The sequence below is a fragment of the Pseudovibrio sp. JE062 genome, from assembly GCF_000156235.1.
GTDB lineage: Bacteria > Pseudomonadota > Alphaproteobacteria > Rhizobiales > Stappiaceae > Pseudovibrio.
In genome coordinates this window covers 282,246-396,926 of the sequence record NZ_DS996809.1, presented here as the reverse complement: position 1 = coordinate 396,926, position 114,681 = coordinate 282,246, and the positions used below count along the sequence as shown (strand labels likewise).

The window sequence follows — 114,681 nt, the reverse complement described above, 5'->3', positions numbered from 1 at the left end:
GCTGGCTTTGGCTCAACCGGCAAAACCACCTCGGTGCCCGGGGAAACGAGAGAAAGCACATGAGTCGGTGCTGCAACATGCAATGTGTCTTCCAGCTTGGAAAGGGGACACACATGCAGCATCAGCGACCTCCGACAGCTTTGCGAGCTTCATTCAGCTCAGCAAACCGCGCAAGAAAAGCCTCCTGCGCATCTTTGGTCGGCAAAGGCGTGATGCTCTCCGCCAGCACGTCCAGCTGTGCGGCGCTCACTTTGGCAGGCTTTCCGAAAATCTTGTCAGCCTCTTCCTTGCTGAACCCCGCCAGATGGATCGCCTCCAGATAAGCGCTGATGATATCAGCCTTCTTAGCAAGCTTGGCTATGCTGGCTGGTAGATCAGCAGGCAAATCAAAGGCCCGATGAATGGCATGATGTAGCCGCTCTTCAACCGCCTTGTAGGTGCCACCCATCACGTTCTTGAAGGGGGAGATCATATCGCCGATCACATACTCCGGTGCATCATGCAGCAGGATCGCCATGCGCCATTGAATGTCCAGATCAGGCTTCAGCATCAGTGCAATCTCTTCCACCACCACACAGTGCTGTGCAACGGAGAAGGCATGGTCGCCGATCGTCTGCCCATTCCACCGAGCCACACGGGCCAACCCATGAGCTATGTCAGAGAGTTCCACATCCAGCGGCGAAGGATCGAGGAGATTCAGTCTCCGGCCAGAAAGCATCCGTTGCCAGGCACGGGGAGAAGATGAGGAAAGCTCTGCACACATATGTCAATCAAGCCAGTCGTCGGAGGTATCTAGGTTTCTAGCAATATCTCTTAGTCAGATGAAGGCCAGTTGAAGGTTGCCCACGCCTGAATGGAAGGGGAAAGCGTAACGCCCTCACACATCAGCGGCACACCCGCATCCATCGCCGCCTTCGCGCGGTCCAGACGCAACATCGCCAGCCCTGCACCGCCAGCAGAAGAACCCAGCGATCCCACGCTCTTCTCACCTGCCAGAATATCGCTACCGGTGGCCGGAAGATCACTGTCTGCGGAAACCTTGATGACGCGCTTACGGGCAGTACCACGGTGCTTCATGCGGGAAACAACTTCCTGCCCGATAAAGCAGCCCTTGGAGAAGGCGACACCATTCAGGCTGTCCATGTCCGTATCATGCGGGAACACATCAGCCAGCTGGAAATCCTGTCCACTTTGCGGAATGCCAAGACCAATCCGGTGCGCATGATAATCAGCCTCAGAGGCCGTCTCTTCTACCTCACCAGTCACGATGTAACGCAGGCCCATCTCTGCAAGGCGCGGATCCTGCGGTTTGTCTGAAGGCAGATCGTCGCCCCACTCAGCGACCACATGAACGGCCTCATCAGCAGGCTCAACAGTCACTTTGGCGCGCAGCTTGTAGAAGGCGAGGCGCTTGGCAAACGCATCCAGCTCATCAGCACTCACGTCAATCAGGAAGCCATCCGTGCTCTCATCCGCAAACACAAAAAAGTCCCAGAGGATCTTGCCCTGCGGTGTCAGCAAAGCGCCAAATGCACTGGAGGTCGCGCTGAGTTCGCTCACGTCACAGCTGACGAGATTTTGGAGGAACTCCTTGGCATCATCGCCAAAAACCTTCACGAGCCTACGCGAAGTGAGAATGGTGCGTTCAGATGCCATGGGCCTGTCCTTCCAATGAATAAAACAACAAGAGTGTTTCATAACCCATCCGCCAGCCTCACACCACGGAAAAAGAATTGTTTCTGTGGGTGAACCGGCCCCTGAAGCGGACGCGTCTCTAGGTATCTTTGCAACGATGTTTTCTGAAAAGATAAGGCTGGTAAAGAGAAAACTAAAGGCCTTGAGGTGTTTATCCGAGCAATCCAGGAATCCTAGATTTATGGCGAGTTTCTGCAAATATCCGTGATGTTTTGACGTCGCAAAACTGTCGTCTGCGTGAACTAACTCTTGCTGCACATTGATTTCAGTTCTTGATTCTGGAGATGCACGTGACATCAACTATCAGGCAGTCAAAGAAACGTTTGGATCGTGCAGTACATCGCTCAAAGCTGATCTCCATGGAAGGCGTGCTGGAACGCCTGTTCACTTTTGCTTTTAAGGGGCTGGTCTACCCGCAAATCTGGGAGGATCCGGAGGTGGACATGCAGGCCCTGCAGTTAAAGCCCGACTCCAGAATGGTTACCATCGCCTCGGGTGGCTGCAATGTCATGTCCTACCTCACAGCCAATCCGCAGCAGATCACTGCTGTCGATCTCAACCGCGCCCATGTCGCCTTGAACCGCCTCAAGCTCACCGCCCTTCAGGAGTTCCCCGACTACGCCACCTTCTACCGCTTCTTTGGTGAAGCAGATGAAAAGGCAAACATCGCGGCCTATGAAAAGTATCTGAAACCCGCCATCGATCCCGAAACCATGGCCTACTGGGAGGGCAGGGACATGACCGCCTGGGGCCGCAAGCGGATCACCCTCTTCTCGCGGGATCTCTACCACCACGGCATGCTCGGCTACTTCATCGGTCTCGGCCATCTCATCGCGAAAGTCTACGGCGTCGACCTGACCAGGATGGCAGACACGCAGAATGTAAAAGAGCAGCGGTCGTACTTTGATAAAACGCTGGCCCCGCTCTTCGACAAACGCCTGATCCGCTGGGCAACCTCCAAAAAGATGTCGCTCTACGGCCTCGGCATCCCACCAGCGCAGTATGAAAGCCTTGCAGCAGAGGGCGGAGGGAACATGGCTGGAGTGCTCAAACAGCGTCTGGAAAAGCTGGCCTGCGACTTTCCCATGGAAGAGAACTACTTCGCCTGGCAAGCCTTCACCCGTGGCTATGCCCCGTCAGAAAACAGGGGCAGAACCGGTCCCTCCGGCCCTCTGCCGCCCTATCTGAAGCCGCAGCACTTCCCGGAAATCCGTAAAAGAGCCTCCCGCGTGCGCGTTGTTAATCGGTCTTTCACAGAGCATCTGGATAATCAGGATGCAAACAGCCTTGATGCCTACGTCCTGCTGGATGCGCAGGACTGGATGACAGACAGGCAGCTGAACGATCTATGGGCAGGAATATCCCGAACGGCAAGAACAGGCGCACGCGTCATCTTCAGGACAGCTGGCGAGCCAAGCATTCTGCCGGGCCGGGTGCAAGACGGAATACTGGGGCAGTGGACCTATGAGGCGGCGGAAAGCGCACGCCTCAACAAGCTGGATCGCTCCTCCATCTACGGTGGTTTCCACCTCTACATCTATAACTGACAAGAATAAGTATGTGAGGGAAGTGAAATGGCGAACGAAAAGTCCTCAGCCTCACTGATGGATAAAATCTATAAGAACCAACGGCATTTTTATGATCTGACCAGAAAGCATTACCTTCTTGGCCGCGATCATCTCATCAAACACCTCTCAGCGCCGCGGGGCAGCACGGTGTTGGAGCTGGGCTGTGGCACTGGGCGGAACCTCATCGAAGCCGCACGGGCCTATCCAACCTGCCAGTTCTTCGGCGTCGACATCTCCTCGCAAATGCTGAAGACGGCAGAGGCAAACATTCACAAAGCCGACCTGTCTCATCGTATCCACCTAGCTCAAGGCGATGCAACCAGCTTTGATCCTTTCGAGAAGTTCGGCATCGACACGTTCGACCGCGTGTTTCTTTCCTACTGCGTCTCCATGATCCCACCATGGGAAGAAGCTCTGCGCAACGGCACCAAGCTTCTTGCAAAAGGCGGTCAGCTCTCAGTGGTGGACTTCGGTCAGCAGGAACGCCTGCCCGGCCTGTTCAAGCTGATGTTGGAAAAGTGGCTCGGCAAGTTCCATGTGTTGCCGCGCGAAAACCTGCAGGATGTGCTGCATGATATCGCGCAGGATCAACGCGCCAAACTGCGCTTCCTGCCGCTCTATCGTGGCTATGCCTACTACGCGGAGCTCGACAGCAGCTTCTACACGCGCTTCATGGAAAAGCCGGAGCAGATGGACCTGTTGGAAGCGGAAAACGAAAGCCATCGCGAAATCCGCAAGGCCGGATAATCAACCGCGCAAACAAAAAGTCCACCAGAACCTCTGATGGGCTTTCATCAAACAGTCATCGCAACAGCATTAGTCTCCGGCAATAAAGCTGCGGACGTCGCCATTCTTGGAGATGCCTAGGCGATAGAAGGTCCATGCGCCATAATCCAGCATCTCGTAGTAATCAGCTGCAGTAACGATTTGGTACATTTCAACCTTTTGAGAAGGGGTCAGGTCGTGCAAAGGATACCGGGCAAAATAGGGCCAGACATACGTCTCTTCCTCTGTTCTCTCATTCAGCCGCAAGTAACCAGCTGTGACGATGTCCAGAAGGATCGCAAGGATCTCGTGCCCCTCACCATCACCAGAGCTGTCCTTCAGAAAGCCAACTGGGTCACGAACTGGAGTAAACGACAGTTCCGGCGGTTGCTCCTGCTTGGCAAACAGCGGTGCCAGCGCAGAAACGTCACCACTACGGGCGATCTCGATCAGCGCCGCGCGCGTCACCTTCACAGCCTCCGGCAATCCTGTATCATCATAAAAGACTTCCAGTTTTGGCAGAGGAGGTTCTTCAGCAAACTCGTTGTCCAACGCATCTTCAAGACTGGTATCTCTGTTGAAATCTTCGTCCAACAGCGGAAATTGCTCAGCCTTGGGGCGCTGAATGCGAATCGTTTCGGTTTTGATTGCCTGTGTTGCAGCCATAGCCGGGGCTGAGGCGCAAAGTAACCCTATGATGAGTAGGCGAAAATACATGAAGTGCTCCGAAACGGACGAGGGGCTTGTGTTTTGCCCCCTAGTTTAAGGGCTTGTAGGGAATCAAGGAAGAAACGACAGAATGCCTATGCACAAGCTAGAGGGCCTTTAGAGAATTTATAGGAAGATCTGACAGGTCTTCTGCGCAGTTTGGAAGTTTGGATTAAAGCGTTGAATATAGAACTCTTCATTACGGGTATGATCATCGGGCTCATCACGTCCGCGCCGATTGGGCCTGTAAACGTGTTGGCGATCAGAAGGGCAGTGCACTACGGCTTTCTGCCAGGCCTTATTGCTGGCTTCGGTGCCGTGCTTGCTGATGGCGTATTCGCCACCGCTGCGGCCTTCGGTGTGACGGCCATCTCTGAGTTTGTCGAAAGACACGAGTTCTACATCCAGACCATCGGCGGCCTCTTGCTGATCATCTTCGGTGTCGTCGTGTTTCGCTCTCATCCGCACCTGAAGGGCGGCAGCGATGGTGGTCCAACCGTATGGCGGGGAATGATCGTCTCGTTCGCCATGACGGTCACCAATCCCGGTGCCATCCTCGGCTTCATCGCGATCTTTGGCTCACTGGGCGAACACGCTCCGGAAAAGGGCGACTACATCGGCGCGCTTGCGCTCGTTCTTGGCGTGCTGAGTGGAGCGCTCTTGTGGTGGGCGTGCCTGTCCGCTCTGGTCTCAAAGCTGCGCAACCGCATGAATGACAACTGGCTCTCCGCCATCAATCACGGCGCGGGCGTCGTTCTTCTCGTCTTCGCCGCGATCATTCTGGCAAAGGTCGGTTACGAGTTGTTTTGCTAAACGTGGCCCCATGAATCAAAAAAGCCCCGATCAATCGGGGCTCTTTGAAAATCAGCTAAGCTGGATTAGTGCAGTCGGCGCTCCAGAGAATAGTCACCGCGCTCAACGCGCTGTGGCAGTTCCTGCGCAAATTTGGAAACGGCTTCTTCTCCGTAAAGAGAAACCAGATCCATCATGGCAGAGAACAGCGCTGCATGCGCAAGAGCTGTACTGTCGATGCCGTGAGATAGACCATCCTCCCAAGCTTCCTGAATGAAGCTCAGAGCCAGTCGGCGGATGTCTGCATCAGATGCATCGATCTCTTCTGTGAATTCGCCGGCGATAGCGTCGTCCTTGATCATGCTGGCTCTCATGTCCCTCTATGTGCTGCTTCTTGTTATTTGCCGTTACATGTAACGGGCAAACGAAAACAAATGAAGCGTCGCATGCCTTATCTGTTAAACGGACGTTAACACGCGAAACGGCAGGAACAACCGACTCACTGATGTTTTGGTAAACTCGTCCAGAGCTTCTGTAAGTTATGGTTAATATTTGTGGCAAAGCCGAGTTATCCAAAAAACACGCAATAATTGTCTGTGGAAAATGGTTGCAACCGGCTTTTTTATCAATCGCGGCTGTACTTACCCGTGACTTCTTGGGTGATAATTACACCTTCGTCCGCGAATCTGCGAGAGGCCTCAATCGCCGCTGGAGTGCAGGTTTGATAGACCGAGGCGAATCCCCGATAGCTCTGGTTAAACCGCTCAACAAGCCGTCTGCGGCGCAGCTCATTTTGTACTTCTGCACCCAGTAACGAGTACATGCGCTGGCGCCATTCATCAGCTTCGTCATGGCCGCAAAGCGGGCGCAGATAATGAAGCGCACCCAGAATTTCTGAAAGGCGGATGAGCTGTTGCTCATAAGGTGGCTCTTTCAACTCTGGCTGAGCAGGCTTGCCCGGAGATTGTGGTGAACTTTGTGCAAACGCGCTGGGCGTAGCAGCAATACTTAAAAGCATCAGGCCAGCACAAACCCCACGGCCAAGAGACCGAGTAGGAGCCGCACAGGACCGCATCCAGGCTTTACGTTTTGCAAGTTCAGTCAAGCCACATCTCACAGCAGGCTGGTTGCTTCAGATTCTGTAAGGATGGCGGTCTCCCCGCGCTCTGTCCACTATGGAACCTTGGGGATTTCCTGTTTTCCCTTGTTGCAACTAGCGCTGGCAGAAAGATGTGACAGCGTATTCCCGAAAAGTGGTTCCGGTTTTCGGACAAGAATACGCGCGAGCTCTAACTACATCTTAGAAGGTTTAGAATGTGCTGCTGCATTCCCGGTGCCAATGGCAGGTTCATGGAATCTTCCCAAGTGTACCAGCCCAGCTCGGACGCATCAGAGCTCGCCTTCTCTTCACCTTCCACTTGGCTGCAGGTGAAAACATGAATGCGATACTGCACCTTGTTGTCTTCAGGTGAAGGGTAGGACACCGTCCATGTTTTCAGGTCAGTTGCAGCCAGAGAGGTCTCTTCTGTGAACTCGCGCTGCGCAGCCTCTTCAAGGCTTTCGCTGGCCATAACCTTGCCGCCAGGAAAGCTCCAGAGGCCTTTGGACGGTGATTGAGCTCGCTTAACGAGCAACACTTTATTGTTCTGGACACAGGCAACGCTGGTTGCCTCGATGTATTCCGGAGATATTTTCTTGCTCATGAAAACAGGGCGTCGACATCCGCTTGAGTGCTTTCCTCAGTGCTGATTGTCTCATCCGGCAAGTGACCATGGATGATAGACCCTGCCTGTGAAAGCAGCGGTCTGATGACGGTAACGGCCTTATCCTGAACGATTTGCAGCAGTTCACCCGTGACTTCAGCTGAGTCAAGCATCTTTTGAAGTGAGATCACTTCCTGATCAATCTCGGCAATACACTTCTCAAGCGCGTTGCGCAGCCGTTCTTCAACAGCTCCATACGCGCGAATGGCCAGTTCCTTCTCTGAGAACTTAGAGGCACTGAAATGTGTGATATAGTCTGCCGGTTCCCAAGCCAGAACATCTTCTGCACAATCGGGAATGTCAGGAAGCATTTCAAGAAGCATGACCACTTCATTGAAATGGTTGAGATAGTCAGTTGCAAGGCCCGTGGATGGATTGATGTTTGCATGCGTCAAAAGCTCAGGAGAAAGATCTCCTATGCCAATTTTATCGCAGTACATATCCATTGCAGCCTCCCAGCTTCCTATCTGTCGCGCGGAACCTATCTCTCGATTGGTTGCAATTTTACTAAAATGTGAACAGAGTAATCTGCATGTGTGGTAGATATAGCCTGTCAGCGTCTCCGGAAGAAGTCAAAGCGTTGTTTGAATACATCGAACAGCCCAACTTTCCACCGAGATACAACATAGCACCGACTCAGCCAATTGCACTCGTAAAACACGAAAATGGTGGGCGCCACTTTGGGTTAGCGCGTTGGGGCCTCGTGCCTTCATGGGTCAAAGACCCCGCAAGTTTCACGCTTTTGCTCAACGCCAGAGCGGAGACTTTGGAAGAGAAACCCTCGTTTCGTGCCGCTGTTCGCCACCGCAGATGTCTGATCCCTGCAAACGGTTTTTACGAGTGGCAACGCAAAGGTGCGGCAAAGCAGCCCTACTGGATCGCACCTGCTGATGGCCGCCTTCTAGCCTTCGCTGGCCTGTGGGAAACCTACTCCCACCCGGATGGCGGAGACATTGATACCGCTGCTGTAATCACGGTTGAGGCTAATAATACGGTGAAGCCAATCCATCATCGTATGCCCGCAATCATCGCTCCAGAGCATTTCAATGACTGGTTGAGTAACGGAACTGTGATGTCCAGAGACGCAGTTAAACTGCTGCAACCTGTGGATGAAGGACTTCTGATTGCCACTCCGGTGTCCACGCGCGTCAACAGTGTAGCAAATGATGATCCGTCTTTGTGGGATCGCGAGGTCATCGCCGTCCCACCTCAGCCACCAAAACCAGCGGCAAAACCCAAACCTCGGAAAAAGGCTGCCGGTGGCTCTTCAGGAAACAGCGGCCAGTTAGATTTGTTTTAGGCTCTGCTCAACATACTCAGTCTCACATGAATGATCTGGAGGGACTGAGGATGCTCGCATCGCTAAAAGGGAAGTCTGTCATCGTCACTGGCGGGTCCAAAGGGATCGGCCTCGGCATCTCTCTGGCCTTCGCCCGCGCCGGTGCATTCGTCACCATCGCCGCCCGCGGAGAGGAAGCCGGTGCCAATGCGGTGAAGGAACTCGCCTTGATCGGCGGGGCAGGGCAGTTTCTCCAATGTGATGTGACCGACTGGGAGGCTGTCAAAAGCACCGTGGATGAAACAGTCAAACAAGCTGGACTGGATATCATCTGCGCCAACGCTGGCATCTTCCCAAAGCAAAGCATTGAGGAAATGGAGCCCGATCAATGGGAGCTGGTGCAAAACACTAACCTGCGCTCCGCATTCTACTGCACCAAAGCTGCCCTTCCGCATATGAAAGAGACAGGGCAGGGACGCATCATCCTGACCTCATCCATCACCGGCCCCGTAACCGGTGATCCCGGCTGGTCTCATTATGCAGCATCAAAAGCAGGCCAACTCGGCTTCATGCGCACGGCCGCTCTGGAACTGGCCCCGCACAACATCACCATCAACGCGGTGCTACCTGGTAATGTAAAGACAGAAGCGCTCGATGATCTCGGAGATGGCTATTTAAAGAAGATGGGCCAGATGGTTCCTCTCGGACGACTGGGCGCCCCGCGCGAAGTGGCAAGCGCGGTCCTGTTCCTCGCCAGCGATGAAGCCTCCTACATCACTGGCCAGCAGATCGTCGTCGACGGAGGACAGGTGCTCCCGGAAGGATTGGAAGCACCTGACTAATCTTGTTAGAGCACACGCCCCGGATTGAACATGTTGGTTGGGTCAAGCGCCGCTTTAATAGAGCGCATCATGTTCATCTCAGTTGCGCTCTTCACTTCAGCCAGGAGATCCCGCTTCAAGATGCCGATGCCATGCTCCGCAGAGATGGAGCCATTGTAGCTGGCAACAATGCCATGCACCACGCGGTTCACATCATCCCACTTGGCAAGGTACTCGGCCTTATCGGCGCCCTTTGGCTGCGTGATGTTAAAGTGGATGTTGCCATCGCCCATATGCCCGAAAGGCACAGGACGACATCCCGGCACGGCCTCCTTAACAGCCGCAATCGCTTCTTCCAGAAACTCCGGCACCTTCGCGACAGGCACAGAGACGTCATGCTTGATGGAGCCACCCTCAAACTTCTGCGCCTCTGACAGACCATGCCGCAATCGCCAGAAATCAGCAGCCTGCGCTTTGCTCTGCGCCAGCAGCCCATCCCGCAACAAGTCAGCTTCAAACGCTTCGGTGAAGATGGTCTCTGTCAGGCTGGCAATGTCGATGTCTTTGGTGCCCGCAGAGATCTCGATGAGCACATACCACGGATGCTGCTCCTCGAACGGATAGCGGGACTGCTCCATATGTTCACACACAAACTGCATGCCCGATTGCGGCATCAGTTCAAAGCCGGTGAGCATGTTCCCCGCATGGCTTTTTGCCAATGAAAACAGGGAGAGGGCCTTCGCGGGCGAATCTAGCGCGACCAGAGCAACCTCGACTGACGCCGGGGCTGGGTATAATTTGAGGCTGGCACCCGTAATGATCCCCAAAGTGCCCTCTGAGCCGATAAATATTTGTTTCAAATCGTAACCAGTATTGTCTTTGCGAAGGGTCCGAAGTCCCTCCCAGACCTCACCATTTGCGAGCACAACTTCCAGCCCGAGAACAAGGTCGCGGGTGTTCCCGTAAGACAGTACAGCGGTGCCGCCGGCGTTGGTTGCAATGTTGCCGCCGATCTCACAGGTGCCCTGTGAAGCGAGCGTCAAAGGAAACAAACGATCATGTTTTTCAGCTGCATCATGGATGGCTTGTAATGTGATCCCTGCATCTACAACCATCGTATACCCTTCAGGGTCAATGTGGCGAATTTTATTTAATCTAGAAAGGGATAGCACGATTTCACTGCCATCGGGGTTGGGGATTTGGCCCCCCACCAAACCGGTGTTTCCTCCCTGCGGAACCACCTTCAGGTTATGCTGTGCCGCAAGCTTCACACACTCTGCAACCTCGGCAGTGGAACCGGGCCGCAAGACCATGGGTGTGGCCCCTTTGAACTTGTCTCTCCACTCAACGAGAAAAGGGGCTTTGTCGCTGTCGCTGACAAGCACATGTGCGGCCCCGATAATGCTCTCAAACGCGTTCACCAAATTTGGAATAGTCATTTTTCTGTCGCAGTGTTGGAAGTTGATCTGGCTTTCACTATCAGATAATGGGAGCGCAAGAACACGTCCATGTCTGATTGGACTTTTTTCGATGGCTTGAAGCCAAATGAACAGTGTGCCATAGCATTTTTAATCTGTTCGCCAGATAAAGTGATATTCACTCAGGAGAAAAACATGGCAGAAGCGCAAGGATTGATGGCCGGCAAACGTGGTCTCATCATGGGACTGGCCAACAATCGGTCCATCGCTTGGGGTATTGCGACAGCACTACACGATGCCGGAGCTGAAATCGCACTCACCTATCAGGGTGAAGCGCTGAAGAAGCGCGTTGAACCATTAGCAGAGAAGCTCGATGCACTTGTTGTAGGTGATTGCGACGTGACGAACGAAGCAAGCATTGATGCAGCATTTGAAGTTCTGGAGCAAAAATGGGGCAAGATTGACTTCGTCATTCATGCGATCGCTTTCTCTGACAAAGAAGAGCTGACTGGTCGTTATCTGGACACCAGCGCTGACAACTTTGCAAAGACAATGCAGATCTCCTGCTACTCGCTGGCATCCGTTGCCCGCCGTGCAGAGAAGTTGATGACCGAAGGCGGTTCCATTGTAACTCTCACCTACTACGGTGCTGAGAAGGTTATGCCAAACTACAACGTCATGGGCGTTGCAAAGGCTGCATTGGAAGCAAGCGTGAAGTACCTCGCAGTTGATCTTGGTCCAAAGAAGATCCGCGTCAACGCGATCTCTGCTGGCCCGATCAAAACACTGGCAGCAGCTGGTATCGGCGACTTCCGCTACATCCTCAAATGGAACGAGTACAACGCACCACTGCGTGAAACCGTCTCCATCGATGATGTCGGAAACTCTGCGCTCTACCTCACATCCGATCTGTCCCGCTCCGTCACCGGTGAAACCCACCACGTTGACAGCGGCTACCACGTGATCGGCATGAAGGCTGTTGACGCTCCGGACATCTCCGTCGTCTAAGCGATCAAAGCTTATCAGTTTGAGAAAAGGCGCTCTTCGGGGCGCCTTTTTTGCGTTCAGGGAGCCGGTAAAGCCACGTATGACATAAATCAAGAATGTGTGCATAACTGTTGTCTCTCAACGAGGAATGACACATCTACCTCGTAAGAAGCCGTTACAAATCGGTTGCCGACTAAACTATTGCCAAAGGCCCATGGAATGACAGGTTCGTTGATGCCCCTCGCGAAGATCACACCAACTCCGCTGCTTTATGTGCGTCACGGACAAACCGACTGGAACCTGGAAGGGCGCATGCAGGGCGGTCAGGACATCCCGCTCAACGACACTGGCCGCAAGCAGGCCCGTCGCAATGGCATGGTGATGAAAGACTTCCTCGTCGATCTCGGCAAAACCCCAGATGATTTCATCTTTGTCTGCTCTCCGATGATCCGCGCCCGCGAGACCATGGAGATCCTGCGCAAGGAAATGGGGCTGGATCCGCACGACTACAAAGTCGATGAGCGCCTGCGCGAAATCACCTTTGGCAACGTAGAGGGAATGACAGTTCCTGAAATGATGGTTGAACGTCCTGAAGTCATCCGCATGCGCCGCGAAGACAAATGGGGTTACGTTCACCCGGAGGGGGAAAGCTACAAAATGGTCTCTGACCGCATCGCTGAATGGATGTCAGAGCAGAAAGACCCCATGATCATCGTGGCTCATGGCGTGGTCATGCGCGTCCTGCGCGGCCTGCTCTGCGGTTACGCTCCAGCCGAAATCCCTGATCTGGACACCCCACAGGACCAGTTCTTGCTCTGGCGCGATGGATCAGAAGCTTGGATCTGAAGAACAAGCTCAAAATCTGCCTGTTCTTTTGGGAAATTGACGCAAGTGCTGCAAGGCTCTCAATTGACCTCTTGCGAGAACCCTCCTAAAACCACTTTAATTTCCAGAGTACGTTCCGTTCGATTGAAGAGAGTCGACGAATGTGAGCGTGCTCATGCTCTAAAAGTGAACCACTAGAACATGTCCCACAACACCTTTGGTCATCTGTTTCGCGTAACGACTTGGGGCGAGAGCCACGGACCAGCGCTTGGCTGCGTTGTCGATGGTTGTCCGCCTCTGCTCCCAATTACAGCAGAAGAGATTCAGGTGTATCTGGACCAGCGCAAGCCGGGACAAAACAAGTTTACGACCCAGCGCCGTGAGCCGGATCAGGTGAAAATTCTCTCTGGTGTGATGGTGGATGAAGACGGCGTGCAGCGCACGACCGGCACGCCCATCTCCCTGATGATTGAGAACACCGACCAGCGCTCTAAAGACTATTCTGAGATCAAAGAGCGTTATCGTCCGGGCCATGCTGACTATGCTTATGATGCAAAGTACGGCATCCGTGATTACCGTGGTGGTGGCCGTTCTTCCGCCCGCGAAACCGCAGCACGCGTAGCCGCTGGTGGTCTGGCGCGTAAAGTCATCCCAAACATCCTGATCCGCGGCGCTCTAGTGCAGATGGGGCCGCACAAGATCAATCGCGACAACTGGGATTGGAACGAGGTTCACAACAACCCGTTCTTCTGCCCGGATGCAGAAGCAGCAAAGTTCTTTGAAGAGTATCTCGATGGTATTCGCAAAGACGGCTCTTCCATTGGCGCGGTGATCGAAGTGGTCGCAGAGCACGTTCCAGTCGGTCTGGGCGCACCACTTTACGGCAAGCTCGATCAGGATCTGGCATCCGCCATGATGTCCATCAACGCTGTGAAGGGTGTTGAGATTGGCAACGGATTTGAAGCAGCTTGCCTCACTGGCGAAGAAAACGCTGACGAAATGCGCATGGGCGAAGATGGCAAGCCGGAGTTCCTCTCCAATCAGGCTGGCGGCGTCCTCGGCGGCATCTCTTCTGGCGCGCCAGTGGTGGTTCGTTTTGCAGTGAAGCCAACCTCTTCCATCCTCACACCACGCAAATCCATCACCCGTAGCGGTGAAGAGGTGGACGTGATGACCAAGGGCCGTCACGATCCGTGCGTTGGCATTCGTGCAGTACCAGTTGGCGAAGCCATGATGGCGTGCGTGCTGGCTGATCACGTCCTGCGCGACAGAGGTCAGTGCGGCGAGCGCTAAAAAGATTCTCAACCTCTGATTTCATTCTGATTGAAAGGCGCTGGCACAACCGGCGTCTTTTTTGTTGCTCCCCGCGCTTATGCAAGATGGCCCTGAGACGTGTGATGGTGAAAAAATCTTATCCCCCTCGCTCAGTTATGCGCTCATACTAATCCCATGCCCACGTGACGGGCAGTTGGCGGACCGTCCGTCAGCGTGTCGTGGGCTGGGTGGGGCTTTTGTGAGAGGTAACGCATCTTGCAAAGGTCCGGTGGCACCGATTTTCAGGCGTGACTGCATGGTCTGAGAGGAAGGGCCCAAGCCTGAAGGGCATCACGCAGTGATATGGACCAGCCAGACTGGCCATATCATAGGCAGCGGACCTGTTCGGATACGGAAACTTATCTGAGCAAAGCCGTTGTCTTTCCGGGAAACCGGCTATCGTGTCTTTCAGGATAAGAGGCGATGTTGGCCATACCAAAATGCCCGGGCAAGGCGCGTAGCCAATGCCGAAGACTCTATTACTAACTCAATGCGCAGGCATTGCCTGCCGCCTTGCCCCTCCCGACCTTCGGGAATTCTAGCTTCACCACTGCATGGGATGCCATGTGGTGCTATTGGTGCTTGTTCGGTTGCATCAAGAGGCAGGCAGGGTGAGGGAGCCCGGCTCAGCGCAGATACACAAAGCCGCATACCGTTTATTCACCTCAACAGAGCACTTGCATACGACCTAGGTAGAAAGCGGTAAGCTTTTTTCCATTTGCCCCTTGATTTCCGAGTTTAAAAGAGCGATTTCAGTATCACTGAAAATTGCAAGGCCAAGGGGCTAGGATTATGCGCTTGACTGAATGGCTGGAAGACAATGGTGAAAGCAGAAGTGCATTTGCACGTCGTGCTGGTTTGTCTCCTGCATCTGTAACCGCACTGTGCAACGACCCAAGCGCATGGATTTCTCGGGAGATGGCCCAGAAGATCGCTGAGGCGACGGGCCATCAGGTGACCCCTAACGATTTTCTCGGACTAAAAGAAAACAAGGAGTACGTCGTGTCTCAAACAAGAGTTGCCGAAGCCCTGCGCGCGTTCGAAAACGGCGAGATGGTTGTTGTGACCGACGATGATGATCGTGAAAACGAAGGCGATCTCATTGTAGCGGCCAACATGATCACCCCGGAACAGATGGCGTTCATCATTCGCCACACCTCTGGCATCGTCTGTGCTCCGATGACGCTGAAAGAAGCCAAGCGCCTGCACCTTGAGCCTATGGTCGCCAACAACGACGCTCCACTGGCAACCGCCTTCACCGTTTCCGTCGACTATGCACCGGGCCTGACCACCGGCATCTCCGCAGAACAGCGCTGTGCCACTGTTCGCGGTCTTGCCAATCCAAATGCTGGCGCGGCTGACTTCGTCCGTCCAGGCCACATCTTCCCGCTGGTCGCCAAAGAAGGCGGCGTCCTCATGCGCTCCGGTCATACCGAAGCAGCCGTGGACCTGTGTAAGCTGACCGGCCTGCCGGAAGTTGGCGTGATCAGTGAGCTGGTCAACGACGACGGTACTGTAAAGCGCGGTGAGCAGGTAGAAGCTTTTGCCAAAGAGCATAACCTGAAGATGGTCTCCGTTGCGGATCTGATCGCATGGCGTCAGCGTCACGAAAATCTCGTCAGCCGCATCGATGAGTTCGACGTAGACACCACAGCGGGCAAGGCACGCGCCATCGTGTATTCTACTCCGTTCGACAATGTTGGCCACTTGGCGCTGGTTTACGGCGACATCCGCGATGGTCAGGATATTCCTGTCAGATTGCATCTGGAAAACGTTCTCGATGACGTTTTTGGGCAAACCAAACCTCTGGAAGCAATCATGGAAGACTTTGCGGAAAGAGGCCGAGGCATTATTGTTTACCTGCGTGAAGGTGCGGTAGGCGTTGCCAGCAAGTCCAACCGTCATCGCGATGGTCTGGAAGCGGCTGAAAATGAGCAGCATGAGTCTGCACAGGGCCGTTCTGAAGACTGGCGCGAAGTTGGTCTTGGTGCGCAGATCCTGAAAGATCTGGGTGCAAACTCCATCCGCGTTATCGCTTCACGTGAGCGCCACTATGTTGGCCTTGAAGGCTTTGGCCTGAAAGTGGAAGCAACGGAAACCCCGGCGGACTAACAAGTTTAGCCCCCGGCGCAATATGGAGAGTGGCGGGGGCATGTCTCAGTTTGATCTTGACCCATGGCAGGAAGAGCAAAGCTCGGCTGAACCATTCACACTGGGATACAAAAAGGGCACAGGGGAACCTGTCGTCTATGGTAGCCTGCTTTTAGGCGCTGCCCTGCTGGGAACCGGCATCGTCAGCGGGTCTCTCATCCCGGCACTGGCCTCATTTCCCGTCTTCCTGAGCGTTTACTGGCATTACCCGTTTATAGACAAACGTCCTCAAATGGCCGCCAACGACACCGGCCTGTATCTGGAACGGCTCGGCGTCGTGCGTTGGTCAGCCATCTCCGAACTGTCCATCTACACGACAGCCGTTCGCACGATGGAATTCAATCAGTTGCGTATCCAGTTCAACCGCCCGTTAGAAGAGTGTTTCGTTCAAAAAGAACCGCAATCCCTGACCCGATTGGCCATGCGAAAGAACTGGCGATTGAAGCAAGCCAAGTCGAATACGCCAGTACTTGAAGTGGATTTGCATTTGCTCGCATGTGACCCTGAGATCCTGCTGCAAAGAACTAGACAGTTCTGGCGAGGAGCATGATGTTTATCTGCAACACAGATCTATAAACAATCATTAGGCAGATTAAATACCTCATAAATCTTCGTTTAGCCGTAAATCCGCCTATCCTGTTACAAGACGTTAACACTCTTAACCTAACTTTTATTAGGAAGGACAGGACCCGGAAGGCAATGATTATGCAGCTAAATCGCACGGATATGGAGAGCAACACCTGCAGCTTTACTAGTCTGGACAAAGATTGGGGAGCTGATGATGATTACCTGTTCAACTTTGCCTGCACACCAGGCGGTAGCGTTTTGCAAATCGCTTGCGGTACAGGAGCGCTATCCAACGCTCTCTCGCAGCAGGACGTAAACGTTGTTGGGGTCGACCGAAATCCGAAGAAAATCGCACAAGCTGTGAAGCGTACAGATGCGGTGACGTGGTTAGAGGCAGATGCCCGAACGGTTCACCTCAATCAGAAATTCGACCGCATCATTATCACCGGAAACGCTTTCCAGGCCTTCGCAACCAACACCGATCAGATCCTCGTCCTCCAGACCATTGCTTCCCACCTCAAACCAACCGGCAAATTCGCATTCGGCATGGAAAACCCGAAGTCGCGTCCTTGGGAGAAGTGGGGCCAGAAGAGCAAACCAACCATGGTTCGCTCGGTAGCAGGGCAACGCGTATCGCTGTGGCAGGATACGTCCGGACCAGACAAAAACGGCCTCGTCCATATGCAAACCCACTACGACAGTGATGGTCAGCATTATTCAAAGAACAACATGCGCCGCTTCGTGCACCGCGACCATATCCGCCATTTGCTGGAAGCTGTCGGCCTGCACGCAACAGCCTCCTATGGTGATTGGTCCGCTCTGAACCTGAACGATGCTGCACCTTACATCATCGTCAGCGGCGGCCTGAGCAACTAACTGGCATTACCGCTTAGATTAGATGCCATCAATAATGGTCAGGCTGCACTTCGCCGCAGTATGACGGATCTTGGCAACAGGGGCATACTCTGGGCTGCTAAGAAAAGCCTGCGCTTTCTCCATGCTGGGAAACTCGACAATCACCAGCCGGTGTGGCGTCCATAGATCGCTCTCGACCACATCCATATCACCGCCACGGGCCCGGTAAACACCACCATAGCTTTCTGCAATTGGACGAGCCTGAGCCTTGTAATCCTCGTAGGCGATGGGATCTTCAATTTTTGTATCAACAATGACGTAAGCTGGCATACACTTCTCCTGTAATTGGAAAAGAGCCTATCTGATTTGGTTGAACTGTAAAATTACGCGGCAGACTTAGTACCATTGTCTTTAGGTGAAGATTGTCCTTTGCCCTGACGCTTCTTGAAATAGCGCGGGCGCGTTCGTCTGATGATCTTCTTAAACCGCCCGCTGGACCGCACTTCAATCCAATGCAGAGCCTGGTTGAGCCAGACGAAGTTCTTCCGGTGCCGTCGCACAAACTTCGCAAACCGGCGACTACTGGCAATCAACAGCACAGCGCCCAGAGCAAGCAGAGGCACACCCGTTGGAATAGGGGTCCAGACCGTCAACAGGCCCAGCACAATGCAAATGATAGCTGCAAAAACCGAAAGGCCCTTGATCAATAGCTCGACCACCCGTTCACGTTACCAATTCGGCAAAGTATACGCGCAGGTCGTGAAGCTTCAGTAACACGTGCTTTTCAAGGGGGGATAGACACTCAAAATTCAGGGAAGACGGCAAACTGCAAGTAACCCGCCGCCTTCACAAAAAGCGCTTAAGCGCCGCGCTCCAGCAGCGCAACCACTTCCACATGAGGGGAGTAGAGGAACTGATCAATCGGCACCACGCGCTTGATCTCATAGCCACCGTCCAGCAACTCGCGCATGTCGCGGACAAAGCTGGCTGGGCTACAGGAAACAGCAACGATCTTCTTTACCGGAGACTTAGCCAGCTCCTGCGCCTGTGCGAGCGCACCAGCACGTGGCGGATCAAACACAACGCCGTCATAGCCCTTACCGAAGTTGTCCAGTTCCTTGGCAACGATAGGTCGTCGGAATAGGTCACGACGCTCAGTGGTCACTTTTTTGAGGCCCTTGGCACGACGCAGACCCTGATCAAGGGCTTTCAGAGAGGAAGCTTCCCCCTCCACCGCATGCACATTGGCAAACTGACCAATCTTGAAAGTAAGCGTTCCAGCGCCGCAGAAAAGGTCTGCTACACGCTTGCAGCCCTTAAGGCCTTCTGCAAGCAGATCACCCATGGTGTTTTCTGCACTAAGAGCCGCCTGAATAAAGCCGCCAGCAGGGATTGGAACAGCAGCGCCGCTCATATCCAGCAGAGGAGGACGGATCTCGATGATTGTCTCGCCATCAACGGTCAATCGAGCAAGGTCATTCTCAACGGCTCCCTGAGAGAGCTGCAGGTAATGCTTGTCCTTGTTCTTGCCAAGGCCGGTAATCGCTACATCAAGACCACTCTGTGTGGTGGTCACGGTGAACTTCAGCTCACCTTTGCGCGGCAGCACCTCTCCTGCAAGTCTGCGCAGTCCTGGTACCGCTTTCATGATCTCAGGTGCAATCACCGGACATTCTTCAATGTCCACGAGGCGATTGGATTTTGCGGTGTGATAGCCAAACAGAACTTTGTGTCCTGCCTTAACCGCCGCAAACACAGCCCGGCGACGGCTGCCCTTGTCGCAGACAACAACATCCTCAACCGCGCTCTCGATGCCGCGGGAGGCAAGGGCATCAACCACCTGCTGTCGTTTGAACTCCTTATAGGAAGCCTCATCCATATGCTGCAGCGAACAGCCACCACATGTGCCGTAATGCTTACACACTGGCGCAACTCGATGCGCACTCGGCTCGATAACTTCTTTCAGTTCCGCACGTGGTCCCTGCACCTTGGCGCTCACAAGCTCGCCTTCAAGGGTATAAGGAATAAAGATCTGTCCGGCTTCGCTCTCAACAACGCCATCCCCTTTATGGGCAAGGCGGGCAACACGAAGGGTTTCTACAGTGGCTTCAGGCTTCTTAGACATGGCACTGCGTTTACAGCGCTGCAGGGACACATGCAATGCTTGATCTCATGAAGTTCAGTGATCCGCGTCTGAGCCAGCGAGAGTCGATTCTATCTCTTGCACTTGATCTAGAGGAAACCTTGCTATGTGACGCAAGGGTAATGTGGAAAATCGACGTAGAGGCACCTTGATAAGCTTTTTCTCTTCTGTTTTTCAGATGAATCTACTGATGCATTTAAAATGCTCTCAAAAATAAACTTTTTGTTTTCTTATTTGATCGATTTCCCAGCTGAATGCGAGTTGCATGCATGATGACGTACAGTCTAGAGCTGCAAACTTCCCAATAAAAATATCGGCAATGTTCAGCAGGAGTTTTCGATGCCGTCTTTGAAATTAAAAGGGAAACTGACATTTTGGGTCGTCGTGATTGCACTGGTATCGATGATTGCCTCGTCGGGCTCCGTCCTGTTCATCGGTGCTGGTGTGATTGAAGAGCAAGCTATCAAGCTCTCCAACGAAATTGCAAAGGAAAGCGCTGCTGCTGTTAAAGCTGAACTGGACCAATCCTTCGCAGTGGTTAGAAACACAGCAAACTCCCTTGATGTGCTCAGAAAGAGCGAGAGCGCGGACCGCGTTGCTTCTGCTGACATCCTGAAAAGCGTCCTTCAAAGCAACAGCCAGTTGATCGGCAGTTGGGCAGCCTGGGAGCGGGATGCATTTGACGGCAAGGATCAGGACTTTGCAGGCAAGCCGTATCACGACAAAACTGGACGGTTCATTCCTTACTGGTTCCGTTCCGGCGGCCAGATCAACCGCGAAGCACTCGTTGACTACGACAAGGATGGAGCAGGGGACTACTACCTGCTCGCTCAACGAAGCGGAACAGAAGTCATTCTGGAGCCGTACACCTACTCAGTCGGCGGCGTTGAAACCCTCATCACATCCCTTGTTGTGCCGGTGGATGGATTTGGTGCCAGAGATGGTGTTGCCGGTGTAGACATCGCACTCTCTGCCATTCAGGAAAGACTGAACGAGATGCGCCCCTATGAAGAGGGGTACCTCACTCTGGTCAGCTCCTCCGGCACCATCGTCTCCCATCCTGACAGTGAACTCGTGACAAAGTCAGCCAGCTCTGCAGGGTTCTCGGAGGCTGTTCTGGAGCCGCTAAGCTCAAAGCACACTAGCATTCTTCCAAACACCTCGGTCCGGGGCGTTGAGATGCTGCAGGTTGGCGTTCCGATCAGTATTGCTAAAACAGAAAAGCCTTGGCTGCTGGTCATCACCATCCCGCGCAGCAAGATCCTTGAAGCATCAAACCACATGTTCTCGCTGGTTTCTGTTCTGGGCGTTGTACTGGCAGTGCTGGCAGCTCTTGGTGCATGGATCTTTGCCAACTCCCTGAGCAAACCGATCTCCTCACTCACACATGTCATGGGAGAACTGGCATCAGGCAATCTGGAAGCTGACATTCTGGAGCGTCGTCAGAAAGACGAGATCTCCGACATGATCACCGCTGTGCGTGTCTTCAAAGACAATGCTATCAAAGTCAAAGAGATGGAGGCGGACAAGAAGGAACAGGAAGCCAAACGCATCGCTGCTGAAAAGGCAACCCGAACAAAGATCGTCACCGACTTTGAAAAGAGTGTTGGCAGCGTTGTCGAAACGGTTTCCTCAGCAGCATCCGACATGAAGTCTCATGCAGATGTCCTGGAACCGGCGGCAAACAAAGCACAGTCCCGCGCACAAGCTGGAGCAAGCGCAGCCGAGGCAACGTCTGTAAACGTGCAAACCGTGAGCTCTGCGGCAGAAGAACTGACGGCCTCCATTCGTGAGATCGGCGTTCAGGTTGATTTAGCGTCCAGAACTGTTGCCGTGGCAGTTTCCAAGTCAGAACAAACCAACGTGACGGTTCGTGGTCTATCCGAAGCTGTGCTCAAGATTGGTGAAGTGATCGACATCATCAACGCCATTGCTGATCAGACCAACCTTCTTGCACTCAACGCCACCATTGAGGCGGCGCGTGCCGGTGAATCTGGCAAAGGCTTTGCTGTTGTGGCCAACGAGGTGAAAGACCTCGCCAACCAGACAGGCCGGGCTACGCAGAGCATTGCTGAGCAAATCAGCAGCGTTCAGGAGGCAACGCAAGGTGCGGTTGATGAGATTGCAGGCATTTCAAAGACGATCAGCGAGCTGGATGAAGTGGCATCCAACATTGCTGCTGCTGTTGAAGAGCAAGGCGTCGCCACAAGCGAGATTGCCCGCAGTGCGGAGCTGGCATCCAACGGAACCAGAGAAGTCTTCGCTAACGTGAATGACATCGAAAAGGCAGCCGAAGATACCAGCACCTCAGCCTCCAGCGTGAAGAAGGCGTCTGTAGACCTGACTGAACTTGCTGATGAGCTTAAAGGTCGCGTCGAAGGGTTCGTATCCCAGCTGCGCGCCTAAGCCAAAAGACAACAACGCCTCTCTCGGACCATTCAGGTGTGAGAGAGGCTTTCAGAATGTGAGCTATGATTGCTTCCGGCAAGCCATCAGATACTCAACATTCCCGTCTCCACCCTTGATGGGGGAGGTGGTAATTCCAAGAACTGACCAGTCAGGTTGATCGTTCATCCACTCTTGCAACTCAACAGAGATGTCCTGCGCAATCTCTTCTGAAACAAGACCACCTTTACCAATCCGCTCACGCCCAGCTTCAAACTGCGGCTTAACAAGGAACACGCCAACAGCCCCATCAGCAGCCAGTTCCAAAGCAGGAGGAAGGGCAAGCTTCAGCGAGATGAAACTCACGTCAGAAACCAGAAACTCCGGATGTTGTCCTTCAAGATCTTCAAGGGTGAGCTCCCGCGCATTCAAACCATCTTTGCGGATGACGCGCGGATCATTGGAGATCTTCTCAGCCAGCTGATCATGGCCCACATCAATCGCATGCACCACCTTCGCACCTTGCTCCAACAGAACCTGCGTAAAGCCACCAGTTGAGGCCCCGATGTCCAGACAGATCTTATCAGCAGGATCGAGTGCGAAATGCTCCAGCCCTTTGATGAGCTTCAGAGCGGCGCGAGAAACATAAGCAGAGGCAGGATCATCAATGGAGACTTGCGGGGTACCAATAACCTTCTGAGATGGCTTCTTCGCAGGACTGCCGTCCACCATAATCGTATTGCGCAAGATCGCATCACGTGCCCGGGCACGTGTTTCAAAATAACCATGTTCGACGAGGTATTGATCAAGCCGCATATGTCACCTGACTGGGAAACTCAGAAAGCTCAGCTTATAAGCCGAAGCAACCAGCCAGTGCATTTAACAGTTTGTCAGAGAAAAGCAAATTGCCATAGCGCATCCAAAGGAATGCAGTGGCCGCGATCAGCAGTAGTCCAATGGTGGCTGTGCCTGCATAGAGAGCTGCATGATCTTTCATATCTTCATCCAAAAAAGGGTGCCTGAATTCTCAGACACCCTAAACTTATCTTAGCTACCAAGCAACTTTCTGATTTTAGGAAGTGCTGTTTCTTCTGGTTCCTGATAGCTGATGGTTCCCACGAAATCCAAATCACCATTCAGCATGTAAACCGCTGCAGTGTGGTCCATGGTGTAGTCACCGTCATCCAGAGGTACTTTTCTCGCGTATACGCGGTAGTCTTTGACGACCTTTTTAACCTGGTCGACGGAGCCAGTCAGTGGAACAACGCGAGTGTCAAACGCTGCAACATAATCTGCAATCACGTCTGGTGTATCGCGCTCAGGATCAACGCTGACGAAAACGAAGTTCAGATCGTCTGCCTTAGGACCCAGATTCTCAATCCAACCCTGCATGTCAGAAAGGGTTGTTGGGCACACATCAGGACAGTACGTGAAGCCGAAGAACATCAGGGTTGGTTTGCCATTGAGGTTCTTGTCGGTAAAGACCTGACCTTTGCCATCAACCAGCTCAAACGGACCGCCAATCTGTACAGTCGCGGCCTGAGGCACGTCGTCTTGTACAAATTTCATCACCGTTACAGCAGAAACTGCGGCAACGAGAACGGCAACAGCAGCCCACGCTCCATATCGAATTGTTTTCGCAACGTTCATCTTATTCCACCCGTGCACAGTTCAATTGGTTAGTGGTGCATTTTGCCGGACTTGGCACCCATCTTCATAACTGGGAAAGTTACGTCTACTGGACCGGCTTTTTCGAATTCCAGAGTAACATTGAGCTCTTCGCCCATTTTGAATGGCTGGTTCAGGCCCATGAACATCACGTGGTAGCTACCAGGCTTCAGCTCAAGGGTCTCGCCTGCTGGGATAACAACGCCTTCGTCCAGCTTGCGCATTTTCATGACGCCATCATTCACGGCCATCTCGTGAATTTCAGTGCGCTTGGCATAGTTGGACACTGCACCGGTCAGGCGCGCATCTTCGCTGCCATTGTTGGTGATAGTCACAAATGCTCCGCCACCTTTTGCTTTTGGTGGGGTAGCGCGTGTCCAGGCATCTTTGATTGTCAGGTTGCCATGCTGAATGCTTTCCGCAAGAGCAGCAGAACCGGTGAACGCAACAAGAGCTGCTGCAACAAGAAGAGCACGTGTTTTCATAATTTCCATCCAAGGAATAGCTCTCTACCTGTAAATATAGGCAGTAGAGGACAGTCAAATCAGGTTTTGTTGATCGGAAAAGAAAAACTAGACGACTGGAGGAGCCCGGATGAGGAAATTATGACCGCGGAGGCTTTTTACATTTCCTAGAGCACTTTCAAGGGAGAGAGAACCGACAACCACGAGGGTAGGGCTCTGCCAGTTCTCGGGCTCTATCGAAAAATAAGTCGCCTGCTTGGACGTATGCGGGCACATGTACGTGCAATCGCAGCCTATTCCCAGCGGATTTTCGGTATGAGTCGAGCCTTCAATCTTGGCAATATGCGAGCCCCCTGAAGGGGCGCACAATTGCATGAGCGCAGCAGCAGAAGGATCAGCCGTTGCGCCGGAAAAACTCAGGACAAGCAGCAGTACTCGGGCCAGCATCGCAACGCTGGCAAGCAAGACAAGCGGGTGTCGCTCGCTTCTGAGTACATGTAATGTATTACGCGGCTTGACCATGGGTCTTTCTTAGTTGCTTCCGTCGAGTGTGTCTACACTTAGCCAGAAGGGAATCTGGAATTATCCTGAGTCTCATCAGTTGTAGGCGGATTCTCACCCTCATCATTGCGATTTGGCAAATCATCCGTTTCTTCTGATGGTTCTTCCTCCTCTTCCTGTTCATAGGCAGGGAACTCTTCAGGCGGAATAACGTAAGGATCTTCGATATCTAGCGGATCAGGCGTAAGCACCGCACCCATGTTGGAAGTTGCACCGTATTCGAAGTCTGTCTTCTCCAGAGCCTCGTCTGCAGGACGGATGAACAGGCGACTGATAACGAAGAGTGCCAAGGCCACTTCAACAAGCGCAACCCAAACAAACAGCCCTTCCGGACCTATGCTGTACATCAGACCAGCAGCAAGGGTAGGGCCGATCATTGAGCCGATTCCGTTCGACATCAACACGCCAGAGGACGTCTCAACGTAGTCTTCAGCTTCCACGTAGTCGAAGGCGTGTGCAGCAACAATCGCGTAAGTCGGCTGACTGGCCATGCCCAGCATCAGGAAGATGGTGAAAGTTCCCCAGAAGTTACCGCTCTCAAGGATAAAGAGCAGCAGGGATGCAGCAGCTGCAGTGAACCCGAGCAGCAAGATGATGATACGACGATCTACACGGTCTGAAAGACGACCAATCGGCCACTGCGTGATCGCGCCACCCAAAACGATAGCCGCCGCAAAATAGGCCGCTTCATTGGTGCTATAGCCAATCTGCTTGGCGTACAGAGGTGCAAGCGCCCACATGGAGCTGTTGGCGAGGCCGATGAGCAAACAACCAATCAGCGCCACAGCTGACGTCTGATAGAGATTGATCGGGCGGAACCGCACCAGCGTAATCGGCGCTGGCTGTACCGCTTTGGTAAGTGCGACTGGAACCACTGCGATGCTGACAAAGATGGACGCAATCGCAAAGGGTACGAAAGTGCTGATGTCAAAACCAACAACCATCAGCTGGCCACCCATGGTCGCACCCAGATAGCAGATGATGTAGAGCGACATCACTGTGCCGCGGTTCTCGTTGGTTGCCTGGTCATTCAACCAGCTTTCGACAACCAGCAAGATACCGGCAAAACACAAACCGGTAATGACGCGAAACAACGCCCACGCCAGCGGATCAAGAAGGATAGGGTGCAACAAGGCTGCACCAGACATCAACGATACCAGCGCAGCAAACGCACGAATATGACCAGCCCGTAGAATCAGGAATGGGCCAAACACACACCCGATCACAAAACCGATGTAAAAACTGGACGAGATCAGACCGATCTGGAGGTCTCCAAACCCGGCTAAATCAGCTCTGAGGGGGATAAGCGTCGAAGAAAGTCCATGCCCTGCAAGAATGAGGGCCGTAGACAACATTAAGGACGCAAAAGTTGCAAGCAGCAGGATCATGCGCGTACCAGCCAACAATGTAAAACTGGAGTCACATTACATGCCATGTGCAAAAAGAAAATAAGAAGGGCAGCCGAAGCTACCCCTCAATTATCTTTTTCGCTGAGTTATGAACAAAAATGAGTAGTTCTAAACAAGCCTTAACGGCAAATCCTCAGCTTTACCAAGGGTTTCAAAGACGCGATGTACAATCCCTGATGCGTCTAGTCCTGCATCTTTGTACATGGCTTCCGGCTTTGCGTGGTCCTGGAAAGCATCCGGCAGGATCATACTGCGCACCTTGAGTGAGCCATCCAGCAAGCCATTGTCAGAAAGGAACTGCAGCACCTGACTGCCGAAGCCACCAATGGAGCCTTCTTCGATAGTAATCAGCACATCATGCTCTTTTGCAAGACGGCCAATCATGTCGGTATCGAGCGGCTTGGCAAAGCGTGCATCTGCCACCGTGGTGGAAAGACCAGCTGCATCAAGAGTATCCGCTGCTTTAAGTGCTTCCTGAAGGCGGCCGCCCAAGGAAACCAGAGCAACGCGAGACCCTTCTTTCACAATGCGGCCTTTGCCGATCTCCAGTGGAGTTCCAATCTCTGGCAAATCAATGCCAATGCCTTCACCACGTGGGTAGCGGAATGCAATCGGGCCTTCATCATAAGCAGCTGCAGTGGAGACCATATGCACCAACTCAGCCTCATCGCCCGGAGACATGACAACCATGCCCGGCAGACAGGAGAGGAAAGCAGTATCAAAGGAACCCGCATGCGTTGCGCCATCAGCGCCCACGAGACCTGCACGGTCAATCGGGAAGCGTACAGGTAGCTTCTGGATTGCTACATCATGAACGACCTGATCGTAGCCACGCTGAAGGAAAGTAGAATAAATCGCACAGAACGGCTTGTAGCCTTCTGAAGCCATACCCGCTGCGAACGTCACCGCATGCTGTTCAGCGATGCCTACATCAAACATGCGGGTTGGGTGAACCTTCTCAAACACATCCAGACCAGTACCATCCGGCATTGCTGCGGTGATACCAACAATCTTCTCATCCTTGTTCGCTTCTTCAATCAACGCATTGGCGAAGACGCGGGTGTAGGAAGGTGCGTTTGGTTTTGGCTTGGACTGCTCACCAGTCACAACATCAAACTTGGCAACCGCATGATACTTGTTGCTGGCGTTCTCAGCTGGCAGATAACCCTTACCTTTCTGCGTCACAACGTGAACAAGGATCGGACCTTCTTTGGCATCACGAACGTTTTTCAGCACTGGCAACAGATGGTCAAGGTTGTGTCCATCAACCGGGCCAACGTAATAGAAGCCAAGTTCTTCAAACAGCGTACCGCCCGTAAAGAAGCTGCGGGCAAACTCTTCAGCCTGCGCTGCTTTCTCCTGCAATGGCTTTGGAAGCGCGCTTGCCACCTGTTTGGCCGCTTCGCGGAAGCCTGTGTAGGTCTTGCCGGAAACAAGACGTGCAAGGCTCGCAGAAAGAGCGCCAACTGGTGGAGCAATCGACATATCGTTGTCGTTCAGAATAACGATCAGGCGAGAGTTCAATGCACCAGCGTTGTTCATGGCCTCATAAGCCATGCCAGCTGACATCGCGCCATCACCAATAACAGCAATCACATTGTTGTCGCCACCAGCAAGGTCGCGGGCAACAGCCATGCCGAGACCGGCAGAAATAGAAGTAGAGGAATGACCCGCACCAAATGGATCATATTCACTCTCAGAGCGCTTCGTAAAACCGCTTAATCCACCGTCCTGGCGCAAGGTACGTATACGTTGTTTGCGATCGGTCAGGATCTTATGTGGGTAACATTGGTGTCCCACATCCCAGATCAGGCGGTCTTTTGGGGTATCGAAGACGTGGTGGAGCGCAACAGTTAGCTCAACAACACCCAATCCGGCCCCTAAATGGCCCCCGGTGACAGAAACAGCATCAACCATCTCCTCACGCAGCTCTTCAGCAACTTGTTGAAGGCGGTCTTCCGGGACCTTTTTGAGATCAGATGGATTATGAATTTGATCTAGCAGGGACATCTGGGTCTTCTTGAGTCTTTTGACTATCTGGCAGCTTAACACCTATGGAACCGACCATGGTATATGTTCCAAATTATGGCCGGGACAAGTGTCTTCCGTAATTGATCACGATTATAGCAAGGCTGCCCACTGTGCAATTGCCTGTCATGAATAATTGATCGTTTATGCTAGGTCCTTTTGTAGGGATGTCCCTAAGAATCCCCTGTCAATAGGGGATGAGAACGTATTTTTTTTCATTTGCTAGTACAAATTGCGCTTTTGTCACCCCATGGGGTGATGCAATCTGCGACGAAACGTCCTATGTCGAATGTGTGGTCGATGGGGCCACGTGCACAGTGATCGACTTGGGGCTACGGTTTTCGTAGCCCCCTTTTTTTTGTCTGTGCCAATAACCCGCGATAAATGAAGAATACTTACCAATTTAAACTAGACCGTCCGGTCGGTAATACGATCAATGATGATCTTTGTATTCTCTGCCTCGAAACAATATTCTGTGAAATATCTCTAGTTAAGTATTGTTCCAATTAAAACTTCGCAGTCTCATAGAATAACAAGTGTGTGTTGTGCTCAGTAATTTTTGACCAATTTTATTTAGTAGGCTAAATAATTAATTATCACGAAATTTTTATCAGCGAAGTAAATCGGTGTTCTGGATGTTTCACAGGCAAACAAAAACCCCGCTCAAGGCGGGGTCTGTTGAAAAAATGAACGCGTGTACTAGAGCGGAAGTTCTAGTTACTGCTGATAAAACTAGAATTTCTGTTCTGGACTGGCTGAATTTCTTAGTTGTCCAGCGCTTCTGTACCAACCGCGTTTCCAGAGGTGTTCATCTGGATTTTTTCCACCTTCTCTTCGGCAGCTTTGAGCAGGCCATCGCACTTTTCACGCAAAGCTTCGCCGCGCGCATAAAGCTCAATGCTCTTCTCCAGCGGTACGTTGCCTTGTTCCAAATTGCGAACAATGGTTTCCAGCTCAGCTAACGCTTGCTCAAAGCTAAGATTTTCAATGGAACCGGCTGCTTCTTCTGTCACCAATATGTCCTCGCTCAGTTGGGAACAGGGGCTCCCAATTAGTAATCCATCAATGTCATTACATGAGCAGCAGCGGATCGCGCAAGACCTTCCAGATCATACCCACCTTCTAATAGGGAAATGACGCGTCCCTCACAGCAATCATCTGCAATCTCGATGAGCTTGCGAGTCGCCCATGCAAAATCCAGCTCAGTCAGGCGCAGTCCACCCAGTGGATCGCGTTCATGCGCATCAAAGCCGGCTGAGATAATGATGAGGTCCGGGGAAAACTCCCGGATGCGAGGCAAAATCGCGTAATCCAGTGCTTCGCGGAACTGCGTGCCATCATCGCCCGCTGTCAGTGGAGCATTGACGATATTGTTGTGCTCTCCGGTTTCATTCACAGCACCAGTTCCCGGGAACAATGGCATCTGGTGTGTGGAGGTGTACATCACCGTAGGATCAGCCCAGAAGATCTCCTGAGTGCCATTTCCATGGTGAACGTCAAAATCCATAATCGCTACACGTTCGAGCCCATAAACGTCCTGCGCATAGCGTGCTGCAATCGCAGCATTGTTGAACAGGCAAAAGCCGGAGGTAACCGCTGTCTCTGCATGGTGCCCCGGAGGTCGGCAGGCCGCAAAGGCATTGGAAACGCGCTTGCTCATCACCTCATCTACACAGCGAGTGGATCCGCCAACAGCTCGCATCGCAGATTCCCAACTACCAGGGGAAAGGTTGGTATCCGGCGCAAAATCAACGAGCCCCTCTTCAGGGTTCATATTGTGGATGGAGTTGATGTAGTCGGAGCTGTGAACCCGGGCAATATCCTGAAATGTTCCAAATGGTGCGATATCGCGATCCAGCATAAAGAACCGCTCGTTCTCAAGCATACGGTCAATAGCCCGCAAGCGGTCTGGCCGTTCCGGGTGACCAAGTGGAGTAAGGTGATTTAAAAAAGCCTGATGGTGCAGCAGCAAAGTACTCAAGATATTGAACCCGTAAAAAATGAAATCAGGTACACAACCGACAGCCAACTCTAAAGTGAAGGCACCTAAATCCAGTCCTGTGAAAAATTGGGCGAATTAAATATACCACTCCACAATGCGGAGTGATCTGTCAATTGCGCAACCCTTCAGTTTATCTCGGCAATTGGGATGAGGTGCTGGCATATGACCATGTTGATGCCGCTATGGAATGCGCCAGAGAGCGGTCATGGAGACAAGAAAAATCCGGAGTGCGTGTACGACACGCAGCCCCGGATTAAAGGTGCGAGCAATCTGTGTTGCTCGTGGGGGAGGTCCGCTGCATCTCTAAGAAATACATGACTGTAATATTGAGCTAATTCTTGAAATTTGCACGCCGTTTATTCGCGCGATCCATGAATTCACACTGAGTGAAAAGAGAAAAGGTTAATACCTATTCTTTATGTGTTGCATAAATACAAGGAATTCTACAATAAACCCAAAGTATTCAGGGGGAGTTATCCTGTGCTCTCAACGGCTTGCAGGAGAAATTTGTAGGCAAAATGCAAAGAAGAGTGCAGAGCGCTGTCCGTTTTCAGCGCTCTGAAAGCGTTTTAATCGCGTGGTGCTGCGGCACGTGCAAGCCGGTCGTTAATAGCTTCGCCCAGTCCATGATGAGGGATTGGCATGACCGCAATTTTTCCGTTCTCACCCAGATCTGCCTGACGTAAAGCAGTAAACAAACGAGCTGCAGCTTCGGTCAGATCCTCTGAGTCGCTTAGGGGAACCAACTTGGCCGCCTTGTCTGAGCCATCAGGTAGCACACTGCCAAAGGTAATCAACGCTTCACCAGCTGTCACTTCTTCAGCATTCAGGCGAATGTGGGAGTTGGGCGCATAGTGAGAGGTCAGCATGCCTGGCGCCATTGGCGCGCTGTCGTCAGTCCCCGCACGCACCAGCTTTTCACCAAGAACGGCTTCAACATTCTCACGCGCCAGGCCACCCGGACGCAGCAGAGTAGGGCGATCACCAACCAGCGAGACGATGGTTGATTCAACACCCACTGGCGTCGCACCTGAATCGATGATGTAAGACAAGTGATCTTTAAGATCGTTGATAACATCTTCCGCCGTTGTGCCGCTGATCCGGCCAGACAGGTTCGCTGAAGGCGCCGCCAAAGGCAGGCCCGTCCGCTTGCACAGGGCGCGCATAACAGCAGAGCGCGGCACACGAAGCGCAATGGTCTCCAATCCCGCAACAGCCAAATCAGAAACCGGACTGGTTGGCAGCTTCGGCAGCACAAGGGTCAATGGCCCCGGCCAGAATGCTTCTGCCAGCTTCAAAGCGCGGTCATCAAAAAACGCGTGGGTTTGTGCCGCTTCCAGACTGTCGATATGTGAGATCAGGGGATTGAAACTAGGTCGACCCTTAGCCTCATATATACCGGCACAAGCCTTACCGTTGGTGGCATCCGCAGCCAGTCCATAAACCGTCTCAGTAGGTATGGCGACCAGTTTGCCATCGCTCAGCGCATCGCAAATATCCTGAAAAATTTGCGTGTCTTCCAACTGGGTATCAGATGGGTTTAAGCGCCAGAGTTTCATACCTTTTCTTTCTTACTAAGACGAATGTAGGGGGCTACCTGCCTTTAAGGGATGCTTGACGTATAGGTTAATCGCACTACTGTCCCAAACAGGAAAAATTTCTGTAGCGGCCTTTTGATAGGCAAAAGCCAATTCGTCAAGTCGCTATAGCGTGTTCCTGAGACGTAGCGCCGGTTTTCGGACAAGGATATGCGCGAAACTACGCGTATGTCCGCTGAATAGCCGCCAACCTTCGGCAAGGAACACCGCAAACGCACATCTCTGAAGCCGTTCGCTGGCCCTATAATGCAAGGCAGGCAGCTTCAGAAGGGGAGGAAGATAAAAAATGTATCGTGCACCACTAAGTGAAATCGCATTCACGCTGAAAGAAGTGGCAGGACTGGGACAGCTACAAGCGCAGCCAGGACAGGAAGAGCTCTCAGATGATCTGATTGAAGCTATTCTGGGTGAAGCTGCAAAGTTCGCCGAAGAAGAGATTGCACCGCTCAACCGGGTTGGAGACGAAAACCCGGCTCAGCTGATTGATGGAAGCGTTAAAACCTCACCGGGCTGGAAAGATGTGTACACTCGTTGGCGTGAGGGCGGATGGAACGCGCTGACCGGTGATCCGGAGTTTGGCGGACAGGGCCTTCCAAACATGCTCCACGTAGCAGTCTTTGAGATGTGGAACGCTGGCAGCATGGCATTCACCCTGTGCCCAACCCTGACCACAGGTGCTGTGGAAGCCATCGAGAAACACGGTTCTCCTGAATTGAAAGCCAAGTACCTGGAAAAGCTCACCAGTGGTGAGTGGACAGGTACCATGAACCTGACCGAGCCTCATGCTGGATCTGACCTCAATGCCCTGCGCGCAAAAGCAGAGCCTGTTGGGGATGGGTCCTACAAGATCTCCGGCCAGAAGATCTTCATCACTTACGGTGATCACGACATGACCGACAATGTGATCCATCTGGTGCTGGCACGCTTGCCGGATGCGCCAGCTGGCACACGCGGTATTTCTCTGTTCGCGGTTCCAAAGTACTTCGTCAATGATGATGGTAGCCTGGGCGAGAAGAACGATGTCACCGTTGCTGGTGTAGAACACAAGCTCGGCATTCACGGCTCACCAACATGTACCATGTCTTATGGTGACAACGGCGGTGCAATCGGTTGGTTGATTGGCGAAGAGAACCGTGGTCTGGCATGCATGTTCACCATGATGAACAACGCCCGCCTCGCAGTTGGTGTTCAGGGTCTCGGCATCGCCGAGCGCGCTTTCCAGGAAGCGCTGGCGTACTCTCTGGACCGCAAGCAGGGCCGTGGTGTGGGTTCAAAGACCGATGGCATGGACCCGATTGCTGTGCATCCAGACATTAAGCGCACACTCCTTTCCATGAAGTCACAGACACAGGTTGCCCGCGCGATCTGTTACGCCTGTGCGCATGCACTGGACATGGCCAAGCTTGCACCAGATGCAGAACAGAAGAAGTTCTGGGCAGAGCGTGCGGGCCTGCTCACCCCAATTGCAAAAGCACTCTCCACCGACTTCGGCGTGGATGTTGCTTCGCTCGGCATCCAGATCCACGGCGGTATGGGCTTCATTGAAGAAACCGGTGCAGCACAGCACCTGCGTGATGCCCGTATTGCTCCAATCTATGAAGGCACCAACGGCATCCAGTCCATCGATCTGGTGATGCGCAAGCTGCCAATGTCCGGCGGCGATCAGGTGCGTAGCCTCATCTCCGAAATCAAAGAGATCGCAGCAAGCGTGAACGCAGACAACACCGGTGAGTTAGGTGATCTTGGTTCCAAACTGGATGCAGCAGTCGCTGATCTGGAAACAGCCACAGAGTGGATGCTGGCAGCGCAGGCAGATGGCAAGGTCTCTGAAGCTCTGGCTGGCGCAACACCATACCTGCGCCTGGCTGGAATCACGCTGGGGGCTGGCCTGCTGGCCAAAGGTGCACTTGCATCCAAGAGCGCGCCAGAAGCACTCAAAAAGCCGCGCTACCTCATGGCACGCAGTTTTGCGGAAACCGTTCTGGGTGAGAGCGCTCCGCTGAAAGATGATGTTACCCGTGCAGCTGAAGCAATCCTTGCATTCGACGCTGCTGAGCTTGCCTGATTTGAAAACAGGCCACCGCATTTTAAAGGTGAGGCCGCACAGGCCTCATCCAGTTAGTTTGGGAGGGACATATGATCAGTATTGAACGGGACGGCGCAGTCCAGATCATCCGCATGGACCGCGTAGAAAAGAAAAACGCACTGACACAGGCCATGTACATGGACATGGCAGAAGCACTGAAAACTGAAGATGAAGGCATCCGTTGCCACGTAATGCTTGGTCGTCCGGGAGTTTTCACGGCTGGCAACGACATTGCAGACTTCCTGAAAGCCGCCATGTCTGGCGAAGGACTGGAAGCGGGCGGCGTTGGCAAGTTCCTTGGTGCGCTCCACGCGCCTTCCAGACCAGTGATCGCAGGCATTGATGGCCCAGCCATTGGTGTTGGCACCACCATGCTGTTCCATTTCGACATGGTCTATGCGACTGAAAACGCACTCTTCAAAACCCCATTCACCGATCTGGGTATCATCCCGGAAGCAGGGTCGACTCTGATTGGCCCGGAAACCATGGGTTACCACAAAGCGTTTGAGCTGTTGGCACTAGGTGAAAACTTCACCGCTGAAATGGCCAAGGAAGCTGGCTTCGTAAATCACGTGGTCTCTCCGGATGAGCTGGAAGAGCGTGTGATCGGCATGGCACAGAAAGTGGCTGCTAAGCCGCAAAATGCACTGCGTATCTCCAGAGAGTTGCTGCGCGGCAAGCGTGAGCCACTGGAAAAGCGCATCTACGAGGAAATCGGCCTCTTTGCAGAGTTGCTGAAGTCCGATGAAGCGCGTGAAGCCTTCATGAAGTTCATGAGCAAAGCTTAAACCATTAGGAGGCGGTGCTCAGCACCGCAATCCATCTCAGATACTGGGGGGAACATGGGAAGTCTGAAGGGTAAAACGCTGTTCATTACAGGCGCGTCTCGTGGAATTGGGCTCGCCATTGGCAAGCGTGCGGCGCAGGACGGTGCGAACATCGTAATCGCCGCCAAAACCGCAGAACCGCATCCAAAACTGGAAGGCACGATCTATACAGCCGCCAAAGAGATTGAGGATGCTGGAGGTCATGCACTTCCGCTCGTGGTTGATGTGCGCAGTGAGGAAAGTGTCGACAATGCCATGAAGGCCGCCGCTGAGAAATTTGGTGGCATCGATATCGTGGTCAACAACGCCAGTGCGATCAACCTGACACCTGTTCAGAAGATCGACATGAAGCGGTTTGATCTCATGCATCAGATCAACACCCGTGGCACATTGCTCTGCTCAAAACTGGCTATTCCTTATTTGAAGGAAGCTGAGAACCCACACATCCTGATGCTCTCGCCTCCGCTGGATATGCAGGAAAAGTGGTTCAAGAACCACACGCCATACTCCATCGCCAAATACGGCATGAGCCTTGTCGTACTGGGACTGGCAGGAGAACTGCGCTCTAAGAAAATCGGTGTAAACGCTCTGTGGCCGCGCACCACCATTGCAACCGCTGCGGTGCAGAACCTGTTGGGCGGTGATATGATGGTCCAGGCAAGCCGTACGCCAGACATTCTGGCAGACGCTGCGCACCTGATCTTCACCAAGCCATCCGGCGATACCACCGGCAACTTCTTCATCGATGACACGTTGCTGGCAGAAAACGGTATGACCGACTTCGACAAGTACCGCGTCAACCCGAAGGTCAACCTGCAACCAGACTTCTTCGTCCCAGACGACAGCGAAGCCCCGGCCAGCCTGGCTGCAATCGAAGCTTAGGCCGCTGTCACGACACATAAGATCAGTTTGAGAGGGCATCACGTTTAACTACGTGATGCCTTTTTTTTACAGGTGCCAGCAGTTGTCTGATGGAAGCAAAATAAGCGAACTCATGAAGCCAATCTTTGGAGTTTCGCGATCCGATCAAAAGTTTCTTTTGTGTTTGCTAGCTAGTTAGAATCTGGAGGGGGAATTTCAAAAAACGGAATGATATGCTTTCTCGTGCTCTCTTAACGGTGCTTTGATCGGGGCTTAAGCCAGTGTTTCGGGAGTGAGTTGCCGAGGTCAGCCTGATGCTGGGAGTACGGAGATAAGAGGTGGCCGTTGGCATCTTTCAGTTAAGTGGGCCAATCAAGGTAATCATAAGCATATTCGCTTTGATAAGCGCTTACATCATCTGGGATTACTTCTTAACGTACACTGCAGATGCCTACGTTTCAGCAGACGTCGTCCTTGTCGCTCCAGAGATTTCTGGTTTTGTTACTGAGGTTCCGGTGGATCGGAACCGACAGGTCAAAGCCGGAGAGTTGCTCATGCAAATCGATCCGGAACCCTTTGCCCTTGCAGTCCAGCAAACACGGGCGGAAGAGGCAAGAGCACTTGCAAATCTGAGGCGCTCAGAAGCCGAGGTTCAGGTCGCTGAGGCCGCAGTAACAGCAGCGGTTGCCAAAGTTGCAAACCTCGCAGCTCAGCAGCAGCGCTTTGAAGAACTGACCAACAGTGGTTTTGTTACCCAGCAACGGCTCGATAACATCAGTCTGTCTCTTGAAGAAGCGAACGCGGAAACCGATAGCGCGCGCGACATGTTGCGCGCAGCAGCGCATCAGGTAGAGGTGATGCGGGCCACTTACGAGGCGGCTCAAGCGGCAACCGCTCTCGCTCAATATAACCTGCGCAAATCTTCGCTGACCTCTCCAGTTGATGGAATAGTGAGCGAGTACTCGGTCAATCCCGGCAACTATGTTCTGGAAGGTGTGCCGCAGTTAGCGCTGATTACAAATACAGACTGGCGGATTATTGCCAATCTGGTTGAGCGTCATGCTGCGCGATTGAAGCCGGGCCAGACAGTCTACTTTCAAGTCTCCAGCGATCCTTATCGCATTCATAAAGGCACAGTTAGATCGATTGGGCGTGGGGTATCACGCATGGATGAAAACCCTCGGGTTCTTCCCTTCATTCCGCTGACCACGGCCTGGGTCCGGCTCTCCCAACGATTTCCCGTTGAAATTGATATGGGGGAATTTCTCTTAAAACACAAACCGATGCACGGCGGTGATGCACGCATCTTCCTATTCCATTGAGGGGCGAAATGAAACTGGACTACTACAACGGCTTTCGAACCGCCCTGATCATCACGTTAGCCTCAGTGCTGGCATTGGTTCTGGATGTGGATGATCCATGGTGGTCGGGTATGCTGGCCCTCACAGTTGCCAATGCAAACTGGAGCAATGCCTGGTTTCAGGGAGGCCAGCGCATAATCGGTATCTATATCGGAATGATTGTCGGATATCTTTTTGTCATCCTGTTCAAAGATGTACCCATTCTGCAAATGGCAAGCATTGGTGGTTTGGCAGCTCTGGCGGTTTACAAGCGACTGGCAAGCCCTGACTACAACATCGCATGGCTCCTGGGAACTATCAGTGCGATGCTTGCGCTCTACATCTCTGTTGTTGAAGTCGATCAGCTGTTTTCGATCATGACGGATTGGGGGGCTGCTGCAACCATCGGCATTGGTAGCGCAACGATCGTCATGTATAGTCTCACAAAAGACAGCCCCATCGGCATTGGAGCAGGTCCTATCACAATCCGTCAGCTAGATGATGTTGAACGCAGTTGGGTCATAGCCCTTTGCATAACTGCAGGTGTTGTCTCTGTTCTGGCGCCAGTTGTTTACGTCGGCCATGATCTGGTTGCTATGCTACAGATCACCATAACAACACTGATTGTGCTTTACGGGCCGGCTGAAGATGTCAAAAAGCTTGCCCTAAACAGAATGGCTGGCTGCCTCCTTGGTGGAGGGCTCGGGCTGCTGTTTGTTGCATTGGGTCTCGAGACATTCTTCTGGTGGCTGGCCATTTACGCAGGAACCTTGTTCCTTGTCTGCTCACTTCACCACAGCACCAATTACTGGGCATATTCAGGAACGCAGGCAGGGTATGCATTTATCGTCGCAGCTTTAGCTTCTGCTGGACCAGTCAACGAGATTGAAGGCGTTCTGGATCGACTAGTCGGCATTTACATTGGTGCTTTTTTGAGCATTCTCGTCTTGTTTGCCGTGCGTGTTTGGCAAGGAAGGCAGGTGCATGACATCAAGCGGTTGGTGAGTGAGAGTGAAGGCGGGACCGGTGATAGAGTGTGACTTGGCAAACGCGCAGTATGAAGCGTTGTGCAGCGTCATGGATTGTCAGCTCAGATAACTGTCAAACCTAGCGGCAAAATAAAAGGCGGGGTGACCCGCCTTTGTTGCATGTTCTGATCAGTCGAACTCTGGTCCGCGAGCCGTGTAGGGCTTCACTTCTTTCCAGGCGCGCATCAGGTTTTCCAGCTCTTCGTCGGTCTGTTCTGGCAGCACAATCTCTAGTCCAACCAGAAGATCGCCGTGGCCACCTTCCTTCTTCGGCAAGCCTTTGCCTTTCAAGCGCATGGTTTTGCCGCTGCTGGTGTTGGCTGGAATTGTCAGGTTCACCGCGCCGCCCAGTGTTGGAATGCGAACTTTGCCACCCAGCACAGCTTCATAAAGGGTGAGGGGAACATCCACACGGATATCCGCGCCATCCACTTTGAACAGCTTATGGGTCGAGATGCGAACTTCCACCAGCGCATCGCCAGCTTGGCCGCTCTTGGCAGAAGCAAAGCCCTGACCCTTCAGCGGATTTTGTCGCCGCTCTGCGTGCCAGCTGGAATTTTCACATTCACAGTCTTGCCGCTTGGCAGCTTCACTTGAACCTTGCCGTGATTAGCCAGATCTTCAAGCGTCACGCGTGCGATCAGGTTGGCATCTGCACCCTTGGTTGGGCCTTGATGGAAGTGAGATTCACCACCACCACCTGCGCTGCGACGTTTGCCGCCGCCAAAGCCGCCGAGGATGTCATTGAGAATGTCGTCAAAGCCGCCTGCATCTTGCGGGCCGCCGCCACCGTGACCATCGCCAAAGCCCTGTTCGAAACGGAAGCCGCCACGACGTCCTGCATTGCGGAAACCGGAGAAACCTTCAAAGCCGCCAGCTCCGCCACCCGGACCGCCATAAAACTTAGGCTTACCTTCAGCGTCAATCTCACCGCGATCAAACTGACCGCGCTTATCTTTGTCGCCCAAAATTTCATAGGCCAGGTTCGCTTCCGAAAAGCGCTCCTTGGCCTTTGGATCATCTGCATTCTGGTCTGGGTGGTACTTCTTGGCCAGCTTGCGAAACGCTTTTTTGATCTCTGCCTCACTGGCATTTTTGCTAACACCAAGAACAGAATAGGGATCTCTCATCGTCATCCATCAAATAGAAATTGGGGCAGTTTACAACTCACCCATTACATAACCATGCAAATGAAAACAAGCAAGCAGCCGCAGCCGAACTTAGCTAATCAGAAGTGAGTATTTCAGCGCTTTTAATGTGTTGGCTTACTTCACGTTTTGCAAAGCTTAGGTGAGGAGCACGTTATTGGGCAGGAGCTGCGTCAACCTGGAACGGAGCCAACTGAACAATCTTCATTTTGTGATTGGTGTCCGGGCAGCTGCGGCCCTGATACGCACGCACACCGCCAACAGTGTTTGCGCTGGTCACAAAATCAGTACAACCGGCAATGCTTCCGGTCTTATCAACAGACATCAGGGAAGTAATTGTGCCACTGTTACCGCTGACCGGATTGGTCCAGGCCATAGGCGCAAAACTACGGTCATCTTTTCCACCCTCATTCAGAGCTTCCTCGATGGTATCCGTAATAACCGTACGGTCTGTGCGGTGGATTTCGCTATCCGCGACCTTTTGCTTGGTATCAACCGTCTCAGTCAGGTTGAGAGGTTCTTGATACTCACTGTTGTTCACCGATATGGACATCTGAGTGCAGGCAGGAAGCAACAGCAAGATCGCAGCCGAGACAAAACACGACTGGCGTAAACTGGTTTTCTTGCTATACAAAACTGCCATATTACTACTAGAGCCTCAGGTTGAAGCCGCTGCTTTTACGAGTTCCGGTTCATCCACAGTGTGAGGATCCTAAAGGGACTATTAACTATGAATGGTGACATCCAAAATCTGGAAGAAAAGTTTACAAATAGTTACTCCGAAAGCGTAGAGGTTCCTTTTCAACTATTTGGCGACTGGTTGGCCCTTGCTGAAAAGAGCGAGCCTAATGATCCTAATGCCATGTCAGTTGCGACTGTAGATGAGAATGGCATGCCTAATGTACGGATGTTACTCCTTAAAGGTTACAGTCCACAGGGATTTGTGTTTTATACAAATTTTGAAAGCACAAAAGGTCGGGAAATTCTTGCTCACCCTAAAGTAGCTCTATGTTTTCACTGGAAAAGTCTGCGCAGACAAGTTCGTGTACGTGGCAATGTTATCCACGTAACTAATGAACAGGCAGACGAATACTATAACTCACGGCCACGAAAAAGCCGCATTGGTGCGTGGGCGTCCAAACAGTCCCGCCCTCTGGAGAGCCGTTTTGCGCTCGAAAAAGAGGTCGCCAAGTACGCTGCCAAGTATGCTGTCGGTGATATTCCGCGTCCCGAATACTGGAGCGGTTGCATTTTGCAACCATTGGAAATTGAGTTCTGGCACGACCGCGCGTTCCGTCTACATGATCGATTTGTCTTCAAAAGAGACAGCGCAGATGCCGAATGGGATAAGGTCCGTCTGTATCCTTAATACATACTGATATGATCTGGAGACGCACCACACAGTTGGTGCGTTTCTTGTTTTTGGAGCTCTCTCAGGCGTCCTATGGGCGTTGGCTGTTCGGAAGGGGAAGGGCTGTAGGTGCGCTGCACCAAAAAAGTAGCTCGTGGCCTGAAACTGAACGACAGGCAAAAATTAAGGCGGCTCGCAATCCTGCGGGTCGCCTTCTTTAAGCAGATGACTGAATGTTCGTTAGATCATTAAGCCTCTTTGAAGCCATGCCAATCTGGGCCATGACTATGGGATGCAGCTGTTACCAATGTGATTGGAATACATAATCAATCAATTTGCTTCGTGCAAAACGGAAGCCGAATGCCTGATCTGCAGCCCCTGACGCATCAGTCAGTCGGAAGAGGATATTCTTCCTGAACCTTTGGCTGATAAGACTCTTTCTGCTTACCTGAACAGCAGTTTGCAGCGTTGACAGCCTGAATGCCGACTGGACGATATAGCTTGTCCAGATCAGGTTTTACGTTTTTGTTTTGTTGCTCAGTGGTTCCGAAGGCCATTTTAGTCCGTCCCCTTGGGACAAGTTGTGTTGCAGAAATTGCGATGCTTACCCGGAATGAGTAGCCGGATAACCCGATATAAGCGTCAGCTCATATGCAGGAGTGATACTCAAATCGGGCATGAATATGTTAGCGCCAAAAAAACTAAAAAAGCCAATCTAATTTAGAGGGGGGAATTTCCCAATAATCTCAGCAATTTGAATGCATGAAACATGCCGTTAACTATTTGCCTGAGATGTATTCTGGAAATTTGCTATATTATACAAAAGGATAAGGTTTTGGGTTGTGAGTTGATTAAAATTATCGCCACTAAACCATTAATGTATCAGGCCATTTTGGGTGACATTTGGCCGCAATTTCTTCGAATACGAAACTGACAAAAAACTGTGTATTTATTGTGCGACTAAGCTTGTGGCCGATTGATTAGCACCGCTCATAGTGATTGGTGCTCGTAATACTCTGTATAAGTGCGTAGATTGAGCCGCTTGCAAATAACACCTCTGTTCAGGCTGGGCCTGAAGACGGTCTCCCATAAAAGCCGTCAACTGCGCTAAAGGAAAATGACAATGAACGTGCGCGCCGTTTTGTTTGATCGCGATGGAACCCTGATTGATTTCAATAAGACATGGGGCACCGTGCTCCAGCATGTTCTGATGGATCTTGCGGGCGGGGATGTGAAACTGGCTACTGAGCTTGGCCATCTCGTCAAGTTTGATTATGCCAGCTGTGCCTGTGAGCCGGGCAGCCCGATCCTGACCAATCCACCAAGCGGTTACAGCGAGCCATGGGCCAAACATCTTGGTGTTGAGTTCAACCGCGCATTTCTGGATCGGATCGAAGACCTCATTCTGGAACATGCCGCTGAGTGTGTTGCAGCATTTGATGACACCACTTCATCCATCAAAGCATTGGCCGCTGCTGGTTTGCCCATCGGTCTGGCCACCAACGGAACCGAAGCCAGCGCCATCGCCCAGCTGAAGCGTCTGGGCATCTTCGACTACTTCACGTTCGTTGTTGGCTATGACAGCGGTCATGGTGAAAAGCCGGAGCCGGGCCAGCTGTTCGGTTTTGCTGAGCATACCGGCATTGAGCCACAGCACATCGCCATGGTCGGGGACAGCCTGCACGATATGCACGCCGCTCAGAACGCAGGCATGCTGCGCGTTGCAGTCACCACAGGCGCACTGACTGCTGAAGAGTTGAAAGACCACTGCGACCATCTGCTGGATAGCCTGACAGATCTCGTCAGCCTCGTTGGCCTCAAGCCATCAGGTGAGGGCGCGGCAGCCTGATCTTAGTGTTTGATCGCGGCGGATCACCCGTCGCGATCCTCACAGAAGCTGCGCGAAAATAATAAAGGCATTCAACCCTCGGTAATTCTGGACTGCTATAATCTGGTATCGCGAAGTAAAGAGCTGTAACCTGCCTGACGAACGGGTAAGTTAAACTCTGAGCTGCAGATCGAAGAGAGTGGGATAGAATGACACTGCAACTGCCTTTAAGACATTCTCGCACTGCCATGCGCAGCCGCCGCATCGGCGCCATTGCGATCCCGTTTCTCATTCTCTCCGTTGCTGGCCATTACTTCGAGCTCTTCAACACAGAAGTACTCCTCGTCCTCTTCGTCATCGGCTTCTTCATGGGCGCAACAGCCATTGTGCTGGCTGCCATTGCCGTGGTTGATCTTTGGAAGGATGGCGGCAAGGGCTTTGGCAACTGCTTCCTCGGCACATTTTACGGATCAATCGTCCTGACCCCGCTGTTCATCGCAACGCTCGGGCTCTACATGTTCCCACCGCTCAACGACATCTCGACAGACATGGAAGACCCGCCCGCATTGGTGGCTGGTGATCGCATTGATGATGAGATTGAGCAAGACAAGCAGCTGATGCAAAAGGCCAGCTATCCGGACATCGTGCCTCGCCGCTTCCGTTTGCCACCTCCAGAGCTGCACAACGCTGTCTCCAGCGTAGCCTCCAGCATGGGTTGGAAAACCGTCTATGAACTGCCCGCGGGTTTCCCGGATGAGCCAACCTATCTGCTCATGGAAGCACGCATGCCGTACTTCTCTTTGAAGGATGATGTAGCAATCCGTATCCAGCCAGACCGTGTCGGTACGCTGCTGGATATCCGCTCTGCTTCCCGCTTTGGCAGTCATGATTTCGGCACCAACGCCCGCCGGATCAGAGGCTTTCTGGCAAGCCTGGATAAAGTCCTGCTGCAAAACTACGGCATCACAGCGCGGGTAGAAGAGCCGGAACTGGTGCTGCAGGAAGAAATAGAGCTGGACGAGCCACAAATCACAGAGCGTGCGCCGCTTCTGGAAGTTCCGCTGGAGCTGCCACCTTCAATTGCATCCATGTTGAAAGAACGTGGCTCTGCACCAATCCCAGCTCAAAAACCGGCGCAGTAAGCTGATCTTCAGCACCGGGAAGGTCCGGACTGCTCGCTATTCGTGATTTGCTTGAGAAAGTAGCCTCAGAAACAACATAACCAGCGCCGGGGAAGCACTGGTTATGAAAGCTTGCGTGAACAACGAGTACCGCTTTAAGGCTATCGCGAAACTCGAAGAGTTCTTAAAGCCGGGGAAGCCGTCGAACTCTGTGAATCTAATATGACTCAATTAATAGCATATGTGTGTGATTATTGTCACGCACGCACAAAAAAATACGCCCAGAAACGGGCGTATCTTTGATAACTCAAATTATCGCTTTGAAATCAGGCATTTGCCTGCATGCGAAGATCTGCAAAAACATCTTCCAGACGTTTGATTGCTTCTTCAACTGTTGATTTTGGACAGGCCAGATTGAAACGCAGGAAGGTTTCGCCACCTTTTCCAAACGTGCTGCCGATGTTGACCGCAATCTTCGCCTGTTTCTGGATTCGGTTCACGATCTCATCAAACGGCAGGTCCACATCTTTAAAATCGACCCATTCCAGATAAGTGCTCGCCATGCGCATCACCTTGGCGCCTGGAATAGCCGCTTCCAGTCCTTCAATCAGCAGCTCCTGATTGGCTGCAACATAGTCACACAGCTCTGTAAGCCACTCTTCGCCATGGTTGTAAGCCTCAGTGGTCGCCTGAGAACCAAGCGGAGTTGAGTGCACGCCACAAGCCGTACAGACTTTGCGATAGGCGTCACGCAGCTCTTTGTTGCTGATGAGACAAGCCGCAGTCGCAAAACCGGCAAGGTTGAAGGTCTTTGAAGCGGAGGTGAACGTAATCGTCCGCTCTGCGATCCTCTCAGAAAGGGTGGCTGTCACAACGTGCTTGGAACCATCCAGAATGAGATCGTGGTGGATCTCGTCAGAGATGATCAAGATGTTGTGCTCAAGGCAGAACTCACAGATGCGGGTCAGTTCATCAGCCGTCCAGACACGACCACCCGGGTTGTGAGGGCTGCACAGCAGAAGGATCTTGGTGCGCTCGTCAATCTGGTCCTTCAGATTGTCAAAGTCCATGTAATAAGCGCCATCACGCTCAATCAGTTGGCTCTCAACAAGGCGGCGGTTGTTGTCGCGCACGGCGCGGCCAAACGCGTGGTAAACCGGAGAGAACACCAGCACACCATCACCTTCTTCCGAAAACGCCTGAATAGCCATGGAATAACCAGCCACAACGCCCGGCACGGTGGTGATCCAGTCTGCAGAAACGTCAAACCGATGGCGGCGCTTCATCCAGGAGATGATCGCCTCTTTATAAGGCACGTCATTGCCATAATAACCGTTGATCCCGTGCTCGGCAGCACGCGCAACCATATCGTTCACGGCCTGAGGCGGGCGGAAATCCATGTCCGCAACCCACATAGGCAAACCGTCATCACTGCTGATGCCGTAGCGACTTTCCATCTCATCCCATTTCAGAGAATGAGTGTTTCTGCGATCGATCTTCTTATCAAAAATACTGGTCATTACGTCTCGAAAAGTTGGAGAGATCGGTTTCTCTGGGGTGTCGTGACAGCGTGTAGGTCTGGCTATGCCGTCTCACGCAGCGTGAATTTTGCGGAGAGTGTAACCTTACCATTGCACAAGACAACCCCTTGCGCGATGAGATCATCCAGTTGTGCAAGTACATTGAGCGCCGCAGCGCCATGCAGCTTTGGATCCACATCGGTGTAGATGGCTTTCACCATGGTCATGACATCATCATCCCCGGCACGCAGGCGCTCCATAATAGCGTCAGAGCGCATCTGGCGATGCTGCTTTAGCTGAGCAAGAAACACTTTCGGGTTGTTCACTTCACCGCCATGAGAAGGGAAGTATCGGGCCTCGCCACGTGCCATCAGCTTGTCCAGCGACTTCATGTAGGCGTTCATAGAGCCATCTGGCGGCGCCACAATGGTCGTGGACCAGGCCATCACATGATCCCCTGGCAGCATCACTCCATGGTCGGGTAGGGCAAAAGACAAGTGATTCTCGGTATGCCCCGGGGTCGCAACCACCTCAATCACCACACCATCAACAGAGATTTTGGCCCCATCTTCCAGCTCTTCATCCGGTGCAAAGTCCTTTTGAGAGCTCGCATCCATCGGAGTTTCATCCATGTCTTCGAAGGAAACTGCACGTCTGTGCGGGCCGCAGCCCATCACAGGTGCGCCGGTCTTTTCCTTCAAAGGACCAGCAAGAGGGGAGTGGTCCACGTGCGTATGGCTCACAAGAATGGCCTTCACAGGACGACCATCAATCGCTGACATCAGAGCGTCCAGGTGCTCCAGATCCATCGGTCCCGGATCAATGACGACAACCTCGTTTTTGCCAACGATAAATGTGTTAGTGCCTGCAAACGTTAGGGCACCCGGGTTATTGCAGGTTACACGTGCCAGCTCGTCGGTGATTGCAACAAGCTTGCCGTGTTGTGCATCAAACTCACGATTGAAATCCATCTTGCTCATCTCAGGTCCCTCCCATTGCCCCTATAAATAAGCCTTTGGCAAATAAGAGGCAATGGCAACTAGGCCTGATTGATGGTCGACTTTCTGCTCACTTAAAACGCTCCATGAGAATGGCAGCGAAACAACAAATTTCAGAAAGCTTCATTTTTTTATTGCTATTAAGAATGAGTTGCAACTAGACTAGGTGAAGAAACAGGATACCTGCGGAAGATCTGGTGGTATCTATATTTTAAAGAGCTCAGGGCGAAGATATTGGCCAAGGACAAAGCGGCCAGATCGGAGAACTGCAAAAGATGAAGAGCCGGTACGTTTGCTCAAGTCGTTTTAGAAAGTTGGACTTTATGCGCTACTTTAAAGCTGCTGCACTTGCAGTCACACTGATGATCTTCGCAGGCCTCTCCAGCCTGTCAGCGGCCTTTGCAAAAACTCCAATCAACGCTGTGGCAACCGTTGGCATGGTCGCAGATGCAGTCCGCGCTGTCGGTGGTGATAACGTCACTGTCGAAGCGCTCATGGGAACCGGCATCGACCCACACTCCTACCGCCAGACCCGCTCCGACGTTGTAAAGATGGGCCGCGCAGATGCCATCTTCGCAAATGGCTTGTTTCTGGAAGCGCAGATGGAAGATCTGCTGCTGAAGCTGCAAAAGCGCAAGCCGGTCTTTTTCATCGGTGAGACCATCGACTCCGCAAAACTGGAAGGCTCAACAGCCTACACAGGCCGCTATGACCCACACGTCTGGATGAGCCCAACGCTCTGGAAAGGTGCAGTTGACGGCGTCACAGAAGCTTTCATTTCTATCGATCCTGAAAATGAGCAGGAATACCGCGACAACGCAGCAGCTTACCTTGTGCAGGTGCAGGAGCTTGCTGACTATGGCGACAAAATCCTCAAGACAGTCCCGCAGGAGCGCCGTGTTCTCGTAACTGCGCATGATGCGTTCACCTATCTTGGTCGCGACTTTGATCTGGAAGTGGTCGGCGTTCAGGGCATTTCCACCAACTCAGAAGCTGGACTGCAGCGTATTGAGGAACTGGTGGACCTTCTCGTAGATCGAAAAATCACAGCAGTGTTTGTTGAATCGTCAGTATCAGAGCGCAACGTGCGTGCCTTGGTGGAAGGTGCTGAAGCCAAAGGCCACAAAGTGGAAGTTGGCGGCGAGCTCTTCTCCGATGCGATGGGGCAGTCCAACACCTATGAAGGAACGTATATCGGTATGATCGACCACAATATGACGTCGATTACCCGCGCTCTGGGCGGTGAAGCTCCTGCGCGAGGCATGCAGGGTAAACTTGGAGCAGGTCACTAACATGCACGACAGAAGTTCCTCCGGCCTGCACCTGTTGCATGATACCGATGCAGGCAAAAACATAAGACCTGAAGATCTGCCGTTCACCGTGCAGGGCATGACAGTTGCGTACCATCACAAGCCAGTTCTTTGGGGCGTTTCCTACTCGGCCCCAAAAGGATGCCTTACAGCGATCATCGGTCCCAACGGCGCAGGCAAGTCCACATTCCTCAAGGCAGCGCTAGGCCTGATCCCGAAGCTCTCTGGTGAAACCAAGGTATTCGGTGAGCCAATCGAGAAGGCCTTGAAACGCATCGCCTACGTCCCACAGCGTTCAGCCGTGGACTGGGACTTCCCAGCGACAGCTATCGATGTGGTGATGATGGGCCTTTACGGCCAAATCGGCTGGTTCCGCTGGCCATCCCGCAAGCATCGCCAAAAGGCAATGCACTGCCTGAAATCCGTTGGTATGCAGGACTTCGCCAACCGCCAGATCGGCCAGCTTTCAGGCGGCCAGCAGCAGCGTGTATTCCTTGCCCGTGCACTGGCGCAGGACTCTGAAGTCTACCTGATGGATGAGCCGTTTGCTGGCGTGGATGCGGCAACAGAAAAAGCAATCGTCGCCGTGCTTCGTCAGCTTGTTGCTGACGGCAAAACCGTGCTCGTCGTGCACCACGACCTTGAGACAGTCCGCGACTACTACTCCCATATCCTGCTGCTCAATGGCCAGCATGTGGCGGACGGTCCGGTCGAAACAACCTTCACCCCAGAAAACTTGCAGAAAGCGTATGGCGGACGCCTTGCCAGCACCCAGTTGGATGGCCTCTCAGAAGCTTCAGGCGCATAAGGCAAAGCCATGGAACAGTTCTTTGCCGCTCTCACTCTGTCTGCAGGCTACAACACAGCACTGGTCTGCATCGGCGCTGCCCTTCTGGGCGCGGCCAGCGGTGCAATCGGCGTCTTTGTTTTGCTTAGAAAACGTACGCTGGTCTCTGATGCCGTCAGCCACGCAACGCTTCCCGGTGTAGCGCTCGCTTTTATCATCGCTCAGGTCTACTTCGGCTCAGGCCGCTCCCTCCCGGTGCTCCTGTTCGGCGCGGCCTTGTCAGCCGGTATCGGCGTGCTGGCCGTGGATTGGATCAAAACCCACACCCGCCTGACAGAAGATGCTGCCATCGGAACCGTACTCTCCACCTTCTTTGCGGTTGGCATGGTCCTGCTCACCATCATCCAGTCCATGTCCATCTCAGGACAGGCGGGACTGGAAGGCTTTCTCCTCGGGGCAACCTCCGGCATGCTCAAGTCTGAGGCGCTGACAATCGCCGTGGCAGCAGCCCTCGTTGGCCTTGCCGTTGTGCTGCGCATGAAAGAATTCTCGCTGCTTTGCTTTGACGAAGGCTTTGCAGCAGCCAGCGGCTACAACGTCCGTTGGCTCGATCGTACCCTTCTTCTCTTGCTTCTCGGCATCGTGGTAATCGGCCTCAAAACCGTTGGTCTCGTGCTCATCATCGCTCTGGCAATCATCCCACCCGTCGCTGCCCGTTTCTGGACAGACCGCGTGCCGGTGTTGGTTGCCATTGCAGCAGGAATTGGCGCCTCGGGAAGCTACATTGGAGCTGCTCTCTCAGCCAGCGCCCCAAACATGCCAACCGGCGGTTTGATCGTGCTGGTGCTCTTCAGTTTCTTTGTGGTTTCCCTCCTTGTCTCACCCGTTCGCGGCGTACTCGCCGCAGCGCTCAAGCACTACCGCTTCCAGCGCATCGTGCACCTGCGTCAGGGCTTGCTCGCCATCGCGCACAACGAGCCGGTGCTTGAGCCACTGACCCGCTCCATCCTGCGCAGAGGCGGTTTTATGAGCGGAGACGGCCAGCCAACCGTGAAAGGCCAGTCAGAAGCACGCCTGATCGAGCGAGATCAGAAACTCTGGAACCTCTATCGCGAAATGCACCCGGAAGAGTCCCATGCGCTGGCAGATTGGTCCCTGAAGCCAATCGGCGAAGTCCTGCCTGCTGACACCGTTAAGGTGTTGGAGCAGGAACTCAGCCCCCATGTGGTGCACCCTGAAGAAGGCGGCAAAGGAGGAGCAAGCTGATGGATATCTTCCTGCAATTTGACCTCCCAAGCATTCTGCTGGGCTCTCTGGCAGCGCTAGCCTGTGGTCTGCTCGGCAACTTCCTCGTCCTGCGCAAACAAGCGCTCATGGGTGATGCGATCTCCCACGTGGTGCTGCCCGGCATCGTGCTCGGCTTTCTGTTCTCTCATGAGACTGGCTCCTGGGCCATGATGATCGGAGCAGGGGTGGCAGCCATCTTCGCCGTGCTGCTCATCGAACTCATCCGCCGCATCGGCAATGTGGAACCCGGCGCCGCCATGGGCGTGGTCTTCACCACAATGTTCGCAGCTGGCGTTGTCATTCTGGAGCAAACCGGAACAGCAGGCGTCCACCTTGATGTAGAGCACGCTCTATACGGTAATCTGGAAAGCGCCATCTGGCTGGATGCCTACACGCTCTCAGATCTTTGGAACTGGCAGGCACTGTCGACCCTTCCGGAGAGCATCAAGCAGCTGTTCATCGTCAATTTGTTGGTGATCGGCTTCATCGTGCTGTTCTTCAAAGAGCTGAAGATCTCCAGCTTCGACCCGCTGCTCTCCGCCAGCCTCGGCTTCTCACCAAAATGGCTCGGCTTGTCACTCATCGTGATGGTTGCCATTGCAGCAGTTGCAGCGTTCAGTGCAGTGGGCTCAATCCTCGTGATCGCCATGTTTATCTGCCCGGCGGCCACAGCTCGTATGCTGACTGATAACCTGAAGACCCAGCTCTTCATCTCAGGCATTGCCTCACTGTCCGCTGGCCTGTTCGGTTACCTGCTTGCAGCCTTCGGTCCGGGCTTGCTGGGCTATGAATTCTCCGTCTCCGCTGCTGGTATGATTGCTGTTGTCGCTGGTCTGCAGCAGGTGCTTGCCATGTTGTTCGCGCCGCACTACGGCGTCGTCATGCGTCGCCGCCGGCAAAGGGAGCATGTCAGCGCCTGAAAGAGCCTGTAGACTTCGACAATGAAAAGGGAGTGCCCCAAAAGGCGCTCCCTTTTTTAGTTTGCCAAATAAATAACAGATTGAAATTACCTAGAGTTTTTCGCTCAACTTATAGAAATACAAATACAATATTGCGTAGCTCGCTAATAATGAGCTACGCTCGATAAGTTAATATACGTAAATTGTCATGGGTCTGTCACAGGTTGCAGTTAGCTGCCTAGGTGATGGAACCAGAGAGGTGTCGAATCTCTGCATCGCACCTTGGTTGCTATTAGAATTTCTTAGTCTCTTGAGGGCCCGTTAATGTCTATCTCTCGTCGTTCAGTACTGAAAGGCACTGCTGCAGCGTCCGCCGCTGCTGTTGCTGCTCCTGCAATTTTGAAGGCCTCTGATGCGCTGGCATCTTCTGGTCAGGTGAATGTGTTCGCATGGGGCGACTACGTTCAGGACAACATGATCAAGAAGTTTGAAGGTGACACAGGGATCAAGATCAACCTGTCCACCTTCGGCTCCAACGATGAAGCTGAGCAGAAGCTGAAAGCAGCAGGCGGCAAAGGCTTCGATGTGATCTTCCCGTCCATCACCAACGGCGCGAACTACTACCCGGATGACCTGCTGGCCCCTCTGGACGAAAGCAAGCTCAAGGTGGATGCCGTTGTGCCGTCCATGCTGCGCGACAGCGTGAAGCTTGGCGGCACTTACCGCGGCAAGCGCATGCTGCTGCCATTTGACTGGGGCACAGAAGCCATCACTTTCGACAGCACCGTCTTCCCGCTCTCTAACGATGAAGTCTCCTTCGGTTCTCTCTGGGCTCCTGAAGCCAAAGGCAAGGCTGCATTCCGTCAGAAATCCGCTCTGATCGGCACAGGCCTGTACCTCGACGCAATCGGCAAGGTGAAATCCAACCGCATGCTCGATGTATACAAGACCGAAGAAGACGCCCGCCGCGTCTGGGACGAAGTTGCCAAGTTCATCATCGAGCGCAAAGAGAACATCGCTGCGTTCTGGAACAACGCGACCGAAGCCACCAACGCCTTCAAACAGGCAGGCGCGTCCATCGGCCAGACATGGGACACAACGGGTCTCCTGCTCAGCCGTGAAGATGCAAAGTGGAAGTACCGCATGCCAAAAGAAGGCGGCATGACCTGGATGGATTCCATGGGCATTCCAAGCGGTGCAGAAAACACTGAGCAGGCCTATGCCTTTATCAACGCCATGCTTGATCCGGAAATGGCTGGCATGTTCAGCGCAAACACCGGCTACAACTCCGCTGTTGTAGGCGCCGCCAACCATGCAGGCGAAACCTACAAGAAGCAGTTCCTTGAGATCTACAACAACGATACCCTTGCGAACCTGTGGTGGTACCCGGCTGACACGCCATGGTTTGCACCGCTTCGTCAGGAGTACGTGGACAAGATCACCAACGCCTGACGGTGTTGGCAGCAAAGCGCGGCATCAGCCGCGCTTTGCATATCAGCTTGCAATCGCAGCGGTGGCACAAACATCGTTTTTGCAAGGAAGGAACTGCGCTCTGGCATGGCCAGAAGCCGAGCGGAAAACCTCAGGTTTCCATCCCTGAAAACCATAAGATAAAGCAATAGGCCCTTCATGCATGGCAATGATGTAATTCTCGAAAACCTCTCCATGAGATTTGGCGATTTTGTCGCCGTTCAGCCCACGAACCTCAAAATCAATGCTGGTGAGTTTTTCTCTATCCTCGGCCCGTCCGGCTGCGGAAAAACAACCATTCTGCGCATGATCTCCGGCTTCCTCAGTCCCTCTCAGGGCCGCGTCGTCATTGGCGACAAAGACATGTCCGGCATTCGCGCCAATGCCAGACCGACCGCTCTGATCTTCCAGAACCTCGCGCTCTTCCCGCTCATGAGCGTACGAGACAACATCGCCTTCGGTCTGGAAGCTCGCGGCATTTCCAAAAAGATCCGCCACGAAAAAGCGCAGGAGCTTCTGTCCCTCGTCGCGCTGGACGGGCAGGGCGATAAACTTCCAACCGAACTGTCCGGCGGTCAGCGCCAGCGCGTTGCCATTGCCCGTGCTCTCGCAGTTGAGCCATCCGTGCTCCTGCTTGATGAACCGCTTTCCGCGCTGGATCTGAAACTTCGCCAGCACATGCGTGCCGAGCTGAAAGAGCTGCAGCGCAAAACCGGCGTCACCTTCATCTACATCACCCACGATCAGGGCGAAGCGCTCACCATGTCAGACCGTGTCGCCGTTATGAACCACGGCGTGGTGGAACAGGTCGCCACCTCTGACGAAATCTACGCCCACCCGGTCACACCATTTGTCGCAAGTTTTGTGGGCGAGCAGAATGTCTTCAAAGGCAAGGTCGTTGGCAGGGAAGGAGACTTCGCTGTTCTGGAAACCTCCCAAGGCAAGCTGTTCGGCCAGAACGCACATGGCTTGAACGAAGGGGAGGACGCCATCCTGTTCGTTCGCCCGGAACGCGTCACGCTGGAAGAAAAAGACGGCCAGCAAAATGGCCTCTCCGCAAAGCTGGAACGCCGCGATCTGGAAGGACCGTTCGTGAACCTGCACATGCGGGCAGGGGATCAGCCTATTGCTGTCCATGTCACCAACGTGGAAAAAACACACCAGCCACTCGGCTCTGATCAGAACCTCTGGTTCGCAGCACAGGATGCTGTCGTGATGCGTCCAGGAGAGCTGGCCAGTGAATAGTCTGATCAAAAGTTACGGCAAAGGGCTCACGGCTCTTTTCATAGGACTAGCAGCGCTTTGGATCGTGCTCCTCATCGTCCTGCCCCAGTTCTCCATGATCGAGCGTGCCTTCACTTATGAGGACAGAGGTGGAGCCGCGGCTACACTGGCGTTGGAGATCGACCGTGCTTACGAAGAGGTGTTCCAGATCAACACCTCGCTGGAAGAGCTGGACGCGGAAAAAGATGCGGTCAATGTAGGGGAGGCAATAGCCAAGCCGCAGGACGGTGCCTCGTCTCTCAACCCGTTTGCCACACCAGAACCCTCCACCTCTGGTGGCGCATCTGGCCTGAACCCATTTGCTGAAGAGAGCCCGGCACCGTCAAACGATGCCACCGGCCTCAATCCATTTGCAGAACCTTCCGGCAATGACACTACCGGCCTGAACCCGTTCGGAGCACCATCGTCTGGTGGAGCAACAAGCGCGACCCGCACGATTGCTGAAATCGAAGCTGAAGTAGAACCGCTTCTTGCCAGAAAAGGCGAGCTGGAAGCAAAGATCGCCACACTGGAAGCCGAAGAGAAAGCCACCAGCGAAAGCGTAGGTTTGGATACCTCGTACTCTCTCAAAAACTTCACCATGATGAGTTCGATCCACTTCCAGATCTTCCTCGCAACCATCGCTTATGCGCTTTGCGTCACCATTCTGGCGTTCATCATGTGTTACCCGGTGGCTTACGCTGTCGCCACAACAACCAGCCGCAACAAACTCGCCATCCTGATGATTGGCCTGCTGATCCCTTATGCGATCAACGAGCTGTTGCGCATCTTCTCGTGGATTATGATCCTGGAGAAGCAAGGCATCCTGAATGGCCTGCTCGATCTGTTGGGCATCATTAATCTGGAGGCAGGAGAGGGCTTCCGCTTTGTCGCCTCAAACGGCGCAGTCTTTACGGTGATGGTTTATGCCTACGTGCTGTTCATGGTCTTCCCGATCTACAATACCATCGACACGTTGGACAAAAACCAGATTGAAGCGGCCCGAGACCTTGGTGCCTCCACATGGCGCATCCACTGGCGCGTGGTCCTGCCGCACGCCAAACCGGGCATTGCCGTTGGCGCGATCATGACCTTCATGCTCTCAGCCGGTTCCATCGCAGTTCCAAGTGCCGTGGGGCGTGGTCTGCACCCAGACTGGTTTAGTCAGGTGATCTACCGCCGCTTCTTTGAGGCTGACAGCTGGAACCAGGGTGCCGCCTATTCACTGGTACTTCTGGTGGCCTGTATCGTCTTTATTCTGTTCAATATGTGGGTCTTCCGCGTCGGTATCCGGGACATCGCGAAATGACGGCAACAACTCTTGAAAGCACCGGCGTGACAGAAACAGCTAAAACTCCAATCGATTGGGCGTCCGCCGTCTTGAACGGCTATCTGGTGATTTTCTTCGCCTATATGTTCCTGCCCATGATCTTCATGGTGATCGCAGCCTTCAACTCAGCGCCAACCCCTTCAGTCATTGACTGGCAGGGCTTCACGCTGGATTGGTTCCGCGCTCTACCACAGGATCAGCGTTTCATTGATGGTCTTGTCCATTCGCTTATCATCGCCGTGGGCGTGATTGTCATCTCCATCCCGCTGGGCCTTGCCGGGGCGTTGCTGCTCACCCGCCTGCAGTCTCAGGCGACAACCTTCCTCTACACCGTTCTAGTCTCGCCCATGCTCACACCGGGCATCGTGCTGGGCGCGACCACGCTTATCTTCTGGCGGGACGCGTTTGGGGTGGAAGGTGGCCTGTTCACCGCAACCATCGCCCAATCCAGCTTCATCGCCTCCTACTGCATGCTCATGTTCATGGCGCGCTTGCAAAGGCAGGATATCGTGCTGGAAGAAGCGGCGCTGGATCTGGGGGCGTCCTCATTCTTTGTGTTCCGCCGCATCACACTGCCCTTCCTGATGCCCACCATTCTGACCGCATCCGCCATCGCGTTTTTGCAGTCCATTGAAAACTACAACACCACCTTCTTTGCCATTGGCCCAAGTTGGACCCTTGTGACAGAGATTGGCGCGCGCATGCGCTTTGGTATATCCCCTGTCATCAATGTCATCGGTGTTCTCTTTGTAGCAATTACGATAATTGCTGCTACAGTCTACGTGATGGCAAGCCGCAGGAAGGGACGCGGCTGACAGATCTATTTTGGGGGGAAGCAATGACATCAGGCGAAATGGGTGTCTTGGAGCAATTTTCATTGTGCAAGGCAGAGGTGCTTCTGCCTGCCTCTGCTCAAAGCGCCTATGTGTGTTTTCTGGAGAAAATAGATGCCTGGTGGCCTGCGGAATACAGGTTCTCCCCGGACGGTGTTTTGGGCATAGAGCCGCTGGTGGGCGGCTCGTGCTTTGAAGACGTGGAAGACGGCAGGCGCTTGCACTGGGGCACCATTCAGGAGCTGGAAGAGGGCAGCAAGATCGTCCTTGCCTGGCAGATCTCTCCCAAACGCCTGCTCATTGAAGACCCGCAAAAAGCTGGCATCGTGACAATTCAGTTTTCAGATGTTGAGGGTGGCACCCAGCTCAAACTGGTGCATAGTCATTTTGAACGCTACGGAGACGGTTGGCGGGAGTACCTGCGCGCCATGAACTCCAGCGCCGGGTGGGCCTACTGCCTGAACAAGCTGAAAACCGCCATTGTGAAGATCTAGGCACCTCGCTCAACGCGATGCCGGTTCTCCAATGAAACGACGCATTTAGGAGCCCTCATGAAGCTCAAGTTCCGTTGCCTGCCAGAACTTCATGGCCATATTCCAGAGCCGGTTGAGGCAAAGTCAGCGCTTCCAGAATGGTTGAAGGACATCCCCTCAACCGTGGAAAGTGAGCTGCTGGGCAATGAACAGGTGCGCACCCTCAAACACTGCCCACCCATCATTGATGGCTTCTCCACGGGCATCCTCTTCAAGCTGCCCTGTGATGTGACAGTCAAAGACGGTGAGTTTTCGTGGCATTGGCCCAAGCCAGTCTCACCAAAAGCACAGCAGACCCGATCCCCCATCGGCTTGCATGTGCCGGAACAAGCAACCGGGGCTCCGCTGGGCACGAACCCGGGCGACTTCATCATCAAGCTCAACAACTTCTGGAGCATCGAGGCACCGGAAGGCATCTCACTGCTCTTCACCCATCCCCTCAATCGCGAGGAACTGCCGTTCAGAACGCTGGCAGGCGTGGTGGATTGTGACCGCTTCAAAGGTGGTTTCGTGCACTTTCCGGCGCTTTGGAAGAACCCGGAGTTTGAAGGCACGCTCAAAGCTGGCACCCCGATCGCACAGGCCTTCCCATTCAAGCGGGAAGCAATGGAGCTGGATTGCGCGCCGATGGATGAGGCAGAGTTCGAAACTCATTTAGACACGCAAAACAAACTGCAGGCAGAGCCGGGCCATTACCGCAAGTCTGTTCGGGCCAAACGCTCCGTGGATGCGTAACGGTGAGGGGGCTTCTGATCTCTAAGGCAGCATAGCCTTTGAGTTGAGCGGCACACGGCCAAACGATCCCTGGCTCATAATCTTCAGCAGTTCAGGGCGCACCGGCGGGTTGTTGGCAAACAGCCGCCGCAGCATGCTGATGCCTTCCTCATCCCCCATCATCTGCATGGCCTCAGCAGCACCCAGAATGTTCTCCGCATCATTCTCAATCTCGGCCCGCTTCTGGAACGCCTGCAAGGCAAGATCCGGCACTTCCATGTGAAGCGCAATGCGCGCCAAATTCAGCAATCCATCACCGTCATCAGGATAGGCAGCTGTATACTCGGCGAAGTCATTAAGGGCGGTGTTGAAATCTTCCATGTCCAGACAAGCCGCAGCCCGCTCAAACATTGCGCCTTGGTGCTGCGGTGAAAATTCCAGTGTCTTCTCAAAGTTCTCAAGGGCTTGAGCATTGTTGCCTGCGCGGCGGCGCACAAGGCCCAGATTGTACCAGAGGCTCGGATTGGTCTCGTCTTCTTCCAGCATGAGAAGAATATACTTCTCCGCTTCTGGCCAGTTTTCCTGCGAAATTGCTGCTTCCAGTTTTTCCAGAATCTCTTCCATCATCAGCCCTTCATTCCGTGCCCTAAAGCCTTCCCCAGCAAGCAAATTGCCTTCGCTCTCAGGTCCGTCCGCAGTACCTATTTAAAGGCGCAGGCCATTTAAATACAATTACCAAAGGTAAGAGTGAGATGACACTTCGCTTCAATTGAGCTCTAAACGCAAAAGATGAGAGTTGCGTGACGTTGAACCTGCCTCAAATGAAGCTTTGCCGATTAATTATTATTCCTCAGCTTCTCTTCTGCTTGATTTGTTAAACCTGCTAAATATATAACCGCGCCAACGCGTCGAAAATGTCTGAGTGGATCTACGCCATTTCCTAAGTGGACCGAACCTCCAAGATCCTTGGTTTCGCTACGTCTCCTTGTGGGGAAATTGCAAAAATGAGCAGCCGCCGTCGCGAGAATGTCATGCTGACCCTGTTAAATTCTCGGTCAGTCTGAAAGAAAAAACAACGTAAACGCGCAGCGGCGTTTAGAGAGTGGCACGTATGTCCCTGGATACTGACAAGGAAGAAAAGCAGGTAAATCAGGAGCCGTTGAGACTGGGTCTTAACAGGCAGGCGATTTATCGCAAAACCGTCGATGTGCGCTGGATCCTTCTGGCCGCCGCAGGCATTTTTGCTGTCTTCTCTGTTGCCTTTCAGGTGCCTGTCTGGGCCTCCTTCTTCGCATACGCTCTCATCTTCATTCTGGTCATCGGCGGCGGCATGAAAAGCCGCACCAAGGTCAAAGCGCCAAGCGGTGTCAGCCGCAAGGAAGCCAGCGAGATCGTGGATCGCGGCATGAAGTCCGCCGTCAACGCACTGCCAGACCCATGCTTCGTCGTCGACTACCGCGGCACCACCCAGTACGTGAACCTCGCCGCACAGCGCCGCTTCGGCACCATCGCGGTGGGTGATCCTTTGTCCTTCCGCATCCGCGCACCGTCGCTGCTAGAAGCGCTGGACCGCGTCTCCAATGGCGGCTCCACAGAGGTCATTGATTGGACAGAAAAGGTGCCAATGGAACTGTGGCTGGAAGCGCACATCGCGCCGCTCTGGTCTGTCTCCAGCGGAAACCTCGCCGTTCCACGCGGACGCCCGGGCCTCATCCTCGTCGTCATCCGCGACCTGACGGAAGCCCGCCGTCTGGAACGCATGCGTGCAGACTTTGTCGCCAACGCCTCCCATGAGCTGCGCACGCCGCTCGCATCCCTCACAGGCTTCATTGAGACCCTGCAGGGACCGGCAAAGGGCGATCCGAAAGCGCAGGACCAGTTCCTCGGCATCATGCTCGATCAGGCAGAGCGCATGCGTCGTCTCATTGATGATCTGCTGTCTCTGTCCCGCATCGAGATGAAAGTGCACGTCCAGCCTGAGACCCTCGTGGACCTCGGCCTGATTATGCGCCACTCCGTGGAATCACTTCTGCCCGTCGCCAAAGAAAACGGCGTCGAGCTGAATGTGACAGTGCCCGATGAACCTGCAGAGATTCGCGGTGAGAATGATGAGCTGGTGCAGGTCTTCAACAATCTGGTCGAAAACGCCCTGAAATACGGCTCCAGCGGTGGCCGAGTCGATGTCACATGCCGCCCGGACCCTGATTCCACCGAGACACCGCATTGGATCGCAGAGGTTCGTGACTACGGCCCGGGCATCGATCCGGAACACCTGCCGCGATTAACCGAGCGTTTCTACCGGGTTGACGTGGTCACCTCCCGTCAGATGAAGGGCACAGGCCTCGGTCTGGCCATCGTAAAACACATTCTGACTCGCCATAGAGCCCGTCTGGAGATCGAGAGTAAGCCGGATGAAGGCGCCTGCTTCCGTGTGTTCATACCCGGTGCCGTTATTTATGACGAAAATGAACTCGATTAAAAATATGTAGCAAAATCAAACTCTTGCGATGTCATAAAACTGATACTCAACGTTCATATAACCATCACAGCCAAACGCTAGGTTACAGCCAGCTCACAGCCGGGGCGCTGTGAGGTGAACGTAATTAATCAGTTTTAAAACCAAGACTCCCAGGAGACTTCAGGTGAAAATCAAGGCATTCGCAAGCGTCGCAGCGCTCGCTCTCGCAGGTACCATTGCTGCAGGTTCCGCACAGGCTCGTGATCAGATTCAGATCGTTGGTTCCTCCACTGTTTTCCCATTTGCAACAGCAGTAGCTGAGCAGTTTGGTCAGAAAACAAACTTCAAAACACCAGTTGTTGAATCCACTGGTTCCGGTGGCGGCATCAAGCTCTTCTGTGAAGGCGTTGGCGAAAACACACCTGACATCACCAACGCTTCCCGCCGCATGAAGGCAAAGGAGCTGGTTAAGTGTAATGAGGCTGGTGTAACCCCAGTTGAAGTCACCGTAGGTTTCGACGGCATCGTTCTGGCAAACTCCAAAGCTGGCGCTCAGCTGGACCTGACCCTTGATCAGGTGTTCCTGGCTCTGGCGAAAGAAGTCCCAGTCGAGGGCAAGCTGGTTGCAAACCCATACCAGAAGTGGTCCGACATCGACCCATCTCTGCCAAACACCAAGATCGAAGTTCTCGGTCCTCCTCCAACATCCGGCACCCGTGATGCATTCGCTGAGCTGGCAATGCAGGGTGGCTGTAAGAAAGTTGCAGGCGCTGCAGAACTCGGCCTGAAGAAAAAAGCATGTCACGAAGTTCGTGAAGACGGTGCTTACATCGAAGCTGGTGAGAACGACAACCTGATCGTTCAGAAGCTGGAAGCAAACCCGAACGCACTCGGCATCTTCGGCTTCTCCTTCCTCGACCAGAACGCTGACAAAATGCAGGGCGCAAACATCAACGGTGTTGCTCCTACTTTTGACGCGATCGCAGCTGGCGACTACCCAGTATCCCGTTCCCTGTTCTTCTACATCAAGAAAGAGCACGTTGGCGTCATCCCAGGCATCGCAGAATACCTGGCTGAGTTCACCAACGAAGACACCTGGGGCGACGAAGGTTACCTGGCAGACAAGGGTCTGATCCCACTGCCAGCAGCTGACCGCGCATCAGTTTCCAAGTCTGCATCAGCTCTGACACCACTTGCATTCTAATTGCAAAAAATCAGAGAGCGGTCAGCACCTCAGCTGACCGCTTTCACGCATCCGCAAAAGGTCGACAGCGCGTTCGGGTGCTTCCAAACAAACACCATGAATTCGCTATAACAGTTGCAGCGTGTTTCCGCATAACAAGCCTGATCTGCAGGCAGAAATACGCTCTGACAGAAGAGCCAAATAAGGCGACGCAATCAAATGTTCTGGACTTACGCTGCCCTTCTTCTACTGGTCTTCGTAGCCGCTAACGTCTATGGACGCTTCCGGGCTCTGCAGGTCGCTGGTCACCAGCTTTCCGTGCTTCACTCCCGGCCAACTTACCACGGTGGGTATCTGGCAATCCTGTCCACACTTCCGGCATTTGTGCTCCTGATTGCATGGGCAGTCGTAGAGCCGCGCATGCTGGATATGATGGTCATCAGCGCCAACGCCGAGGTGATTGAAGGACTGTCCAAACCAGAACTTCAGGCATTCCTGCGCGATGCCCGCGCCATCGCATTCGGCGGCATTGTTGCCTTCTCCGATGCGGGCAAGGAACAAGCAGCTGAGGTGTTCGCCTCGCTCGCCCAAACCTCCTTTGTCCTCAAAACAGTTCTTATGGTTGGCCTCGTGCTTGGCGGCTTGTGGTACGGCAACCGTGCTATTCGCCCCACAATGCGGGCTCGCCATTTTGTCGAGCGCACCGTCATGGGATTGCTGATCCTGTGTTCCGCTGTTGCGATCTTCACCACCATCGGCATCGTGCTCTCACTGATCTTTGAAAGCCTGATGTTCTTCCGCCAGATCCCAATTCTGGACTTCGTCTTCGGCACCCACTGGAGCCCGCAAAGCGCGTTTGAAGGCGCTGGTGCAGAACACGGCGAAGCCAATACCAAGATCTTCGGCGCAATCCCGCTTCTGGTCGGCACCATGCTGATCACAGCAATCGCGATCATTGTGGCTGCACCAATCGGCTTGCTCTCAGCGATTTACCTCTCTGACTACGCAAGCACTCCGGTCCGCGCAATCGCAAAGCCAGTTCTGGAAATTCTGGCTGGTATCCCAACAGTGGTCTACGGCTTCTTCGCTGCGCTCACCGTGGCACCATTCATCCGCGGCTGGGGCGAAAGCATCGGCCTGTCAGTCAGCTCAGAAAGTGCACTGGCCGCTGGCCTTGTCATGGGCATCATGATCATCCCGTTCGTCTCCTCCCTGTCTGACGATGTGATCAACGCCGTGCCTCAGTCTCTGCGTGATGGCTCTGCCGGTCTTGGTGCCACCAAGTCCGAAACCATTCGCCGTGTGGTTCTGCCAGCGGCTCTGCCGGGCATCGTCTCGGCGCTGATCCTCGCCATCTCCCGCGCCATTGGCGAAACCATGATCGTGGTGATGGCAGCAGGCTTGGCCGCCAACATGACAGTGAATCCCCTGGAAGCAGTAACAACCGTGACCGTGCAAATCGTCACCTTGCTGGTCGGTGACCAGGAGTTCGACAGCGCGAAAACACTCGCAGCGTTTGCTCTCGGTCTTCTCCTCTTCTGCATCACACTTGCTCTGAACATCTTCGCTCTGCGCGTCGTGAAGAAATATAGGGAACAGTATGATTGATATCGCTCAGGACACTGCCGGTTCCGCAATTGGCGGACGTGTCAAAGGCATTCCTTCCGGCGTCCATACGACAGACGAAGCTCGCAAGCGCCTGAAAAAGCGCTACAGCATGGAAGCGCGCTTCAAGGCTTACGGCATCGGTGCCATTGCATTGGCCGCAACCTTTCTGGTTCTGCTGCTCTTCACAATTGTCGGCACTGGCCTGCCAGCCTTCACCTACAACTACGTGAGCGTGCCGCTGAACCTGAGTGCTGAAAAGGTTGATCCAGCCAATCCGGCAGGCGCCAGCTACAACAAGATCATCCGCGATGGTCTGAAGGCAGAACTGCCATTTGCATCCGACCGCAAAAACCGCCGCGTGCTGTACTCGCTGGTGTCCTCCGGCGCCAACGTCATCCTGCAAAAGCAGGTGGTCGCTGACACTTCCATGCTGGGTGGAACCGGTCCAGTCGCTATCCCGCTTTCAGATTTCGCAGACCTTTATGTCAAAGGCCTGATCACGCAGAAAAACGAGATCACCACAACAAGCGCAGCCACCGTTTCCGGAACCGAAGGGCAGGTGACCATCACCGCCGAGAAACCGGAGTTCGGTGCGCTTATCGCCGCTCTCAAGTCTTACTACGAGAACGAAGTCACACTGCTTTCTGACAAGATCGAAGCCCGCGGCCGTTCTGAAGTCAGCGTCAACACCAAGATCACAGGCCTCGAAACCCGCCTGAAAAGTGAAAAAGATCCGCTGGTTGTGCAGCGCCTGACCTCTGAAGTTGAGAGCAACAGAGAAGCACTCGAGAAAATCAAGGCAACTCTGGAAACCCGGAAGGCGGAACTGGCTGTTCTGCAGGGCCATCTTGCCAATATTGAAAATGGCGGCACACTCAACAACAAGATGCCAAGCTTCTTCGTGAACGTGAATGGCGGCACCATCAAAGCGGAAAAGGTCACGCCAACCAGCGTCACCGGCACCGCCTTCATCCCGCTCAGCTCCGATGCAGCCGTCGCTGCTGGCCAATGGGGCATTGAAGAGCTGGAAACACCGGAAAGCTTCCGCAAGTTCTCTGATAAAGAGATCGCCTACACGGACTATCTGGTCTCCAAAGGCACCATCGAGAACCAGTGGAACTCCATCTTCTTCAAGTCCGGTGCAAGCCGTGAACCTGAAATGGCCGGTATCTGGGGTGCAGCAGTTGGTTCCTTTTGGACCATGCTCGTTACCTTGTCTCTGTCATTCCCGATTGGTGTGGCCGCTGCGATTTATCTGGAAGAGTTCGCGCCTAAGAACCGCTGGACCCACCTGATTGAGGTGAACATCAACAACCTGGCAGCCGTGCCATCGATCGTCTTCGGTCTGCTTGGTCTGGCAGTGTTCCTCAACGTCTTCGGCTTGCCGCGATCCGCGCCGGTCGTCGGCGGTATGGTGCTGGCGCTCATGACGCTGCCAACCATCATCATCGCCTCCCGCGCAGCCCTTCAGGCCGTGCCGCCTAGCATCCGCGAAGCTGCACTGGGTGTTGGAGCTTCCCGCTTGCAGGCCGTGTTCCACCATGTGCTGCCACTGGCAATGCCGGGTATATTGACTGGAACTATCATCGGCATGGCACAGGCATTGGGCGAAACCGCACCGCTTCTCATGATCGGCATGGTGGCTTTCATCGTCGATATCCCGGCAAGCCCGGTGGATCCGTCGACCGTGCTGCCGGTTCAGATCTTCATGTGGGCAGACTTCCCCGAACCGGCCTTCCAGCAGAAAACCTCTGCCGCGATCATGGTGCTGCTCGGCTTCCTGATCTCGATGAATGCAATCGCAATCGTCCTTCGTAAACGTTTTGAGCGCCGCTGGTGATTTGAAAGGCAAGATCATGGCATTGGAAATGACCACAGACACCGAGAGTGCAATGGATACAACAATAAGCGCGCCACCAGCCGTATCAGCTGAAGGCGAAACGCTCAAAATGCGTGGCCGTGACGTAAAAGTGTTTTACGGCGACAAGCAGGCCCTGCATGGTGTGGATCTGGATGTGCGCAAAAATCAGGTGACCGCGCTGATCGGTCCATCCGGTTGCGGCAAGTCCACCTTCCTGCGCTGCCTCAACCGCATGAACGACACCATCGATATCTGCCGCGTGGAAGGTGACATCCTTCTCGACAACGATGACGTCTACGACCCACGCATTGATGTAGTGGAACTGCGTGCCCGCGTTGGCATGGTGTTCCAGAAGCCGAACCCGTTCCCGAAGTCCATCTTTGAGAACGTGGCTTACGGCCCACGCATTCACGGTCTGGCACAAAGCAAGGCCGATCTGGAAGAGATCGTCGCCAGCTCCCTGCAGCGCGCCGGTCTGTTTGAGGAAGTGAAAGACCGTCTGGATGAGCCGGGAACCGGACTCTCCGGTGGTCAGCAGCAGCGCCTGTGCATCGCGCGCGCAATCGCTGTGTCTCCGGAAGTGATCCTGATGGATGAGCCATGTTCTGCGCTTGACCCGATCGCCACCGCAAAAGTGGAAGAGCTGATCGACGAGCTGCGCCAGAACTACACCATCGTGATCGTAACCCACTCCATGCAGCAGGCAGCGCGTGTTTCGCAGCGCACTGCATTCTTCCACTTGGGAACACTGGTGGAAGAGGGGCTGACCAACGACATCTTCACCAACCCCAAAGACCAGCGCACGCAGGATTACATCACTGGCCGTTTCGGTTAAAAATAATAGGCAAGGAGGTCTAAGGAGATCATCCGATGAAAGATCATATCGTCTCGTCCTTCAATGAAGAACTGAAAGAGTTGGCCGGTCGTGTCGTCGAAATGGGCGGCCTCGCAGAAACGCTGGTACATGATGCGGTCAGCGCACTGCTGCGACAGGACCGCGAGCTGGCAACCCGCACCATTGCGGCGGACAGGCGCCTCGACAACATGCAGGCCGAGCTGGAAGAGCTGTGCATCTCCGTGATCGCACGCCGCCAGCCGATGGCAAGCGATCTGCGCGACATCATCGCCGCCATGCGCATCTCCAACGATCTGGAGCGCGTTGGCGACATGGCCAAGAACATTGCAAAGCGGACGCTCGCAATTGAGAGTGAGTTCAACAACAAGCAGCTTGCTGTCGGCGTGGAGCACATGTCTGATCTGGCGCTGGAACAGCTCAAAGCCGTTCTGGATGCCTACACCTCCGGTGATTTGGAAGTCGTCCAGCGCGTACATCTGCGCGATGATGAGGTCGATGCGCTGTACACCAGTCTGTTTCGTCAGCTGCTCACTTACATGATGGAAGATCCACGCTCTATCACCATGTGCGCCCACCTGCTGTTCTGTGCAAAGAACATTGAGCGCATCGGTGACCATGCGACCAACATTGCCGAGAACATCTACTACATGATCTCCGGAAATCAGCTTCCGGCTGATCGTCCAAAAACGGACGAACTGGCAGACAGCAGCGCTGTCTGAGACGTGCCGCTCTCCGGGAAGCTGCAAGCCCGGAAGGCGACCACGTTGAACAAGGTTTGGAGTGCCGGGTTCATTATGCGGCACTTCATGTGTCAAATCAGAGGGCGGCTTCGCGTTTCTGATAAGAAAAGACGCAACTACAAAAGGTTAAAGTGGTTTACATGCACAGTGATGACGGTAAACTGCTTTACAACAGAAGGTGCAAAGAGAGCACTAGGGTATGCCTAAGATACTGATTGTAGAAGACGAAGAACCGTTAAGCCTGCTGCTGAGATACAATCTCGAAGCGGAAGGCTACAATGTCGACGTATGCGCAAGAGGAGATGAGGCAGAACTCCTGCTGCAGGAAAGCCAGCCGGACCTGCTCTTGCTGGACTGGATGCTGCCCGGCCTCTCCGGTATCGAGCTTTGCCGCCGTCTGCGGGCACGTTCAGAAACCGAACGCATGCCAATCATCATGCTCACAGCGCGTGGTGAAGAGTCTGAACGCATTCGTGGTCTGGCAACCGGAGCGGATGATTACGTCGTCAAACCTTTCTCCATTCCGGAGCTTATGGCCCGCGTGCGAGCGATCTTCCGCCGTGCATTGCCGGAAGTTGTCTCCACCATGCTCAAGTCCGGTGATATTGAGCTGGACCGTGAAACCCACCGCGTACGCAGAACTGGCCGTGAAATCCACCTCGGCCCAACCGAGTTCCGCCTGCTGGAGTTCCTCATGAGTGCTCCGGGCCGCGTCTACTCCCGCGAGCAACTGCTCGACGGTGTGTGGGGACATGATGTTTACGTGGATGAGCGCACTGTCGACGTCCATGTGGGCCGCCTGCGCAAAGCCATCAACAAGGGCCGCATGAAAGACCCGATCCGCACCGTCCGCGGCGCCGGATACGCTTTCAACGACCAGTTTGCTGTCGGGTAATCGATTTCTGCTATATGCGCATTATGAAACTGCATCTCTGATCCGGAGATGCAGACTAAAAACAATGCGGATAACAAATGAAAATCAAGACGGTTGATAGAGCAACCGCTCATATCTACGACAATCTCTGCCAGGCTTACGAGGCAGAGTTCTCGCCTCTCACGCACAAACAGCCTGACGCCAACGGCCTGTTCGCCAAGGACACGCTGCTGGAAGGCAACATCACCGGCTATCTGGTGTACAGCAACGACCTCCCGGCAGGACTGGCGGCCATCAAGCAGGAGGAGCAGGAGGGGTTCGAAGTCTGCGAGTTCTACGTCGTGCCTTACTACCGCCGACACAAGCTGGGCCTGCAGTTTGCCAGCGCGCTGTTTGATCAGATGCCCGGCAACTGGCAAATCAAACAGATTGAAGGCGCTGACCACGCCACCGCCTTCTGGCGCGCTGTGGTGAACGACTACACCTCAGGCCACTATCAGGAAGACAGCTACAACGATCCGTACTGGGGCAACGTCACCCGCCAAACCTTCAGCGCTCAGAAGCACTAAACGCAGTCACAGGCGGATAGTCGTTACAAAACAGGCACTCAGACAGCAAAAAGCCGGGCACTGGACCCGGCTCATAACGCTTGCTGTCAGTCTATTTTAGCTGGCGCGGCGGTTGCGGCGGTCGCTGACTGGCTGATAGGCAATGCTGCGGTGATGCGCGCAATACGGTGTGCCTGCATCTGACTGACGACCGCAGAAGTAGAAGTCTTCAGAACCCGGATCGCCAATTGGCCACTTACAGGTGCGTTCGTTCAATGTCAGGATGGATGCGCGTTCGGAAACCGGAATAAAGATTTCTGCGACTGGGACGGGAGCGATTTCGGTCTCGATCGTTTCAATTGGCTCAACTTTAAGAGCGTTGGCGCCTGCCACTGTTGGCTGAACTTGTCGAGGAGTAGGAGAGGGAGCTGCTGCTGCGACCGCTTCGGTCACTGTCGGTTTAATTGGAGAAGCTGTTCTTGCCGCTGGGGCAGTTGCCTTTCTCGTCTTGGTTGCACCGCCCCCTGATTTAGCACGCCCTGAAAGCCCGAGCCGGTGAACCTTACCAATTACGGCATTTCGGGTCACATTGCCTAGCTCCCCAGCGATCTGGCTTGCGCTTAACCCGTCTGCCCAAAGCTTGGTTAGTAACTCTACACGTTCTGCTGTCCAGCTCATTAAAGGCCCCCGTCTTCCTTCAGTGGCGCGCAAAACAGTATTCGCTCAGCTCGGACGTATCCGAATTTGCCGCTAACCTGAGCGTGTGTGCTTGCAGCGTTCAGTAACTACGAGATGGTGTATAACTCTTATCGCACAGTACTATATCGGCGTTCCTACGAGCAATAACCTCAAAGAATTGAGGTGGGGAAGACTCTGGTTTTCCCCAGAATTGCCGTACTACTACTTACCTATAACAGCCTTCTTGTGGTGGGAGAAGATTATCAATCTAAAGAATAGGAGCTGTTTGTTAAACCAAGTTCCACCGCATTCTTTCCAACACAAAGTAAGAGCTGATAGCGTTACCCCGTTGATATTTAATACATATATTTACCACTGAAAAACAACTAGTAAAAAACACTAGTAAACTACAAATTGCAGTGCAGATGCACTCGCCGAATGACACCTTCATATGACGCGGTACACGCTAGAGGTGTATTGAATAAACCTTAAGAGATATGGAAAAAAACTGGCCAGTGAAGAGGGGATTAGACCTCTACTCCACCATTTAAAAATGCCACAATGTGCCCTTCCTCAGGTAGCAGACCAACCGGAATGCACCGATAGGAAGCACAAAAAGCCGGCTGCCCATTCCTGAACAGGAGTAAGGTATTGCTGGCAATACGTGTTATTGACTGCCCTGAGGGAACGCGGTTTATATGTCGCCTTCCTTACAACCGGACACCTTCGGGTGTTGAATGAAGCGCCAGATGGCGTTTTTTGTTTTTGTAGCAACCAAGATTTTTGAGCAGAGTGCTCAATCCATGAGGAGTGAGAAATGACGACTTCGTCGCTAATGCAGACTTATGCACGTTCAGACCTGGCGTTTGAGCGTGGGGAAGGTGTCTGGCTTTATGCGGCTGATGGTCGACGATACATGGATTGTGCCTCGGGTATCGCCGTCTCCGGCTTGGGTCATGCGCATCCAAAGCTCGTTGAGGCGCTGAAAGGCCAGGCTGAAAAGCTGTGGCACGTCACCAACCTCTACACCATTCCAGAGGGTGAAAAGCTCGCAAAGCTGCTGACAGACAACACCTTTGCGGATGTTGTGTTCTTTACCAACTCCGGTACGGAAGCGACTGAAGGTGCCATGAAGGCAGCGCGTCGCTACCACTTTGCCAAGGGCAATCCGGAAAAGAACCGCATTATCACCTTTGAAAATGCGTTCCACGGCAGAACCATGGCAGCTCTGGCTGCTGGTGGTCAGCAGAAGTATCTGGAAGGCTTCGGTCCAGCACCAGAAGGTTTTGATCAGGTGCCGGCTGGCGATCTGGAAGCAGTCAAAAAGATAGTTGGCCCGGAAACCGCAGCCATCATGCTGGAGCCAGTTCAGGGCGAAGGCGGCATCCGCTCTATGGATCCAGCTTTCCTGAAGGGCTTGCGTGAGATCTGTGATGAAAACGACCTGCTGCTGATCTATGACGAGATCCAGACCGGCGTTGGTCGTACCGGCAAGCTCTTTGCCCACGAATGGGCTGGTGTTGCACCAGACCTGATGGCGATCGCAAAAGGCATCGGCGGTGGCTTCCCGATGGGGGCGTTCCTCGCAACCAATGAAGCGGCCAGCGGCATGGTGCCGGGCGTGCATGGCACAACATTCGGCGGCAACCCGCTGGCAATGGCTGTCGGCACTGCTGTTATGGAAACCGTCCTGGAGCCGGGCTTTCTCGAAGCTGTTCAGGAAAAAGGCCTGATGCTGAAGCAAAAGCTGGCCTGCATCGTAGATCAGCACGGCGACGTGTTTGAACTGGTGCGCGGCGAGGGCCTGATGCTTGGCCTCAAATGTAAGGTTCCAAACACCCAGCTGCTGGTTCACATGCGCAACAATGGCTTGCTGCCGGTTGGTGCGGGAGACAACGTGCTCCGCATTATGCCGCCAATGACCATCACCGCTGAAGAAATTGACGTGCTCGCCCAAAAAATTGAAGCCGCTGCTGCGGACATGGAAAACGAGCTGAAAACTGCCGAGACTGCCAAATGACTACACTGACAAAACCACAGCACTTTCTCGATATCAGTGATTTTTCTAGTGACGAACTCCGTCACATCATGGATGTCTCCAAGCAGATCAAATCCACCCGCAATGGTGTTCATCGCGGGCAGGGGCCTCTGGCAGGCAAAGTGCTGGCCATGGTCTTCGAACAGCCATCCACCAGAACCCGCATCTCCTTTGATGTGGGCATGCGCGAGCTTGGCGGCGAAACCCTGATGCTGACCGGTGCAGAAATGCAGCTTGGCCGTGGCGAGTCCATTCCGGACACCGCCCGCGTCCTGTCCCGCTTCGTCGACATGATCATGATCCGTATGCTGGACCATGATGCCGTCAGAGAGCTGGCAGAATATGCGACCGTGCCTGTCATCAACGGTTTGACCAAGATTTCACATCCTTGCCAGATCATGGCAGACATCATGACCTTCGAAGAACACCGCGGAAGCATTAAGGGTAAAACCGTTTCCTGGGTGGGTGACAGCAACAACGTTCTTTATTCCTGGATCGAAGCGGCATCTAAATTTGACTTCAAAATTAACGTTGCCGCACCAAATGAGCTGACAGTACCCCTTGAATGGATCGAAAAGGCCTATACATCCGGTGCTGAACTTTCAGTAACAGACGATCCGTTTGCTGCTGTTAAAAACAGTGATTGTGTTATCACCGACTGCTGGGTTTCCATGGGTGACAGCGATGCTGAAACCCGTCACAACATGCTGGCTGCCTATCAGGTGAACGAACGCCTGATGAGTGAAGCCAACGATTCAGCCCTGTTTATGCACTGCTTGCCTGCACATCGTGGGGAAGAAGTGACAAATGAGGTGATCGACGGCCCGCATTCTGTGGTATTCGACGAGGCAGAAAACCGACTCCACGCCCAAAAAGGCATTATGGCGTGGTGCATGGGTGCATCGCCTCAAGGATAAAGCATATCGCTGAAAAGTGGCTGCTGGTTTTCAGAGAACGATATGCGCAAGCATAGTGCATATCGCTGAAAAGTGGTTGTCCGGTCTTCAGTTGAAGATATGCGCAAGGATAAAAGAACAAGATGACAAATACACCTGCTCAACCGACCGCCGCCGGCGTTGACGCTGTCGTTCCATTTGCTGTTGAAGCACTGGACGTTCGCGGTCGGGTTATCAATATGGGGCCGGTGCTGAACTCAATGCTGGCGCGGCACAAGTACCCTGCGCCAGTAAACAAGCTGCTGTCAGAGGCAATTGTCCTGACATCCATGCTTGGCAGTACCCTCAAGTTCGAAGGTCGCCTGACTCTGCAAGCCCAGACAGACGGTGCAGTCTCCATGCTGGTGGTAGACTTCAACGCGCCTGACGGCCTGCGCGCCATGGCTCAGTTTGACGAGGCAAAGGTTGCTGAAGTCGCAAGCAAGGATGGCTTCAAGCCAGACCAGCTGCTCGGCAAAGGCCATCTCGCCTTCACCATCGATCAGGGCGCCCATACTAGCCGTTACCAGGGTATCGTTGTTCTGAACGGCACCACTCTGGAAGAAGCTGCGCATGAGTACTTCCAGAAGTCCGAACAAATCCCGACATTCGTTCGCCTCGGCGTTGCTGAAGTGCTGACCAAAGCAGAAGAAGGGGGCGCAGAGCACTCCTGGGCTGCTGGCGGCATCATGGTTCAGTTCCTGCCACAGTCTCTGGATCGCCTGAGACAGGCAGACATCCACCCAGGCGACGCGCCAGAAGGGCACGAAGCCCATCAGGTCGACGAAGACGACGCATGGGTCGAAGCACGCTCACTGGTTGAGACCGTGAAAGATGACGAACTCATCGATCCAAGCCTCACCGTTGAAGGTCTGCTCTACCGTTTGTTCCACGAACGTGGTGCATCCGTCTTCTCCCCGCAGAGTATGGCAGACAAGTGCACCTGCTCTGAAGAAAAGATCACTGCCATGATGCAGAACTTTTCTGATGCAGACAAAGCTGAGATGAAAGCGGAAGGCACGGTCCACATCAAGTGCGACTTCTGCTCCAAGGATTACGAGCTGGACGCCAACAAGGTGTTCAAGGACTAATCCTTTCAGGAAAAGCGTAAATAACGCAAACGAACGCAATAAAAAACGCTGTCAGAAAACCTCTGACAGCGTTTTTCTTTAACTCATTGAAATTGAATGAGTTATGCCGTTAAACACGATCAAAGATCGATCCCATGCGCGGGCTGAACAACCGGTCATAGGTTTTCAGCAACATCATATCCGTCATGCTGGCAACGTAGTCACAGATGATCCGTGAACCATCTTCAGCCTCTTTGAAGTCCGCATAAACATCTTCTGGCAAGAATGCCTTGGGTTCGCTCATCAGCGTCTCAAAGACAGCAACCACCATAGTCTGCCCTTTGAACTCAAGGTGCTGAACGTTTGGCGCCTGAATAACCCGTTCAAAGACAAAGTCTTTCAGTGCATTAAGCACCTTCGCATGGCCTTCTGGCAGAACAGCCTTGTACTTCAAAAGCGGCTCGCTGAACGCTTCTTGTTCCTTGATCTGAACAGCCACAATGAAGAAGTGAACCAGCTTACCGATGAACTGCTTTCGCCGATTGGCATTGCCAAACAGCCCCGCAATCATCTGCTCATAGGGGTCTCTTGAATACTTACTCGGATTGCTGGAAGCCAGATCGTCAAGGAATGCCGAACAGTCTTCTTTTGAGATATCCTCCCGGAACTGCTCCTCGCGCACCAGCCCCAAAGCAATCGCATCTTCAAAGTCATGAACCCCGTAGGCGATGTCATCAGCCAGATCCATGATGGAGCAATCCCATGATTTAAAACGGGATTTTGCGTGCTTGCCGTCTTTACGCACAAAGCTGCAGAACAGCGAGCGATCCTGCTCAGAGAGCGGCTCTAGCACCCAATCGACGATCTCTTGTTCCCCATCCATAAAACACTTAGGCGGAGCAGAGCGTTTCCTGTCGATCAGGCTCACTGTTGAAGTGTTGGGGCTAAGCTGCGGGGATAAATTGGGATTATGCACGCGGGAAAACGCCACCGGGTACTTCATCATGCCCAGTAATGCCCGCCGTGTCAGATCCGCCCCATGCTTGGCAGACATCTTCTCCAGCCGTGAAACAATGCGCAGGGTCTGGCCGTTGCCTTCAAACCCACCATTCTCCCGCATGCAGTAGTTCAGCGCCACTTCACCTCCGTGCCCAAATGGTGGGTGCCCGATGTCGTGACAATAACTTATTGTTTTTACGAGGCTTTCTTCCGGGATATAAGCATAGGCCGGGTGATCTTTGAAGAACGCCCGAAACTGCCGCGTGATGCCCGAAGCAATCTGCGCCACTTCCAGAGTGTGGGTCAGGCGTGTGCGATAAAAGTCGCTGTCGCCCAGATTGAGGATCTGGGTTTTCCCCTGCAGGCGGCGAAAGGCATGAGAGTGAACAATGCGGGCATAATCTACATCATAAGGCGTTCGCGCATCATCCGACTTGGGAACCCAGCCACTCTGACGAGCAGTCCAAACAACATCACTCACGTCTAAACCTCACCTAAAGCGTATTCCCGAAAAGTGGGCACCGGTTTTCGGAGCATGAATACGCGTAACAAACAACTGAAAAGCCCTGCACAACAAAGCGCAGGGCAGAAAAAAGCTTAAGCTATCAGGCTCTTAAGGAACTCGGCGGTCTTTGCAGCAGACTGCTCGATATTGCCTTTCCAGGTGGCGGGAGAAGCCCCGCGCGGTGCCAGATCATGGTTGCCATCCTCCAGCCAGTCAATGCTGATTGTCTCAGGAAGATCAACAGCTTGCACCTCGCTCTGGTTCCCCATCTGATCCCGGTCACCCTGCGCAATGAAGATCGGGCGCCGAGCATTTTGCAGCGGCTCCACACGCCAGTCCGCCAGATCAGATTTCCCAATAGCATGAAAGGGATAGCCCAGACATACAACGCCCAGAACCCGCTTCGGAAGGCTCTCACCACCCGCCAGCATCGCCGCAACGCGTCCACCCATGGACTTCCCACCAATCAGAACCGGCCCCTCAGCATTTTCCAAAATCAGCTGTACAGCCTTTTGGTACTCACCAATCAGCTTGTCAGCTCTTGGTGGAGGCGATTTCTTCCCTGTTTCCCGACGTTTAGCCATATAGCCAAACTCAAACCGCGCCACAGCAATGCCGTTCAAAGCCGCCGCTTCCGCATACCGGTTCATAAAATTGGCATCCATCGGCGCACCCGCACCATGAGCCAACACCAGAGTGCCAAGGCACTCACCTTCAGGACGTGTCCATAAAATCTCAGTCATGACGCTATTTTAACGCCTCTTTCACATCAAAAGTGACAGGAAATTTACTTGTCCCCGTCTTCAATAAGACCCATATTCAAATTAGCTAATATAAATGCGTAGAACCTACGCGAGAATAGAACGGAATACATTATGGAAGAAGGCGTCATTCGCCTGGGAATTTTTGCAGGAGCGTTCCTTGTGTTCGCACTGCTGGAAATTTTTATCCCCCGGCGCTCCGAGAGCCAGGAACGGCCACAGCGCTGGTCCACCAACCTCCTCTTGTCCGCAATCAACACGCTGATGCTGCGCTTTGCCCTGCCTTTTGCTGCAGTTTCAACGGCTTACTGGGCGCAGATGCAGGGCTTCGGTCTGGTTCACTGGCTGGCGCTGGATCCTGTACTCGGAGGGATCATTGCATTCTTTGCCCTCGATTTCGCCGTATGGGCCATGCATGTCGCAAGCCACAAAGTTCCGTTCCTGTGGCATCTGCATAAGGTGCATCACACCGATCCACGCTTCGATGTCACCACCGCACTTCGCTTCCACCCGCTGGAAATTGCCGTCTCTATGCTCTGGAAAGTGATCGTAGTCGCGCTGCTTGGTGCACCTGTCCTCTCAGTTGTGATCTTCGAGGTGGTCCTCAATGCGGCTGCCATGTTCAACCACGCCAACATAAAGCTCTCAGAGAAAGCTGACCGTGTGCTGAGATGGGTGATCGTAACGCCCGACATGCACCGCATTCACCATTCAACCCGCCCAATCGAAACCGATAGCAACTACGGCTTCAACTTTCCTTGGTGGGATCGGTTATTCTCCACATATGTCCATGATCCGAAAGGTGGGCAGGAGAACATCACGTTTGGTCTGAAGGAATTTCAGGGTAAGGAGCCTCGCCAGTTAGGCTGGGCATTGCTGTTGCCTTTCAAGGCCCTAACCCATGTACAAGGCTGGCTCTCCAGTCGCGTAAACAAAGATGGCACGCCAAAAGCAGGGCACTAGAAAAAGCCACGTGGGAAATATCTGAGATAAAGTTCCCCCAATCGGCCATTGGATTGAAGGCGGGTAAGACCAAGATTGATCGCATTTAACATCTTGGTATTGCCTGCCTTTGTTGCAATGGCCAGCCCGCCACTGAAGTAACTCGGGTCCAGCCACGGCCCTCCAGCAAACTTGCAGCACCCGCTGGCCTTCTGCGTATCCAGCCAGAACGACAACCGCATCCCATCACCGAACAAGGCATCTACCTCGGAACTCACAAGAGCGTTTCGTGCAAGTTCTTCATTTTCAAAGGGAACTGCAATCGCATCCGTAAAGAACCGCTCCAAGAATGCTTCGTGTCGAGACCCTTGAACCACCGCAACGCGTTTGCCGCCCATTGTTTCAGGCAGTGGCTCTAGAGTGCTGCGCTTGCTGGTTACAAAGCGCCCTGGAAAGCGCATGTAAATCTGTGAAAAGGAAAGCTTTTCAAGGTTAGCCGGTGTCATGCTGACGCCAGCAATCACAGCATCAGCCTCACCATTGGCCACGGTATTGGCCAGGTGGTTAAACGGCAGAATCTTCAGGCTGCAAGCCGCTTTCAAGCTCTGGCAGATCTCGCGGGCAAGATCCACGTTGTATCCCATCAAACGTTCTTCACTATCCCGGAAAATGAAGGGCGGAAAATCATCGGCTGCAATGAAGCGAATACGCTCCGGCGCCTTGCCAGTTGTCGCTAAGCCAGATTGCCCACCTGAGAACAGTGGGATTGTCACAGAAGAGGGAGCTTTTCGCGAGTTTACTGCATTTTCAGAGCCATCGTTTCCCGCTCCCAACAAGGGAGAGCTCTGGGAAATCGCCCATGTATCAGTGCCATATGCATTCTGTGCCATGACATTTGACGTCGCGAAAATGAGCGGCTGGGCACTACAGAAAATCAGCAATATGAAGAATAAAGGGAAACGCAAAAGCTATCCAATCCAGTTTGCAACAGAGCGTAAGCCTAACGGGAAATTCTCAAGGAGATACTAAGTGAATGTCTGCGAGAGGGAAAGGCCTGTAGCCGGAAACCAGCCTCATGGATTAACAGGGGCGGACGTATCATGGGGAAGTCGGGAATACTCTGATAACTCAGTGAGTAACGAACCATCGAGGTCAGTGCAGCAGGCAAACACTCTGCGTTCTCTGGCGCTCTCCATCAGCCGTATCGACAGCATGCGCTCCGCAGAAGCGGGGCAAGCCTTGCGTAGCCGCATGACAACCATCACACCGCTAGAAGCACCTTCCCATTCGCAGAGGACATCACCAGTTGTTCGAACCATCTCGGGTGACTCTGATAAAGAACGCTATGTCCCGGAATTCCTGCGTTTACGCAATGCTTTAGAGCGAGATGTCTTGCTGCAATGCAACTGCTCTGATGCCTTGATTGACTTTGCAAAGTCCCGATGCTCAGCTGAAGATAAATGCGTCAGCAGCTATCTGATTGATCAGGGCTTTCTGGATGCCTCCGTGTTTTATTGGGGCATCTCCGGCAAAATGAACATCCGCTACGCTGCAGATGGCAGCCTCTCTGCCATTGCTCCCATCTCGAACAAGCTGAAACCCTTTGAAACGGAAGGCATTCTGTTTGTACCAGCACTGGACCTGAACCAGAAAGTTGTCTTTGCCGCAGCTCCTCTCGGGCACCAACTGGAGGCCTTTGAGCGGGCGCTTGGGTACTTTGACGAAGCCACCAGCAAAATTGTCGTGGTAACTCCTGAGTACCAAAAGGCACTCACCGTCACCACAGCAAGCTCTAACGCCTTGGCGCAAGACGATCTTTCCATGTCAGCGGTTCATCGTTTCATGCCGTCACAGCGAAAGCTTCTCACGGTCTCGCCAATCTTCTTCCTCGGCACAATCGGCTTTGCATTTGATGTCTTCTACTGGGCTCTTTTCATACTGCTGACGCTCTCTCTCGGAGCCATAGGCTTACTCCGGATTGCCTCCTTCTTCACCTATTCCGACAAACAGGACTTCGCAGTTCCGGAACTCGAAAACTGGCCGCATTACACCATTCTGGTTCCGCTTTACAAGGAGTCGGCCATTTGTCGCCAACTGGTTGATGCATTGGATGCATTGGATTACCCGAAAGAAGCGCTCGATGTTATTTTTCTGGTGGAACAGGATGATGAACTCACCCAAAAGAACCTGCGCAAACTTCTGCGCAAATCCATGCGGATGATCATCCTGCCTCCCGGCAAGCCTCAAACCAAACCAAGAGCACTTTCTGTTGGTTTAGCTGCCACAAAGGGGGAGTTTGTCACGGTTTTTGATGCAGAAGACCGTCCGGAACCGCAGCAACTTAAAAAAGCGATCTGCCAGTTTGCATTGGAAGGACACGACGTCGCCTGCTTGCAAGCCGCGCTATCCATCGATCACGCTAAAGATGGCTGGCTCGTGCGCCAGTTTGCCTTTGAGTATGCCGCTCTGTTTGATGTCTTCTTGCCGTTCCTTTCGCGCAAGAACCTGCTGCTCCCGCTGGGTGGAACCTCCAACCATTTCCGCGTCAGCGCGCTTCGCAAAGTCGGGGGATGGGATCCCTTCAACGTCACTGAAGATGCAGATCTCGCCGTCAGGTTTGCCAGACAGGGCTTCAGAACGCGCACCTTGAACAGCTCCACCTATGAGGAAGCGCCGCTCACGCTCAAAGCTTGGCTGCATCAACGCACCCGTTGGCATAAAGGCTGGATACAGACCCTTGCCGTCCATCTCAGAAACCCACGATTGACCTATAAGCAACTGGGTGCAACGAACTTCGCCCTCCTGCTGCTGACCTTCTTTGGCGGTATGCTGTGCCTCTGGGCCGCTCCATTGACAGCATTGATGTTTGCTGAAGTCCTTTGGGGAGTACACCAAACCGGCCTGCAAGCCTTCGATGCTTTCAGCATCTACGCACTCTTCTGTTTCCTATTCGGTTTGGGCGGGACTGTCGTGACTGTCCTTCAAGGCAGCGCAAAGCGGGGCTTCAGACCTCGTGGCTGGGAGATTGCAAGTATTCCGCTCTATTGGGTACTTGGCTGCATTGCCTCCTACAAAGCCCTGTTTGAGTTCATCGTCAAACCGCATTATTGGCGAAAAACCGAGCACGGCATCGTTCGGCACCGCGGAAAAATCAAGGATGCAGAAGGAGTCTAGCTCTGCGGATGCGATGGAGGTTTCCAAGGGATACCGAGCGCAACGACTGTAAGCTCACAGGGCTGGCTCTCATAAAACTGGTTGAGCACCTGATGAAACACTGTTGGATCATCTGCCGCATATGCAAACAGGGTGGCACAGCTGCGTACCTTCATGCTGTCAATCTCACCAAGGATCTGGCGGGAGGTAAGGTCGATATGCTGAAGCAACAACTGGCAACACCCGCGCAAACGTGAGGCGAGGAGGGTATAGGCAAGATACCGTCGTGCTTCATTAAGGTCTTCAATCCCATAAAAGTGCGCCATTGAGGAGCGTCCGAGTTGGCGAAGTTGCGGGAAGATGAACCAGATCCAATGACTGGTCTTATGGCCTTGTATCAACTCCTGAACCACCTGCTGAAACACCGGCTCTTGCCCAATAATAAACCGGGTAATGTCGTCCTTAACGGTTCTGACCATGGGGTTTCCTTCGCTTGGTTGCAGCTTAACAGAAAACACTGCGAGTATGACTACACAGCGAAAACACTAAAACATTCAGTGCACAGCCGGAGCTAAGGCGGTGTAAGTACCTAAGAGTGGACTACATTTTTACCACACTGAGTAATCTGCTGTTTGCTGTCCTGATAAGTTTCACATTGCAAGAACATAAAAAACATCTGGTTTCGGAGTTCTAATTGACCTTCCCTAACGTAATGTTCTGGGTATATGGACGATGCGAGAAAAACTTCGTGCGATCATCGAAAGTAAGGCTTGGGAGTACACAATCATATCCATTATCGCGCTAAATGCGATAACACTAGGGATAGAAACCAGCCAGACTGTTCAACAACATTACGGCCCAATTCTCCGCACATTGGATGACATCGTAGTGGGCATTTACGTGGTCGAGATATCTCTGCGCGTATATGCATATGGCTTACGGTTCTTTCGAGGAGCCTGGAACCTCTTTGATTTCATAATCGTAAGCATTGCTCTTGTTCCAACCACCGGCCCAGCTGCCATACTGCGCTCACTCAGGATCCTGCGTATCCTGCGCCTGATCTCAGTTGTGCCATCGCTCAGACGCGTAATCGGAGGGCTGGTTCTGGCATTGCCCGGTATGGGTTCAATCATGCTACTCCTGTCTCTCGTCTATTATGTCTTCTCCGTCATGGCCACGCAGCTCTATGGCGAGACCTTCCCTGAATGGTTCGGCACAATCGGCGCTTCAGCCTATTCTCTGTTCCAGATCATGACGTTGGAGGGTTGGAGCGATGCGATTGTGCGCCCGGTCATGGATGTTTATCCCAACGCCTGGATGTTCTTCATTCCCTTCATCCTCACCACGGCCCTGACTGTGCTGAACCTGTTTATTGGTGTCATCGTGGCAGCCATGGAGGAGGAGCATGAAAAGGAGATGGAAGAACACCATCACTACGTGCGCATGGAAGCCAGTGAGATCATGAAAGAACTCAGAACATTGCGGCAGGATGTGGCAAAGCTGAGACGCAACCGTAAAGCCAGCCACAAACAGAAAGTCGAAATGACTTAAGCGCAAAGATACGACCGCCGGTTGACAAAACAAGCGGCGGTCTCAACGCTACGTTATCGAAGTTAAAACGACATCTTTCACGCCAGCCCACTCATATTTCGCAAAGCCTCAGCCTCTGAGCGGGTTGCTGTCGCAATATCTACAGAATTTGAACAAATTTGTGTAAGGTCTTGTGGAAACGAGCAACCCCATGAAAACTATAAGCTAAATTTGGTGGTGTTGTTTCACCTTTACTACCTCTAGTTCTTGGCGATTTCTTCATCTCTGCGCGCCATTATTTTGCTGGCCCCTTTCAACTTGAAACCATCAGATAAATACTTAGGGTGGGCCCAAATACGTATTGTGAGGTCAAGTGTCGAAATGCGGGCGAAGTTGCGATCCATCATTGAAAGCCGCCAATGGGAATACACAATTATTAGTATAATCGCGTTGAATGCTATTATCCTGGGGTTGGATACAAGCATGTCGCTGATTGCGAATTACGGCATGATCCTGCGGTTTCTGGATGAGTTGATCCTCGCAATTTTCGTTGTAGAGCTGACTTTGCGTATTATCGCGTTTGGCCCAAGTTTCTTCAAAGGCCCTTGGAACCTCTTCGATTTCTTCATCATTTCCATTGCGCTTGTACCGGCAACCGGCCCGGCAACCATCCTGCGTTCTCTGCGAATTCTCAGGATCTTACGCCTGATCTCGGTGGTCCCTTCGCTGCGAAGCGTCATCGGTGGCCTCATCCTTGCGCTGCCAGGCATGGGCTCTATCGTTCTGCTCATGGGGCTCGTATTCTATGTCTTCTCCGTCATGGCGACACGGCTATACGGCGCAGTGTTCCCGGAATGGTTCGGCTCCATTGGCGCTTCTGCCTATTCCTTGTTCCAGATCATGACGCTGGAAAGCTGGAGTATGGGCATTGTGCGTCCGGTGATGGAAGTTTTCCCGAATGCGTGGATGTTCTTCATTCCCTTCATCCTGTGCACAGCCTTCACGGTGTTGAACCTGTTCATCGGTATAATCGTTGCAGCAATGCAGCAGGAGCATGATAAGGATCTTGAGGAAGACCGTATCAACGTGCACGAAGAAACACGCCACGTTTTGCACGAACTCAAAGATCTGAAGATTGAGTTGCTCAGCGAGCTGGAGCGCATCCGAAAGGACCGCAAAAAAGGCTGACACACTCTCAGGTCTTTGCAGTGTGGGGCTCCTCTCTCTTCAAAGGGGGCTCGCTACTGCATTTATGATCAAGTCGTGTTGAAGTAATCTTGATCGCAGCGCGTGTGGATTGCGGGATTGCTAATATAGGCACCTGCATAAAAAAGGCCTAAGACGAAAAGCATATCTGATAGGATACGATATGTTTGATGCAAAACTCCGCGGCTATATAGATCCCCCACTCAACAGAATGGGAAAAGCACTGGCAGATCTTGGGATTACGGCAAATGCTGTAACCTTGGTTGGCCTCGGCTTTGGTCTTGCTGCAGCTGCGGCAGTGGCTGCCGGTCAGTTCTATACTGCACTGCTGTTCATCTTGCTCAATCGCTTTGCCGATGGGTTGGATGGGGCAATCGCTCGAGCAGCTGGATCCACCAACCTCGGCGGGTTTTACGACATCACATTCGACTTCATCTTTTACGGAGCCATCCCGCTCGCCTTCGCGTTTGTCGCTCCTGAACAGAACGCCTTGGCCGCAGCTGCGCTACTTTTCAGCTTTTACATTAACGGTTCCACATTTCTTGCATTTGCCACTCTGGCACAAAAGCTGGGTATGCAGACCACATTGCGCGGTAAGAAATCCTTCTATTATCTGGGAGGGCTGGCTGAAGGCTTTGAAACCATTGGCGTCTTCGTCGCATTTTGCTTGTTTCCCACTTACTTCTCATGGGTTGCGTGGACTTTTGCTGCGATTTGCACACTTTCGGCCATTTCTCGCGTTTTCATGGTCAGGCATATGGTTTTGAACCACCCAGATCCCTCGGTGTAAGATCGTTGCTCTTGCGAAGATCGGGGTGAAAAGGCTAGACTTATTAAAAATAGGATGCGTACTGCTGTTGTAATTGCAGCGGAATTTTCCTGAAATATGGGTTGTGCTATGTATCGTGCCGTTACCCGAAATATACAGATCACTGTGGAGCCGTATTATCTTGCTGAGGAGTCTACTCCCGAAGATGAGCAGTTCTTCTGGGCCTATACGGTCTCGATTGAAAACTTCAGCTCCGAAACCGTGCAGCTGCGCTCGCGCCACTGGCATATCATTGATGCCAATGGTCATACGCAGGAAGTCAACGGAGCAGGGGTCGTTGGGGAAGAGCCAATCATTGAGCCAGGCGGCTCATTCCAATACACATCCGGCTGCCCTCTCAACACCTCCTCAGGGATCATGACAGGCAACTACCGTATGCAAACGGACAAAGGCGAGTTCTTTGCGGTGAAGATTCCGGCGTTCTCACTAGACCTGCCGGATATGGTTAAGACAGTGCACTAGGGTACTGTCTTGAGAAGTACAGTCATTTTGGGGCTTTGTGACCCTTATTCAGCTTCCTCAGGCTTTGATGCTGACTGACCTGTCATGACATTGTGAACTTCTTGGAGTGTAAGAGGGGCACATTTAATGTGTTTTTTGACAGAAACAAATGGTAGCCACAAAATCAATTGCTTTGTCCATGCAAACTCATCTGGGCAATAGATTGGATCAAATTTTTCGCTTGATTGATAGTTCTGAGCCAATAGCTCGTAAAAATCATCAAAATCGTCCCCGTAGATACCTAGATCTTGAACGACCCTAGTAGACAAGCTCAAGCTTTCGAGTTTTTTGCTGCTAATTCTAATCTCTTTCAAAGCAAGATATATTTCCTTTGGGACATCCATAATGAAGCAGCTCGCACATAAAGATGGTGGACATCTTGGTTAATAGAGTCTGAGGTATCAAAGGGTGGATAGTTTGAAGTAAGGACGGGCAGCCAAACCACCCGCCTTCCATAAAAATCTTGGCTTACTGAGTACGGAAACGCGCCTGTGCACCGCGCTCGATGGCAGCGATGGTCAGCTTGTCCAACTTCAGGTGGTCGCGCAGCAATTGTAGCATGCGCACTTCTTCAGGGCTTACACGAAGGTCAGCCGCTGCAATCTCAACACCAAGCGCATAAGCCGTGTCATGCAGTTTGGTTGGCAAAGACTCTGCCACAAGCGCCAATGTTGCGTTCATGCCATTTTCGCCGGAAAGACGCTCAGCGCACTGCTGGGTGATCTTGATCAGGTCATTGTCATCAAAGTCTTTGAAGACAGGGAGAATGCCCACAATATCGCCAAGCTGACGCAGCTCTGCATCGCTCATCGCGCTATCTGCGGCAGAAACCATCACCATTACATGAATGAGAGCTTCTTCTACGCTCAGTAATCTATCTATTGTACCCATATCTCCCCAAAGCAAAAAGCTTTGCCTCTTGGTTTGCTTTAGTTTTTTGCTATGCCAAATCGTCCGGCAGCGGTTAATGACTGCAAAGGTAAGGGGGCTTCCTGCCTCATACAAGGGGTTACAGCCGAAAACCCGAGAACTGTCATTGACGTGGGCGCCAGTTTTACATAAGTTCGCGCAGCTTTCCGGCATCAAATATAGCTGGTGAAAGCAAAACTCAGTTACAATTTAATCTCCAAATACGGATCTCAAAATCCATGTCTACGAACAGTTTGCCTCAACTCGATCTCAGCCCAGAACTTATCGAGGCGGCACAGGTATCTAAAGCCTGGCCGTTTGAAGAAGCACGCAAACTGGTCAAACGGTTGGAGAAGAAACCCAAGACCGGGCCGGTCTTGTTTGAGACCGGCTATGGTCCATCTGGTCTGCCTCACATGGGCACCTTTGGCGAAGTTGCCCGCACCACCATGGTGCGCACCGCCTTTCGTTTGCTCACACAAGACAAGATCCCGACCAAGCTGATCTGCTTCTCAGATGATATGGATGGCTTCCGCAAAGTGCCAACCAACGTGCCTAACCAGGAAATGCTGGCAGAGTACCTTGGCAAGCCACTAACACGTGTGCCAGACCCATTTGGCGAGTTTGATGGCTTTGCCCAGTCAAACAACGCTAAGCTTATGGCGTTTTTGGATAAGTTTGGCTTCGAGTATGAGTTCGCGTCTTCCACCGAGTACTACACATCCGGTGTGTTCGACAAAGCGCTCCTGCGTATGCTGGAAGTCTACGACAAGATCATGGCGATCATCCTCCCAACACTGGGAGAAGAGCGTCAGGCAACATACTCGCCGTTCCTGCCAGTTTGCCCGCGTACTGGCGTCGTACTTCAGGTGCCAATGGTAGATCGCAATGTCGAAAAAGGCACTGTGACCTACATTGATCCGGAAACGGAAGAGCGTGTGGAAGTGCCGGTAACTGGTGGCGCAGTGAAGTGTCAGTGGAAAGCTGACTGGGCACTGCGTTGGTATGCGCTGGGCATCGACTATGAGATGGCTGGTAAAGACCTGATCGACAGCGTGAACTTGTCTGGCAAGATCTGTAAGGCTCTGGGCGGCCCTGCTCCGGAGGGCTTCAACTACGAGCTCTTCCTGGACGACAAAGGCCAGAAAATTTCCAAGTCCAAGGGCAACGGTCTGACCATGGAAGAGTGGCTGACCTACGCTTCTCAGGAAAGCCTGTCTCTGTTCAACTTCCAGAAGCCAAAGACGGCGAAGAAGCTGTACTTTGATGTGATCCCGAAAGCAGTTGACGAGTACTGCACCTTCCTGTCCAAGTTCGACAGCATGGAAGCAGCGCAGAAGCTGATGAACCCAGTCTGGCACATCCACTATGGCAACCCACCGAAGGAAGAAATGCCGATCTCCTTCGCAATGCTGCTCAACCTCGTTTCTGCATCCAACGCGGAAAACAAGGACGTACTGTGGGCGTTCATCTCCCGCTACGCACCGGGCTCTTCTGCGCAGACGCATAAGATGTTGGATGAGCTGGTTGGCTACGCAATCCGCTACTACGACGACTTCGTAAAGCCTACGAAGAAGTTCAAAGCACCGGATGACGTAGAGATCGAAATGCTCACTAAGCTGGACGAAGTGTTGGCTGGTCTGCCTGCTGATACGGACGGCGGTGACATCCAGAACGCAATTTACGACATTGGTCGTAATATTGAGCGTTACCAGAACACAGCCAAGCCGGGTCCAGATGGTCGTCCGGGGGTTGCGCAGACCTTCTTCTCCGCGATTTATCAGGTACTTCTGGGGCAGGAGAAAGGTCCTCGCTTCGGATCCTTCATCGCTCTCTACGGTATTCCAGAAACCCGTAGTTTGATTGCAAAAGCACTTGCAGGAGAGCTTGCAGCGTGATGAATTAGCCCCCTCAAACGAGGGGGCTTTTTTATGTCTTTTCCCAGCTGGCTTACTTGGGCACTTTTACCTGTTTATATTGTCGAAGGTTTGCGCGCACGCGCCAACTCCGTGCGTTTTGCACCTGCTCCCGGTCCTCAATCCGGCGAAATCGCCGGGCAGGGCAAACAGATCAACCTGCTTGTCGTCGGAGATTCCTCCGTTGCAGGTGTCGGCCTTGATCACACCACAAATGGTCTGACCTACAAGCTGGCCACAAAACTCTCAGAACTCAGCGGCCAGCCTATCAAATGGCGGGCTGCGGGCAATAACTCTGCAACATCAGCACAGCTGCGGGATGTGGTTGTGCCGAACCTGCCGGATGAGGACTACACTCACGTTTGCATTAGTATCGGCTTCAATGATCTGAAGAACTTCAAATCCGGCCGTGCTTGGAAGAAGGGCTTTGGCGAGTTGATCTACGCGCTGCGCACCAAGTACCCAAACGCACGCCTTTATTGGCCCAATCTCATGTCTCCCACATACGTGCCAGCCCTCTCAAAAGCGCTGGCGGGTGTTCTGGAGCCTCGGCGTCAGATGATCAACCGTGTCGGCACCCAGCTTTGCTTCGAGCGTGGAGCCATCTCCATGGCAGCGATACCGGAAATCACCAGTGCAGCCTTCTGTGAGGACGGCGTGCACGCGACATCGCTGGGGAACCAGATATGGGTAGACCACATGGTCGCTGATCTTCTTGAGCGCGGCCTCCTAGGGCTGGAAGATAAGGATGAAGTAGAAGACAAACAGAACCAGATGGACAGCGCCCTGTAGGGCGTTCGTTCGGGTCCCTGTGAATGTGATCATGCTCAGGATCAGTGTCAGCAGCAGCAGGATCATGTCCGTATCCTTCACACCCAGCACAATGTGAATGTCAAAGATCCCGGCTGCGATCAAAACCGCCGGGACAGTCAACCCGATGGTCGCCAGAGCCGAACCCAGACAGATGTTGACCGACCGCTGCAGCCTGTTGGCCAGCGCAGCGCGGAAACTGCCAAGCCCTTCTGGCGTCAGAACCAGAAGCGCAACAAGAACACCGCCAAAAGCTGCAGGCATATGGAAGCTGGCAATGCCAAAGTCCACCAGAACCGCGAACTTCTTGGAAAGCAGCACGATCGGCAACATGGTCAGGATCAGGAACATCGCATGATAGCCGGTGGAGTAAATCTCCAGATCATGATGATGGTCATCCTCATCATGCGCGTGCTTATCATCCTCAACTTCATCCTTCGCCATCAGAAACGATAGAGCCACACCGGAGTGCGGTTTCGGCTGTATGAAGAAGGACTTATGCCGGATACTCTGCGTTGCCAGAAACACTGCATAAAGCAGACTGATCATCACCGCGAAGGAAATCTGCTGTCCGGTGGAAAGGGATGGATCTGCGGTGGAGGTGGTGTAACGGGGAAGGATCAGAGAAAACGTTGCAAGCGGAATGAGAACTGAAAGGAAGGAACGGGCACCTGTGGTGTTGAAGGGCTGTTCTCCATACTTGAGGCCGCCCAGAAGTAGACTGATGCCCACCATGCCATTCAATACGATGTTGAGCACCGCGAGCATCGTATCCCTCGCCAGAGGCTCATTGGTGCCACCTGTCAGCATGATGGAAACAATCAGCGAGACCTCAATGCCGATCACCGATAGAGTTAGGATCAGTGTCCCGTAAGGTTCCCCCAGAATGACGGCCAGACAGTCCGCATGGCGCACCACACCAAAGGCGCACCACAGCATGACGCTGAAAAGCCAGATGAAGCAGAAGATCTGCACGGCAAGGCCCGCTGAGGGCTGCAACAGGTCCGCCCCAGCCAGAAAGAAAAAGGCTGTGGTTGCAGCACCTGCCAGAAAACAGGCTTCTCGTTTAAGTGTACTCCAAAACCCTGACATTATACTTTTGTTCTCCAAGGCCCTGTAAAAAATGAATTATTCCGTTGCAGAGGTCTCCGCAGTAACGTCTTCGCGTGGACGCCAAATGATGGCGGGTTCCCCCTCCATCACCAGTGGTGTCTCAGAGGTGCTGTCATCCGCAAGCTCCTCCCATGAGTTCACCAATGTGGCTGACTCATCATCACTCAGCTGCACCAGCTTGGAACGCCAGATACCCTGTTCAGCCCGTCGCGCCTTTGCAGCAACGTCTTTCAGGGCCTCTGGGGCATCTCGCTCAGCCTTTGCCCAGCCATTCTCAATCAGCCAAGTGGCAAGATCATGTTTGCCCACGTTGCAGGTTGCAGCATAATCATCCCCTTGCATGGGCTTCATGTCAGAGCAGGTGACACGCTTCTGGCGGATGAAAGCACGCAAAGCCGTCCGTGCTCTGATCCCGCAAGGCCATCTTTCACCATCTTCACTGGGGCATGTTGTGCTGAGAGGAACAGCTTGTACGTGATGAAGCGAAATCCGTTTCATTTTATCGCTCAGCGTTGCCCCATCCACCGCAACCGGGCGATAGAGCACCAGTTCCTTCGGGGGAGGCTGCTTGGACTTGCGCGGTACTTTGACGTGAGCAACGCGTTGCAAGGTAGCTGTCACCGCAGGAGGAGGCGTGCGCGTGCCACCCACATTGCGCAGTCCATCAGGGTGTTTAGGCGGCGTTTTGGGTATCTTGGCCTCAGCAGCAAGGCGAGCAGCTTCCAGAGCCGCGAGCTCTTTCTGTTTTTCTTCAGCGCTTGGTTTATGTTCAACCGGGAAAGAGGAAGGGCGATAGAGGGTACGGGCGTTTCCACGCAGAGCGGTTTCTGCATTGTGCTCAATGAGCGCATAAAACCCGACGCCAAGAAGCGCCACTCCAAAAAGAAAACACGTGGTCTTGGTAATCCGCATAAGCACCCTGTCTGCTTATTGGCTCACCCACAAAATCCTTGCTGTCCAGACCAGATCCGCAACTTGAACAACCCTTGGCGTGTCATCCGGGGTGTGCCGTCGAAATTCAATGCGCTCATTCGTTTGCCGTTGCAATGGGCCGCAATGTAAATCTCCGGTTTTAGTCGCTATCAAAACATGATCATTTCGCCGCAAAGAGCTCTCGGGAGAGACGATGAGTATTTGTCCTTCCCTGTAGTATGGTTCAAAACTATTACTCGAAACTTCAAGTGCGAAGAATTTCTCACTCTGAGAACTGGGAAAAATGAAGCTATCGCAGAATTTATCTAGCTGAAAACCCGAGAGATCCTCAAGGTCCACCTCTCGCAACTCATCACTCGTACATAAATACGCGGGAAATGACCGGAAATGTGTACCAGAGATCTCTGTTTTGTCTTGCAGCAATCCAGCAAAGTCCACGAAGGTCATTTGAGTGACTTCGAGCACCTTGGCGAGCGACTCCGTTGACGGCCAGCGTGGGCGACCATCAGCAGCAAAGCGCTTGGAGGGATTGAAGGAGGTCGGATCGAGTCCCGCACGGCGTGCAAGGCCAGAGGGTGTCAGCTGATGCCGTTTGGCCATTTTATCAAGCGCTGCCCAAAGGTTCTCGTGATCTAACATTCATCCTCCAATAGCGGGAACAACCGGACAGATTTGCTGGAAAAACAGCCTAGTTCTGCACCTCTTAGAAATCTTGTATGTGGTGAATAAAATCCTATTGCAAGCACTAGTCGAAAGAGAGGGGTTGCCAGCCACCGATTTGTGGATGTATGAGCATGGCTTCAGTTGAGTAGACGTCTCTCCTGAAAGGCAATTCCCATGTCCCTCATATTCAAGATCGCCCCCAAGGCGCTTTGGCAGGAAGCTGAAGCCGCCGGTATCTTTGCGGGTGCTCCGATCGATCTGGCAGATGGTTACATCCACTTCTCCAGCGCCGAGACCGTGAAAGAAACCGCTGCGCTGTACTTTGCGGGACAAACCGACTTGCTGCTGATTGCCGTTGAGAGCGAAGACTTCCCGGAAAATGAAATGAAGTGGGAAGCCTCCCGAGGCGGTACACTCTTCCCGCATCTCTACGGCGAGTTTCCTGTCTCCAAGGCCAAATGGGTCAAGCCATTGCCATTGGACGCTGAAGGCAATCACGAGTTTCCGGAGCTTTAAATGTCGATTGAAAACCTGATCAACAAAGTGGGCATTCGGGCACTGCATTGTCTGGATCCTGAGACCTCACACAACGCAACCATCAAGATGCTTGCCTCTGGCCTGGCACCCACATTCGGTCAAGTTGAGAACAAAGCACTTGAGTACAAGCTCGGCGATCTGACCTTCAAGAACCCGGTCGGCATGGCAGCAGGGTTTGATAAGAACGCAGAAGCCATCACACCACTCATGAAGCTCGGCTTCGGGCATGTTGAAGTGGGCACGGTGACCCCACTGCCGCAGGAAGGTAATCCAAAGCCTAGGAATTTCCGCCTCAGCGCAGACCGCGCCGTGATCAATCGCTACGGCTTCAACAATGACGGCCACGATGTGGTCTATGAGCGTATCCGCAAAGCAGGTCGTACGCCGGGTGTTCTGGGCATCAACGTAGGAGCCAACAAGCTCTCCGAGGATCGTGTTGCTGACTATGTGCTTGGTGTGAAGCGTTTCGCTGAACTGGCAGACTACCTGACGGCCAACATTTCCTCTCCAAACACACCGGGCCTGCGAGACCTGCAGGAAAAGGATGCTCTTGCGCACCTTCTCTCTGCCATCGTCAACGCACGTGATGAACAGGAAGACCGTCTGGGCCGCAAAGTCCCGGTCATGCTGAAAATCGCACCGGATGTGACGGAAGAAGCACTCAAGGAGATTGCTGAGGTTGTCATGACCAACAAGGTTGATGGCATGATTGTTTCCAACACCACCATCGCCCGCCCATCTACACTCAAGGATCAGCAGCAGGCAGAGGAAGCTGGCGGTTTGTCAGGCGCTCCGTTGTTCGAACGCGCAACCATCGCTCTGGCGAAGACCAGACGCGCTGTAGGGCCGGACTTGCCGCTCTTTGGTGTTGGTGGAGTAGATACGCCAGAAAAAGCGGCTGCGAAGATCTTTGCAGGGGCTAACCAGATCCAGCTTTATTCCGGCATGGTCTATGAAGGGCAGACGCTGGTGAAGAAGATCAATAAGCATCTCTCTCGTCTGGTCGCAGCCCGCGGTGTTTCCAATCTGCAGGAGCTGGTCGGCATCGACAACGACATCTGGGCAGACAAAACGCTCGACTAAATCAAGTAAGGCGAGGCACATTTCAGCAGCCTCGCCTTTTGGTCTTGTGATCAGCCAGCCCTACTGGAAGCTGGCTGCGGAGCGCCAAAATACTGCCGCTCACGCACGACGCACAGATAGCTCAGCGTCAATCCACGTGCACCGAAGAACACCAGTAACGAGAACCAGAGCCCGTCGTTTCCATAGATCGGAAACAGCAGATAGTAGCTGGCAAGGAACAGTATGGTTGAAACCACCACAGAGTTCCGCATGTCCTGAGACCACGTTGCGCCAATAAATATCCCGTCCATCTGGAAGGCCAGAGTGCCGATGATTGGCGTCAGGACAGCCCAGAACATGAAGGTCCGCGCAGTCTCTCGCACCTCTGCATGAGTGGTGAGCAGGTCAATCACCATACCGCCCGTCAGCCACAGCACCATGGCTGCGCCAAAGGAAAGCCCAAAGCCCCAGCCGATGGAAAGCCGCAGAGCCTTGCGGAAGGCCGTGCGTTGCTTGGCACCAATCGCTTGCCCAACCACCTGTTCAGCAGCCGAAGCCGTACCATCCAGAAAGAACGCTGCAACCAGAATGAACTTCTCCAGAACCGCATTCGCTGCCAGTACCACTTCACCCTGAGCCGCACTGCGTGAGGTGAAGAAGCCAAAGGCAAACAGCATCACCATGGACCTGATCATGATGTCCCGGTTCAATGCCAGCATCGGCTTTAGCTTTTCCCAGATGATAATCTGAGAGAATGTCGGCAGCGGCGCGCCATTCAGCTCGCGCTTAATCAGATAGAGCCCCAGACAGAACGTCAGCATCTCCGCAATGAAAGTTGCCACGGCAACTCCTGGAATGCCCCAGTTGAACCCAAGCACAAACACCACAGAAAGCAACATATTGGTGACATTCAGGAAGGTCTGAATAAGCAGCCCGATGCCCGCTTTGCTCAGCCCAAGATACCAGCCAAGGATGGAGTAGTTGGCAAGCACAAACGGAGCAGAAAACGCACGGATCGCAAAATAGGTTGCCGCAGCTTCCTGAACCGCTTCCGTTCCGCCAATGATCGGCAGACCGAAACTCAGGATTGGCCATTGCAGGAAGATAACAATCACACCGCCAATCAGCCCCAACAGCAGCGCCCGCGCCAACACAGCCCGCATCTCATTGCCATTGCTGGCGCCAAGGGCTTGTGCTGCCAGACCTGTAGTGCCTGCACGCAGGAAGTAAAAGAACGCGCCGATCACATCAAACAGGATCGTGCCTACAGCCAAACCACCCAGCAAAGCAGCATCATGCAGCTGCCCAATCACCGCAGTATCAACCAGCCCCAGCAATGGAGTGGAGATATACGCCAGGGTCATCGGGACAGCGAGCGCAAGGAAAGAGCGGTTTGTCACTTTGAAACTTGTAGACACGGAAAAACCTTTAAACGCACGAGAGCAATGCGGGCCTGCAGCTCAAATGGGCTTGGGGAAATTGAAGTCTCTATGCTCATATTGGTTTGTTCTGTTTTTGTCCATATTTATAATCTCAATGGATCAGTTAGATTGGCTTGAAACAGAGAAGGTGTTGCTCTCGTGAGACTACCAATTGTGCATCATCCCGCCTACACAGCGGACATTCCGGAGGACCATCGGTTCCCCATGAGAAAGTATGCCGAGGTCGCACGTTGGCTGAAAGAGACAGACCCGCAGGGAGCACTCTATGACTTCCATGAGCCAGCCCCAATCTCCCGTGATGATCTGCTCCGGGTTCATGCAAGGGAGTATGTGGATCAGGTGCTGAGCTGCTCGGTTCCGCATGCCATCGCCCGCGAAATCGGCTTTCCCATGACTGAGAGCGTCTCCTTCCGTGCCCAGTGCGCAACAGGAGGGTCCTTGCTGACGGCCATGCTGGCGCTGGAACACGGCGTGGCCTGCAACACCGCCGGAGGCTCTCACCACGCCCGTATTGCGCAAGGTGCTGGCTTTTGCGTCTTCAATGACGTTGCAGTCGCGGTGAGGGCGGTACAGGCCATGCGCATGGTCCGCCGCGTACTGATCATCGATCTGGATGTGCATCAGGGGGATGGCACTGCCGATATCTTCGCCCACGACACCAGCGTCTTCACCCTCTCACTCCATTCAGAGAAGAACTACCCCGTCCGCAAGAAAGCCTCTACGCTGGATGTGCCGCTGGAAGACGGCATGGAGGACGACGAGTACTTGTCAATTCTGGAAGACACTCTCAAACGCGTCCTCACCACGTTCAAAGCAGATCTGGTGTTCTTCAATGCCGGTGTTGACCCTCACCATGACGACCGTTTGGGCCGCCTTGCCCTGTCCGATGAAGGGCTGCGAAAACGAGAGGAACTGGTCTTTAAACTGGTAAGGAATGAAGGTCTTCCACTTGCAGGTGTGCTGGGAGGTGGTTATTCGTATAATCTTAGACTATTGGTTAACCGGCACTCAAACCTGTACCGCGTGGCAGCGAAGTACTTATAATTCAAAAACAAGTCCTTTTTATATAAAATTTTAGTAAAATATAAAATTCCACCTTTAAGAACTGAATAGGTAAATGTGTCTTGCCATTTTATGAAAAATGCGCAGTATCCCCTCCGTAAAGTGCAAATAAAATGCCTCGGAAGGCTAGGAGACACATATGGGTGTTGTGGTCACCAATAGAAGCGTTGTACTGGATACTGCGGATTACATGATCCGGGAAAGCGGACTGTTGGGCTTGGATGTTGATCAGCTTGCCAGTTCCACCGGAACCAGCGAACAGGACATTTCTGAAATGTTCTCCTCAGTCAATGGGGTAGAGCGTGCTGTTCTGCAAAGATACATCGACCGCTTCCTGCAGATCCTTGGTGATCCTTCCACGCAGACGCTTCACTTCCGCAGAGCACTGGACACTTACATCGCAGCTTTCCAGGCTGGCATGGCAGACGGTGGCGAGCTGTTCCTGTCCGCAGTGCTGGGCGATAAGGATGAAGAACTGCCGGAAGACCTGCAGGAGCTTGCAGCAACCTTCGCACGCCGTGCCCGTGTATGGCTCGCAGACCTGTTGGAATACAGCGGCAACTGGTCCTCAGAAGAAGCTTTGGTAAAGTCGGACTTTGTTCTGGCAGCATTGGAAGTGGCTGTTCTGATCGGCAACACCAGCGAAGATCCGGAGATCTTCGACAACCTGTCCGTCAACATTCACAATATCTGCATGCAGTAAGTTAAGAGCAGGCGCGGTTATCGTCCGCGCCAGTTCATCAGCCGTGAGATAAACCACAGCGGCACTACGACTATGGCTCCGAGGAAGAAGTAGGAGCCAAAGCGCTCAATGGCCGAGAAGCCCATATTCCAGATCCGGATAAAGAAATCCTGCACGGAGTAGATCAGGGTCAGAGGCGAAAAGTCCAGCGCAGACAGCACAATCCCGACAATCAAAGATAGAAAAATCAGCCGAATGAGCACGCGTCCCGGCGTGTCTCCAAGAAAACGGTTGAACTTATCGTTTGACATCAAAATCTCCGCAATAGCCGTGCTCAAAAAGGGCAGTGGACGTAAAACCCAGGCAAAGGACAGGGTAATAGCAAACTGCTTTACAATGCTTTGATCCCTATATAGGCACGCAACCTACTCTTTCATATGGGGCGATGCCAAATTTTCTATTCCATTCCATATACGCAGTAATCGGTCTTTCCTTTAAGTGCGTCTTCCTTACAGTACCTCCAAAACAAGATGATAGCCGCTGGAACGCTGATTGCGTGCGCCCAAAGGCTGGCAGAGAAGACTATAGGATACGCCCATGAAAGCTGTGACCTACCACAAAGAGACCGACGAGTTCATGCTGGCTGACGTGGAAAAGCCCACCCCAGTACAAGGCGAAGTGCTGGTAAAGGTGATTGCCACCGGCCTTAATCCGGTCGATGCAAAGATCAACAAATGGTGCGCTGCTGCTCACGATATGAGTGACAACTGGGTGCCCGGTCTGGACGTGTCAGGCATCATCGAACAGGTAGGTGAGGGTGTCACAAACTGGTCTGTGGGCGATGCAGTTCTGTATCACGGCAACATGTTCAAGCCCCACGGCGGGTTTGCAGAATATGCTGTCACCGATGCTGAGGCACTCGTCAGGCACCCGGATGTCGACCCGGTTATAGCTGCGGCAACCCCATGTGCTGGCTGGACTGCATGGCGTGCCCTCGTGGATAAGCTGGACATCGAAAACCGCAATACTCTGCTGGTCATGGGCGGCTCAGGTGGTGTGGGCAGCTTTGCCATCCAGATCGCCAAACACTTCGGCACAGAGAAAATTCTGGCGACGTGTTCTGAGCGCAATCTCGACTACGTGCGTTCCCTCGGTGCGACCCGCGCGATCGACTACGGTTGGGAAGATGTGATTGGTATCGCTTTTGAGGAAACCGGACGGCAAGGCGTTGATGTAGCGCTTGATACGGTTGGAGGCGACAACGACATTACCGCTGCAAGCTGTCTGGGCTTTGAAGGGGAGATGGTTGAACTCGTCAGCACTGTGCGTCCTGCTGCCTATGACAATGCATTCTTGAAAGGCCTCAGTTTCCACCAGCTCAGTCTGGGGTCAGGTCTGCGCGCCGGTCCAAAGGCCAAAGCCAATCTGGTTAAAGCAGGCACAGCTTTTTCAAAGCTTCTGGAAACTGGCGAGATCTCCGTACCAAAGATCAGTCAGATCAATCTTGAAGATGTAGGGCCTGCTCTGAAAGACATGAGGAACCAACGCACTGTTGGCAAGATTGTGTTGAAGATCTAGGCAGTTATCCAATACCTTCTCTCCATCGGAATCAAATGAGGCTGACCTGTCCAGCCTCACCGGCGGAGACAGGGATGACTGAGTTTGTAATCTATGCAGCAGAGCCCAAAGACGCAGAAGACCTGGCGGCCCTGCGCGTGGAAGCCATGCGCGAAAGCCTTGAAGCGCTGGACAGGTTTGATCCGCAAAGAGCACGGGAGCGCTTTCTCAAAGGGTTCGAACCTGAGCAAACCAATAAGCTCGTCAGTGGTGTAATGCCTGTTGGGTTTTATGTGCTACGAGACCGTCCAGACCACATCTGGCTGGATCACCTCTACATCCACCCAAAAGCCCAGGGGGGAGGCATTGGTGCAAAGGCAATCTCGCAAATCAAAGCATACGCTTTTGCAAAAGGAAAACCTGTTCGCCTTGGTGCACTCAAGCAGAGCAAAGCCAATACCTTTTATCAGCGCCACGGCTTCCAGCACACCCACAGTGAAGAGTTCGACAACTACTACGAACTCCCTCTGGAACATATCAAGCCGGGAACACCAACGTTCATCCTGAAGCGAGCAAAGCCCGAAGATGCCGAACAACTTGCAAACCTGCGCCACGAGGCCATGAAAGATGAGTGGGCCGCAAACGGACTAACCGACTTCGCTCTTGCACGCTGTCATTTCTTCGAGGATTTCAAGCCTGACGCCACATGGAAGATTGAGTTCGAAGGGGAGGTAATTGGTTTCACGGCAGTTCACGAATATACCGATCACATCCATCTGGACATGATTTACCTGCACCCCAAAGCCCAGGGCAAAGGCATTGGCGCTCAAATAGTGGCCAACATCAAAGAACACTCAGTGCAGGTGAACAAGCCAATCCGCTTGGGCGCGCTCCGCATCAGCAACTCCAATAAGTTCTACCAAGCACAGGGCTTTAGCTTCACGCACAATGTAGAGTTCAACAACTACTACCAGTTCAAGCCCGAACCTGCCTTCTATCTCGAAACAGCTTCTCAGGATGACTTTGAAGAACTCCAGGTCATTCGCTACACATCCATGAAGGAAAGTGCAGAAGCCAATGGCCTGTTTCATCATGACAAAGCCCGCGAGGTGTTCCTGAGCGAGTTCGCGCCTGAAAAGACGCTGAAAATCCGCAGAAATGGCAAAACCATTGGCTTCTATGTTGTCCTGAACCACCCGGATCACCTCTATCTGGATATGTTCTACCTGCTGCCCGAAACTCAGGGTCTCGGCATCGGGTCTAAACTCCTGAACCAGATCAAGGCACAAGCGGACAAGCAAAGCAAACCCATCCGCCTCGACGCCCTCCGCATCAGCCCCGCCAACGCCTTCTACCAGCACCACGGCTTCCACCTGACCCACTCCGAGGGCGTCAACAACTACTATGAATACGCTCCGAAGTGCCTAACCAAGGCGGAAATAGCGTAAGCCACATCCTTACTTGGCCAGCACTTCCAGCGGTTGCTTAGCGACAGTGATAAACTCCCAGGCATTGTTGGGATCTGCGCCCGCCTGTCGAAGTAATCCGTCGATTTTTGCTGTGAACTCATACTTCTCGGTTGGAGAGAGACCGCCATTTGTCTCCAGAGCGTCCTGCAGCTGTGATTTGACATCCAGAAACTGAAACTCAATCTCAGGATCACCTGACTCTACATTGAACCAGCCTTTAGCAGCCTGATAGTAGACCTCAGGATTTTCCTTTGTCAGCTGAAAGAGATCTTCTGGGCTCGCTTCTTGCAGGTTGCTGGAGGAGCTCGGCCCAAACCACAGGCTCAGCACCTTGCCGTCTTCTGCGCCAAGAGCCACATGGGTGTCAGCAAAAAAGAAAACAACATCGCCAGCCTCAAATGAAGTCGCAGGCTCGCTCTCGTCATATCCGACAACCTCATCCAGAATTTCATTGTAGCCAATGTCGTCGCTGACGCTATCCTCCAGATCGCGAATGACCCTGTTGCTCTCCGGCGTATCAGCATAAGCCTTGAGGCCCATCAGCAAAACGGCTTCCTTACAGTTCATGCAGCTGTGCACAGTGGGCTGAAGCAAGGCAGCTTGGTTGGTCAGGTTCTCGCGAAAGTGCGAGTTTTCCTCCAGCGGTGTTGCCCCGGATTGCCAGCTGAGACTTCCTTTCCAGGATTGTCCAACTTCAACGGCTTTATTGGTGCTTTGTACGTTCTGCACACTGGCTGCTGACTGCAGCGGATGTGTGGCCTGAACATTGGTAACGCTCTGAGTGTTGATAGGCATCGCGTGATCTTTGCTAGGTTGTTATCTTCAACCACTGGTATAGGATTTGCGCAGTCCAGCGAGTGTCCTTCAGCACATTGCAAAATCAGCGTGCATTCAAAGATGCATGAGTAATCTCATCGTGAAGTGGGGAATGATGAAACAAAACGAGTTGGAGAGCTGTAACGGTGACCAGCAGGCTCTCTTAGAACGACCTTCATGGCACATAGTACCTGCTGCTGCAGCTGATTTTGACCTGCTCGCAGACCTCCGCCATCTGGCCATGAAGGACAATATGGAAGCCAACGGCATGTTCGAGCATGAGCTCTACCGGCAATACTTCAAAGACAGCTTTGACCCCGCCTCCACATGGAAGATCATCGAGAACGAAGACGTTCTGGGCTTCTACGTTCTTTGGGACAAGCAAGATCACCTTTATCTGGAACGCCTCTACTTCCACCCCAATGCACAAGGCCGCGGCATTGGAGCAGAGATCCTCACCCTCCTGAAGCAACAAGCCACCGCCCAAACCAAACCCATCCGCCTCGACGTCCTCCCCAAAAGCCGCGCCAACCCCTTCTACCTCCGCCACGGCTTTGAACTGGTTGAGGAGAGGGAAGAAGAGAAGGTCTATGAGTGGAGGTTAGAGGGTTCCAAAGAACTCGCTTAGTGACCTCCCACCAACTGGCAAACGCAAAGACTATCGAAGGCTTACTGTTCGCAAGAAAAGAGAGAATATGAAAACTAGGTTTTGTTGCTTTGGATTGCTTTTCTTCGGCACTTTAGGATTAGTGTCTGCCAATGAGCAACAGCGGCAAAAAATTGAGCAGTTAGAATGCTCCTGGGCTGATTGCGAGGAAGAACAAACTCGTTCCAGGAATGATGCGCAAGGTGCGGTCGAAGAATGGCAACCTGCACCTGAGGTCTTTGTAGAATGCAAAGAAAAAGGCGCCGAAGCATGTGAGCACTTAGAGGCATCTGCTACAGACTTATCTGAGGAAAATATCAACTATCTTTTTGAGCTACTGAAGCCGTTTGCCGCTTCAGATGCCACAGAAAATACCGCTGAGACCAAACCCGCAAGTGCTTCAAACTGAAATCAGATAACTGATGAGCACAGGCAAGCTAATTCTCTTCAAACAGTAACCTCACCCTATCCCGCAAACACGAAGAACCACCAGAGGCTTGCTGTGGCTAGGGAGAGGGGGACGCCGACGCCGATGGTGGCGGCGACCAGTTCGCTTTCCAGGTTGTACTGCAGGGCGATCAGGCTTGCACCCAGCATAGGGGGCATTGCCATTTCTAAAAGAGCGATGCGGGCGATGTTGTTTTCCAGCTGCCCAAGGCCTGCGTAAACCAGATACAGGAACAATGGCGCCAGAACCAGGCTGAAGGTGAGGGCGAGGCCAATAGGAGCCCATCGCCCTTTTAAGTGCTCAACTCTCAAGGCAAAGCCCACAGCTGCAAGAGCCATAGGCGTCAGCGTGTCGGCCAGCGTGCCGACCACATCATCAATCCAGACTGGTCGACCCAGATGGTTGATTGCAAGCGCAACTATGATCGCCCAAAACGGGGGGAACGTGAGAATGCGCCGAACGATCACAGGCGGTTCAAAAGCACCGGCACTGGCAACGGTCGCAATGCTGATCCCGAGAATGGAGAGCGCAAGGTAAGAGCCAAACAGGTCGATCACCAACCCGACGCCAAGATACTGGCTACCCGCTAAGGCTGAAATCATCGGCAGGCCGACAAAGCTGGTGTTGGCCCATCCGGCAACCAGCAGAAGCGCGCCAATCCTCTGCCACGACCATTTGAAGTATTTGCCAATGGGAACAAAGAACAGGATTGCAAAGCCCACGCCGATCCACGGAGTTGCGGCTGCAAACCACCAGTCAGCTGAAACGGTGACCCCATGCACATTCTTGATGGCCATGGCAGGCAGCGCAACGTAGATGACCCAGCCGCCAAACACCTTCGTTGCTGTGTCGGGAAGCGCTTTGGTGAGCCGCAGAACAATCCCGATCACAAGGCAAAATACGATGAGAACAATCTCGGCCATGGAGCATCATGCCTGCGTAATGAAAACAACCTTCCACCTCAGCAAAATAGAAGAGCAAGTTAAACGCGGCATGAAAGAACTCATGAACACCGCCCCGATGCCGTAAACGCTTCTTAAAGCCAAAAGCTTGCAACGAGAGCTCTCCCAATGAAAACGCCGGTGAGATGTCTCCCACCGGCGCTTCAAACTTAGACCAGAGGGCTGAGCCGCAAAGCCCAGCCGGGTCTGTATTACTCAGCAGCTTCTGCCACAGCCTCTGCAGGGGAGAACTTACCGTAGTAAGTCTCACCAGCTTCTGCCATTGCGCGCAGCTGTTTGTTTGGTGCGAAGCGGTCGCCCCACTTGGCAGCCAGCTTGTCACAGCGCTCTACGAACTCTTTGGTGCCGATGCCGTCAATGTAGGACAGCGTACCGCCGGAGAACGGTGCAAAACCAAAGCCGAGGATAGAGCCAACGTCTGCTTCACGAACGTCTGTCAGGCAGTTCTCTTCAAACACGCGTGCGGTTTCAAGAGCCTGAATGCCAAGCAGACGGTCCTTCAGTTCTTCAACGTCAAACTCATCAGCGGACTTCGCTGGGCCGGTGATCTCGGTGATACCAGGCCACAGAGCCTTGTCCTTGCCTTTGTAGTCGTAGAAGCCCTTGGTGTTCTTACGGCCATGACGCTCATGCTTCACAACCATCGCATCAAGGATCTCATCGAACCCGCTGGATGGGTACGCATCACCAAGGTCTTTCTTGGTGGCTTCCTTAATCTTCCAGGCAAGGTCCAGAGCAACTTCATCACCCAGAGACAGCGGGCCAACAGGCATGCCTGCCATCTTGCCAGCGTTCTCGATCATTGCTGCCGGAACACCATCGGAAAGCATCATGATGCCTTCGCGAACGTAAGTGCCAACAACGCGGGAGGTGTAAAAGCCACGGCTGTCATTGACAACAATCGGGGTCTTCTTGATCGCCTTCACGTAGTCCAGAGCAACAGCAGTTGCCTTGTCCTCGGTCTTCTCACCCAGAATGATCTCAACAAGCATCATCTTGTCCACTGGGGAGAAGAAGTGAATGCCGATGAAGTCCGCCGGACGGGAAGAGGCTTCTGCCAGAGAGGTGATCGGAAGAGTGGAGGTGTTGGACGCGTAGATCGCGGAAGCTGGCATCGCTGCTTCTGCTTGCTCGGTCACAACGCGCTTCACTTCACGGTCTTCAAACACGGCTTCAATAACCAGATCCACGTCAGACAGCGCGCTGTAATCGGTGGTCGCAGTGATCAGGCTGAGCAGCTTCTCTTTTTTCTCCGGCGTAGATTTCTTACGCTTGATAGCCTTGTCCATCAGGTCTGAAGAGTAGGACTTACCCTTGTCTGCAGCTTCCTGAGACTGGTCGATCAGAACAACTTCAAGGCCAGCTTTTGCTGTCACGTAGGCAATGCCTGCGCCCATCATGCCTGCACCAAGAACGCCAACCTTCTTCAGGTTGCTTTCTGGTACGCCTGCTGGACGGCGTGCGCCTTTGTTCAGCTCCTGCATGGAACCAAACAGGGAGCGAACCATGGCAGCTGCTTCCTTGCTCTGCAGAACATGCGCAAAGTAGCGGCTCTCGATGGTCAGGCCGGTGTCGAATGGAACCATCAGACCTTCAACAACAGAGTGCAGCATGTAGCGTGCGCCCGGATAGTTGTCGTAGGTGTTCTGACGGTAGATTGCGTTTGCTGCTGGCCAGAACTGCATACCGGATGGGGAGTAAACCTTACCGGTTGGAATCTTGAAGCCCTTCTTGTCCCAAGGCGCAACTGGGTCAACACCTTCTGCAAGCATCTTCTTGGCAGCGTCTACCAGCTCAGCTTCAGGAGCAACATCGTCAATCAGCTTCAGACGCTGGGCTTTCTTGGCATCAAGGTTCTGACCCATCAGCAGGAACTGCAGGCCACCCTGAAGATCTGGCACCATGCGCATCACACGCTGCGTACCACCAGCACCTGGGAAAAGGCCAACCTTCACTTCAGGAAGGGCCATCTTCAGGCTTTCCTCAGCGCCGATACGCTTGTGACAAGCCAGAGCCAGCTCGGTGCCACCGCCCATGGAAACGCCGTTGATTGCAGCCACATATGGCTTGCCGGAGGTTTCCATTTTGCGGAACACGAGTGAAAGCTTACGAGTGCCTTCAAATAGCTCTTTCGCAGCACCTTCAGGATCAACGCTCTGGCGCTTCTTGTAATCACCAAGAGCCTTGCCGATCATGGAAAGGTCAGCACCTGCGGAGAATGCTTTCTTGCCGGAAGCAACAACAACACCTTTGATGGCGTCATCAGCGGTGATGTCGTCGATGACTTTGTCCAGCTCATTAATGACGGACTCGTCAAACACGTTCATTGGCTTTTCAGGCGAGTCCCATTTCAGAACTGCAAAGCCGTCTGCATCGGTTTCAAGGGTAAAGTGTGTGTATGTCATTGTCGTTCTCCCCCCTTAAACGCGCTCGATGATGGTCGCAGTACCCATGCCTGCACCAATACAAAGAGTAACAAGAGCCGTGTTCTTGTCCTGACGCTCCAGCTCATCGAGAACTGTGCCAAGGATCATCGCGCCGGTTGCACCCAGTGGGTGACCCATCGCAATCGCGCCGCCATTCACGTTCATAATGGAGTGGTCAATTTCAAAGGCCTGCATGTAGCGCAGAACAACAGAAGCAAACGCTTCGTTCAGCTCAAACAGGTCGATATCGCCAATTTCCATGCCTGCGTTTTTCAAAAGCTTCTCGGTCACATCAACCGGACCGGTCAGCATCAGGGCAGGGTCAGAGCCGATATTGGCAAAAGCTTTGATACGTGCACGGGCTTTAAGGCCAATCGCATCACCAGCTTCCTTCGTACCCATCAACACAGCAGCTGCACCATCAACGATACCGGAGGAGTTACCAGCGTGGTGCATGTGGTTGATTTTTTCGATTTCAGGGTGAGCCTGAATACCAACAGCGTTAAAGCCGCCCATGTTGCCCATCATCTCAAAGGATGGGTTCAGGCCAGCCAGAGACTGCATGTCTGTTTGCGGACGCATGTGTTCGTCATGGTCCAGAATGGTCAGACCGTTGATGTCACGCACAGGCACAACAGAGTTCTTGAAACGACCTTCGTCCCAAGCCTTCTTCGCACGTTTCTGGCTCTCAACTGCATAAGCGTCCACGTCATCACGGTTGAAGCCGTACTTGGTGGAGATCAGGTCAGCTGAAACACCCTGAGGCATGAAGTAAGCAGGAATAGCCACCTGCGGGTCTGCAGGCCATGGACCGCCGGAAGCACCAAGGCCAACGCGGCTCATCGCTTCAACACCACCAGCAACAACCAGCTGGTTCTGGCCGGACATGACCTGCGAAGCACCCATGTTCACCGCATCAAGGCCGGATGCACAGAAACGGTTGATCTGCATACCAGGAACAGAGCGGTCATAATCTGCCGCGAAGACAGCTGCACGCGCGATGTCAGAACCTGCATCACCCACTGGGTCAACACAGCCAAGCACAACGTCGTCTACAAGCTTGGTGTCAAGCTCATTACGGTCTCTGATGGCTTCAAGAGCGTTCGCTGCAAGGCGCGCTGTCGAAACTTCATGCAAGGAGCCGTCTTTCTTGCCGCGCCCGCGTGGGGTGCGAACATGATCGAATATAAGGGCGTCTGCCATATTGTCCTCCGCGAAAAAATTGGTCAGGCTGGTGTAGGCAAGGGGTGGCCGGGCATCAGGTCATAAGGGGCTACCCAATGGGGCAGGGCCTTAATCCGCTCAAGCCATGCATTCACATTTGAGTAAGGGCCGAAGTCCACACCAATCTCTTCTGGCCAAAATAAGTATCCGCACACCGAAAGGTCTGCGATTGTTGGGCGATTTCCAACAAGGAAGTCAGTGTCCGCAAGGCGCTGGTCCAGCACCTTCAAAGCGGCGATGGCCCGGCCTTCAAAAAAGCGGGTCACATCAGTCTCACCGGTTTTCACCATGGCTCGCATGTAGCGCAGGGTCGCCACATAGCTGGTCAGCTTGTGGTTGTCCCAGAACAGCCAGCGCAGGATTTCCCGGCGTTCTTCCTCGTTCTCCCAGCCAAATGTGCCAAGCTGCTGGGAAAGGTACTCCAGTATCACGGCAGACTGGGTCAGCCGTGTCTCCCCGTGCCGGAGCACAGGAATTTCTCCCATCTCATTCTCTTCACTGCGGAACTCAGGATCGCGGGTGGCACCATTAAAAAAATCGACCCACACCGGGGTCCATGATGCCTGGGAAAGCTCCAGCATCAGCGCAACCTTGTAGGCATTGCCGCTCTGCGCAAAACACTGAAGTTCATATTCCGCCATATCGCACTCCTAAAATCTGTCAGTTATATATCAGATCGAGAATAAGGCAGGACAAGAGCTCAGGATAGGTCCTGAGCTCCTGAGTTGCGATAAAGTGATTAGAACGCTTCCGCGTCCAGGCTCATCATGGTTTCAGAGCCGGTGGAGATGCGTGCCAGATGCGCTGAAGATTCAGGCATCACGCGTTCCATGAAGAAGGTGCCAAGGGTCAGCTTGGTTTTCAGCCAGTCTTCCTGACCGTTCGCGCCGTCCTTGATCTTGCGGTTCGCAGCAATCGCGATCTTGGTCCACATGTAACCAAGAGCCACCAGACCGAACAGGTGCATGTAATCGGTAGAACCAGCACCCGCATCATCCGGGTTCTTCATAGCGTTCTGCATGAACCACATGGTTGCGGCCTGCAGGTCTTTCAGGGACTGCTTCAGGCCCTTCATGTAAACGCCAAGCTCTTCGTCGCCTTCGTGTTCTTTAATGAACGCGCCGACTTCCTTGAACCATGCCTGGATTGCACGACCACCGTTTGCTGGCAGCTTACGGCCAACAAGGTCAAGCGCCTGAACGCCGTTAGCCCCTTCATAGATCATGGCGATACGAGCATCGCGAACGAACTGCTCCATACCCCATTCCTGAATGTAGCCGTGACCACCATAAAGCTGCTGAGCCATAACGGTGTTGTCAAAGCCCTTGTCAGTCAGAACGCCTTTAACAACAGGTGTCAAAAGACCCATGATGTCATCAGATGCCTGCTTTTCAGCATCATCCTGAGACAGGTGGGATACATCACCATGCAGAGAGGTCCACATGTAAAGCGCACGTGCTGCTTCGTTGAAGGAGCGGATGGTCATCAGCACACGGCGGACATCCGGGTGAACGATGATCGGATCAGCTTGTTTCTCCGGATTTTTAGGTCCAGTCAGCGAGCGCCCCTGAATACGGTCCTTCGCGTAGGTCACAGCGTTCTGGTAAGCTACTTCAGACTGAGCCAGACCCTGAATACCAACGCCAAGACGTGCTTCGTTCATCATGACGAACATCGCACGCAGGCCTTTGTTCTCTTCCCCAACGAGATAGCCAACGGATTCATCATAGTTCATGACACAGGTCGCGTTGCCGTGGATGCCCATCTTCTCTTCGATGGAACCAACGGACACACCGTTCATCTCACCCGGATTTCCGTCCGCATCCAGCTTCTTCTTCGGTACGACGAACAGGGAAATACCCTTGGTGCCTTCTGGAGCACCTTCGATACGTGCCAGAACAAGGTGGACAATGTTCTCGGAAAGATCCTGATCACCAGCGGAGATGAAGATCTTTGTGCCGGAAATCTTGTAGCTGCCATCGCCCTGTGGCGCTGCTTTTGTGCGCAGCATGCCAAGGTCGGTACCGCAGTGTGGTTCGGTCAGGTTCATCGTACCTGTCCACTCACCAGTCACCATCTTCGGCAGGTAGGTGTTTTTGATTTCGTCGTTTGCATGAACAAGCAGAGCTGCCATCGCACCGGCGGTCAGGCCAGGGTACATCGCAAACGCCTGGTTTGCGGAACACAGATACTCATTCAGAATAACAGAAAGGGTCGCAGGCATGCCCTGTCCGCCGTACTGCTCAGGAATGGACAGACCGCCCCAGCCAGCTTCCACATAAGACTGGTAAGCCTCTTTGAAGCCTGGAGGTGTTGTCACGGTTCCATCATCATGGCGGGTACAGCCAATCTTGTCGCCGCTCTGGTTCAGTGGCTGCACGATCTCTTCAGAGAACTTTGCGCCTTCTTTCAGAATAGCTTCAACAAGATCCGGCGTTGCCTCGGCGAACCCTGGCAAGTTGGAATGTTTCTCGTAGCCCAAAACGTCCTTGAGCAAAAAGAGGGTATCTTCAACGGGAGCACTATAACTCGGCATCTCAATTTTTCCTTCCGACCAACCCTAGAGGCATGGCTTTAACGTTTGCGTAAACGTCAACTTGTTTCGGAATATAGAGCGCCCTCGCGCCTGCGGCAAGTTATACCCAAGTGTAATTTCTTAGGGGCAGGTACGTATCCGCGGAATCCTGCGGGTTCCCACCTGATAACTTCCCTGTGAAATCTCAGTGTGCCTTGCCTCTAGCACTATGAAAGTGACGGGTAACCTTTGTCTGCCCCTCAATTTTAAAGGGAAAAATATGGCGTGAAAGCGAGAATCGCCGTCTCTGGAAAACTCAATGATACGACTACCCTCAACACGCTTGGCCCAGCCTTGATCCAGAAAGAACGAGAGCAGGGAAGTGCCCGCGATCCCTGCCAGATGCGAACGCCGCGCACTCCAATCCAGACAAGATTTGCACAAAGGCCGCCGTTTCGTCTCCTTCTCAGGAAGCACCACGCCTAGCTCCGTCAGGAAGGAACGACCGTCACCCGTCAGATGCAACTGCTCGGCATCCTCCACGAGGAAATCCCGCGCCAGCAGACTGTCGTAAGCCTGTACACCATACTCACCCGCCAGATGATTGTAGCAAACCCGCGCTTTACGCAGGGCAGGTTCTTTAGGGCCGGTGCGTACACGCGTCATCCCGGTGCGCATGGCAATTCCGCTCATGGCCTCCAGCAGAGCCGCCACATCACTGTCCGCCAGACTGTAATACTTGTGCCGCCCTTGTTTACGCAGGCTCACCAGCCCGGCCTCGGCCAGACGGCTCAGGTGAAAGCTAGAGGTCTGCGGCGTCACACCAGCCTCCTGCGCCAGCTCGCTGGCAGTGAGGGCAACGCCAGTCATGAGAGCCTGCAACATGTTTGCCCGTGCTGGATCTCCAATCAGTGCGGCGATCCCGGCAATGTTCGGTCCTTCTTTCATGTGCGGCTCCATTCGTGAAAACGTCCTCGGACTATAACACACACAAAGAAGTGATAGTTCGATCACGATCGAAACAACACCGCATTTCGCCTTGCTACACCGTCAGCATCACCAAACCGAACTGGAGACCTGTGATGCTTACATGTATCATCCGCTACGAGATTGACCCGACAAAACGCGCGGAATTTCAACAGTATGCCCGCAATTGGGGACAGGCGATCCCGCGCTGTGGTGCGGATCTGATCGGCTATTACGCACCTCATGAAGGCTCCACCACATTGGCCTATGGCATCTACAACGTGCAAAGCCTTGCCCACTATGAAGAATACAGAGCCACTCTTGCCAAAGACCCGCTGGGGCGTGAAAACTATGAGTTCGCAATGAGAGAGAAGTTCATCCTGAAAGAAGACAGAACCTTTCTCACCCTGGCATCCGCTCCACATGCCAAGCCCTGATCGCCATTCTAATCAATGAAAGTTCCCAGCATGATTGCCGTTATCTTTGAAGTTGAGCCCTTCGCAGACCACAAAGCCAGCTATCTGGACATGGCCACCTCCATTAAGCCAGAACTGGAGAAAATCCCGGGCTTTATCTCCGTGGAGCGCTTTCAGAGCCTCACCAATCCTGAGAAAATTTTATCACTGTCATTTTTCGAGGATGAAGAGGCCGTGCTGCGCTGGCGTGCTCAGGAAAAGCATCAGGAAGCACAGCGGAAGGGAAAAAACGAATATTTCCAGAAGTATCGCATCCGCGTAGCGAGCATTTTGCGAGATTATGGCTTGGATAACAATTAAATTAAGAAACTGCACACGCAGGAGAGGACTTCAATAGCTGAATTTTATTGAATGTATTCTCAGGGAATATATTGGAGCGCTCAAATAGGGCGGCTCAGCAAAAAAGGTGGGGTTTATGCCCCACCTGTTCGAGCTTGAAAAATCAGCTCTTTTTCTCTCGCAGCATACCTTCGACAATCGTCACGGTGCGCTGCAGATCTTCAATCGCTTCATCGATATTGGCGCGCTGACCTTCCAGAACTTTAATCTGTTCCTGGAAGCGTCCAAGAGCCACCTCCAGTTGGGTGACCTGACCGTCGCGCAGATCATAAAGGTCCAGCATATCGCGAATTTCGGAGAGCGAAAAACCGACCCGCTTGCCCATCAGAACCAGCTTCAGGCGTGCGCGATCCCGACGGTTATAAATACGATTAAGCCCGTCACGCTTAGGATTCAGGAGTCCCTTATCCTCGTAAAACCGAAGAGTGCGGAGTGTAACATCAAATTCTTTTGCCAGATCACCAATTGAAAACTGGGTCTTCTTTCCCTTACCCAGCTCATTGGCAACAACATCAACAATCATCTCATTGATATGTAGGGCTTCGCTCATCTGCTTGACCTGTTCTTTTTTGCTTCCGCGACACTGCCGGTAACCCGCGACATGTGTACATGAGTACATGCTAAATGATGCACCGCGCAATTTCTATCAAGTTTATACATTGGCAGGAACACGTAGGTCTAGCAGAAGCCGCTTGATAACCCTTAATTCGGGTAAATCGGAACACGAATTATTTTCATGAGTTGGTTCCGTAACCCCTAAAAATGCATGGTATCTGCCCGATAACAGCCATAATTCACATTCCTTAAGGGCTCTTCACGCAGAATTCGACCTATTAACCCACTATTTACCCTAACGAGTAAAAAAATAGTCCCACGAGTTTTGAGACCGGTGCAAAACCGCAAAGTGATTCGTTCCTTGACCTATTCATGCACTGCGTAAGGCAGTTGACGTTGATCGAAAAAAATGGATTAGGGCAAGTGAACAGGACACCGCGCGGGACCGGACAGTTTTATGGGGCCCTTCAGGCATGTCTTGGAATAAACCAGAATTTGGAAAATCCGCTTCAGACACGTCCTTTGGAGAAGGGCTGGATGCAGACCACATTAAGTGGTTGGAGGAAAGTGGAATGGCGCAACGAAATCCTGCAGCAGCAAGGCATGCGACCCACTCTCCATATGCTGACGAGTATGGTGGCGCGAGCCAGCAACCCTACGGACACCCTCAGCCAACCTCTCAGGAAGAGGCGATGAATGAAGTGGCTCAGGCGTTAAGCCGCCTGATGCACGCAGAACAAGGCCGTCCGTCCCGTGGCTATGGCGAACCACAGCCGCAGCCACACGCACACAATCCGCGTCCGCGCGATCCTTGGCACCGCTCTGATCTGAGATCCGGACTGGACCAGTCCACCAGCCCGCATGCCTACGAAGACCAGTATGATCCGTCCGTGGATCAGCACCTGTATGCGCGCGCTGGTATCTCCCGTGATCCGCTTTCGCATCCGCGCCCGCCAGTCATGCGCCGCAACGAGCAGCCTGCCATGCGTCCAGCGCCAGAGATGGGGGCCGCTTATGCGCCGCGCCATCCTGCTGAGCCATATGCTGAACCTGCTCCAATGCCAATGCGCTCTGAGCAGCAGTCTGCTTACTCACCATCTCCGTCTCCACAGGAAAAGATGGAATGGGCTGCCCCACCTGCAAAGCAGGAAGAGGCACCAACCGCAGAAAATTCCAAGGTCAAGCGCATCAGCTCTGTTCTGGATGCATTGAACGCTCTGGACGAGCGCCTCAACTCTCTTGCTCATAACGAGAATGAAAAAGGGAAGGGCATGCCGTCCAAGGCTGAAAGCAATGCATCTGTTCGTCAGCCTGAGCCAGCACCGCAAGAGCCATCCTGGGCACCAGCTGCACAAGACTTTGGCCGCCCGCCAGTGACCCAGATGGAGCCGCGCTTCAACACCGCTGCAGCCCCTCATGGTGTGCAGCCGCAGCACGCGCCACAGCCTGCCATGCAGCAGCCGGAAAAATCTGCGGAGTATTCCGAGCTCAACACAATGATCGACGGCCACTTCAAGCATTTGGCCGAACAGCTCGACACCATGCGTGAGCCGGATGAAGCACGTTTTGAAATGCTTCACGATGGCATGCAAACCCAGCTCAACAGCCTGCGCGATGAGATGATGGATCGGACCTCCGACAATCGCGCACAGCTTTCAGAAATCATCGGCCGTCTGCGTGATGAGGAAGGCAACGGACTGCTGCTCAAGGAACTGCGCCACGAGCTGGAGCAGATGAAGGCGTCTCTGTCTCGCTCCGACATCGAAGACAGCCTCAACGCTCTGGGCATGGCCCATGCCTCCATCCAGTCCCGCCTGCAGGAACTGGCAGAAAAGAACGTTGACCCGGCGATCTACGAGAGCCTGTCCCAGCGCATGGCAGAGGTGGAAACACAGATCCGCCAGTTGCCACGCGTGGACCAGCTCAACTCGCTTGAAAACCGTTTGTCCTCCATGGGCGATCGTCTGGAAGATGTTCTGCACCGTTCCGGCACCGCTGGCCTTGAAGTTGTACGCGAAGAAGTAGCGCAGCTCAGAAAAGTTATTGACCGTCTGGACTCCGGTCGCATGATCCATGATGTGGATCAGCGTATCCGCTTCCTGACTGCACGCATGGATGAGCTAGACCATTTCTCCGCCATCCAGCGCGATATCCAGTCCCGCCTCAGCAGCGTTGAAACACGCATGCCCGATGGTGAAGTGATCGACCGCCTGCATGGCCGACTGGACTCCATCTCCAACATTCTTGCTGAAGGCCCGGAAAACGCCGGCAACAGTGATCAGCTGAACCGTCTGGAAGAGCGTCTGTCCAACATTGGTCAGCAGCTGGACCGCATGGAGCGCAGCCCGGAAACCTCAACCGGCTTCGATCAGGCGTTCACATCCATCGAAGGTCGCCTTGATCATCTTTGCAACAAGGTGGATGACATTGAGGTTCGCCTCGCTGACACCTCCTTCGAAGTTGCTTTGAACGAGAACGAAAGCGCAGCGCTCGCCCGTCTTGAACAACGTGTGATGACGCTAACCCAGATGGTGGAAGACAGCGCCCATGGCGGGTCTTCTGACAAAGCTCTGTCCATGATCCGCGCCGAGATCGCAGAACTGCGCGGCCACATTGGCGCGCTGGCAACCAATGGCGATATCGAAGCTCAGCTGCAGGATCTGGCAGCAACCATCTCCAGCCCATCTGGCCTGTCTTCTGACGTCGAAATCGACCGTCTGGAACAGCAGATCGCGGACCTGTCTCACAAGCTGGATATGTCACAGAGCCAGTTCGGTTCCATCGGCAATCTGGAAAACAGCTTCGGCTCCATTGAGCAGGAACTCAAAGGCCTGCACACCGATATGGTGGACAAGGCCCAGCAGATCGCTCAGGACGCTGTAAAAGCAGCCACTGACAATCTGGCTCTTGGTAACGGCGAGCATCAGGGTGAAGCTGTTGAAGCAGCAATCTCCGCGCTCCGTCTCGACCTGCAATCCCTGCTGGAAGCTTCCGGTCAGAAGGGGGATGTGGACCAGCATGCGCTGCAAGACGTGCGCGATGTTCTGGGCACCATCTCCAACCGCCTGGAAAATCTGGAAAGCATCCGCGCCGCCATTGGCGACACCGAGATTTCTGAGGAACACCAGAAGCTGGTTGGCGACAAGCAGATCAGCAGCATTCTGGGTGCTTTCAACATGGGCCGCAAAGGCAACACGGCTGCACAGTCAGCTGTTGCCGCTGAGCCGGAAGAACCACGCAACCGTAAGGCAGATTTCATCGCCGCTGCACGCCGGGCCGCCAAAGCAGCTGCCAAGGAAGCAAAAGAGGCGAAGAAGGAAGACGCCAAGCCAGCATCCGGCAAGAGTAAAGCACCGGAGCGGGCACGTCGCCTGCGGGACTACATCAGCCCAAACCGCACCAAAAATGTTGAGGTGCCTGAAAGCCTGCGCGCCAAAAAGGCAGCCGCAACCGCTCAGGTTCTCAGCAAGCTTCAGGTTGCTGAAGAGCCAATCTCTCTGAGTGCAGAAGATATGGTTCCTGAGACAGAAACCGCTGTTAAAGAACCAATCAATCTGTCCGCAGAGCCAGTTGAGCTGGGCAAAGCTGAAAAGCCAGCCAAAGGCAAGAAGAAGGAAAGCAAATCCAGCCGCCGCCGCGCGATCATGCTGGCCGCAGCTGCAATTGTTCTGACCATCGGCGCTTTCCAGGTGTTCAAGTCTGGCGTCTTCTCCAGCGCTGATGGCGTGGACACTGCCGGTTCTGAAACACCGCCAAGCATCATGGCGCCAAACGCGGAAATGCCAGGCAAAGACAACACCTCTCTGCTGAGCGGTGGCGTTGATGCAGTGGCAGCGCCTGATGTTCTCAGCAGCGCAACAGGTTTGCCGCCAGAAACCGAGTTACCGTCACCAGTCAGCTCCACAAGCATCTGGCAGTCTGGCTCCGCCACCGCACCGTCCGAGCCAACCAAGGAGCTGGTCTTCGGTCAGGCAACGGATATTGGCCCGGCAGCTGGAAACGCCCAGCCAACTCAAAAGGTTGCGCCTGAAGTTGCCGCAGACCCAATCACCACTGCCAGCGTTCCTACTTCACCGGAAGCATCGGCAACTGGTTTTGGCGAACACGTGACACCAATCATCCCGCAGCAGCCAATCCAGCAGGTTGCGCCAAACCAGTCCGCTTACGATCTGCCATATGCAATCGGCCCGATGGACCTGCGCTCTGCAGCCGTCTCCGGTGATGCAGCCGCTCAGTTTGAAGTGGCCCGTCGCTACACCGAAGGCAATCTGGTTCCGGCAAACCTCGGTTCCGCTGCTGATTGGTATCGCAAGTCCGCCGCACAGGGACTGGCACCGGCTCAGTACCGCCTTGGCAGCTTCTACGAAAAGGGCCGCGGTGTTGTGAAAGATCTGGCTCAGGCTCGCGACTGGTACTCACTGGCCGCTGCTCAGGGCAACATCAAAGCCATGCACAATCTGGCCGTGCTCTTCGTGGAAGGCATCGATGGTGAGCCAAACTATGCATCTGCCGTCAAATGGTTCCGCATCGCAGCGGACCATGGCGTAGCAGACAGCAAGTTCAATCTGGCAATCCTGGCAGCCCGTGGCCTCGGCATGGAGCAGGATCTGGTCGAAAGCTACAAGTGGTTCGCACTCGCCGCCCTGCAGGGTGATGAGGATGCAGCTGGCAAGCGTGATGAAGTTGCCGCCAACCTCACCAAGCGCCAGCATGCAGCAGCACTGGAAGCCGTCGCGACCTATCAGATGAAGCCGGTTGATCCTGCTGCAAACAAAGTTGTGATCCCGACCGAATGGTCCGGTAAGCCGAAAACCTCCGTTTCACAGGCGGGTTCCCCAACTGTGAAGAAGATGCAGCAGGCGCTGCTGAACATGGGGTACGATCCAGGCAACCCGGATGGTGTAATGGGACCAAACACGCGCCGTGCAATCAAAAGCTTGCAGGCTCGTTTAGGAATGGAAGCAACGGGTGAACCGGACCAGCGCCTGATAACGGCACTGGCCTCTCAGACCATATAATTTAACGTTACTAGGGGATTTCTGGTTAGATTTGCACTTGCTGCTCCGCGTAGATTGACAGAGCGTCTGGAATGGCGCTTAACACTCTACAATGTTGTTGGATAAATGGTGACTCGGGGCGCGCTGTCAGGTCACCTGTGTTACCCGCGGTGCCATTTTGCAGATCTATCTACCCATCGCAGAACTGCCGATTAATGTTTTCATGATTTTCGCCATGGGCGGAACCGTCGGGTTCCTCTCAGGGCTGTTCGGCATTGGGGGCGGCTTCCTCCTTACACCGCTGCTCATCTTCTCCGGAATTCCGCCAGCAGTCTCCGTTGCAACCGTCACCACACAGATCGTAGCCAGCTCTGCATCCGGCGTCCTGTCCTATTGGCGCAAAGCGGGCATCGACTTCAAGCTGGCAGGCGTGCTCCTGTGTTCCGGTGTGATCGGCTCAGCCCTCGGCGTCTGGATCTTCGGCATCCTGCAAAGACTTGGGCAGCTGGATCTGGTGATTTCACTGGCCTACGTCACCTTCCTCGGCACCATCGGCGTGCTGATGCTGGGTGAATCCATGAAGGCCATCATGCGTCGCAAGAGCGGTAAGGAACCTGCAGGACGCAGACCGGGCCAGCACAACTGGGTTCACGGCCTGCCATTCAAAGTCCGTTTCCGCCGCTCCAAACTCTATGTGAGCGTCATCCCGATCTTCGGCATCGGCAGCTCCATCGGGTTCCTCGGCTCCGTCCTCGGCATCGGCGGCGGCTTCATGATGGTGCCTGCGCTCATCTACCTGCTGCGCGTACCAGCCAACATCGTGATCGGCACGTCCTTGCTGCAGATCCTCGCCACCATGGCCGTGGCGACCTTCCTGCATGCCATCAACACCCAGTCCGTGGACATCGTGCTCGCTCTGACGCTCATGATCGGTGGCGTCATCGGCGCCCAGTTCGGCGCTCAGGTAGGGCAGGGCATGCGCGGCGAACACCTGCGCCTTGGCCTCGGCCTGCTGGTGCTGCTCGTTGGCCTGCGCTTTGCGTTCAACCTTGTTGTGGAACCGGAAGATCTGTACTCCGTCAGCGTGATTGAGGAGCCAGTCAAATGAGGCTCTCACTCCAATCCCTGACCACACTGCTGACTGTCACGCTGATTGCATTCTCCGCTGCGGCGCCAGCACTCGCTGAGAAGCTCGTCTCAGCTGTCTCATCTTCCCGCGTGGCTATCACCTCCAACTTCACCGGAACGCAGATCCTCGTTTACGGAGAGATCGCCAGAGATGCAGAAACCGTCTCCAGAACCGGCAATCAGGATGTGGTGGTGGTCGTGGAAGGCCCGCTGGAGCGCGTCACCACATGGCGCAAGGATCGTATCCTCGGTCTCTGGATCAATGCCACCTCGCAAACCTACATCGCCGTACCCAGCTTCTACGCTGTTCACGCCACAGATGACCTGCGCAACATCGCCTCAGAGGACTGGCTCAAGCAATACCGCATCGGGCTGGAGAACCTGCCGCTCGCAGCCCTGGGCACCCGTGCTCCGGCCACAGAGCGCAAGGCGTTTAAGGAAGCTTTCCTACGCGACCGCGTGCAGCACGGCCTCTATTCGCAGATGTCCAAGTCCATCAACTTCCTGAGCCCGACACTGTTCTCAACCACGGTTGACCTGCCAGCCACCATTCCGACTGGAGACTACAAGGTGACAACCTTTCTTTTCAGTGGGGGCGTACTGCTGGATAGTCAGGAGCAAGTGCTGACCGTGGCCAAGATCGGCTTTGAGCAGGTGACCTTCAACCTGTCTCGCCAATACCCAGCCGTCTACGGCGCGCTGGCCATCATTCTGGCCCTGTTCACCGGCTGGATTGCAGGCGTGATCTTCAAGAAAGACTAAGGCGTATCGTTGAAAAGTGGCCACCGGTTTGCAGATAAAGATACGCAAATACAAAGGCTGAAGTGCTTAAGAAAAGCAGATAAAAGAAAAGGCCCTCAACTTGGAAGGGCCTTTTTTGTTAATCGCTTAAGAGCTTGGAAGCCGTGAACGGGAACAAGCGCCCGTTGCCCAGCATGAACACCGAGAACCGCTTCTCGGCAAACACATCCGTAAAGGCTCTGTCCATCACATTCAGGCCACCCGTCAGGGCACCAAAGGCTGGCAGTACCAAGCGGTTGCCGTTGGTCGCAAAGCAGGCTCTGCGAATGGTGCGGCCCATGCGGCGCACTTTGGCTGCCGGATGCAGGTGTCCGCAAATCTCACCACGCTCAGCGCCTACCTTCGGCTCATGGCGGAAGCTGAGAGAACTGATGGACAGTTCCTCATAGCGCTCACCACAAATGTGGCTGGCAATCTCAGGGTCGTGGTTGCCGGTGATCCAGATCCACTCACGCCCCAGCTGCATGGTCGCCAGCATGGCAAGATAAGCCGCTGGCATGCGCTCGGAGCTTTCACTGTCATGGAAGCTGTCGCCCAGACAGATCACACGGCTTGGATTGAACAGGTCAATAAGAGCTGCCAGCTTTTCCAGCGTGGCAGCCGTGTCATAAGGAGGCAACATAAGCCCCTTACTCTTGGCAATACTGGCTGC

Annotated in this window: 110 protein-coding genes and 1 pseudogene (2 of these 111 running past the window's edge); 62 read left to right on the top strand and 49 right to left on the bottom strand. The window is 53.5% G+C overall.

What is annotated here, in order from left to right:
• The 3 genes in view from PJE062_RS14255 to PJE062_RS14245 are tightly spaced (at most 50 nt apart) and all read right to left on the bottom strand, a layout consistent with a single transcriptional unit that may run on beyond the window.
• On the bottom strand, positions 1-122 hold the 5' end (the start) of the coding sequence (locus PJE062_RS14255; RefSeq protein ID WP_008549723.1) for a tyrosine phosphatase family protein. 403 nt of this gene lie to the left of the window's left edge; the window shows 122 of its 525 coding nt (coding positions 1-122); the start codon lies at positions 120-122; its stop codon lies off the left edge, out of view.
• Positions 122-763, bottom strand: a complete 642-nt coding sequence (locus tag PJE062_RS14250) for a YfbR-like 5'-deoxynucleotidase (RefSeq protein ID WP_008549764.1) — start codon at positions 761-763, stop codon at positions 122-124. The genes PJE062_RS14255 and PJE062_RS14250 overlap by 1 nt, the downstream gene beginning before the upstream one ends.
• A 50-nt stretch (positions 764-813) precedes the next feature.
• Positions 814-1,656 (bottom strand): folate-binding protein YgfZ, encoded by an 843-nt coding sequence (locus tag PJE062_RS14245; RefSeq protein ID WP_008549780.1) that lies wholly within the window; start codon positions 1,654-1,656, stop codon positions 814-816.
• A 323-nt stretch (positions 1,657-1,979) separates the two neighbouring features.
• Here PJE062_RS14245 and PJE062_RS14240 point away from each other — a divergent pair, with 323 nt between their 5' ends.
• Positions 1,980-3,242 (top strand): DUF3419 family protein, encoded by a 1,263-nt coding sequence (locus PJE062_RS14240; protein WP_008549894.1) that lies wholly within the window; start codon positions 1,980-1,982, stop codon positions 3,240-3,242.
• 27 nt (positions 3,243-3,269) lie between these two features.
• Complete coding sequence (locus tag PJE062_RS14235; protein ID WP_008549567.1) at positions 3,270-4,010, top strand: class I SAM-dependent methyltransferase; 741 nt, start codon at positions 3,270-3,272, stop codon at positions 4,008-4,010.
• A gap of 69 nt (positions 4,011-4,079) precedes the next feature.
• Here the strand turns inward: PJE062_RS14235 and PJE062_RS14230 are convergent, their stop codons facing one another.
• Positions 4,080-4,745 carry a hypothetical protein gene (locus PJE062_RS14230; protein WP_208982315.1) on the bottom strand — a complete coding sequence of 222 codons (666 nt, stop codon included), beginning with the start codon at positions 4,743-4,745 and terminating at the stop codon, positions 4,080-4,082.
• Positions 4,746-4,916: 171 nt separating this feature from the next.
• Between PJE062_RS14230 and PJE062_RS14225 the strand changes: the two genes are divergently transcribed.
• The gene (locus PJE062_RS14225; RefSeq protein ID WP_208982314.1) at positions 4,917-5,549 is read left to right on the top strand and encodes a LysE family translocator; all 633 of its coding nucleotides are present in this window, start codon (positions 4,917-4,919) and stop codon (positions 5,547-5,549) included.
• Positions 5,550-5,614: 65 nt separating this feature from the next.
• On the opposite strand, the gene PJE062_RS14220 is transcribed toward PJE062_RS14225, so the two are convergent.
• The 4 genes from PJE062_RS14220 to PJE062_RS14205 all read right to left on the bottom strand — a co-directional run bounded on the left by PJE062_RS14220 (position 5,615) and on the right by PJE062_RS14205 (position 7,737).
• A complete protein-coding gene (locus PJE062_RS14220; protein ID WP_014284380.1) occupies positions 5,615-5,890 on the bottom strand; it encodes a hypothetical protein in 276 nt (91 codons plus the stop codon).
• A 263-nt stretch (positions 5,891-6,153) separates the two neighbouring features.
• Positions 6,154-6,633, bottom strand: coding sequence for a TIGR02301 family protein (locus PJE062_RS14215; RefSeq protein ID WP_008549562.1), 480 nt, complete (start codon positions 6,631-6,633; stop codon positions 6,154-6,156).
• Positions 6,634-6,817: 184 nt separating this feature from the next.
• On the bottom strand, positions 6,818-7,231 hold the full coding sequence (locus PJE062_RS14210; RefSeq protein WP_008549572.1) for an NUDIX hydrolase: 414 nt from the start codon (positions 7,229-7,231) through the stop codon (positions 6,818-6,820).
• The gene (locus tag PJE062_RS14205; RefSeq protein WP_008549550.1) at positions 7,228-7,737 is read right to left on the bottom strand and encodes a hypothetical protein; all 510 of its coding nucleotides are present in this window, start codon (positions 7,735-7,737) and stop codon (positions 7,228-7,230) included. The genes PJE062_RS14210 and PJE062_RS14205 overlap by 4 nt, the downstream gene beginning before the upstream one ends.
• 86 nt (positions 7,738-7,823) lie before the next feature.
• On the opposite strand from PJE062_RS14205, the gene PJE062_RS14200 reads away from it, so the two are divergent.
• Positions 7,824-8,591, top strand: coding sequence for an SOS response-associated peptidase (locus PJE062_RS14200; protein ID WP_008549732.1), 768 nt, complete (start codon positions 7,824-7,826; stop codon positions 8,589-8,591).
• Positions 8,592-8,641: 50 nt separating this feature from the next.
• Positions 8,642-9,412, top strand: coding sequence for a 3-oxoacyl-ACP reductase FabG (fabG, locus tag PJE062_RS14195; RefSeq protein ID WP_008549591.1), 771 nt, complete (start codon positions 8,642-8,644; stop codon positions 9,410-9,412).
• Positions 9,413-9,417: 5 nt separating this feature from the next.
• On the opposite strand, the gene PJE062_RS14190 is transcribed toward fabG, so the two are convergent.
• Positions 9,418-10,830, bottom strand: a complete 1,413-nt coding sequence (locus tag PJE062_RS14190; RefSeq protein ID WP_008550090.1) for an FAD-binding oxidoreductase — start codon at positions 10,828-10,830, stop codon at positions 9,418-9,420.
• Between the two features lie 174 nt (positions 10,831-11,004).
• On the opposite strand from PJE062_RS14190, the gene fabI reads away from it, so the two are divergent.
• From fabI to PJE062_RS25825, 6 genes are all read left to right on the top strand, one after another.
• Positions 11,005-11,817 (top strand): enoyl-ACP reductase FabI, encoded by an 813-nt coding sequence (gene fabI / locus PJE062_RS14185; protein ID WP_008549566.1) that lies wholly within the window; start codon positions 11,005-11,007, stop codon positions 11,815-11,817.
• A gap of 198 nt (positions 11,818-12,015) precedes the next feature.
• Positions 12,016-12,642, top strand: coding sequence for a histidine phosphatase family protein (locus PJE062_RS14180; protein WP_008549513.1), 627 nt, complete (start codon positions 12,016-12,018; stop codon positions 12,640-12,642).
• Positions 12,643-12,822: 180 nt separating this feature from the next.
• The gene (gene aroC / locus PJE062_RS14175; RefSeq protein ID WP_008549804.1) at positions 12,823-13,914 is read left to right on the top strand and encodes a chorismate synthase; all 1,092 of its coding nucleotides are present in this window, start codon (positions 12,823-12,825) and stop codon (positions 13,912-13,914) included.
• Positions 13,915-14,727: 813 nt separating this feature from the next.
• The gene (gene ribB, locus PJE062_RS14170; RefSeq protein WP_008549825.1) at positions 14,728-16,047 is read left to right on the top strand and encodes a 3,4-dihydroxy-2-butanone-4-phosphate synthase; all 1,320 of its coding nucleotides are present in this window, start codon (positions 14,728-14,730) and stop codon (positions 16,045-16,047) included.
• Between the two features lie 40 nt (positions 16,048-16,087).
• The gene (locus PJE062_RS14165; RefSeq protein ID WP_008549581.1) at positions 16,088-16,636 is read left to right on the top strand and encodes a hypothetical protein; all 549 of its coding nucleotides are present in this window, start codon (positions 16,088-16,090) and stop codon (positions 16,634-16,636) included.
• 155 nt (positions 16,637-16,791) lie between these two features.
• On the top strand, positions 16,792-17,529 hold the full coding sequence (locus tag PJE062_RS25825; protein ID WP_008549847.1) for a trans-aconitate 2-methyltransferase: 738 nt from the start codon (positions 16,792-16,794) through the stop codon (positions 17,527-17,529).
• Positions 17,530-17,547: 18 nt separating this feature from the next.
• Here PJE062_RS25825 and PJE062_RS14155 read toward each other — a convergent pair whose 3' ends face one another.
• The 3 genes from PJE062_RS14155 to PJE062_RS14145 all read right to left on the bottom strand — a co-directional run bounded on the left by PJE062_RS14155 (position 17,548) and on the right by PJE062_RS14145 (position 19,633).
• Positions 17,548-17,838, bottom strand: coding sequence for a DUF1330 domain-containing protein (locus tag PJE062_RS14155; protein ID WP_008549965.1), 291 nt, complete (start codon positions 17,836-17,838; stop codon positions 17,548-17,550).
• 53 nt (positions 17,839-17,891) lie between these two features.
• A complete protein-coding gene (locus tag PJE062_RS14150) occupies positions 17,892-18,227 on the bottom strand; it encodes a hypothetical protein (RefSeq protein ID WP_208982313.1) in 336 nt (111 codons plus the stop codon).
• Between the two features lie 140 nt (positions 18,228-18,367).
• Positions 18,368-19,633, bottom strand: coding sequence for a class I SAM-dependent RNA methyltransferase (locus PJE062_RS14145; protein WP_008549585.1), 1,266 nt, complete (start codon positions 19,631-19,633; stop codon positions 18,368-18,370).
• A 357-nt stretch (positions 19,634-19,990) separates the two neighbouring features.
• Here PJE062_RS14145 and PJE062_RS14140 point away from each other — a divergent pair, with 357 nt between their 5' ends.
• Positions 19,991-22,057 carry a methyl-accepting chemotaxis protein gene (locus tag PJE062_RS14140; RefSeq protein ID WP_008549700.1) on the top strand — a complete coding sequence of 689 codons (2,067 nt, stop codon included), beginning with the start codon at positions 19,991-19,993 and terminating at the stop codon, positions 22,055-22,057.
• Between the two features lie 63 nt (positions 22,058-22,120).
• On the opposite strand, the gene PJE062_RS14135 is transcribed toward PJE062_RS14140, so the two are convergent.
• The 10 genes from PJE062_RS14135 to PJE062_RS14095 form a co-directional block, all read right to left on the bottom strand.
• A complete protein-coding gene (locus PJE062_RS14135; RefSeq protein ID WP_008549725.1) occupies positions 22,121-22,852 on the bottom strand; it encodes a TlyA family RNA methyltransferase in 732 nt (243 codons plus the stop codon).
• Between the two features lie 34 nt (positions 22,853-22,886).
• Positions 22,887-23,033 carry a hypothetical protein gene (locus tag PJE062_RS26550; RefSeq protein WP_198136869.1) on the bottom strand — a complete coding sequence of 49 codons (147 nt, stop codon included), beginning with the start codon at positions 23,031-23,033 and terminating at the stop codon, positions 22,887-22,889.
• 50 nt (positions 23,034-23,083) lie between these two features.
• Positions 23,084-23,686: an SCO family protein gene (locus PJE062_RS14130; RefSeq protein WP_008549517.1), complete on the bottom strand. Its 603-nt coding sequence runs from the start codon at positions 23,684-23,686 to the stop codon at positions 23,084-23,086.
• A gap of 29 nt (positions 23,687-23,715) precedes the next feature.
• A complete protein-coding gene (locus PJE062_RS14125) occupies positions 23,716-24,189 on the bottom strand; it encodes a copper chaperone PCu(A)C (RefSeq protein WP_208982312.1) in 474 nt (157 codons plus the stop codon).
• An 87-nt stretch (positions 24,190-24,276) separates the two neighbouring features.
• Positions 24,277-24,690: a hypothetical protein gene (locus PJE062_RS14120; RefSeq protein ID WP_037036970.1), complete on the bottom strand. Its 414-nt coding sequence runs from the start codon at positions 24,688-24,690 to the stop codon at positions 24,277-24,279.
• A gap of 38 nt (positions 24,691-24,728) precedes the next feature.
• Positions 24,729-26,084, bottom strand: a complete 1,356-nt coding sequence (locus PJE062_RS14115) for an MFS transporter (RefSeq protein WP_208609067.1) — start codon at positions 26,082-26,084, stop codon at positions 24,729-24,731.
• 162 nt (positions 26,085-26,246) lie between these two features.
• Positions 26,247-28,148: a 1-deoxy-D-xylulose-5-phosphate synthase gene (gene dxs, locus PJE062_RS14110; protein WP_008549556.1), complete on the bottom strand. Its 1,902-nt coding sequence runs from the start codon at positions 28,146-28,148 to the stop codon at positions 26,247-26,249.
• Positions 28,149-28,930: 782 nt separating this feature from the next.
• The gene (locus PJE062_RS14105; RefSeq protein ID WP_008549902.1) at positions 28,931-29,182 is read right to left on the bottom strand and encodes an exodeoxyribonuclease VII small subunit; all 252 of its coding nucleotides are present in this window, start codon (positions 29,180-29,182) and stop codon (positions 28,931-28,933) included.
• Between the two features lie 35 nt (positions 29,183-29,217).
• Positions 29,218-30,138 carry a histone deacetylase family protein gene (locus PJE062_RS14100; protein ID WP_008549498.1) on the bottom strand — a complete coding sequence of 307 codons (921 nt, stop codon included), beginning with the start codon at positions 30,136-30,138 and terminating at the stop codon, positions 29,218-29,220.
• A 599-nt stretch (positions 30,139-30,737) separates the two neighbouring features.
• Positions 30,738-31,727, bottom strand: a complete 990-nt coding sequence (locus PJE062_RS14095) for an L-threonylcarbamoyladenylate synthase (protein ID WP_008549671.1) — start codon at positions 31,725-31,727, stop codon at positions 30,738-30,740.
• 325 nt (positions 31,728-32,052) lie between these two features.
• Between PJE062_RS14095 and PJE062_RS14090 the strand changes: the two genes are divergently transcribed.
• The 5 genes from PJE062_RS14090 to PJE062_RS14070 all read left to right on the top strand — a co-directional run bounded on the left by PJE062_RS14090 (position 32,053) and on the right by PJE062_RS14070 (position 37,920).
• Positions 32,053-33,831, top strand: a complete 1,779-nt coding sequence (locus PJE062_RS14090) for an acyl-CoA dehydrogenase (protein ID WP_008549795.1) — start codon at positions 32,053-32,055, stop codon at positions 33,829-33,831.
• A 71-nt stretch (positions 33,832-33,902) separates the two neighbouring features.
• A complete protein-coding gene (locus PJE062_RS14085; protein ID WP_008549669.1) occupies positions 33,903-34,640 on the top strand; it encodes a crotonase/enoyl-CoA hydratase family protein in 738 nt (245 codons plus the stop codon).
• A 54-nt stretch (positions 34,641-34,694) separates the two neighbouring features.
• Positions 34,695-35,561, top strand: a complete 867-nt coding sequence (locus PJE062_RS14080) for an NAD(P)-dependent oxidoreductase (protein ID WP_008550021.1) — start codon at positions 34,695-34,697, stop codon at positions 35,559-35,561.
• Between the two features lie 317 nt (positions 35,562-35,878).
• Positions 35,879-36,862: an HlyD family secretion protein gene (locus PJE062_RS14075; protein ID WP_008549618.1), complete on the top strand. Its 984-nt coding sequence runs from the start codon at positions 35,879-35,881 to the stop codon at positions 36,860-36,862.
• An 8-nt stretch (positions 36,863-36,870) separates the two neighbouring features.
• Positions 36,871-37,920, top strand: a complete 1,050-nt coding sequence (locus tag PJE062_RS14070; RefSeq protein WP_008549869.1) for an FUSC family protein — start codon at positions 36,871-36,873, stop codon at positions 37,918-37,920.
• Between the two features lie 117 nt (positions 37,921-38,037).
• Here PJE062_RS14070 and PJE062_RS14065 read toward each other — a convergent pair.
• Positions 38,038-39,038 (bottom strand): annotated as a pseudogene (locus PJE062_RS14065) (DnaJ C-terminal domain-containing protein).
• A gap of 172 nt (positions 39,039-39,210) precedes the next feature.
• Positions 39,211-39,636: an RT0821/Lpp0805 family surface protein gene (locus PJE062_RS14060; protein WP_158309183.1), complete on the bottom strand. Its 426-nt coding sequence runs from the start codon at positions 39,634-39,636 to the stop codon at positions 39,211-39,213.
• Between the two features lie 162 nt (positions 39,637-39,798).
• Between PJE062_RS14060 and pdxH the strand changes: the two genes are divergently transcribed.
• The gene (pdxH, locus tag PJE062_RS14055; RefSeq protein ID WP_371256321.1) at positions 39,799-40,425 is read left to right on the top strand and encodes a pyridoxamine 5'-phosphate oxidase; all 627 of its coding nucleotides are present in this window, start codon (positions 39,799-39,801) and stop codon (positions 40,423-40,425) included.
• Positions 40,426-40,793: 368 nt separating this feature from the next.
• Here pdxH and PJE062_RS26545 read toward each other — a convergent pair whose 3' ends face one another.
• Positions 40,794-40,964, bottom strand: a complete 171-nt coding sequence (locus PJE062_RS26545; RefSeq protein WP_008549913.1) for a hypothetical protein — start codon at positions 40,962-40,964, stop codon at positions 40,794-40,796.
• 566 nt (positions 40,965-41,530) lie between these two features.
• Between PJE062_RS26545 and PJE062_RS14050 the strand changes: the two genes are divergently transcribed.
• Positions 41,531-42,256: an HAD family hydrolase gene (locus PJE062_RS14050; protein WP_008550063.1), complete on the top strand. Its 726-nt coding sequence runs from the start codon at positions 41,531-41,533 to the stop codon at positions 42,254-42,256.
• Positions 42,257-42,444: 188 nt separating this feature from the next.
• On the top strand, positions 42,445-43,377 hold the full coding sequence (locus tag PJE062_RS14045) for a DUF1499 domain-containing protein (RefSeq protein WP_008549967.1): 933 nt from the start codon (positions 42,445-42,447) through the stop codon (positions 43,375-43,377).
• 305 nt (positions 43,378-43,682) lie between these two features.
• Here the strand turns inward: PJE062_RS14045 and PJE062_RS14040 are convergent, their stop codons facing one another.
• Both PJE062_RS14040 and PJE062_RS14035 read right to left on the bottom strand, forming a co-directional pair.
• A complete protein-coding gene (locus PJE062_RS14040) occupies positions 43,683-44,876 on the bottom strand; it encodes a MalY/PatB family protein (RefSeq protein ID WP_008549822.1) in 1,194 nt (397 codons plus the stop codon).
• Between the two features lie 62 nt (positions 44,877-44,938).
• Positions 44,939-45,856: an MBL fold metallo-hydrolase gene (locus PJE062_RS14035; RefSeq protein ID WP_008549718.1), complete on the bottom strand. Its 918-nt coding sequence runs from the start codon at positions 45,854-45,856 to the stop codon at positions 44,939-44,941.
• Positions 45,857-46,197: 341 nt separating this feature from the next.
• On the opposite strand from PJE062_RS14035, the gene PJE062_RS14030 reads away from it, so the two are divergent.
• The 10 genes from PJE062_RS14030 (at position 46,198) to PJE062_RS13985 (ending at position 56,321) form a co-directional block, all read left to right on the top strand.
• Positions 46,198-47,166: a metal ABC transporter solute-binding protein, Zn/Mn family gene (locus PJE062_RS14030; protein WP_008549635.1), complete on the top strand. Its 969-nt coding sequence runs from the start codon at positions 46,198-46,200 to the stop codon at positions 47,164-47,166.
• Position 47,167: 1 nt separating this feature from the next.
• Positions 47,168-47,992 carry a metal ABC transporter ATP-binding protein gene (locus PJE062_RS14025; protein ID WP_008549985.1) on the top strand — a complete coding sequence of 275 codons (825 nt, stop codon included), beginning with the start codon at positions 47,168-47,170 and terminating at the stop codon, positions 47,990-47,992.
• A 9-nt stretch (positions 47,993-48,001) separates the two neighbouring features.
• Positions 48,002-49,237, top strand: coding sequence for a metal ABC transporter permease (locus tag PJE062_RS14020; protein WP_008549693.1), 1,236 nt, complete (start codon positions 48,002-48,004; stop codon positions 49,235-49,237).
• Positions 49,237-50,178: a metal ABC transporter permease gene (locus PJE062_RS14015; protein WP_008549885.1), complete on the top strand. Its 942-nt coding sequence runs from the start codon at positions 49,237-49,239 to the stop codon at positions 50,176-50,178. The genes PJE062_RS14020 and PJE062_RS14015 overlap by 1 nt, the downstream gene beginning before the upstream one ends.
• A 303-nt stretch (positions 50,179-50,481) precedes the next feature.
• On the top strand, positions 50,482-51,609 hold the full coding sequence (locus PJE062_RS14010; protein ID WP_008549908.1) for an extracellular solute-binding protein: 1,128 nt from the start codon (positions 50,482-50,484) through the stop codon (positions 51,607-51,609).
• Positions 51,610-51,786: 177 nt separating this feature from the next.
• Complete coding sequence (locus PJE062_RS14005; RefSeq protein WP_008549533.1) at positions 51,787-52,872, top strand: ABC transporter ATP-binding protein; 1,086 nt, start codon at positions 51,787-51,789, stop codon at positions 52,870-52,872.
• A complete protein-coding gene (locus tag PJE062_RS14000) occupies positions 52,865-54,199 on the top strand; it encodes an ABC transporter permease subunit (protein ID WP_008549904.1) in 1,335 nt (444 codons plus the stop codon). Before PJE062_RS14005 ends, PJE062_RS14000 begins: the two co-directional genes overlap by 8 nt.
• The gene (locus PJE062_RS13995) at positions 54,196-55,035 is read left to right on the top strand and encodes an ABC transporter permease (RefSeq protein ID WP_008549831.1); all 840 of its coding nucleotides are present in this window, start codon (positions 54,196-54,198) and stop codon (positions 55,033-55,035) included. The genes PJE062_RS14000 and PJE062_RS13995 overlap by 4 nt, the downstream gene beginning before the upstream one ends.
• 23 nt (positions 55,036-55,058) lie before the next feature.
• A complete protein-coding gene (locus PJE062_RS13990) occupies positions 55,059-55,547 on the top strand; it encodes an SRPBCC family protein (RefSeq protein WP_008549934.1) in 489 nt (162 codons plus the stop codon).
• A 57-nt stretch (positions 55,548-55,604) separates the two neighbouring features.
• Positions 55,605-56,321: a hypothetical protein gene (locus tag PJE062_RS13985; protein ID WP_008549999.1), complete on the top strand. Its 717-nt coding sequence runs from the start codon at positions 55,605-55,607 to the stop codon at positions 56,319-56,321.
• 21 nt (positions 56,322-56,342) lie between these two features.
• Here PJE062_RS13985 and PJE062_RS13980 read toward each other — a convergent pair whose 3' ends face one another.
• On the bottom strand, positions 56,343-56,927 hold the full coding sequence (locus tag PJE062_RS13980; RefSeq protein ID WP_037036960.1) for a tetratricopeptide repeat protein: 585 nt from the start codon (positions 56,925-56,927) through the stop codon (positions 56,343-56,345).
• 484 nt (positions 56,928-57,411) lie between these two features.
• On the opposite strand from PJE062_RS13980, the gene PJE062_RS13975 reads away from it, so the two are divergent.
• The 8 genes from PJE062_RS13975 (at position 57,412) to PJE062_RS13940 (ending at position 66,449) form a co-directional block, all read left to right on the top strand.
• Positions 57,412-58,779, top strand: a complete 1,368-nt coding sequence (locus PJE062_RS13975) for an ATP-binding protein (protein WP_008549692.1) — start codon at positions 57,412-57,414, stop codon at positions 58,777-58,779.
• Positions 58,780-58,942: 163 nt separating this feature from the next.
• A complete protein-coding gene (locus PJE062_RS13970) occupies positions 58,943-59,962 on the top strand; it encodes a PstS family phosphate ABC transporter substrate-binding protein (RefSeq protein ID WP_008550009.1) in 1,020 nt (339 codons plus the stop codon).
• A gap of 198 nt (positions 59,963-60,160) precedes the next feature.
• Entirely contained in the window at positions 60,161-61,549 is a 1,389-nt protein-coding gene (pstC, locus tag PJE062_RS13965; RefSeq protein ID WP_008549944.1) for a phosphate ABC transporter permease subunit PstC, read from the top strand.
• Positions 61,542-63,389 carry a phosphate ABC transporter permease PstA gene (gene pstA, locus PJE062_RS13960; protein WP_008550015.1) on the top strand — a complete coding sequence of 616 codons (1,848 nt, stop codon included), beginning with the start codon at positions 61,542-61,544 and terminating at the stop codon, positions 63,387-63,389. The genes pstC and pstA overlap by 8 nt, the downstream gene beginning before the upstream one ends.
• 52 nt (positions 63,390-63,441) lie before the next feature.
• A complete protein-coding gene (gene pstB / locus PJE062_RS13955; protein ID WP_050773927.1) occupies positions 63,442-64,245 on the top strand; it encodes a phosphate ABC transporter ATP-binding protein PstB in 804 nt (267 codons plus the stop codon).
• 35 nt (positions 64,246-64,280) lie between these two features.
• Complete coding sequence (gene phoU / locus PJE062_RS13950) at positions 64,281-64,985, top strand: phosphate signaling complex protein PhoU (RefSeq protein ID WP_008549853.1); 705 nt, start codon at positions 64,281-64,283, stop codon at positions 64,983-64,985.
• Between the two features lie 220 nt (positions 64,986-65,205).
• On the top strand, positions 65,206-65,901 hold the full coding sequence (gene phoB, locus PJE062_RS13945; protein WP_008549923.1) for a phosphate regulon transcriptional regulator PhoB: 696 nt from the start codon (positions 65,206-65,208) through the stop codon (positions 65,899-65,901).
• A 77-nt stretch (positions 65,902-65,978) separates the two neighbouring features.
• Complete coding sequence (locus PJE062_RS13940; RefSeq protein WP_008549983.1) at positions 65,979-66,449, top strand: GNAT family N-acetyltransferase; 471 nt, start codon at positions 65,979-65,981, stop codon at positions 66,447-66,449.
• Positions 66,450-66,545: 96 nt separating this feature from the next.
• On the opposite strand, the gene PJE062_RS13935 is transcribed toward PJE062_RS13940, so the two are convergent.
• Positions 66,546-67,106, bottom strand: coding sequence for a GcrA family cell cycle regulator (locus PJE062_RS13935; protein WP_008549984.1), 561 nt, complete (start codon positions 67,104-67,106; stop codon positions 66,546-66,548).
• Positions 67,107-67,923: 817 nt separating this feature from the next.
• Between PJE062_RS13935 and PJE062_RS13930 the strand changes: the two genes are divergently transcribed.
• From PJE062_RS13930 to PJE062_RS13920, 3 genes are all read left to right on the top strand, one after another.
• Positions 67,924-69,126, top strand: coding sequence for an aspartate aminotransferase family protein (locus tag PJE062_RS13930; RefSeq protein WP_083793255.1), 1,203 nt, complete (start codon positions 67,924-67,926; stop codon positions 69,124-69,126).
• Entirely contained in the window at positions 69,123-70,061 is a 939-nt protein-coding gene (gene argF, locus PJE062_RS13925) for an ornithine carbamoyltransferase (RefSeq protein ID WP_008550068.1), read from the top strand. The genes PJE062_RS13930 and argF overlap by 4 nt, the downstream gene beginning before the upstream one ends.
• 122 nt (positions 70,062-70,183) lie before the next feature.
• Entirely contained in the window at positions 70,184-71,170 is a 987-nt protein-coding gene (locus PJE062_RS13920) for an Hsp33 family molecular chaperone (protein WP_008549972.1), read from the top strand.
• Between the two features lie 109 nt (positions 71,171-71,279).
• Here PJE062_RS13920 and PJE062_RS13915 read toward each other — a convergent pair whose 3' ends face one another.
• Together PJE062_RS13915 and PJE062_RS13910 are read right to left on the bottom strand one after the other, a co-directional pair.
• A complete protein-coding gene (locus tag PJE062_RS13915) occupies positions 71,280-72,629 on the bottom strand; it encodes an anti-phage deoxyguanosine triphosphatase (protein ID WP_008549702.1) in 1,350 nt (449 codons plus the stop codon).
• 116 nt (positions 72,630-72,745) lie between these two features.
• A complete protein-coding gene (locus PJE062_RS13910; protein ID WP_008550060.1) occupies positions 72,746-73,396 on the bottom strand; it encodes an alpha/beta family hydrolase in 651 nt (216 codons plus the stop codon).
• A gap of 132 nt (positions 73,397-73,528) precedes the next feature.
• Here PJE062_RS13910 and PJE062_RS13905 point away from each other — a divergent pair, with 132 nt between their 5' ends.
• Positions 73,529-74,377 carry a sterol desaturase family protein gene (locus PJE062_RS13905; protein WP_008549541.1) on the top strand — a complete coding sequence of 283 codons (849 nt, stop codon included), beginning with the start codon at positions 73,529-73,531 and terminating at the stop codon, positions 74,375-74,377.
• Here PJE062_RS13905 and PJE062_RS13900 read toward each other — a convergent pair.
• Positions 74,374-75,246 carry a transporter substrate-binding domain-containing protein gene (locus PJE062_RS13900; RefSeq protein WP_008549796.1) on the bottom strand — a complete coding sequence of 291 codons (873 nt, stop codon included), beginning with the start codon at positions 75,244-75,246 and terminating at the stop codon, positions 74,374-74,376. The genes PJE062_RS13905 and PJE062_RS13900 overlap by 4 nt on opposite strands.
• A gap of 241 nt (positions 75,247-75,487) precedes the next feature.
• On the opposite strand from PJE062_RS13900, the gene PJE062_RS13895 reads away from it, so the two are divergent.
• On the top strand, positions 75,488-77,530 hold the full coding sequence (locus tag PJE062_RS13895) for a glycosyltransferase family 2 protein (RefSeq protein ID WP_037036950.1): 2,043 nt from the start codon (positions 75,488-75,490) through the stop codon (positions 77,528-77,530).
• Here PJE062_RS13895 and PJE062_RS13890 read toward each other — a convergent pair.
• On the bottom strand, positions 77,527-77,988 hold the full coding sequence (locus tag PJE062_RS13890) for a DUF1810 domain-containing protein (protein WP_008549599.1): 462 nt from the start codon (positions 77,986-77,988) through the stop codon (positions 77,527-77,529). The two genes, PJE062_RS13895 and PJE062_RS13890, sit on opposite strands and share 4 nt — an antisense overlap.
• Before the next feature lie 253 nt (positions 77,989-78,241).
• On the opposite strand from PJE062_RS13890, the gene PJE062_RS13885 reads away from it, so the two are divergent.
• The 4 genes from PJE062_RS13885 (at position 78,242) to apaG (ending at position 81,536) form a co-directional block, all read left to right on the top strand.
• Positions 78,242-79,060 (top strand): ion transporter, encoded by an 819-nt coding sequence (locus tag PJE062_RS13885; RefSeq protein ID WP_008549589.1) that lies wholly within the window; start codon positions 78,242-78,244, stop codon positions 79,058-79,060.
• Positions 79,061-79,420: 360 nt separating this feature from the next.
• Positions 79,421-80,227, top strand: coding sequence for an ion transporter (locus tag PJE062_RS13875; protein ID WP_083793254.1), 807 nt, complete (start codon positions 79,421-79,423; stop codon positions 80,225-80,227).
• A 181-nt stretch (positions 80,228-80,408) separates the two neighbouring features.
• Positions 80,409-81,035 (top strand): CDP-alcohol phosphatidyltransferase family protein, encoded by a 627-nt coding sequence (locus PJE062_RS13870; RefSeq protein ID WP_008549886.1) that lies wholly within the window; start codon positions 80,409-80,411, stop codon positions 81,033-81,035.
• A gap of 108 nt (positions 81,036-81,143) precedes the next feature.
• A complete protein-coding gene (gene apaG / locus PJE062_RS13865; protein ID WP_050773922.1) occupies positions 81,144-81,536 on the top strand; it encodes a Co2+/Mg2+ efflux protein ApaG in 393 nt (130 codons plus the stop codon).
• A 44-nt stretch (positions 81,537-81,580) separates the two neighbouring features.
• On the opposite strand, the gene PJE062_RS13860 is transcribed toward apaG, so the two are convergent.
• Together PJE062_RS13860 and PJE062_RS13855 are read right to left on the bottom strand one after the other, a co-directional pair.
• Positions 81,581-81,919, bottom strand: a complete 339-nt coding sequence (locus PJE062_RS13860; RefSeq protein WP_037036946.1) for a hypothetical protein — start codon at positions 81,917-81,919, stop codon at positions 81,581-81,583.
• Between the two features lie 124 nt (positions 81,920-82,043).
• Entirely contained in the window at positions 82,044-82,457 is a 414-nt protein-coding gene (locus PJE062_RS13855) for a tellurite resistance TerB family protein (protein ID WP_037037084.1), read from the bottom strand.
• Positions 82,458-82,723: 266 nt separating this feature from the next.
• Between PJE062_RS13855 and PJE062_RS13850 the strand changes: the two genes are divergently transcribed.
• Both PJE062_RS13850 and PJE062_RS13845 read left to right on the top strand, forming a co-directional pair.
• Positions 82,724-84,382 carry a lysine--tRNA ligase gene (locus PJE062_RS13850; protein WP_008549852.1) on the top strand — a complete coding sequence of 553 codons (1,659 nt, stop codon included), beginning with the start codon at positions 82,724-82,726 and terminating at the stop codon, positions 84,380-84,382.
• A 33-nt stretch (positions 84,383-84,415) separates the two neighbouring features.
• Entirely contained in the window at positions 84,416-85,192 is a 777-nt protein-coding gene (locus PJE062_RS13845; RefSeq protein WP_037036944.1) for an SGNH/GDSL hydrolase family protein, read from the top strand.
• On the opposite strand, the gene PJE062_RS13840 is transcribed toward PJE062_RS13845, so the two are convergent.
• Genes PJE062_RS13840 through PJE062_RS13830 form a run of 3 tightly spaced genes read right to left on the bottom strand, consistent with a single transcriptional unit; the run spans position 85,130 to position 87,895 of the window.
• Complete coding sequence (locus PJE062_RS13840; RefSeq protein ID WP_008549892.1) at positions 85,130-86,302, bottom strand: calcium:proton antiporter; 1,173 nt, start codon at positions 86,300-86,302, stop codon at positions 85,130-85,132. The genes PJE062_RS13845 and PJE062_RS13840 overlap by 63 nt on opposite strands.
• A 36-nt stretch (positions 86,303-86,338) precedes the next feature.
• Complete coding sequence (locus PJE062_RS13835) at positions 86,339-87,235, bottom strand: thermonuclease family protein (protein WP_008549874.1); 897 nt, start codon at positions 87,233-87,235, stop codon at positions 86,339-86,341.
• 15 nt (positions 87,236-87,250) lie between these two features.
• A complete protein-coding gene (locus tag PJE062_RS13830; RefSeq protein WP_008549483.1) occupies positions 87,251-87,895 on the bottom strand; it encodes a helix-turn-helix transcriptional regulator in 645 nt (214 codons plus the stop codon).
• A 198-nt stretch (positions 87,896-88,093) separates the two neighbouring features.
• On the opposite strand from PJE062_RS13830, the gene PJE062_RS13825 reads away from it, so the two are divergent.
• Positions 88,094-88,435 (top strand): DUF952 domain-containing protein, encoded by a 342-nt coding sequence (locus tag PJE062_RS13825; protein ID WP_014284441.1) that lies wholly within the window; start codon positions 88,094-88,096, stop codon positions 88,433-88,435.
• A complete protein-coding gene (locus tag PJE062_RS13820) occupies positions 88,436-89,539 on the top strand; it encodes a quinone-dependent dihydroorotate dehydrogenase (protein ID WP_008549976.1) in 1,104 nt (367 codons plus the stop codon). It abuts the gene before it with no gap.
• A gap of 50 nt (positions 89,540-89,589) precedes the next feature.
• On the opposite strand, the gene PJE062_RS13815 is transcribed toward PJE062_RS13820, so the two are convergent.
• Positions 89,590-90,936, bottom strand: a complete 1,347-nt coding sequence (locus tag PJE062_RS13815) for an MATE family efflux transporter (protein WP_008549508.1) — start codon at positions 90,934-90,936, stop codon at positions 89,590-89,592.
• Positions 90,937-91,164: 228 nt separating this feature from the next.
• On the opposite strand from PJE062_RS13815, the gene PJE062_RS13810 reads away from it, so the two are divergent.
• Positions 91,165-92,004, top strand: coding sequence for a histone deacetylase (locus PJE062_RS13810; protein WP_008549621.1), 840 nt, complete (start codon positions 91,165-91,167; stop codon positions 92,002-92,004).
• A 157-nt stretch (positions 92,005-92,161) separates the two neighbouring features.
• Entirely contained in the window at positions 92,162-92,725 is a 564-nt protein-coding gene (locus tag PJE062_RS13805) for a TetR/AcrR family transcriptional regulator (protein WP_008549477.1), read from the top strand.
• A 17-nt stretch (positions 92,726-92,742) separates the two neighbouring features.
• Here the strand turns inward: PJE062_RS13805 and PJE062_RS13800 are convergent, their stop codons facing one another.
• On the bottom strand, positions 92,743-93,015 hold the full coding sequence (locus PJE062_RS13800; RefSeq protein ID WP_008549654.1) for a DUF6460 domain-containing protein: 273 nt from the start codon (positions 93,013-93,015) through the stop codon (positions 92,743-92,745).
• A 286-nt stretch (positions 93,016-93,301) separates the two neighbouring features.
• On the opposite strand from PJE062_RS13800, the gene PJE062_RS13795 reads away from it, so the two are divergent.
• Both PJE062_RS13795 and PJE062_RS13790 read left to right on the top strand, forming a co-directional pair.
• On the top strand, positions 93,302-94,282 hold the full coding sequence (locus tag PJE062_RS13795) for an alcohol dehydrogenase catalytic domain-containing protein (protein ID WP_008549879.1): 981 nt from the start codon (positions 93,302-93,304) through the stop codon (positions 94,280-94,282).
• Positions 94,283-94,356: 74 nt separating this feature from the next.
• Positions 94,357-95,709 (top strand): GNAT family N-acetyltransferase, encoded by a 1,353-nt coding sequence (locus PJE062_RS13790; protein ID WP_008549789.1) that lies wholly within the window; start codon positions 94,357-94,359, stop codon positions 95,707-95,709.
• A gap of 9 nt (positions 95,710-95,718) precedes the next feature.
• Here PJE062_RS13790 and PJE062_RS13785 read toward each other — a convergent pair whose 3' ends face one another.
• A complete protein-coding gene (locus tag PJE062_RS13785) occupies positions 95,719-96,525 on the bottom strand; it encodes a hypothetical protein (protein WP_008549536.1) in 807 nt (268 codons plus the stop codon).
• 133 nt (positions 96,526-96,658) lie between these two features.
• Here PJE062_RS13785 and PJE062_RS13780 point away from each other — a divergent pair, with 133 nt between their 5' ends.
• Together PJE062_RS13780 and PJE062_RS13775 are read left to right on the top strand one after the other, a co-directional pair.
• Positions 96,659-97,174 carry a GNAT family N-acetyltransferase gene (locus tag PJE062_RS13780; protein ID WP_008549881.1) on the top strand — a complete coding sequence of 172 codons (516 nt, stop codon included), beginning with the start codon at positions 96,659-96,661 and terminating at the stop codon, positions 97,172-97,174.
• Positions 97,175-97,241: 67 nt separating this feature from the next.
• A complete protein-coding gene (locus PJE062_RS13775) occupies positions 97,242-97,601 on the top strand; it encodes a hypothetical protein (protein WP_157039166.1) in 360 nt (119 codons plus the stop codon).
• A gap of 56 nt (positions 97,602-97,657) precedes the next feature.
• Here PJE062_RS13775 and PJE062_RS13770 read toward each other — a convergent pair whose 3' ends face one another.
• From PJE062_RS13770 to PJE062_RS13745, 6 genes are all read right to left on the bottom strand, one after another.
• Positions 97,658-98,563 carry an AEC family transporter gene (locus PJE062_RS13770; RefSeq protein ID WP_008550032.1) on the bottom strand — a complete coding sequence of 302 codons (906 nt, stop codon included), beginning with the start codon at positions 98,561-98,563 and terminating at the stop codon, positions 97,658-97,660.
• A 230-nt stretch (positions 98,564-98,793) separates the two neighbouring features.
• Positions 98,794-101,007: a 3-hydroxyacyl-CoA dehydrogenase NAD-binding domain-containing protein gene (locus tag PJE062_RS13765; protein ID WP_008549657.1), complete on the bottom strand. Its 2,214-nt coding sequence runs from the start codon at positions 101,005-101,007 to the stop codon at positions 98,794-98,796.
• Between the two features lie 15 nt (positions 101,008-101,022).
• Positions 101,023-102,231 (bottom strand): acetyl-CoA C-acetyltransferase, encoded by a 1,209-nt coding sequence (locus PJE062_RS13760; protein WP_008550053.1) that lies wholly within the window; start codon positions 102,229-102,231, stop codon positions 101,023-101,025.
• Between the two features lie 23 nt (positions 102,232-102,254).
• Entirely contained in the window at positions 102,255-102,893 is a 639-nt protein-coding gene (locus tag PJE062_RS13755) for a glutathione S-transferase family protein (protein WP_008549823.1), read from the bottom strand.
• Positions 102,894-102,991: 98 nt separating this feature from the next.
• Entirely contained in the window at positions 102,992-104,788 is a 1,797-nt protein-coding gene (locus tag PJE062_RS13750; RefSeq protein WP_008549911.1) for an acyl-CoA dehydrogenase C-terminal domain-containing protein, read from the bottom strand.
• Between the two features lie 120 nt (positions 104,789-104,908).
• The gene (locus PJE062_RS13745; protein WP_008550099.1) at positions 104,909-105,715 is read right to left on the bottom strand and encodes a helix-turn-helix transcriptional regulator; all 807 of its coding nucleotides are present in this window, start codon (positions 105,713-105,715) and stop codon (positions 104,909-104,911) included.
• A 134-nt stretch (positions 105,716-105,849) separates the two neighbouring features.
• On the opposite strand from PJE062_RS13745, the gene PJE062_RS13740 reads away from it, so the two are divergent.
• Positions 105,850-106,170 (top strand): NIPSNAP family protein, encoded by a 321-nt coding sequence (locus PJE062_RS13740; RefSeq protein ID WP_008549957.1) that lies wholly within the window; start codon positions 105,850-105,852, stop codon positions 106,168-106,170.
• 30 nt (positions 106,171-106,200) lie between these two features.
• Complete coding sequence (locus PJE062_RS13735; RefSeq protein ID WP_008549918.1) at positions 106,201-106,509, top strand: antibiotic biosynthesis monooxygenase; 309 nt, start codon at positions 106,201-106,203, stop codon at positions 106,507-106,509.
• Between the two features lie 142 nt (positions 106,510-106,651).
• Here PJE062_RS13735 and PJE062_RS13730 read toward each other — a convergent pair whose 3' ends face one another.
• Positions 106,652-107,098: a MerR family DNA-binding transcriptional regulator gene (locus tag PJE062_RS13730; protein WP_008549503.1), complete on the bottom strand. Its 447-nt coding sequence runs from the start codon at positions 107,096-107,098 to the stop codon at positions 106,652-106,654.
• Positions 107,099-107,576: 478 nt separating this feature from the next.
• On the opposite strand from PJE062_RS13730, the gene PJE062_RS13725 reads away from it, so the two are divergent.
• From PJE062_RS13725 to PJE062_RS13715, 3 genes are all read left to right on the top strand, one after another.
• A complete protein-coding gene (locus tag PJE062_RS13725) occupies positions 107,577-112,121 on the top strand; it encodes a peptidoglycan-binding protein (protein ID WP_037036935.1) in 4,545 nt (1,514 codons plus the stop codon).
• A 157-nt stretch (positions 112,122-112,278) separates the two neighbouring features.
• Positions 112,279-113,208, top strand: a complete 930-nt coding sequence (locus PJE062_RS13720; RefSeq protein ID WP_008549954.1) for a sulfite exporter TauE/SafE family protein — start codon at positions 112,279-112,281, stop codon at positions 113,206-113,208.
• Entirely contained in the window at positions 113,205-113,990 is a 786-nt protein-coding gene (locus tag PJE062_RS13715; protein ID WP_008549833.1) for a TIGR02186 family protein, read from the top strand. The genes PJE062_RS13720 and PJE062_RS13715 overlap by 4 nt, the downstream gene beginning before the upstream one ends.
• Before the next feature lie 118 nt (positions 113,991-114,108).
• Here PJE062_RS13715 and pdeM read toward each other — a convergent pair whose 3' ends face one another.
• Positions 114,109-114,681 carry the 3' portion of a ligase-associated DNA damage response endonuclease PdeM gene (pdeM, locus tag PJE062_RS13710; protein WP_198136867.1) on the bottom strand. Its footprint extends 99 nt past the window's final position, so 573 of the gene's 672 nt are visible here — the last part of the coding sequence; the start codon falls outside the window, past its right edge; its stop codon occupies positions 114,109-114,111.

Coding starts and splice junctions, on each gene's coding strand:
- PJE062_RS14040 (WP_008549822.1), bottom strand. CDS start 44,876: ATGACCAGTATTTTTGATAAGAAGATCGATCGCAGAAACACTCATTCT.
- PJE062_RS14070 (WP_008549869.1), top strand. CDS start 36,871: ATGAAACTGGACTACTACAACGGCTTTCGAACCGCCCTGATCATCACG.
- PJE062_RS14010 (WP_008549908.1), top strand. CDS start 50,482: ATGTCTATCTCTCGTCGTTCAGTACTGAAAGGCACTGCTGCAGCGTCC.
- PJE062_RS14200 (WP_008549732.1), top strand. CDS start 7,824: ATGTGTGGTAGATATAGCCTGTCAGCGTCTCCGGAAGAAGTCAAAGCG.
- PJE062_RS14090 (WP_008549795.1), top strand. CDS start 32,053: ATGTATCGTGCACCACTAAGTGAAATCGCATTCACGCTGAAAGAAGTG.
- PJE062_RS13910 (WP_008550060.1), bottom strand. CDS start 73,396: ATGACTGAGATTTTATGGACACGTCCTGAAGGTGAGTGCCTTGGCACT.
- PJE062_RS13845 (WP_037036944.1), top strand. CDS start 84,416: ATGTCTTTTCCCAGCTGGCTTACTTGGGCACTTTTACCTGTTTATATT.
- PJE062_RS14240 (WP_008549894.1), top strand. CDS start 1,980: ATGCACGTGACATCAACTATCAGGCAGTCAAAGAAACGTTTGGATCGT.
- PJE062_RS14140 (WP_008549700.1), top strand. CDS start 19,991: ATGCCGTCTTTGAAATTAAAAGGGAAACTGACATTTTGGGTCGTCGTG.
- PJE062_RS13790 (WP_008549789.1), top strand. CDS start 94,357: ATGACTGAGTTTGTAATCTATGCAGCAGAGCCCAAAGACGCAGAAGAC.
- PJE062_RS14035 (WP_008549718.1), bottom strand. CDS start 45,856: ATGAGCAAGATGGATTTCAATCGTGAGTTTGATGCACAACACGGCAAG.
- PJE062_RS26545 (WP_008549913.1), bottom strand. CDS start 40,964: ATGGCCTTCGGAACCACTGAGCAACAAAACAAAAACGTAAAACCTGAT.
- PJE062_RS14155 (WP_008549965.1), bottom strand. CDS start 17,838: ATGCCAGCTTACGTCATTGTTGATACAAAAATTGAAGATCCCATCGCC.
- PJE062_RS13995 (WP_008549831.1), top strand. CDS start 54,196: ATGACGGCAACAACTCTTGAAAGCACCGGCGTGACAGAAACAGCTAAA.
- pstA (WP_008550015.1), top strand. CDS start 61,542: ATGATTGATATCGCTCAGGACACTGCCGGTTCCGCAATTGGCGGACGT.
- PJE062_RS14080 (WP_008550021.1), top strand. CDS start 34,695: ATGGGAAGTCTGAAGGGTAAAACGCTGTTCATTACAGGCGCGTCTCGT.
- PJE062_RS13765 (WP_008549657.1), bottom strand. CDS start 101,007: ATGACATACACACACTTTACCCTTGAAACCGATGCAGACGGCTTTGCA.
- PJE062_RS13870 (WP_008549886.1), top strand. CDS start 80,409: ATGTTTGATGCAAAACTCCGCGGCTATATAGATCCCCCACTCAACAGA.
- ribB (WP_008549825.1), top strand. CDS start 14,728: ATGCGCTTGACTGAATGGCTGGAAGACAATGGTGAAAGCAGAAGTGCA.
- PJE062_RS14245 (WP_008549780.1), bottom strand. CDS start 1,656: ATGGCATCTGAACGCACCATTCTCACTTCGCGTAGGCTCGTGAAGGTT.
- PJE062_RS13835 (WP_008549874.1), bottom strand. CDS start 87,235: ATGCGGATTACCAAGACCACGTGTTTTCTTTTTGGAGTGGCGCTTCTT.
- PJE062_RS14095 (WP_008549671.1), bottom strand. CDS start 31,727: ATGAAACTCTGGCGCTTAAACCCATCTGATACCCAGTTGGAAGACACG.
- PJE062_RS14050 (WP_008550063.1), top strand. CDS start 41,531: ATGAACGTGCGCGCCGTTTTGTTTGATCGCGATGGAACCCTGATTGAT.
- PJE062_RS13975 (WP_008549692.1), top strand. CDS start 57,412: ATGTCCCTGGATACTGACAAGGAAGAAAAGCAGGTAAATCAGGAGCCG.
- PJE062_RS14190 (WP_008550090.1), bottom strand. CDS start 10,830: ATGACTATTCCAAATTTGGTGAACGCGTTTGAGAGCATTATCGGGGCC.
- fabG (WP_008549591.1), top strand. CDS start 8,642: ATGCTCGCATCGCTAAAAGGGAAGTCTGTCATCGTCACTGGCGGGTCC.
- PJE062_RS13735 (WP_008549918.1), top strand. CDS start 106,201: ATGATTGCCGTTATCTTTGAAGTTGAGCCCTTCGCAGACCACAAAGCC.
- PJE062_RS26550 (WP_198136869.1), bottom strand. CDS start 23,033: ATGAAAGATCATGCAGCTCTCTATGCAGGCACAGCCACCATTGGACTA.
- PJE062_RS13920 (WP_008549972.1), top strand. CDS start 70,184: ATGACAAATACACCTGCTCAACCGACCGCCGCCGGCGTTGACGCTGTC.
- PJE062_RS14220 (WP_014284380.1), bottom strand. CDS start 5,890: ATGATCAAGGACGACGCTATCGCCGGCGAATTCACAGAAGAGATCGAT.
- PJE062_RS14120 (WP_037036970.1), bottom strand. CDS start 24,690: ATGGTCAAGCCGCGTAATACATTACATGTACTCAGAAGCGAGCGACAC.
- PJE062_RS14165 (WP_008549581.1), top strand. CDS start 16,088: ATGTCTCAGTTTGATCTTGACCCATGGCAGGAAGAGCAAAGCTCGGCT.
- PJE062_RS13860 (WP_037036946.1), bottom strand. CDS start 81,919: ATGGATGTCCCAAAGGAAATATATCTTGCTTTGAAAGAGATTAGAATT.
- PJE062_RS13745 (WP_008550099.1), bottom strand. CDS start 105,715: ATGAAAGAAGGACCGAACATTGCCGGGATCGCCGCACTGATTGGAGAT.
- PJE062_RS14020 (WP_008549693.1), top strand. CDS start 48,002: ATGGAACAGTTCTTTGCCGCTCTCACTCTGTCTGCAGGCTACAACACA.
- PJE062_RS13740 (WP_008549957.1), top strand. CDS start 105,850: ATGCTTACATGTATCATCCGCTACGAGATTGACCCGACAAAACGCGCG.
- PJE062_RS13980 (WP_037036960.1), bottom strand. CDS start 56,927: ATGATGGAAGAGATTCTGGAAAAACTGGAAGCAGCAATTTCGCAGGAA.
- PJE062_RS13985 (WP_008549999.1), top strand. CDS start 55,605: ATGAAGCTCAAGTTCCGTTGCCTGCCAGAACTTCATGGCCATATTCCA.
- PJE062_RS13810 (WP_008549621.1), top strand. CDS start 91,165: ATGAGAAAGTATGCCGAGGTCGCACGTTGGCTGAAAGAGACAGACCCG.
- phoU (WP_008549853.1), top strand. CDS start 64,281: ATGAAAGATCATATCGTCTCGTCCTTCAATGAAGAACTGAAAGAGTTG.
- pstB (WP_050773927.1), top strand. CDS start 63,442: ATGGATACAACAATAAGCGCGCCACCAGCCGTATCAGCTGAAGGCGAA.
- PJE062_RS14180 (WP_008549513.1), top strand. CDS start 12,016: ATGACAGGTTCGTTGATGCCCCTCGCGAAGATCACACCAACTCCGCTG.
- PJE062_RS14015 (WP_008549885.1), top strand. CDS start 49,237: ATGGATATCTTCCTGCAATTTGACCTCCCAAGCATTCTGCTGGGCTCT.
- PJE062_RS14115 (WP_208609067.1), bottom strand. CDS start 26,084: ATGTTGTCTACGGCCCTCATTCTTGCAGGGCATGGACTTTCTTCGACG.
- PJE062_RS14210 (WP_008549572.1), bottom strand. CDS start 7,231: ATGAGCAAGAAAATATCTCCGGAATACATCGAGGCAACCAGCGTTGCC.
- PJE062_RS14205 (WP_008549550.1), bottom strand. CDS start 7,737: ATGGATATGTACTGCGATAAAATTGGCATAGGAGATCTTTCTCCTGAG.
- PJE062_RS13770 (WP_008550032.1), bottom strand. CDS start 98,563: ATGGCCGAGATTGTTCTCATCGTATTTTGCCTTGTGATCGGGATTGTT.
- PJE062_RS13820 (WP_008549976.1), top strand. CDS start 88,436: ATGTCGATTGAAAACCTGATCAACAAAGTGGGCATTCGGGCACTGCAT.
- PJE062_RS13930 (WP_083793255.1), top strand. CDS start 67,924: ATGACGACTTCGTCGCTAATGCAGACTTATGCACGTTCAGACCTGGCG.
- PJE062_RS13990 (WP_008549934.1), top strand. CDS start 55,059: ATGACATCAGGCGAAATGGGTGTCTTGGAGCAATTTTCATTGTGCAAG.
- PJE062_RS25825 (WP_008549847.1), top strand. CDS start 16,792: ATGCAGCTAAATCGCACGGATATGGAGAGCAACACCTGCAGCTTTACT.
- PJE062_RS13900 (WP_008549796.1), bottom strand. CDS start 75,246: ATGGCACAGAATGCATATGGCACTGATACATGGGCGATTTCCCAGAGC.
- PJE062_RS13780 (WP_008549881.1), top strand. CDS start 96,659: ATGATGAAACAAAACGAGTTGGAGAGCTGTAACGGTGACCAGCAGGCT.
- fabI (WP_008549566.1), top strand. CDS start 11,005: ATGGCAGAAGCGCAAGGATTGATGGCCGGCAAACGTGGTCTCATCATG.
- argF (WP_008550068.1), top strand. CDS start 69,123: ATGACTACACTGACAAAACCACAGCACTTTCTCGATATCAGTGATTTT.
- PJE062_RS13830 (WP_008549483.1), bottom strand. CDS start 87,895: ATGTTAGATCACGAGAACCTTTGGGCAGCGCTTGATAAAATGGCCAAA.
- phoB (WP_008549923.1), top strand. CDS start 65,206: ATGCCTAAGATACTGATTGTAGAAGACGAAGAACCGTTAAGCCTGCTG.
- PJE062_RS13825 (WP_014284441.1), top strand. CDS start 88,094: ATGTCCCTCATATTCAAGATCGCCCCCAAGGCGCTTTGGCAGGAAGCT.
- PJE062_RS14145 (WP_008549585.1), bottom strand. CDS start 19,633: ATGTCTAAGAAGCCTGAAGCCACTGTAGAAACCCTTCGTGTTGCCCGC.
- PJE062_RS13805 (WP_008549477.1), top strand. CDS start 92,162: ATGGGTGTTGTGGTCACCAATAGAAGCGTTGTACTGGATACTGCGGAT.
- PJE062_RS14135 (WP_008549725.1), bottom strand. CDS start 22,852: ATGCGGCTTGATCAATACCTCGTCGAACATGGTTATTTTGAAACACGT.
- PJE062_RS14085 (WP_008549669.1), top strand. CDS start 33,903: ATGATCAGTATTGAACGGGACGGCGCAGTCCAGATCATCCGCATGGAC.
- PJE062_RS14045 (WP_008549967.1), top strand. CDS start 42,445: ATGACACTGCAACTGCCTTTAAGACATTCTCGCACTGCCATGCGCAGC.
- PJE062_RS13940 (WP_008549983.1), top strand. CDS start 65,979: ATGAAAATCAAGACGGTTGATAGAGCAACCGCTCATATCTACGACAAT.
- PJE062_RS13840 (WP_008549892.1), bottom strand. CDS start 86,302: ATGTCAGGGTTTTGGAGTACACTTAAACGAGAAGCCTGTTTTCTGGCA.
- PJE062_RS14125 (WP_208982312.1), bottom strand. CDS start 24,189: ATGAAAACACGTGCTCTTCTTGTTGCAGCAGCTCTTGTTGCGTTCACC.
- aroC (WP_008549804.1), top strand. CDS start 12,823: ATGTCCCACAACACCTTTGGTCATCTGTTTCGCGTAACGACTTGGGGC.
- PJE062_RS13800 (WP_008549654.1), bottom strand. CDS start 93,015: ATGTCAAACGATAAGTTCAACCGTTTTCTTGGAGACACGCCGGGACGC.
- PJE062_RS14025 (WP_008549985.1), top strand. CDS start 47,168: ATGCACGACAGAAGTTCCTCCGGCCTGCACCTGTTGCATGATACCGAT.
- pstC (WP_008549944.1), top strand. CDS start 60,161: ATGTTCTGGACTTACGCTGCCCTTCTTCTACTGGTCTTCGTAGCCGCT.
- PJE062_RS13715 (WP_008549833.1), top strand. CDS start 113,205: ATGAGGCTCTCACTCCAATCCCTGACCACACTGCTGACTGTCACGCTG.
- PJE062_RS14030 (WP_008549635.1), top strand. CDS start 46,198: ATGCGCTACTTTAAAGCTGCTGCACTTGCAGTCACACTGATGATCTTC.
- PJE062_RS13875 (WP_083793254.1), top strand. CDS start 79,421: ATGCGGGCGAAGTTGCGATCCATCATTGAAAGCCGCCAATGGGAATAC.
- PJE062_RS13760 (WP_008550053.1), bottom strand. CDS start 102,231: ATGGCAGACGCCCTTATATTCGATCATGTTCGCACCCCACGCGGGCGC.
- PJE062_RS13755 (WP_008549823.1), bottom strand. CDS start 102,893: ATGGCGGAATATGAACTTCAGTGTTTTGCGCAGAGCGGCAATGCCTAC.
- PJE062_RS14130 (WP_008549517.1), bottom strand. CDS start 23,686: ATGAACGTTGCGAAAACAATTCGATATGGAGCGTGGGCTGCTGTTGCC.
- PJE062_RS14005 (WP_008549533.1), top strand. CDS start 51,787: ATGCATGGCAATGATGTAATTCTCGAAAACCTCTCCATGAGATTTGGC.
- PJE062_RS13775 (WP_157039166.1), top strand. CDS start 97,242: ATGAAAACTAGGTTTTGTTGCTTTGGATTGCTTTTCTTCGGCACTTTA.
- PJE062_RS13785 (WP_008549536.1), bottom strand. CDS start 96,525: ATGCCTATCAACACTCAGAGCGTTACCAATGTTCAGGCCACACATCCG.
- PJE062_RS13725 (WP_037036935.1), top strand. CDS start 107,577: ATGTCTTGGAATAAACCAGAATTTGGAAAATCCGCTTCAGACACGTCC.
- apaG (WP_050773922.1), top strand. CDS start 81,144: ATGTATCGTGCCGTTACCCGAAATATACAGATCACTGTGGAGCCGTAT.
- PJE062_RS14250 (WP_008549764.1), bottom strand. CDS start 763: ATGTGTGCAGAGCTTTCCTCATCTTCTCCCCGTGCCTGGCAACGGATG.
- PJE062_RS13885 (WP_008549589.1), top strand. CDS start 78,242: ATGCGAGAAAAACTTCGTGCGATCATCGAAAGTAAGGCTTGGGAGTAC.
- PJE062_RS14230 (WP_208982315.1), bottom strand. CDS start 4,745: ATGTATTTTCGCCTACTCATCATAGGGTTACTTTGCGCCTCAGCCCCG.
- dxs (WP_008549556.1), bottom strand. CDS start 28,148: ATGTCCCTGCTAGATCAAATTCATAATCCATCTGATCTCAAAAAGGTC.
- PJE062_RS13905 (WP_008549541.1), top strand. CDS start 73,529: ATGGAAGAAGGCGTCATTCGCCTGGGAATTTTTGCAGGAGCGTTCCTT.
- PJE062_RS13850 (WP_008549852.1), top strand. CDS start 82,724: ATGTCTACGAACAGTTTGCCTCAACTCGATCTCAGCCCAGAACTTATC.
- PJE062_RS14235 (WP_008549567.1), top strand. CDS start 3,270: ATGGCGAACGAAAAGTCCTCAGCCTCACTGATGGATAAAATCTATAAG.
- PJE062_RS13730 (WP_008549503.1), bottom strand. CDS start 107,098: ATGAGCGAAGCCCTACATATCAATGAGATGATTGTTGATGTTGTTGCC.
- PJE062_RS13890 (WP_008549599.1), bottom strand. CDS start 77,988: ATGGTCAGAACCGTTAAGGACGACATTACCCGGTTTATTATTGGGCAA.
- PJE062_RS13935 (WP_008549984.1), bottom strand. CDS start 67,106: ATGAGCTGGACAGCAGAACGTGTAGAGTTACTAACCAAGCTTTGGGCA.
- PJE062_RS13750 (WP_008549911.1), bottom strand. CDS start 104,788: ATGCCGAGTTATAGTGCTCCCGTTGAAGATACCCTCTTTTTGCTCAAG.
- PJE062_RS13795 (WP_008549879.1), top strand. CDS start 93,302: ATGAAAGCTGTGACCTACCACAAAGAGACCGACGAGTTCATGCTGGCT.